Below are 114,015 nucleotides of genomic sequence, written 5' to 3'. Positions count from 1 at the left end.
CAACTCGCCACAATCCCGGGCGTCGGGTGCCGTCCGCGGAAGCCGGCAGCGCGGCCAGCCGATAATGGGCAGCCGTATGCGTTACCTGCATGCGTCGCGCGCCTCGCGAAACCAGGTCCTTGTTCAACGGCAGCCCTTGCATGTGAGCACCGCACACCGCGACGCGAATCCGGTCGTTGGCCGCGACTCGCCTGGCGGAAGGCTCCGGGCGGCTTCCGCCAACACATTCGATGCCACTCGCCGTGTGCAACACATCGGCGACCCCCAGCAGATACTGGTCGGTGAACGCGCGGCCAAAGACCGTCACGCCCCACGGGAGCCCGTTCTTCATGAACGCTGTCGGCGTGGCGACGGCCGCGTAATCGAGCAGATTCATGAAGTTCGTGTAGTAGCCGAGCAATGAGTTCGGCCCAATCGGGTCCTTCTCCAGTTCAGCGAGCGTCACAGGGCGCGGATACGTCGGCGTCAGCACGAAGTCCAATGAATCGAGCACCGCATCGCAGATCGCCTTCAACGCCTGCAGACGATACTGCGCGCGAAACAGTTCGACCGCCGTCGCGCCCGGTGCCTTGGCCAGCACGTTCCGAATAACGGGAAGCACGGCGTCTGGCGTCGCTGACATCAACTCGCCGGCCACGCTGTAGCGTTCCGCAACCCACGGGCCCTGATAAAGGAGATTCGCGGCCTCGACAAAGGGCTCGAAATCGATCTCCACTGCCTCGCCGCCTGCTGCTTCCAGGCGCGCACGTGCGCTTGCGAACAATTCCGGACTCTCAGCGCATCCCGCGAATTCAAGATGCGCCGGAACCCCGAACCGGAACGACGTAGGCTTGCCGAACGCGCTTGCCGAGTTCCATTGCGGGTTTCTGCGACTGTATGCATCGCGAACGTCGGTTTGTGCGGTCAATGAGAGAAGCTCACTGGCCTCGCCGGCCGTTGCCGTGAAGTAGGTCACGCAATCGAGTGTGCGGCAGGCCGGGACGACACCCGCCGTCGACAGGATGCCTTTGGTCGGCTTGAGTCCGATGAGATTGTTCAGGCCGGCAGGCACACGTCCCGACCCCGCCGTGTCGGTACCGAGCGCGAAACTCGCCACGCCCAATGCAACGGCAAGCGATGAACCCGCGCTGGAACCACCCGACGGGTAGTCAGGATGCACGCTGTTGCGGCATTTGCCGTATGGCGAACGGGTGCCGTTCAGACCCGTCGCGAACTGGTCGAGATTGGTCTTCCCGATCGGGATGGCGCCAAGCGAAATCAGCTGGCTGACGAGCGTCGCGGACTCCTCCGGCATGTACGCAAAGCCGGGGCACGCGGCGGTCGTTTGGACTCCTGCAAGGTCGATGTTGTCCTTGATCGCGAACGGCACGCCGTACAACGGCAGACGCTCGAAGTCCTGCTTCTCGAGCCAGGCGAGGTATGGCGCGACTTCGCTTTCGGTCAGTAGATGAATGAAGAGGTTGAACTCCGGATTCAGCGCGTTCGCTTTTCCGAGCAGTTCAGTCACGAGCGTGCGCGGCGTGAGGCGCCCGTCACGATACGCGCTGCGAAGCGTGGAAAGCCGCAGATCGAATGTCGGCATGGTTTTCTGTCCTTGTATTTAATGGCGTTCAATGACTGCGACTCGTTGCCCCGCGCGCACGGGCGAGCCAGGGGCCACGTAAATATCGCCGACGGTCCCCGCACAGGAGGCGAACACCGAAATCTCCATCTTCATCGACTCGACAATGAGCAATACGTCGCCCGCGGCAACGACGTCTCCCGTCTTCACCTTCACCTGCCAGAGGCTGCCGGCGATTTCACAGTCCACGGAGACCTGCCCGTCTTCCAACGGAGCCAGTTGGGCGTCCTCCGCGTCCGGTGCCTCGATTGCCTCTTCAGGGGTGCCCGCTTCGCGCCAACGCTCGCGCTCGGCCTGGAAGGCCGCCTGCTGTCGCGAACGAAACTTGCCGATGCTGTCGGCTTCGCTCTCGAGAAACGCTTGATAATCCGGCAGCGAGAGTTCCGACTCTTCAATCTTCAACGGATAACGCCCAAGCGGAAAATCGGCGCGGATGCGAAGCAGTTCGTCGGCCGACACTTCGTAGAAGCGAATCTGGTCGAAGAAGCGCAGCAAATAGTGCTGACCGGCGAAATCCGCGACCTTGCGATAGCGATTCCACATCTGCAGCGTGCGGCCGACGAATTGATAGCCGCCGGGCCCTTCCATGCCGTACACGCACAGATACGCGCCGCCGATGCCGACCGAGTTCTCCGCGGTCCACGTACGAGCCGGGTTGTATTTGGTCGTCACGAGGCGATGACGCGGATCGAGCGGGGTCGCAACGGGTGCACCCAGGTAGACGTCACCGAGACCCATCACGAGATAGCTCGCGTCGAACACGATCTCTTTGACGGCATCGATGGATTCGAGGTCGTTGATCCGGCGAATGAACTCGAGGTTGCTCGGGCACCACGGCGCATCTTTGCACACCGTGGTCATGTATTTTTCAATCGCAAGCTGGCACGCCGGGTCATCCCAGGAGAGCGGAATGTGCACGATCCGCGACGGCACGCGCAAATCCTTCTTCAGCAAGACCTGCTCCCACGCCTGACGTACGACATCCAGCAGCTGCGCGAGCGCCAGTTGCTCCGGTCGATAGTGAATCTGGAGGGAACGGATGCCAGGCGTCAGATCGACGACGCCGGGAAGCGCCATGGCCTCGAGAGACTGCATGAGCGCGTGTCCACGAAAGCGCGAGACGAGGTCCAGCTCGGCGGGCCCAATCTCGAGCAGCAGATGCGTGTCACCGGACACGCGCGCAACGAGCCGCTCGCCGCCCGAACCCAGGTCGAGCACGATGGGTGAGGTCAGTGACGACCGTCTGCTAGTCGGCGCGTTCGACTCGACCTCCAGGCTTTCCAGTTCGCGGGCGCGTTGACGTGCGGCTTCACGCGCCTCTTCTACCTCCACCGGAACGAAGCGGATCTTGTCGCCGGCCTTCAGTTGCCCGATGTGCCAGAGGTCGGCCTCGATGATGGTCACCGGACAGACGAAGCCGCCAAGACTCGGTCCATCGGGGCCGAGAATCACGGGCATGTCGCCCGTGAAATCGATGGCGCCGACCGCATAGGGATTATCGTGAATATTCGACGGGTGCAGCCCGGCCTCGCCGCCGTCTTCGCGAGCCCATTCCGGCTTCGGCCCGATCAGGCGCACACCGGTACGGCTCGAGTTGAAGTGAACTTCCCAATCCGTCTCCAGAAACCTTTCGATGTAGCGCGAGCTGAAGTACTCTGGCGCGCCGTGCGGACCATAGATCACGCGGAGGCTCCGCACGTCTTCGAGCTTCGGCACGGCATTCAGCGTCTTGCCAAACTGCGGATTCTCGAGCGGATAGAGGTGAAGTACGTCACCTGCGCGTATTGCGCGCCCGCCATGCCCGCCGAACTGACCGAGCGTGAAGGTGCTGCGGCTGCCGAGATACACGCCGACGTCCAGGCCGCCGCGTACGCACAGATAAGCGCGTGCGCCGGCGCTGCGAATGGTGCCGAGCGACAACGTCGAGCCTGCCGGGACAAAGAGGCTCGTATTCAACGGTTGCTTGACGTCGCCGAGCAGTACGGGAATGTCCGCCCCCGTGATGGCAACGACCGCGTCGGTATTGAAACGCAGCGTCGGGCCGCTCATCGTGATTTCGAGCGCGGCGGCATCGGGGGCGTTGCCAAGCAGGCGGTTGCCCAGCCGCATGGCGCGATCATCCATCGGCCCCGAAGGCGGAATGCCGACTGCCCAGTATCCGAGACGGCCGGGGAAATCCTGGACCGTCGTCTGCGTACCGCCGCTGACGACTTCGACCGTACTGGCCTCGTACTTGAGTCCCTCGAGGCACCGGGTCCATGGTTCGCCCGATGCAAACGGCTTGTCGTCCAGGATCTGACGCAGATAGTCGCGGTTCGTCTCCACGCCGTAAATGCACGTGTCCTGGAGCGCGTCCTTGAGCGCGCTGCGCGCCTCGTCGCGAGTCGGGGACCAGGCAATCACCTTGGCGAGCATGGGGTCGAAGTACGGCGGCACTTCGCAGCCGGCTTCGATCCACGTGTCGATACGTAGCGCGCGACCGTCGGCTGGCGGGAACGCGACGTCGGTCAGCAGGCCGGGGCTGGGCTTGAAGTCCCGGCCGGGGTCTTCTGCATAGAGCCGCGCCTGAATCGCATGGCCGCGCGGCGTCAGCTTCGCTGCGAGTTCATGCAACGGCTCGAGCGTGCCCGCTGCCAGCTCGATCATCCAGCGCACGAGGTCGACACCCCACACCTGCTCCGTTACGCCGTGCTCCACCTGCAGGCGCGTGTTGACTTCGAGGAAGTAGAACTGCTCGGCGGCGCTGTCGTACACGAACTCGACGGTGCCGGCGGAGCGATAGTCCACCGCCTTCGCGAGCTTCACGGCAGCCGCACAGAGTGCCTCGGAAATCCCGTCCGGCAAGCACGGCGCGGGCGTTTCCTCGAGCACTTTCTGGTTGCGCCGCTGCACAGAGCAGTCGCGCACGCCGAGTGCGATGGCATCGCCCTTGCCGTCTCCGAAGACCTGCACTTCAAGATGTCGCGCCCGCTCGATGTACTTTTCGAGGAAAACGCCGGAGTCGCTGAAATTGTTTTCACCGAGCCGCTTCACGGCATCGAAATGCGCACTGAGTTCGGCTGCATTCCAGCACACACGCATGCCGATACCACCGCCGCCGGCCGTGCTCTTCAACATCACCGGATAGCCGATGACTTCCGCCGCTTCCAGCCCCGCCATCAGGTCACCGAGCAAGCCGGTGCCCCTGAGCATCGGCACGCCCTCCTTCTCCGCGATTTCGCGCGCCGTGTGCTTCAGGCCGAAGGCGCGCAACTGCGCGGGCGTGGGCCCGATGAACGCGATCCCTGCCGCTTCGCAAGCCTCGCCAAAGGCGGCGTTCTCGGAGAGGAATCCATACCCGGGATGAATGGCCTGCACGCCCTCGCGGCGAGCGATCTCGAGGATTTTTTTCGTGTCGAGATAGGTCATTGCCGCGGGCCCGTCGCCCAGGCAGTGCGCGACGGGAGCCTCGCTTACATGACGGCTCGCTCTATCCGCCTCCGCAAAAACGGAGACTCCGGTGACATCGAGTTCGCGCAGCGTTCTGAGAATCCGGCACGCGATAGCGCCACGATTGGCGATAAGAATCTTCTCGAACATGGAAGGAATCTTGATTCAGAGGCGGGCCGTCCCGCCGTGGGAGATGCGAGCCGCGGTCGTCCACGGCCGTATTCGCGTCAGCGATCTGCCTGAGTCAGCGCTTCGCGCGTGAGCGTGAAATGACGTCCCGCGCGCACGAGCATGGCGAACGAGATCCAGCTGCGGAGATGCTTCAGTCCCATATCAGCAGCTCCGCGGGCGTCGGGTTGTAGGCGTTGCACGGATTGTTCAACTGGGGGCAGTTGGAAATCAGCACGATCACGTCCATCTCGGCACGCAGCTCGACGTACTTCCCCGGTGCGGAAATGCCGTCTTCGAAGGTGAGCCCCCCTTCCGCCGTCACGGGCACATTCATGAAGAAGTTGACGTTCGCGCCGATGTCCTGCTTCGAGAGGCGGCCGTCATGCGCGCAAGCGCGCAGGAAGTTGTCGCGGCAGCTGTGCATATAGCGCTTTCCCAGCGCATAGCGCACGGTGTTGCTCTCCTGTGCGCAGGCACCGCCGAGCGTATCGTGGCGTCCGCAGGTATCGGCAACGACGGTCAGCATCGGATTGCCGAGATTCGAGTACAACACCGAGCCGGCCGTCAGGTAGAGCCTCTTCTGCCGACGCAGCGTGCGTTGTGGGTCAAAGCGCTCGCGCGGATCGGCGAGGCTGTAGAACAGCGTATCGACCGCCTGGTTGCCCTCCAGATCGACGATGCGCAGTGTCTGGCCCGCCTTCACTTCGTGAAGCCAGGGCTCACCCGCGGCCACCGTCTCGCGGTAGACCGCGCTCTCGGGTTGTTTGTCGCTGACGACAAGCGTGCTCATCATGAAGTGGCCTCCGCTCAAAGAAAGAATCGCTCTGTGTTGATAAAGCCGCGCACGTTTTCCTCGCATGCGGTACGGCACACTTCAGCCACGCCAGGCTGCGCCTCGCTCAATTCGAGTTTCACCGCTTTGGGCGCATATTCAGGGTTCGGGTCGAGCGGGTGCTGAATCGCGGTGAGCACGACAAGCGTGTTCATCGGCGCATACAGTTCGACGTAGTCGCCGGCCTTCGAGTTGTGGCTCACGAAATTCAGCTCTCCTTCGCTCGTGACATCAACGCGGCTGAAAAGATTGAGCGTCATCAGCAGGTCTGAGATCTCGAGGCCCCACTTACTCATCTCGACGAGCAAGTTGTCCGTGCCGTTCCGGTAGAACGCGTTGCGCAGTTCCTGATAACGGCCAGCACCGTACCGCGCCGTGACCTCGTCGGCGTTCGTGACGCCACCGATGCTGTCGTGCCACCCGCATGTGTCGTCGACGATGGCAGCGAGAACACGCCCCATATCGGAGTACAGGCAGTGCCCCGTCGTGAGCTTTGCAGTGTGCTGGCACTTCAGTGAATCCGGGAGGTTCAGTCGCTCGCTCTTCTCCGTTGCATTGACCATCATCACGCTGACATTGGCGCCACCGTGCAGGTCGGTCACGCGCAGCGATTGCCCGCGCTTCACGATGAGCGAGGTATGGCCCCCGCCCGGTACGGTTTCTTCAAGCAATAACTTCATGTTCGAGTTCCCTTCATGAGACCGCTTCGATGCTGGACGCGCCTTGAACCGCCGCGCGCGCCAGATGCACGGCGGACACCGATTCGCGGCTGCGGTCGAGTGGAATGTTGTAGGTGACACGGGCTCCGTAGGCACCCGGCGCCTGGGGGTCCACGCGGACCTTGTCGAAAACCAGCACACGGCTTCCCAACGTGAAGCCCTCTTTGAGGTCATGCGTAACCATGAAAATGGTCAGCTTCGCTTCGCGCCACAGGTCCGAGAGCAGCGTGTGCATGTCCTTGCGGATACCGGGGTCGAGTGCGCCAAACGGCTCGTCGAGCAGCAGGACGCGTGGCTTCATCATCAAGGCCTGCGCAATGGCGAGGCGTTGTTGCATACCGCCGGAGAGTTGCTGCGGGTACTTGTTCAAGGCCGCACCGAGCCCCACCCGCTCGAGCATGGCGGCCGCCTCGTCTCGCGCGGCGCGCCGCTGCGCCCCGAAGAGTCTGCCCGTGAGCTTCGCTTTCGGAAGCTCCAGTCCCAGCATCACGTTGCGCAATACGCTCAGGTGCTCGAACACCGAGTAGCGTTGAAACACCACGCCACGATGGGCATCCGGCTCGCCCGGCAGCGGTTGACCGTCCAGCAGGATCTCGCCGCGCGTCACTTGCTCCTGACCCAGCAGCAGCCGCAAAAACGTCGACTTTCCGCAGCCGGAAGCGCCGACCATCGAACAGAACTCGCCCTCCTGGATCGTCAGATTCAAACGTTCCAGAACCACCTGGTCGCCGTACTCTTTCCATACATTACGGACTTCGATCATCGCCCACCTCCGCCGTACCAGGGAAAGGACCACTGCGTGATGCGGCGAAGCAGTTCATCGGTGAGCCACGCGAGCAGCGTGATCCAGGCGACGTACGGCAGAATCAGATCCATGGAGAGGTAGCGGCGCACGAGGAAGATGCGATAGCCCAGGCCGTCCGTCGATGCGATCGCTTCGGCGGCGATGAGAAAGAGCCATGCAGCTCCGAGCGAAAGCCGCATCGCCACCAGCAGGCGCGGCAGGAGTTGGGGCAAAACCAGACGCAGAATCACCGTCCAGCTCGTGGCCCCCAACGTCTGCGCCTTGACCCACAGCTCGGCGGGAATCTCGCGGGCACGGGCGTGCAGGTCCCGAATGATCATCGGCGTGATGCCGAAAACGATGAGCACGACCTTCGATAGCTCATCGAGCCCGAAGACGATGAAAAGAATCGGCAGCACGGCCAGCGGCGGAACCATCGAGACGACGGTGATGAATGGCGAGAGCGTTGCGCTGACGAGCGGAAACGAGCCAGTCGCGATAGCGGCCACCAGCGCGATTACCGCGCTCACGACGAGACCGATACCCAGTCGTCGCAAGCTCGACAGCGTGTCGTCCCACAACAGATATTCACCCGTGCGCTTGTCTTCGGTGAATGCGACCAATCTCACGGCATCGCTCATTTGCGCCGCGCTCGGAAGCAGCTTGTCATCGGGATTGAGCTTGAGCCGCTGCGCAGATCCCGTGAAATACACGGCAAACAGCACGACGAACGGCAGCAGGAGCAGCATCATGCTGCCGATCCGGCTCGGATGTCGATTGATGAGTCGCATGGTGACCGCCTGGTTGTGGCTTCGAAATCAGTCTCAGAGCTTGCCCGCGGCCGCCATCTCGACGTAGCTCGGGTCGAAACGCAGCTTGACGTTGTTCTTGTCGCCGACGATCACATTCTTGTCGAATGCCATGCCCACGGAATCCGCGCTCTTGGCATCCTGGCCGAGCAAACCGTGGTCAAAGGAGAACTTCGCGACGCGCGTCATGATCTTCGGCATGTCCGGGCTCGTGACGAAAGCGACTGCCGCCTGAGGTGTGTAAAAGAGCGCGGTGGTCGACAGCTGCCCCTTGAAGTTCGCAAGGTCGGTACCGGAGGCCTTCGCCATCGACGTCAGCGCGCTGGTGCTCGCCGCCGAATTGCTGTGCATCAGCGCAACCATTTCGAACCATGCACCCGTCAGCGCCTTGCCGAGCGCCGGGTTCTCTTGCAGCGTCTTCGTGTTGACGACCATCATGTCCATGATTTCGCCGGGAATCTTGCTCGAATCGAAGACTTCGGTAACGTTCGGCTGCGCCTTCAGATCGGCGAGCATCGGGTTCCACGTCACCGCGTTGTGAACAGTCGGCGTCGCGAATGCGCCCGAGATATCGGCGTCGGATGTGTTCACGACCTTGAGATCGCGCTCGCTCATATGGGCGCTTTCCAAGGCGCGCGCGAGCAGGTAGTGAGAGACCGAGAACTGCACGAGATTGACCTGCTGGCCTTTCAGGTCGGCGATCTGCCTGCCCTTGCCCTTCATGAGCACGCCGTCGTTGCCGTTCGAGTAATCGCTCACGATCAGCGCAGTCGAATCGACGCCGCCCGAAGCCGGGATGGTGAGCGCGTCCATGTTGGTCATTGCGCAGCCGTCGAACTTGCCAGCCGTGTACTGATTGATGGATTCGACGTAGTCGTTCAGCTGGACGACATCGATCTTGATGCCGTACTTCGTGGCCCACTTAGAGATGATGCCCTGGGTTTTTGCCTGGCCCCACGGCATCCAGCCGGCGTAGATGGTCCAGCAAACCTTGAAGTCGCTGCGGCCCGCAGCGAACACGGAACTTGAAGCGAAGGTGGCGAGGGAGACGGCGGCGATGCCAAGACAGCGAACGAGCTTGCGCATGAGGTTGACCTCGAAAGGGACGGTTAGCAACGGCAGGGAGCAGCGCAAACATCGCGTTCTCTCCCGGGCTTTTATCCCGCCGTGTAACCTCGCCTGAGGTCGCCAGCTCTCGGACCAGCACCTGCGAGAAGCAGGCCGGAACCCTAGCTGTCCATTTCCAGATTGTCTGAACCGGATGCTGCGCCGGCTCCTTGCCCACTCCTTAAAGCGAGAAGCGTGCCAATGAACCCAGGCACGGCTTTGTGGCGTGGAAGGCGTTTCTTCGCCCTGCGCCGGTAACAACGTGCACTAATATGCGTCGCGGCGCACCCGTTTCGGGCACTGCGACGGGCCATTCGTATCGCGGTTCGAACCCAAACCGCGCGAATTCTATGCGGCCGACGGCAGTACGGGCTTGCGCCACGGCCTTTCGTCGCCCGATGTGAAATGCCGTTTGGGGACTGGCGAAGCTCCCGGCCTTCGACCCGGTCACAGTGAACCTATGGCTTCAGCACGGCCCTGACGATTCCGCCGACGGCTTCTTTGGCACTGGCCGCCGCGTTCTCGTCGTATGCGATGGTTGTCCCGCGCTCGATACACGCATCGCTATAACTAAACGGTTGCTTCGTCGTGGTGTCGACGAGCAGTCCGTTTTCGACCTCGACCGTCCGGCAGTTTCGTGTGGTCTGCGCCTGCGATAGCTGCTGGGGTTGCCTGAGCGCTCGCGCGTCAAAGAAGTGACTGGCGCCGGCGTACTCGGTCAACTGGACGTCATGCAGTTTCGTTCTCAGACGTTCCACATAGGCACGGCATGGCGCGACGGGATTGTAGTTGTCTGCAGTCCCCTGGAAAATACGCACTGGTTTGCCAACGACATCCTCGTCTTCGAGATACGTGGAGGTACAGTCGGGATAGAAAGCGACGAACGCCGCGAACTGGGTGCCGGGTTGGGCGTGCATCTTCTGGAACCGGCTCAGGCTTGCATAGAGCGCGTTTTGCCCTCCACGCGAGAAGCCCATGAGCATGATCCGGTTCGGGTCGATTCTCGGGTGCTTCGAAAGCGTCGCAATGGCGCGATAGGCATCCTCGGTCTGTGCCAGGCGGCCGAGTTGCGCTTGATCGTTGATCGTGTTGACGATACCTCGGCCGGAGAAGCTGTCGATTACGAAAGTCGCGACACCGAGCGATAGAAAATACTCCTCCCAGTCGGTGATGCTGCTGCCGATTCCGCCGGACGCATGCAGCAGGATGACGAGCGGAAGCCGGTCAGCACCGTTTCGGGGAAGCCGAAGTTCGCCAGCCACCGTAACAGGTTTGCCATCCTCGCGCCCGCTCAGAAATTCCTGGTCCGTGAGCGTCACGGACGGAATCGGGATGACCTCCATTCGCGTCACCTGCGCGCGTGAGGCGTTCGCGAGGCAGCTGCACACGCAGATCAATGCGATTCGGACGAGCAGAGTTTTGCTTGTTCTCGACATGACGCGCCTCTTCTTCAGTACTGGTTCGCGTGACTGACTTACGAAGTCCAGTATAGGCAGACGTAGTGCGAGAGCGGGAGATCAGTCAGGCAACGGCGGCAAGCCATCGAAGCGCGGGTCACGCCTGGCCTGCCATCCTGCGATGGCTTCGGAGAGGTCCGCGGTATCGAATATGGCGCTCTGAAGCAGGGCCATGTGCTGCAGCGACTCCGCGGTTGCGTGGTCGCGGGCGAAGTTCATCGCCGTCTTGCTCCCCGCCACAGCCAGCGGCGATTTCGATGCGATGCTGCGGGCCAGCTCCATCGCATGGTGCTGGAGCGCATCGGCGTCGGGCAGCACGGCATTGACGAGCCCCACGGCGAGCGCCCGTTCGGCGCTCAAACGCTCGCTGGTGTACGCCATCTGGCGCGCGACGCCCGCAGGAATGAGTTTGGGCAGGCGTTGCAGCACGCCCAGATCGGCCACCATGCCGATCTGCGTTTCCTGCAGGCAGAAGAAGGCGTCCGCCGTGCACACGCGAATGTCGCAAGCAGCGGCAAGGTCGAGCCCGCCTCCGATGCATCCGCCCTGCACGGCGCAGATAACGGGGAAACGTGCCTTGTCGAGTACGTCGAAGCAGTCCATCAGATCTGCGAGAGCGCGCTGAAAACCGAGGCGTTTGCGTGGACTGCGGGTGTCGAAGTCGTTCGCTATGTTGGCGAACACCTCGAAATCCATGCCGGCCGAAAAGTGCTTGCCCGTCGAACTGATGACGAGCACGCGGACCTCGCCACTCGCATCGAGTGCCTGCACCATTTCGCGCAGGCCCGTATAAAACGCGAGGTCCATTACATTGAGCCGGTCGGGACGGTTCAATTGAAGATGCGCGATGCCGGCTTCGTTACTGAGGCGAAAGTATTGATCGTTCATGGATGGCTCGCGGCTTTATACGCGGGGAGAACATGAGCCAGACGCGCGCCCATCTCGGCACCCAGTACCTGCAATGCATTGAACGGCCGGATCATCACTTCGAACTCGACGATGAGGCCCGCCTCATCGAAGCGGATCATGTCGATGCCTTTGAGCTGCTTGCCCTGCACGGTCGCGCTGAACTCGAGCACGACGTTCAGCCCGTCGGCACTGCTGAACTGCCTATGATAGGTAAAGTCCCCGAAAATGGTGATCACCGTACGCAGCGCCATCAGCAAGGCGGGCGCGGGACCGTAGGGCTTGAACGCCATCGGCGAGCGAAAAACGGCCTCGGGATGCACGATGGACTCCAGCCCGCTGAGATCCTTGCTGTCCACGAGCTCATGCCAGATCGCGAGGGACCGCGCGACAGCGGGAGACAGATTGAGTATGGCGTCAGTCATATCGGGTCCGTTTTCAGGTCCGGGGAAAACGCTGCGCGCTCACAACGAAGCGGCAAGCGTGGTGCCCTCATGGATGGCCCGCTTGGCGTCGAGTTCGGCAGCCTCGGCAGCACCACCGATCACGTGCACCTTGCGGCCGGCGGCCAGCAACTGGTCCGCCAGCTCGCGCAGCGGCTCCTGTCCTGCGCAAACCACGACGTTCTCGACAGCGAGGATTTGCGGCACACCGTCGATGCTCACGTGCAGCCCATCGTCGTCGATGCGCTGGTATTCCACCGAGGAGGACATGCCGACGCCGCGCGCCTTCAAGGCCGTCCGGTGAATCCATCCCGTCGTCTTGCCAAGGTTCTCGCCAACCTTCGAGCGCCTGCGTTGCAGCAGATGCACGCTGCGAGCCGCCGGACTCACGACCGCCCGACGCAATCCACCGCGTTCGGCATAGTTCGTATCGACGCCCCATTCGGCGAAGAATTTTTGCGGATCGAGACTCGCGGACTCGCCTTCATGCACGAGGTACTCGGCCACGTCGAAGCCGATTCCGCCAGCCCCCACAATGGCGACGTCAGATCCCACCGGCTTGCCGTCGCGCAGCACGTCCAGATAGCCCAGCACCTTGGCATGGCTGGCGCCTTCGATGCGCAGCTCGCGCGGCAGAACGCCGGTTGCCACGACCACCTCGTCGAAGCCCTCCTGCATCAGCGCTTCGGCGCTCGCACGCGTGCCGAGGCGAAGCTCGACGCCCGTCAATTCGATCTGGCGGCGGAAGTAGCGCAGCGTTTCATTGAACTCTTCCTTGCCCGGCACTTTTTTGGCGATATTGAACTGGCCGCCGATCTCGGTGCTGGCCTCGAAGAGCGTAACGGCATGACCGCGGCTGGCCGCGGTCACCGCGCAGGCGAGACCGGCCGGACCCGCACCCACGATCGCCACACGCTTTGGCTGCGCGGCGGGCCGGATGACGATTTCCGTCTCGTGACAGGCCCGCGGATTGACGAGGCAGGACGTGACCTTGCCAGCAAAAGTATGGTCGAGACAAGCCTGATTGCAGCCGATGCAGGTATTGATCTCGTCGGCGCGGCCCTCGCGAGCCTTGCGCACGAATTCGGCATCGGCGAGGAATGGGCGCGCCATCGACACCATGTCGCACGCGCCGTCGGCGAGCAGCTGTTCGGCGAGCTCGGGCGTGTTGATGCGATTGGTGGCGACGAGCGGCACCGCGACCTTCCCCATCAGTTGCTGGGTGACCCAGGCCCAGGCGCCGCGCGGCACCTTGGTGGCGATGGTGGGAATGCGCGCCTCGTGCCAGCCGATGCCCGTATTGATGATGGTGGCGCCCGCCTGCTCGATAGCCTGTGCGAGCTGGATGACTTCCTCCAGCGTCGAGCCGCCCTCGACCAGATCGAGCATCGAAAGCCGGTAGATGATGATGAAATCGCGGCCCACACGCTCGCGCACGCGGCGCACGATCTCCACCGCGAAACGTATGCGGTTCTCGTAACTGCCGCCCCAGCGGTCAGTGCGATGATTGGTACGCATCGCGATGAATTCGTTGATGAGGTAGCCCTCGGAGCCCATGATCTCCACGCCGTCGTAGCCGGCATGTTGCGCGAGGGCTGCGCAGCGGACGAAATCGTCGATGGTTTCTTCAACCTCGTCGTCACTCAGCGCGTGAGGGGTGAACGGATTGATGGGGGCTTGCAGCGCGCTGGGTGCGACCAGCATCGGCTGGTACGAGTAGCGGCCGAAATGCAGGATCTGCATCGCGATCTTGCCGCCTTCCGCGTGGACGGCGCGCGTAATCGTACGGTGCCGCTCGGCTTCCCCCTCTGTCGTCAACATCGCGCCGCCATGCATGGGGCGCGCGCGTTCGTTCGGCGCGATGCCGCCGGTCACGATCAACCCAACTTCGCCACACGCGCGCTCCGCATAGAACGCGGCCATACGTTCGAAGCCGTTCGGCGCTTCCTCCAGACCGACGTGCATGGAGCCCATCAGCACGCGGTTCTTCAAGGTCGTGAAGCCCAGGTCGAGTGGGCGCAGAAGATGGGGATAGTGATTGGTCATGTTTATGCAACTGGCTGTATGACGGCGAGGTCGATAATGCAACCAGTTGCATAGAGAATCAAGCGAATGCGAGGATTTCGAAAACCTCCTCTATAACGTCTCTTTGATCAGACGTGACTTGCGCGCTGCTAGCGCGCCGCGATCCCCTGGGCTCCGGGCGGTACGCCGGTCACCGAACCAATCGGTTCGAGCGTGCCGTCGGGCATCACGCGAAAGCCGCTTACGGCGCCGTTGCCTTCCCGCACATAGAGGAATTTGCTCCGACTGCTGAGCGCCATGTCGAGCGGAGCGCTGAGCGTACCAGCAGCGGCATTGAGCAGGTTGATCTTCCCGTCCGCGGCAATGCGCAGACTGCTGATCGTGCCGCTACCGGCATTGGCAGTAAAGGCGAAACGTCCGTCGCCGGTCGTGACAAGCCAGCAAGGAGCGGCCTGGCCCAGCGGGATCGCCGCGCTGATCGACTCGAGATGTTTGCCGTCTTCGACTTCGTATGAGGAAACGGAACCGGACCCGGCCTCGGAGACGATTGCATATCCGCGTGTCGTGATGGAAAAGCCGAACGGCGTAACGCCGTTCGAGGCATGAGGGGTCGATGTCGAGGCGTAGCCGGTAAAGCCGACAGAATACGTGTCAATGAGTTGCGTGCCCTTTTCGGTCACCAGCAATTCGTTGCCTTCCGGTGCGAACCTGACTTGCGCCGGCTGGGCGGCGGTTCCGCCGGCCAGCGGCCGTTGCGAGCCGGGTAACGCAACGAGGCGCTTGCCGAGTGCGTCGACAAAATAGCCGCTAATGTTCGGCGTGCCGCCGGCGTTGAGCACATACGCGATCGGCCCCTTGACCGTCACGCTGACGGGCATCTGACCGCCCGACGGCTTTCTGTCGAGCAGCGTCAGTTTGCTGCCATCGATTGCGAAAAGCGAAACATCATTGCTGCCGGCATTCACCGCAAGCAGAAAGCCCGAGTCCAACGTCAGCGCGCCCTGCGAGCCCAACGGATCGGCGCCCGTGCCCGCTCCTTTTCCGCCGGTTTGGTAGGTGGCCGCGTAGGTCAGTGTTCCGTTTGTGGCTCGAGCATAGACGAGAACCGAGTTTCCGGAAGGCTGGTTCGACATGACGTAGACGGCCCCGGGCGGATCGGCCTCGGAAGCGGCTTGCGCAAAGCTGCTTGAAGCGAATCCCAGCGCTGCGGCGAACGCGATGGTCCGCAAAGGAAACGATGAAGCGAACGTGACAAATGACATGACGAACTCCTTGCCTGGTAGACACGACTTCGTTAGGGGAACTGCCACTGCACTGCGCACTCCTTCTGCCCTCATAGCGTCGTTCGACGATATACAAAGCACACCTTAGTAATGGCGATGGAAAGACCTGTTAGCACCATCCCCGGCGGCTCAAGGCGCACCGTTGGTCACTCGCGCCGCGCCGATGATCGCACCATCCGTCGACTGGATCAGGATTGCCGCCTGTTCACCGGCCGGCGAAGGAGGCTCGAGTTTCAACGGCGCGCCGGTCCATTCGCCGACGGCCTGTATCGAGCGAACGACGTTGGCCTCCCTGAGCGTACGCCCCGTGTTTTCGCCTCTCCCGACGTCGGTGACATGCCCGGTGTCATAGCCAACCAGCAAGACCCGACCGTGGCCGGTGCCGCGTCCCACCATGACTGATAACGTCCCGCCGTGGCGCACACCACTCACATCCACCCCTGCTTCATCCGCTTTCTGCGCGATCGCGATCGCCGCCTCGGCTGCACGTCGATTCGAACCCACCAGTCCCTTCTGGCCGTCGATCACCATTTCGGGCGTGTAGGCGCTCTCACCAAAACGCGCGCTGTACTCGGCCTGGCGCTGCGTGGCGGCTTCCAGCGAGTAGGGGTCGCGCCAGCCCAGGCCGTCCCAGTACGTCACATGAAATGCGAGGGGAAGCACCTCCCGGCGCTCCCGAGATAGCTCAGACAGGTAGGCATCCGCGGGAGGACACGAGGAGCACCCTTCCGAGGTGAACAGCTCGACCACGACCGGCCTGGCTGAGGCCACGACGGGCGCGACGAGAAAAAAGAACGCAATAGCAACGAGCCGAACGGACATGATCTGTCTCCAGAACGACAGGACTGCCTCTTAGTTCGCTCGGTTGCGCTTCCCGGTTACAGCTGGAAGGAATTTATTTCGTCGGGCCTCGCACGCCCTTACGGATTCACCGTGTACGCAGCGCCTGGATCGAGATGGCGCGGAAGCGATGCAATGGCAGGCTTTGGCAGCGGCACGCTGTAGAGAAAGCCCTGCGCAATCTCGCATCCATGGGCATCGAGAAAGGCGGCCTGCTCTATGGTTTCGACGCCTTCGGCAACGACCCGCTGCCCGAGGCAACGTGCGATGGAAAGGATCGCTTTCACGAGTTCGGCATGGCGCCGATCCGTCGTGACTCGCTGCACGAACGTACGATCGATCTTGAGCGTATCAATCGGGAATCGGGTCAAATAGCTGAGTGCGGAATAGCCGGTGCCAAAATCATCGATCGCGATCGATAGACCCATGCTTTCAAATTCGCGAAGCGCGTTCAGAACCGAGTCGTCCTCTTCCAGCAGCAGACTTTCCGTAATCTCGAACTCCAGCCATTCCGGTCGACAGCCGGTTTCATCGAGGACATCCTTGACCGTCAGTGCGAGGTCGCGCGACTGAAACTGTCGCGCGGAAAGATTGATCGACACCCTGTGGCGCGGGCCACGCCCGGTATTCCATTCGACGGCCGAGCAACAAGCCTCGCGAAGCACCCACCGCCCAAGATCGACGATAAGACCGGTTTCCTCCGCAAGCGGCACGAACTGATCAGGGCGAATGAAGCCTTCTCCGGGGCGATTCCATCTCAACAACGCTTCCGAGCCGATGACTTGCGCACCGCGAAGCGTCACCTGGGGCTGGTAATACAACTCGAACTCGCCAAGATCGACTGCGCGCCGCAGCTCGGATTCGAGCGAAAGACGTGCCGTGGCCTCGACGGTCAGGTCCTTTGTGTAAAAGCGAAAGCCGCGGCGCCCTGAGCGCTTCGCAAGGTACATCGCGGAGTCTGCGTATCTCAACAAATCTTTCGCGTCGGTGCTGTCGAGCGGATGCAGCGCGATCCCGACGCTGCACGATATGAAGACTTCTCTGCCGTCGAGCAGGAAAGGTTCGTCGAGCCGCCGGATGATCCTCGCGGAAATTTCCTCGAGGATGCAGCGATCGGCAGTCTCCGGCAGCAGAACGGCGAACTCGTCACCACCAAAGCGGGCCACCGTGTCCCCCACACGCACGCAGGCAACCAGCCGACGCGCGGCCTCACGCAGCAACTCGTCACCGACCGCATGACCCATCGTGTCGTTGACACCCTTGAAGCGGTCCATGTCGATCATCATGACGGCCGTATAGTGGCCGTGCGTGCTGTTCGAGATTGCCTGACGCAATTGCTCGTTGAACAGGACGCGATTCGGCAGCGCCGTTAGCGCATCGAAATACGCCATCCGATGGATCTTTCCTCTGGAAGCGTGCAGTTCCGAGATATCCCGCCCTACGGCAAGGACGGTTTCCACCTTGCCGTCCGCACCCAGTTCCGCTGTCAAGCGGATCAGCTGGCACAGTTCCTTGTTTTCGTCAGGCCCCCAGACCAATTCGAATTCCCTGTCGCTTGCCGTGGCGAATACTTCCCTGAGCTGCTGCTCATAGAGGACGGACCCTGGCCCGCCTGGGTATTCAGCCGGTGTCCTGCCCAGCAGCGCTTGCGCTCCTCCAGTGGCGAGCGCTGCGAACGTTGGATTGACGTAGAGGCGTCGGCAATCCCGTCCGTAACGGGCGACCGTATCGGGCGAGTTTTCAACGAGGGTTCGAAACTCGCGTTCCCGGCGGGCCAGCTTTTCTTCGAAACGGCGCCGCTCACTCATGTCGCGTGCCACGCCGAGGACACCCGCCACCGTCCCCCCTGCACCGAACACCGGCAAACGCCGAGTTTCGAGCAAGGTCCGTTCGCTGGTCGACGGAGCGACCACCCAATCGTCGTTCACGCAAACATGCAGCGCATCGATTGCTGCCTTGTCGCGTTCCCGGAAGTAGTCCGCCAGCTCGGCATCGAAAATGTCGTAATCGGTTTTCCCGAGAATTTCAGCTTTCGGCCTGCCGACAAACTGCTCGAAGCTGTAATTGCAAAGCAGAAAGTTGCCGGCGGTGTCCTTCAGCCACACCAGATCCGGAATGGTATGGAGCACGGTCATCAACTGGGCGCGCGCGTCGGACAGTTCACGCGCCTTGTCTTCGAGGCGGCCGTTGAGTTGAAGGATCTTCTCGTATTGAGCCCGCTGCTCGGACTCCGCCCGCTTGCGTTCGGTGATGTCCAGAATCGCACCGATCAAGCCGGCCTGGTGGCCCTCATCGTCGTGGAAGACCGCCTTGCTGAATTCCACGTCGCGCACCGCTTTCGTGGCGTTCTGGACCTTGAATTCGTAGCGCTGGATGCCGCCTTTCGCGAACAGCTCCTCGTCCATGGCGAAATAGGTTTGCGCCAGCTCGTGCGGACTCGTCTCAAAGACGGTCTTGCCGATGAATCGCTCCTTGGGGACACCAAGAAATTCTTCGAACGCCCGATTGAGATGAAGGTACCGCCCTTCCCTGTCTTTCGAAAAGACAGGAATGGGCATCGTATCGAGCAACGATTCGAGAAACGACTCGCGTTCACGGAGCTTTGCCTCCGCACGTTTGCGCGCCGTGATGTTGAAATAGATCGCGAGTACCGCAGGAGCCGAGTCCGGTGTCGGATGGCTTACGAACTGCACGAGGTAATGCTCACCGTGCGTCTGCGGCAGGCCGGCGAATGGGAGTTCCAGCTCGCGCGCAACGCCGGTGATCGCGACTTCGCGAATGGTATCGAGGTACTGCTGCAATGCCTCGGACGAAAACACCCGGGCTTCGGCATTCGTCGCGCACGCGCCTTCGGATGCAGCCCTCATCATCGCCACGGCTGCGCCATTCATGTAGCGCCGTTGGCCCTGCGCGTCGTAACGGATGACCGGCATAGGCAGGTTGCTGAGCGGCTCGCCGTACTCGCTTTCTGCGTCCATTCCAGGGTTTCTCATGCTGTCAAAGAGAATGTGTGCTCGTACAACGCCATCTACGCACGCGTTCCCGGAACCGGCAACTTCAACAACGCGCAACACGGCATGCCATCCATGCGGTAACGGCAGGATACGGAAATTCTGAAGGGCGTAAAAATGGGAGCCGATGAATTTCCGGCACGCGCATGACGGGCATTGTCCGCGAATTTATGCAACGCTTGCGTGTGTTATCGATCACGCCTCACTCTGGCATCGCGCTCGACGACATCGATATGTTATATAGGCGCAGTGCCTACTCTCGCCGAACCCGCATGCCGCTCTTCGATCTGCGCACGGTCATCCTGATGTCTTCGGTCATGCCGGGACTCATGGCAATCGCGCTGTTCTCGCTGGCCCGAAGCTTTCCTCAGAACATACGCGGCGTCCGTCATTGGGCATCGGGTGCGCTGATGGTCAGCGTATCGGTACTCCTCCTCGCGTTTCGTGGCAGCGTGCCGGACTGGCTTTCGATTCTGGTTGCGAACTGCGGAATCGTTTTTGGCGCGGGGCTGGGACTCGTTGGCACCCAGCTCCTCTATGGGTGCCAGCCCAGCTGGCGCTTCGTCTCGTTGCTCGTTTCCGTTGCCGCGGCCGGTATGACCTGGCTGTGGTTGGTCCATCCATCGATTGCGGGCCGCATGATCGTGATCACCGGGGTGCTCGCGGTGCTCTACGGCACGCACGGCGTGGTGATGCTGCGCCTTGGCCGCCCCAGCCGCACGGCGCTTGCCGTTGGCGCACTGCTTCTTGCCGAATGCGCAGTCGCAGCCGCACGCTGCATCTCCATCGGTCTTGCTACGAAGGGTCTACCCGATCTCTTCCATCCTGAATGGATGCAGACGTTCTATCTCACCGCGGGCGCCGCGTTTTCCCTGCTCGTGACGGTGGGTCTTCTGCTGATTGCCATGGAGCGCTTACGTATCCAGCTCGAGCGGCAGTCTTACCGCGATCCGCTGACAGGTCTGCTGAACCGCCGCGCGCTCGCGCTCGCATTCGAAGAGGAACGTGAACTGGCGAAGCGCAACGGGGCCGTGCTCTCCATGCTCCTGATCGACCTCGACCACTTCAAGCGGGTCAACGACGAGCATGGGCACGATATGGGAGACAACGTCCTGATCGACTTCGCGGAACGCGCCAGTGCGGCAATACCGGCGTCAGCCTGTCTCGCACGCTGGGGAGGCGAAGAGTTCGCCGTGTTGCTGCCCGCACTCTCCCTGCAACAGGCTCACGAACTGGCCGAAGTGGTCCGCACGCGAATCGCTGAGCCCGGCTTCACCGCGCCCGTCATTCGATACACATGCAGCATCGGCGTGGCCTGTCTCGCCGCTGCCGAAGCAACGATCCAGCAGCTGGCGCGCGATGCCGACACGGCGCTCTATCACGCCAAGCATCTCGGCCGTAACCGCGTCGAGATCTGCGACCGCGCATTTGCTGCCTGAAACCGACAGGCAGCGTGGTACGCGACGAAATCAGTTCTTCACCGGGAAATACCAGAGATTGCGGTCGGTATAGCCGAACTGCCTGATGATCGATCCCAGCGTTCCGTCGGCGCGAAGTTCGTCGAGCGTTCGCGACACCGCGTTATTCAGATCGATGTCGCCCTTGCGCAACGCGTAGCGCGCGTATCCATACTCCTGCGGCAGCGGCCTGTAATCAGCCACCATTTGCATTGCGGCAGCTGGATGCTGCTTCAGGAATTGCCCGATCTTGATGTCGTCTTCCATCGCAACGTCGATGCGCCCAGCGATCAGATCGGAGAACTCCGCCTCGCTGCTCGTGTAGAGCTTGAGCTCCTTGAGGTCCTTGCGTCCTTCGAGCAACTGGTGATTGAAGCTCCCGCGCACCGTGCCGACGGCATGGCTTGCAAAGTCGTCCCACCCATGAATCTTCGACGGATTGCCACGCTGCACCGCGATGCCCGATCCGTACCAGTATGCCGGGCTCGTGAATGCGACGACGCGCAGCCGCTGCTCGTTCTCGTGCAGGTTGTCGACGATGACGTCGGCGCGGCCGGCGAGCAGTGCCGGAATCATCGCGTCGAACGGCACGATGTCCCACGTGACCTTCGTGATCTTGAGCCGCTTCGTGATTTCGCGGAAGATGCGCACGTCCGCGCCGTCGAACGTGTGTGTTTTCTCGTCGCGGAAGGTCGACGGCGGGTCGGCGGCGATCACGAGCGTGATGCCGTTCCCGATTGCGCGCGCATACGAGCCGTCTCCGCCTTCGAAGCGCACATCGCTGATTGCGCCGCTATCAGTCGCATGGGCGTTGGACAGCGACGTTGCAACGCCTATCAATATCGATGCAAAAACCTGCGTAGCCTTGCGCATGAAGCACCCCGAATGAGTTAGTTATCCACATGTGGCGAATCGATCGCGTCAATCGCGTTGCTGCCTCTCGCTCGAGGGCGCCGGTCATCGCGCACGCACTGCGGCGTTCGCCGGCCGCGTGGTGCCCATCTTGCGCTCGAGCCAATGCACGGCCAGGGCACTCGGCCAGGAAAACGCCAGGTAAAGCGCGCCGACCAGCGTGAATATCGTGACGTACTGGAAGTTCGTCGACGAGATGATCTGGCCGGTGAACATCAGCTCCTTGACCGTCACGATCGACACGAGCGAGGTGTCCTTGAAGAGCGAAATCGCATAGTTGCCGAGCGGCGGCACGACGATACGGATGGCCTGGGGAAGCACGATCAGGCGCATCGTCTGGCGGCCGGACATGCCGAGCGCCTTCGCGGCTTGCGTCTGGCTCTTCGGCACGGCTTCGATGCCCGCGCGATACACCTCGGCGAGATACGCTGAGTAGTTGATCGACAGCCCGATGACACCCGCCGTGAACGGAGCGAAGCGAATCCCGAACGAAGGCAGCACGAAGTAGATGTAGAACAGTTGCAGCAGCGCGGGCGTGCCGCGAATGACCTCGATATAGACCGACGCAATGGCTCTCGGCAGCCGCGCGCGGCTGATTCTGGCGATAGCGAGCAGCAGGCCGAACGGCAGGCTGAGCGCCAGGATGCTGAAGGTCAGCTCGATGCTCGTGAGCGCCCCCCTGAGCAGATCGGGCAGATAGCTGTTCGCGTCGTGCAGATCGAACAGATCGAAAAAGGTGGTCAGCATGAGGTCCTCGCCCCGTCGCGGGGGCACCGGTGATCCGCCAGGGAGATAGATGCGCGCTAGCTCGCCGCGCCGCGTTGCGGGACAATCTGGGCGCCGAGCATCCGGCTGATGCGCTCGGCATGAGCGCGCAGCGTGCGCCCCAGCGCGTGCAGGTCGTCGTCATCCAGCCCGTTCTTGAGCGTCGTCACGCTGATCGCAGCCACGCCTTCGCCGTCTCGGTTCGTGATTGCCGCGCCGACGCAAACCACGCCCAGATTGTCTTCTTCGTCATCGAATGCGTAGCCGCGCTCGGCGACGAGAATCAGATCCTTCATCAGCTCAGCGGGTGTCAGGCGGGTGTACTCGGTGCGGCGGGGCATGCCGGTATGCGCGAGCAGCTTGACGACGCGCGCCGGCGGCAATAACGCAAGCAGGGATTTGCCGAGCGCCGAGCAATGCGGGAGTTCGCGTTGTCCGAGCGCGGACGCGATCCGCACGATGCCGGGCGCCTCCACCCGGTTGATTGCGACGGCATAGCCGTTGTCGTCGAGCACCGCGAGCCGCGACGTGAGACCGGTCGTGTCGGTCAGCTCGCGCAGAACCGGCATCGCAAGCTGGGAGATGCCGACGTCTGCCGCCGCCCGGTCGCCGAGGTGCACGAGCGCAAAGCCGAGCCGATAGCGCCGTGAGCCGCCAAGGCGTACATCGGTGACGTAATGACGGGCGAGCAACGTCTGCAATAACTCGAACGCCGTGCTCTTCGACACGCCGATTGCCATCGCAATTTCGGCAACGGTAAGCCCCTCGTTATCGCTGGCCCCCAGTGTCTCCAGGACATCGAGCGCCCGGCTGACGCTGCGAAGCGCGTTGCGCTCGCCAATGGTTTGGTCCGTTTGTGTCATTTGTATTTCGTCTTTTATCCGCTAGCGGGCGGTCGAGCGTTTCAGCCAGCTTAGCGCTGCCAATATTGACAGTCATCAAGGTGGAAACTACCATAAATAACGCGCCGAACGACGTTCGGCCTGGCCGAACAAAATATCTATTCGGCATACAGGACGCCTGATTCGTGGCGTGCCTCACCCAGGTAAATGACAACAGGAGGCCGTAGGGCCGGTGACGCGCTCGGGGCATGTATGCGCGGCGCCATATTCCGACGGCAAATAAAGATGGGAACAGTGTCAGAAAGGGGTTTGGACGGTGGCGGCCAACCGAGAAAGTCGGGTACCTGGTCGTCGCAAGCCGCTCACAGCGATATCCTCCACATCAAATCCGTGATTCAGCGATTGTCTGCAGAGGACCTGAACGAGTCGCGTTTGCCGCCGGCTTATTGGCGAAAGCGCTTGCAGGAAATCATGCAAAGCCATCAATTGTCGAAAAGCCAGTTCGACGAAATCGACCGGCTACTCGCGACATTGAAGGAGTAATGGCACACGGCATCGGCGATGGCTCACAGAGCCGTCTTGCCAACGACTAGCAGGCAAAAAGCGAATTCGCGGCGCGCACCGATTTACGGTCAACGGCCTGCAAGCGCCACTGCCAAGCTGTTTCTCTGCACGCGCTGTTGTCCGGCCAGCTCGCATCGCCATGGCCCGAGTGAACTTCCTGCCGTTCGTTCAGGCTCAGACCGCGCATGATGCAAAGGGGTGCATCGGTTTGCGGAGCGCATAAGACCGTCTCGTCGCCGCCGGCGCGGACGTCGCCCCACGAAGGCAGGTCGACGCCTTCATGTGACTCGCGCGACCAGCGTTTCTGGTCGAGATCGATCCACACAAGGGCGAATTCGTGATTGACTGCCGGGTCAGAACCATTGATCAGGATGGTCAGTCGCATGGACACTCCGTGCAGTGCGGCTAGTGAGTGGGATCGCGGCTCGAATCGCAAGATGTCAGTCTAGGAGTTCCGCGATGGAACGCAAGCGGATTTTCCATATATTGGGAAAACTCCGTGGTGCGGATACGCACATAACGCGAAGGCCAGGCCGGGACCCGAATACGTCGGCGCAGCTGCGGTTCGCCCAGGGGGCGGAATCAGTTCTCCGCATCCCGGAGTCCGATCTGGTCTATGCTCACGAAATCATATGATTTGAATCGGGGAGACGACGTGCTTACGTCCGCCAGGGGCGACAAGTTCTGGACCGCCGGCATTTTGCGCCGCATTTATGTTCTCAGGGTCCTCGGCTACGCGATCGGCTCCATACCCGTCCTGGCGTTGCTGCACGTGCAACGTGCGCCGGCGCTGCTCTTCGTTGGCGTCCTTGTCATCTGTCTCGTCTGGCCGCATGTCGCTTATTCGCGGGTACGCAACAACACTGACGACGCACTCCGCAAAGAGAAATGGAACCTGCTGTTCGATTCGGCGTTCGGCGGCGGGCTGGCCGCGGCGGTTCATTTCGAACCGGTTGCAACCGTCGTCATCCTGCTGATGTTTGCGCTCGACACCATGGCCGTGGGTGGTTGGCCGCTCTTCGTGGCCGGTGTGGGTGCGAGTGCGGCGGGCCTGATCGCCGGGGCCGCAATCTTCGGTATCGCCACCACGCCGCTGGACGTACGGATCGCGCCGGTGTGGCTGCCCATCGTCTTCATTTATCCACTCCTGTTCGCCAAAACGACCCATGACGTGTCGACCAGGCTTCTCGATCGTTCGCGCCGTTTGCGCGAACTCAGCGAGTGCGACAGCCTGACCCGGCTCGCGAATCGTTCGGCGCTCAGCGCACGATTGCAGGCAGTCCTGACTGACCCCGCCCGCCACGGCGAATCCGTATACGTTGTTTTCCTCGACCTGGACACGTTCAAGACCGTCAATGATGCGCTCGGGCACAGCGTCGGCGATCAGCTGCTCGTCGAAGTCGCCGGTCGTCTGCGGGCCTGCGCCCAACCGGGCGACATGCTTGGTCGTTACGGCGGCGACGAGTTCATGATCGTTGCGCCGCGCGGGCGGGACGACGCGCGCTTCGATCTTCCCGATGCCGTACTCGCGGCAATTGCGAAACCAATGCTCGTCGGCGGGAACGAGCTCGTGGTGAGCGCCAGCGTCGGCATCAGCGTGTTTCCCGCGGACGGAGACAATGTGGAAACGCTGATCTCGTGCGCGGACATGGCGATGTACGCGGCCAAGAGTCATGGCCGCAATTGCTGGGATCGCTATCGGCCTGAAATGGGCGAGAACGCCGACGCAAAGCTCATCCTTTCGGCGCGTCTCAGAAAGGCGATCGAAACAGGGACGCTGCGCGTGTACTATCAGCCACAGGTCGACATGCGCAACGGCCGCGTGCTCGGCGTCGAAGCACTGGTACGTTGGCACGATGAGATATACGGCGACGTCGCCCCGGCCGAATTCGTCTCGATGGCGGAAGCATCGGGATTTGTCGCGATACTCGGCGAGTGGGTGCTGCACGAGGCCTGCCGGCAGTCGGCGCTTTGGAGGCACACGGGGATTGCGCCCGTGCGCCTGTCGGTCAATCTGTCGCCGCTTCAGTTGCAACGCACGGACATGGTCGAGACTTTTCAAACCATTCTGCAGGAGACAGGCGTCGATCCGACGATGCTCGAGCTCGAGGTCACCGAGACTGCATTGATGAAGCAACCGGAGATCGCCGCGCGCCGCCTTCACGAATTTCGCCGCGCGGGTATCCGTATTGCCATCGACGATTTCGGCATGGGCTACTCGAGCCTGAGTCAGTTGCGCGCGCTACCGGTCGATCGCATCAAGATCGACCGTGCGTTCGTGCAAGGCATCGGGGAAACGGACACGGGTGCGATCGTGAAGGCGATGGTTACGCTTGCGCAAGCGCTCGGTTTATCCGTCATCGCAGAAGGTGTGGAGACGCTCGCGCAACAGGAGTTTCTGCTCGCGCTCGGTTGCGTGGAGGCGCAGGGATTCCGCTTCAGCAGGCCGCTCGATGCAGAAAGCATCACGCGTGTACTCGCCGACGGCAGCCCGCTACCGCGGCCATCGCTTGCCACGCTCGGCGAAAACGTCATCGTCTGAGCGACGCGACGCGGACGAAGCCATCGAGATACTCGAGGAGCACGGCGCGGACATCGCAGTCCTGGTGACCGACTTCCGCATGCCGGTCAGCAACGGCGATCAACTGCTGCGCGAAGCCGCTCAACGCTATCCCCGGATCGTGCGGATTCTGGTGACCGCTTACGCCGACAAGGACATGCTGTTGCGGACCGTGAATACGGGAGGCGTATTTCGCATCATCGAAAAGCCGCTGCGGATCGACACGGTACGCGAGACGCTGCGCGAGGCGATTGCGCAGTGGACCGAGCGTGAAACGCGTCAGCATGAATTGCTGGCGATGGATGAAACGCTCGCGTTCCTCGCGCACGAGTTGAACACGCCTTTGGCGACGATCGCACTGATCGCGCAAACCACGACCGTCACCATGCGTTTCGGCACCCGCAAGGAACGCGCGAAAGCCACTGACACGCAACGGCCGCTAGAACCTCAGTCCTCGCTCGATACACCCGGCTGATCGGCCGGGCTGATCGCAGCCACAAAATATCGATGCAGCGCGTCGGCCGAGCGGTTTCCCAGCGCGGCGGTCTGTTCGAACCAGTCGGTCTCGTCCGGCCATTGGCCATCGAGGACCCGCGGATAGATCTGCTTCGCATACAGGTGCAGCGCTTTCGCGCCGATATTCCCGCTGATACCTAACAGAACGTGCAGCGTCGCGTGCACCGCCCGGATGTCACCGGCCTCCACGCTAGTTGCAAGCTGCGCGAGAAGCGAGCGGATTTGCGCAATGCCCTTGAGGAAGGTCTGATCCAGCATGTCGAGCGAAGCCAGTTCGTCGAGATGCGCCTCATCGAGCAGGTCGTTTTCCGCGATCGCTGCCCGAGTTGCGGCCCGAGTTGCAGCTCGATTGGCAACCTGCATGACCGGCACCGCCGGCCGCTCGCGTTTCTCCGGGGCGCTCGCCACGCGCGAGTGTGCAAACTGTCGCGCGAGACACGCATAGAGCACGCCGACCTGCACCGGTTTCGTCATGACCTCATTCATGCCCGCTGCGAGACAGGTCCTGACTGCCGCCATATCGGACTGGCCGGTCAGGGCCACGATAGGCATCTCGCCATACTCGTCCACGCGGGCGCGAATCCACCCCGCCGCCTCCACGCCATTCATGCCGGGCATGTTCATGTCCATCACGATGGCATCGACATTGTCACCGCCCTGCAGACGCGCGATCACGCCCTGTCCGTTTTCCGCCTCCACGACGCTGGCGCCACATCGCTCCAGATAGCTCTTCGCGACCATCCGGCTGTAGGTGTCGTCGTCCGCGACAAGAATCGTCTTGCCCGCGAATCCATCGAAGCGCGGGTGGCGCAAATGGCGATCGCCGCTTTCCATGAGCTTTTGCAGCGTACTCACCAGCTCCACCATGCGTATGGACTTGCTGATCGTTGCGTCCATGCCGGCGCCCTTCGCGAGCACGCGAGCCAGGTTGTGAGCTTCGGCCGTATAACCGACCACAAGAAGGCCCCCGCCAGCCAGGTCGGCATCGGAACGGATCTTCTCCGTGGTCGTGTAGCCGTCGAGACCCGGCATATTGATGTCCATCAGCACGAGATCGTAAGCGGAACGCTCTCGAAGGAGCGTCAGCGCGCCTTCACCGCTCTGCGCTTCGACCACCCGGGCGCCCACCCCTGAAAACGCATGGCAGACTTTCTCGCGTATCACCGCGTCATCATCGACAAACAGTATCGTCTTCCCGCTGAAGAACGCCGTGGCGCGCGCGAGAAGCGTCTGCCGGTAAGCCGCGATTTCGCTCTCCGGTATAGCCGGAAACTCGAGCGTAAACTGGGTGAATTTGCCGGGTTCCGAACGGCACTCGATCGTGCCGCCGAACGAGCGCATCGCACGCTGGCAGTAAGCAAGCCCCAAACCCGTGCCGGCAGTGTTTCCCTGGGTGCGGAAAGGCTCGAACAGATGGGACATCATCTCGGCTGCAATGCCCGGTCCCGTGTCGTGAACGATCACCTTGTTCCGGTCGACAGTCAGCGTGAGTGTTGCCGTGGGATGCGCCGCCATGTGATGCAGCGCATTCTTGATCAAATTGAACAAGGTAAACAGATAGACGGTCTCGTCCACCTTGAAGGTGAAGTCTTCGAGGACCATCAGTTTGACGCGGCTGCGCTCTTTTCTGCCGCCAAAACCGTACTCGTCGATCGCCTTGCGTGTCGCCTCCGCCGCGCTCGCATAGTTGAGATTGTCCGACTGCATGGGCTTGGCGCTGACTTCATCGAGCGTCATCGCAATGATTCTGAGCCCGCGGTCGATCGCCAACTGTCCGTGCGCGACGTGCTGCGAAAGCGAAGCCACTGCGTCGACGGCCAACGCCGGCGAGGGCTTCGACTCTGCCATCGCGGGCAGCGCCTCCTCGACGCGATCGAGCACGTACCTGAGCTGGCTGAGCGGATTCCTCATTTCATGGGCGATCGTGCCCGCAAGCGCCCGAAGTGCGCCGTTCTTGGCCTGCGCCGTGATCCCCCGCATGTTGCTGTAGCTGAACGTCAGGCCCGCGCAGATGCCGAACGCGAAAACCGGCAGGTAGGTGTAGAGCAGCAAATGGCCGTCGACGTGCAGGGACTCCGGAGTGACGATCCACGCGCAGAGGATGGCGAGGCCAACCCCGAGCGCGAGGTTCAGCGCCAGCGCGACGAACGACGGAAAAATCGCGATCAGGAAAAACATCATCCCGACTTCCGCCATCGACCAGATCATCGAATAGTGGCCGGTGATCAGGTAGTAGGTGAAAAAGAACGGTAGCGTATAAGCTACCGTCAGGAAGTAATACCACGGCAGGAAAGGCACTGCTGCTGCGGGCCAGAAGCGGCGCAGCAGCAACAGCAGACAGGCGAGCGCGCCGATAACGCGCATCAGCGTGCTTTCATTGGGCTGGGGGTCGATGTACGTCCACCACAACCAGTACAGCGGATGCCCGATGGTCCCGATGACGCCCACCGCCAGCACGCTAAGGTCCGACAATCCATACGCGTCGCGGACCCGCTGCATCAGATAGCGAACGCCTCCTGCCATGCCTTTCATATCGTTCTCGTTAGACTGATACCGAGCCTCAGAACAGGAAGCTGCTCACGTTGAACGACATGCCGGCGCTGCCGACCCAGCACAACGCCCTGTCTCCCCGCTTCAACTTCCCTGTCTCCTTGGCCATTGAAATCGCAGCCGGAATCGACGCGGAAACGAGATTTCCGGTATCCGGATAGATGTGATACATCTTATCGTCGATGCCTGCCTTCACGCCGTAGCCGTGCCACGCGGCCTTGGAGGAGGCATGCGTAAACACGATGTCGATGTCTTTTTTGGGAACAGAGAGTCTGGAGAAGACTTCGGTAAGCTCATCTGAATTTTTGTGCAGTTCGTGGCCGAACGAGGTAAACCGCATTTCGCCGTTCTTGCCGATACGGTCGGTGGGGTGGCAATACCCCTCGTAACCAGGAATCGGAATCGTGCACAGGTCCGAAACATCCGGCTTGCCGCGAAACGCAAAGCTGAAGTTATCCGGCTCCTTCGCCACCACCAGCGTGGCCGTCGCCGCTTCGCCTATCGTAAACGACGGCAAGGTATATTCGACCTGGGCGTGATGCTTGAGCGCAAAATTCGAAGGATAGAGCGGCCCGCCCGCGAGCATATTGAATTCGGCATTCACGATCATCGCGTTCTTATACTGGCCAGTCTTGAAGAGACTGTCGACGATCGACATGGCCCGCGTCCAGCTCATGCAGGCATCGACCACATCGAAGCATTCGGCGTTTCCAAAGCCGAGCGTGCTCGCCATCATGTGGCTGTTGCCCGGCTCGAGAAACCCGCGACCGATGCCGACGAAGATGAACAGCTCGATGTGCTCCGGCCTCAGATAGGTTTCCGATAACACCTTGCGCGTCGCCATCGCAACGTGATCGATGGGCGACTCATGGCTGTCGCACCAGCGACGATGGACCAGACCGCTGCGGTCAAGCAGTGTCTTGATGGTTCGCACGGTCCTGTCGATGTCGCCATCGAAAGCGGTCGAGTGGGACCGGATCATATCGACGACTTCTTCGTTCGTGACGACCCTCGAAGGGAGACTGACTGCGACGTTCTTGATAAGCATAGAGAATCCGTGAATCGCGAAAAGATGGATGGGTAAAGGTCTCGCGCGTGTGGCACGCGGATACCTGGACACCAGATATCCGGCCGGACGGCCCCCGTACGTTAGCGCCCCCACCGTTTATCACGAATTCCCCCCCTTCCCTACGCGTTGACTTTCAGCGGCCGGGTCTCGATTGCCTGGGGCTTGTACCCATACGTTCAGGAGCGTGCCCGCCGCTCTCCAATCCTTTCAATCCATCTTCCAACTGCCGGCGCCATTCGGCCATGGCTCAGGCTTCGCAGATCAAGTTCGATGCTTACTTTGCGGGAGTCACCCCCGACGGATTATCGGCAACAGTGAGTGAAACTTGAGAGTCGAGATCCTGCAAGCGGACAAGAACTGCGCGCCCACCCGCTGTCTTTCAAAATCTGAATGTGTTTCCGGAAATGCCGCAGGACAAGTGACAGACCGACATTGACATTCCGCTCGTGTAACCGGAGGCGATCGAGCGCGGCGACTATCTGGTCGCCGCGGTCCGGGTGGCTATCGGTCCAACGCGTGCTTTAGCCGAATCGCGCGGGCAAATACGGCGTGGGATCGATGAACGGCGTTTCGCCGACGATCTGCTCGGCGACGAGGCGCGCCGTGACGGGCCCGAGCGTAAGCCCATGATGATTGTGACCGAACGCGAACCACAGTCCCGCATGGCGCGGGGCAGGCCCAAGCAGCGGGCGCATGTCGGGCGTGCAGGGGCGCAGGCCCATCCACGGCGTTTCGTCCAGCCGCGCGCCGAGGCCGAACACGCGGCGCGCCTCGCGCTCGGCGGCGTCGAGCTGCGCGTAGTTGGGCGGACGCTCGCGCGTGGCAAGCTCTACGCCCGTGGTCAGACGCAGGCCGCGGCGCATCGGCGCGACCACATAACCGCCTTCGATATCCACCACCGGACGCACGAGCGGCGCACGCGCCTCGCTCGCGTAGTGCATGTGATAGCCGCGCTTGACCATGAGCGGCACGCGGTAGCCGAGCGGCTGCGTCACGAGATCCGACCAGGGGCCGAGCGCCACGACCGCAAGCTCGGCGCTTACCGGTCCTGCGTCGGTCTGCACTCGCCAGCCCTTGCCGTCGGGCATCAGCGTGCGCGCGTCGCCCTGTGCAAAGGCACCGCCTTCACGCAGGAACAGTTGCGCATAACCCTTCGTCAGCGCGCCAGGATCCGCCACGCTCGCGGGATCGATCCAGTGAATCGCGCCCGCATAGCCCGCGCTCAGAGAAGGCTCCAGTGCGATGAGGCCCGGCGCGTCGAACATCTGCACATGCAGGCCGTGTGCGTCGGCCACGCCCTGCGCCGCGCGCATTTCGCGCTCGAAGCCGGCGGGCGAGCGCCACGCTTCGAGCCAGCCGATGGGCCGCACGATATCGCGCAAGCCCGCGCGCGCGATCAGCGCGTCGTGCTCGGCTACGCTGCACTCGATGAGCGGCAGCATGTCCCGCGCAGCGTGCGCGAGGCGCGCCGGCGAAGACTCGCGCCAGAACGACGCGAGCCAGCGCGCGTAGGCGGGCAACGAGCGCACGTCGTAGCGCAGCACAGTCGAGTCGTTGCGCACGAGGCGCAGCAGCGTGCGCCAATCGCGTGGAAAGCCATACGGCACCACCGACGACGACTCGATCAACCCCGCATTGCCATGGCTCGTTTCCTCGCCGGGCCCGCGCCGGTCGACGAGCGTGACCTGCACGCCGCGCGCCTGCAGATGCAGCGCGACGCTCACGCCGACGATGCCCGCACCGAGAACGATCGCGCTCTGGCTCATGAATCGGCTCTGGATTCCAAAGTGATCGACATCACTTCGCGACGATATCGCGGCCGAAATACTTCATCGACAGCTTCGTGAGCGTACCGTCCTGGCGCAGCGAATCGATCGCGGCCACCACCTTCGCCTTGAGCGCCGCGTCGTCCTTGCGCATGCCGAAGCCCGTGCCTTCGCCGAGCGTGGCCGGGTCCTTGAGCGGCGCGCCCGCAAATTCGAAGCCCTTGCCCTGCGGTTTCGAGAGGAAGCCGTCCGTGGCAGTCTGCACTTCCTGCACCGCGCCGTCCAGGCGCCCGGCCGCGAGGTCCGCGAAAATCTGGTCCTGGTTCTCGTAGGTGACGACGTTCACGCCCTGCGTGCCCCAGTGCTTGCGGACATAGTCTTCCTGCGTCGAGCCTTGCAGCACGCCAACAGACTTGCCCTTCAGGCTCGCGGGCGTGGGCTGCAGACCCGAGCCGCTCTTTGCGACCATCTGGATCGGCATCACGTAGATGGCGGGCGTGAAGGCGATCTGCTGACGCCGCTTCTCGGTGATGTTCATGGCCGAATTGATGACGTCGAACTTGCGCGCCTCGAGCGCGGCGATCAGGCCGTCGAAGCTGTTCTCCACCCATACGCACTTCATCTGCAGTTTCTGGCACACCGCGTTGCCGATATCGATGTCGAAGCCTTGCAGATCGCCCGAAGGCGTCTTGCTCTCGAACGGCGGATAGGCGGCCTCCACGCCGAAGCGCAGCGTTTTCGGGTCCTGCGCGTGCGCCGCGCCCGCCGTCATGCCCGCGAGGCACGCAAGGCTGGCCGCAGCCGCAAAGCGAATCATCTTCCTGTTCATCGTCGTCACCCAATTCGTAATAAGTGTCTGTTCAAGTGTGCTGCGCTTCGTGCGGCGCCCTTTCACGAGGGCCCCGGCCGCAGGAGGAATATAGACGAAAAATAAAAATAAAGTCTAGAATGGACAAAAATGTCTACACCGCGACTCCGGAGCCCCACCATGAACGAGATGTCCCCAGCCTTCGCCGCGCCGCTCGTCGTCGACGCCGCCCAGGTGCGCGCCGCCCTGCCGAGCCTCGACGTGCGAGGCGAACTCGCCCGCCTGTTCGCCTCGCTCGGCCGCGGCGATGCCGTGCAGCCGCCGCAAACCCTGACGCTGTTCCCGAAGCAGGCCGGCGACTTCATCACCTATCTCGGCGTGCTCGCCGAAGCGGGCGTGTTCGGCGCGAAGCTCTCGCCGTACATCGTGGGCGCCGAGGGCCAGCCGCCCATCATCACCGCATGGACCGCGCTGATGTCGATGAAAACGGGCCAGCCGCTCATGTGGTGCGACTCGGCGCTGCTCACGACCGAGCGCACCGCGGGCACCACGGCGCTCGCCGTCGATCAGCTTGCGCCGCGCGAGGCGAAACGCCTGGCCGTGATCGGCTCGGGCGCGGTCGCGCTGGCGCATCTTCGTCACGTTGCGCCGCTTCGCGCGTGGGAGAGCATTCGCGTGTTTTCGCCGAAGCTCGCCGGCGACGCACAACGCCAGGCCGAACTGCGTGCGCTGGACGCACGGGCAAGCGTGGCGCAAACGCCCGATGCCTGCGTGCACGACGCCGACGTAGTGATGCTGTGCACCTCGTCCGGCAAGCCCGTGCTAGCGCTGGACACGCTCACGAAACCCGCGCTCATCACCTCGATCAGCACGAACGTCGCACACGCACATGAAATCGATCCGGCCGCGCTGCCCTCGCTCGACGTGTACTGCGACTATCGCCACACCACGCCGCAAAGCGCGGGCGAAATGGTGCTGGCCGCGCGCGAGCACGGCTGGTCGCCCGATGCGATCGCGGGCGATCTCGCGGAACTCGCCAACGACGCCTGCCCGCGCCCGGCGTACGCGCGCCACGCGTTCTTCCGCTCGATCGGCCTTGGCCTCGAAGACATGGCCGTCGCGAACGCGCTGTACGAGCATCTGCAAAGCGCACGCTGATGCCCGTTGATGCGCGGCGTCGAGCGAACGCAGTATCATCGATGTCCTTTCTGCCGCAACCCGGTTCCAGCCCGATGCCGAAACGAGAAGACGAGAAAACCCGCGTGAAGAAGACCGCCAGCCCGAAGACCGCGCGCGACCTGCTGCTCGCGCGCTACGCGCACGTGGCGGACAGCATCACCACGCTGTTCTTTCCGTTCGCGGAGGTCGTGATTCACGACCTCTCGGACCAGACCGTGGCGTATCTCTCGAACAATCTCTCGAAGCGCGAGGTCGGCGACGACTCCGCGCTCGAAGACGTCGAGGAAACCACGCGCAACAAGCTGCTCGGGCCCTACGAGAAGGTGAACTGGGACGGGCGGCGCATGCGTTGCGTGAGCACGGCGCTGTTCGACGATGAAGGGCACGCGGCGGGTGTCATGTGCATCAACTTCAACATCGCCGCGTTCGACGACATGCAGGCCACGCTCAACCTCTTCCTGCGCGGCGCAGGCGTAATCGCACAGCCCGAGGAGTTGTTCAGGGACGACTGGCAGGAGCGCATCAACACCTTTCTGCACGGCTGGCTGCGCGAGCGGCAGATCGCGCTCAACTCGCTCACGCGCGAACACCGCCGCGAACTGGTCGAGGCGCTGCACGCCGAAGGCGCGTTCAAGGGCAAGAGTTCCGCCAACTATGTGGCGAAGGTGCTGGGCATGGGGCGCGCGACGGTCTACAAGCATCTGCGCGAAATGAAGGCGGACGCCGAATAGCGCCCCAACCCATGCCTGACTAGAAGCGCCAGTACAACGGCGCAATGAACACAACCACCGCCATCGACCACAACACGATTAGCGCACCGATCTTCCAGTAGTCGCCGAACGCGTAGGCACCCGGCCCGTACGTGACGATGTTCACCGGCGTGCTCATTGGCGTGAGGTGGGCTGCGCCCGCGCCCAGCGCGACCGCGATCAGGAACGGCGTCGCGGACACCCCGAGTTCCCGCGCTGTGGCAACCGCAATCGGCACGGTCACGAGCGCGGAAGAGTTGTTGGAGATGACCTGGGTCAGCACCGCAGCGACGACGAAGAGTCCCGCCATCACGGCGCGCGGGCCGCCGGAGCCGACGATCTGGATCACATAGTCGCCAAGCAGATACGCGAGCCCGGTCTTCGACATCGCAGTGGCGAGCGGGATCAGCGCGCCGACCAGCACGCAGGTGTTCCAGTCGATGGAATACAGCTGGCTCAGCTTGATCACGCGTGTCAGCACCATCGCCGTCACGCAGATCAGCGTGGCCACGGCGGCCGGCACGACATTGGTCGCAAGCAGCACGACCAGAACGGCGAGAATGACAAGCGCCTCGCGAGCGCCGCGACTGAGCGCGACAGTCTGGCGCCGGACGGCCTGCGGCGCATCGACCATCAGGATCTGCGGGTCGGAGAAGTGCTTGTCCAGCGCCTCCCATGTGCCACGAAACAGCAGATGGTCGCCGGCGAGCAGATGCGTGGAGGGTCCCGGCACGTCTTCCCCACTGCGCTGGACGGCAAGCACGATCAGGTCTCCTTCGTGCGTCGCCATACCCGGAAACACGGCTTGACCGATCAACGCGGAGCGCTGCGGGATCACCACTTCGGCAAGGCCTGACGTACGGTTGAACAACGCGTTGGTCACTGCCTGCGATTCCCGGTACGGCTCGCGAATGGCGAGGTGCAGGTCGTTTGCCAGCCGGGCGACAACCTGCGCGTCGCCGCGCACGAGCAGGTGCTGTCCCTCGAGCGCAGCTTGCCCGCCCAGCTCCGCATCCTCTTCGTCCATGAGCCCGAGGACGCTGAGGCCCGGGTATTGCGACAGATCGATGTCGGCCACCGTCTTGCCGATAAACGGCGACCCGGCACGTACGCGCAGCCGGCACACGTCCTCGGCCATGCGGTACTGTTCGACGAGCGTATGCGCATGCTGGCTGAAATCGGCCGGCAGCGATCCCGAACTGCGTTTGGGCAGCAAGAGCGGCCCCAGCACCAGAATGATGACGAGGCTGCCCGCGAAAAGCGGCAGGCCGACAATCGACCATTCGAAGAAGCGGATCGGCGCGCCGCCTGCCGCATCGGCCGCGCTCGCCGCGATGACATTCACAGGACTGCCTAGCAGTGTGAGCTTGGCGCCGGTCAGGCACGCAATCGACACCGGCATCATCAGTTGGGAAGGCTCGAGCCGGGTGCGTACGCAGACGATGACCGCGATCGGCAACATCGCGACAACGGCGCCGTTCATGCCGATCAATGCCGTCGAGATCGCGGACAGGATCAGCAGCGAAGCGATGAGCCGTTTCTGGCTCTGGCCGGCATGACGAATGAGCCACTGGCCCGCCCACGTGCCCACGCCGGTCGTCTCGAGGCCGATCCCGACGCCGAGCAGCGCGGCGATGAAGACGATGAGCGGATCGCCGAATCCGCCCAACGCCTCGTGCATCGTCAGCACGCCGGTAAGGTAGAGCGCGAGCAGCGACATGACGGCGACCACCGCCGCCGGCAGCTTGTTCCAGATGAACAGCACCATCGTTACAGCGAGGATGAGCGAGGTAACGATCATCGGGTTCATGTGTTCGACCCTTCGTGCGACTTCACAGTGCACTAGTCCGCCGTCAGCAGCCGCGAAAGCTAGTAGCCCAGCGCCGCGCCGTCTCCGCGCGGATCGGCGCCGCCTTCATAAAAGCCCTGTTCGCGATCGACCCGGATCGCGTGCGCATGTCCCATGTTGTCGTTCCAGTGCGTGACCATCTGCACGGGCTGACCCCGGCGTTTCAGTTCGCGCACGACTTCGTCGGAGATGCGTCCCTCGAGCGACATGTTGCGCGATTTGGTGCCCCAGGTGCGGCCCATCAGCCAGCGCGGCGCTTCGATGGCCTGCTGCACGTCGTAGCCGAAGTCCACGATCCGCGTGACGAGCGCTGCCTGCGTCTGCGGCTGCCCTTCGCCGCCCATCGAACCGAACGCGAGGCAAGGCTTGCCGTCGCACGACATCAGCGCCGGGATCAACGTATGGAAGGTTCGCTTGCCCGGCTGCAGACTGTTCGGATGATGCTCGTCCAGCGAGAAGAACGCGCCGCGGTTCTGCATGATGATGCCGGTGTCGCCACCCATCACCGCGCTGCCGAAGTCGTGATAAATCGACTGGATCAGCGACACGACCATCCCGTCCTTGTCCGAGGCGCAGAAGTAGCAGGTGTCGCCGTCCGGCGCGCGGCGCTCGTGCGGATGCTGACACGCAATGCCCGCGGGCACGGTTGCGATGTCGAGCGCGCGTTCGGGGTCGAGCAGTTTGCGGCGCTCATCGCAATACGCCTTGGAGATGAGTTCGTCCACCGGTATCGCGACGAAATCCGGGTCGGTCAGCCACTCCTCGCGGTCGGCAAACGCGATCTTCACCGCTTCGGCGAGGTGGTGATAGTAGTCTGCCGTGCCGTCGCCCCACGCGGTGACGTCGTAGCCTTCGATCAGATTCAGGATTTGCAGCGGCGTGAAGCCTTGGGTGTTCGGGGGCAGCTCATACACCGTATTGCCCCGGTACGTCGTGCTGATCGGCGTCACCCACTGCGCGTGATACGCGGCGAAGTCGTCCGCCTGCAGCGGCGAGCCCGCCTGACCGATCGCGCCGCAGATCCGTGCAGCAAGATCGCCTTCGTAAAATCCCGCCCGCGCGCCTTGATCGGCGAGATGCTGCAGCGAGCGTGCGAGTGCACTTTGCACGAGCCGTTCGCCGTCCGCCGGCACGCGGCCGCCCGGCAGGAACACCGCCGCGGTTTCGGGATATTTCGTGAGGATCGGCACGTCCTGCGCCGTCCAGTCCGCGAGCGAGCGGCTCACCGGCACGCCGTCGCGAGCGTAGCCGATCGCCGGCCCAAACAGGTCCGCCCATGTCAACCGCCCGAAGCGCTCGTGGGCAAGACGCCAGCCGTCAATCGCGCCCGGCACGGTGAGCACGGCCTGTGGCCCGCGCGCCGCGATTTCGTCGGCACCCGCGCTGCCCCGATAGCGGGCCAGTGTGGCTTGCTGCGCAGCGGGTCCGCTCGCATTGATGGCGTACACCTGCTCGCTCTTGCCGTCGGCGATCAGCCAGAATCCGTCGCCGCCCAGTCCCGCCATGTGCGGGTACGCGACGCACAGCACGGCGTTCGCGGCAATCGCGGCATCGACTGCCGTGCCGCCGCGTTGCAGCATGGTAAGGCCAGCCTGGCTGGCGAGATAGTGAGGAGTCGACACCATCCCTTGCGGTGCGCGGGTGGGCGGCCGACCGGTGCGAGGGCCGTTTGGATGACTCATGATGAATGCGCTCCCGTGATGTTGATCCGGCAAAGCGACACGCTCCAACGCGCGAAAGCGGCGAGTCGATCAGGAAGCTCGATCGTCGAACTCGACGCCCGCGTCTCTGACCTTGTCTTTGGAGTGATCCATGAAGCGCGTGATGATCGGCAGCGCGCCGCCGGCAATCACGCATAGCAGGCCGAGGCTCAGCAGCAGCGTGTTACCGGTGGTCGCGCCCCTGCTGGTGAGCGGAAAGGCGAGGAACATCAGGATCAGCGCCACCGTTTCTGCCACGAGCTTGTCCATGCCGATCACCTCACGCGAGCATGACGAGAACAATCGTGCCTATCCCGGTGAGGATGGCCACGATGATCGTCCACGGGATGGCGAGTTTCATGACCGCGCCTTCCTGCCCCTTGATACCGGTGATGCTGGTGGCCAGCACGATATTCGCGGGGCCGATGGCGTTGCCGTAGGCGCTGCCTGCGGCCTGCGCCGCCACGATCGCCTCCACGGGCAGCGAATGCAAATGCGCGACGTCGCTCTGCAAGCCGCCGAACAGGACGTTCGATGCGGTGCTGCTCGACGTCATGAACGCGCCAAGCGCGCCAATCACACTGGCGATGCCCGCGTAGACGAGCGGGGGCGAGGCGTCGGCAATACCGTGCGCGAGCACCATGGTCTGTCCGCTGTGATCGAGAACCCGGCTCGTCACGAGGAACGCGATGACCGGCAGCGACGCGGGCACGCCATCCACGATGAGCGAGCGCCCGAGGTTTTCCTTGCCATGACGCGACTGCCACGCCCCGTAGTAGCCATTCGCGCGATACACGATCCACACGATGATGGCCGATATCAGCAGCATCGTGCCCGGATGGGTGAACGGCGCAAACGGCGCATAACGTGTGACCGCCGCGTTCGTCACGCCGAACCCTGTGGTCACTTCGGGAAACGGCAGACCGATGCGGAACTGCCGCAAGGCGTTATTCAGCGGATCGATCAGCAAAATACCCAGCGTGACGACCGTGAGCACGACATACGGCAGAAAAGCCATGCCGATGCTCATCACCGGCTCGCTCGCCTCCGACTCGGTACGGACCGCCGTTTCGTCCATTGCGGGCCGCTCCGGCACATCGGCTTGCGGAACCGGCTCGCTGAAACGGCGCCAGCGAGAGAGCGGGTACAGTGCGATCATCGCAATGGCCGCCGCGAGGAACGTCGAGAGTTCCGGGCTCAGGAACGCGAAAATCAGTTGCCCAAAGCCGAGTATCGTGCCAAGAATCAGGACAAGCGGCCATGCATGACGCACTGCGGCCCAGCGTCCGTACAACCATACGATCAGCAGTCCACCAAAATAGGTGGGAATCAACAGCAGTAGCGAGGATTCGAATGCGGCCCGCGTCACGTCCTGTACATCCGCCACCTGCAAGGTCGCCAGCCAGCCGACGCCGAGCGTGCCGAAGAACCGGGCCCATGCATGCGCAATGATCGAAATGGCGGCTGCATAAACCGGCCTGACGCCAATTGCGAGCAGAAGCGGAGCCACAACGGCAATCGGCGCGCCGAAGCCCGCGATACCCTGAAGAAACGATGAAAAGACCCAGCCGAGCCCGAGAATGACGAACAATTCATTCCGGCTAAAGCGGGAAATCCCGTGCCGCAGGGCGTCGTATCCGCCAGCCTGTTTGGTGATCTGATAGAGCAACAATGCCGGCCACATAACGTACAGGATGAATATGGCGTCCCATACGCCCTTGGCGCTTGCGACAGTCAATGTCCCAAGTGGAGTGCGGAATGCGAAAAAGGCGATCAAACCCGCCACGAACATTGCACCCGGACCGGCCTCAGGCGCGCGCCAGCGAAGCGGCACGAGAAAGACGAGCAGCGCGACGATCGAAAGTGTTGCCAGAATCCAGTGAATCAGATCGACCGGAATTGATGTGTCAGTCATCTCCTTCCCTCATACCGACACAGTCTCCGCTGACGTTGGGAGATTCGGCTCGGAAATCGATTTAACTGATGATAGTCGCTTTTGTTTAAGCCGCAAGCTAAAAATCCAGTGACTTATTTCGTTGTGCAACATTTTTCCGATTTGAGTGGCTTATCCCTTCTTCGAAAATTATTTTGTTATTTAACGTCGTTCTCAATCGATTACCGACATTCGAATAAAGCGAAAAACTATCTCGTGAACGAATCGCAGGTTTCCCTCGATTTCTGTCAACAATGATTGCGTGCGCAATGAAACATCGGCATTTCGGCAGGCGAGACGTCCCGCACGCTTTGACGCCGTTTCGCACTAGGCCAGGTTTGCTAACGCAATCGACCGTTGCGCGATACATCGCCCCTGAAAGCGAATGGCAGCCGAAAAACACAGCTTTCGGACACGTCCCCGATTCGCGGCTCATGTCAGGCGCTTGCCAGCACTGACGCAGGAATGACTGTTCAGCTCACCGGCCACCGTGCGCGCCCATCGCATGAAAGCCTGCGCTGATGCTCGACCTCGCGTCTGAGCAGTTCGCGGTGCAGCGTCATGGTCTGTATGATGTCGCGCATCACGCAAAGCAAGTCTTCTCCTGCCACGCTGGCGGTGCCGCATTCCCGCTGACGCTGGACGCACACCGTGAGCGCCGCCAGCCGCCGTCGAGCTTCCGCGAGGTGAAGGTCTGCGGTCAGAAGCTCGAGTTCCTCGGTCGATGGGTCGTTCATGATGCCCCTCTCCGGATTCGCCGCAATCGGCCGCAACGAATGGCAAGGCTGGCACCGCGACCAGCCCAGTATATGCCTCGCAGCTGGGATGTTGCTGCACCTGACGCAGCCGCGTTCAGGATCGCTGTTGTCGACCTACGATCCGCGACGCAATGGCCTGCTCTCGACGCGCACGCGGGTCCGGAACGCGTGAGGATGCCGGTCGAAACTATCGCTGTACAAATGAAGGCGGCGGCGTAGTATGAAAACATCCGTCGACTGCGACCGATCCCGCCGCTCCTCCTGCTGCCACTTCTCAGGGATCGCGCCGCTCCCCTCCATCGCAGACCACGAGTACCGCCGGCCGAAGATTCGGACGGCTTGCGGATTCCTCACTGGGATTCAGGGAGAGACCTATGCGTTCAGATCCAGACCGCTTTCATATCGACCCAACGCCACGCCGGGCGGATGGGGAATACATGGCGCACGTGCGCATCAGCACCAGGCGAATCGATGGGAGCGAGTGCGAAGTCCATTCCAGCGGCGATCTCGCGGGATTCGACGCGCGCGAGGATGCGATTGCCTACGCAGAAAATTGGGCGAAGCGATGGCTGGATGCCCGCTTTGGCTAGGGTGTCCCATCGGTTGCTCCGCGCAATTGCCGCGCCGCGGCCTGCTCGGGATGGGGCCATGCCAGGCTAAAGGAAATCGCAGCCGTGTCGTTATACCGGGGGCGAATCCAAATGTTCCAGAATGGTGATGGTCGCTGGCATGCCGTACGCGGGAAGAACCCGGTTTCTCGAGAAACGACGCAGTTTTCGGGACGCCACAGAGCTGCGTCTTTTCCTGGAGAGTGCGGCGGAAAGTTCGCGCCTTCTCGCTGTGGCGGTCCAACTCTTCGGGCTGGTGTCGTGGCTCATGTCCCGGGCATTCGCGAATCCCCATGCGCGCTTCGATGTGCCGGGCACGCTGGTAGCCGCCAGCGGCATCCTCCTCGCGATGGGCATGACGTACGCCTCACGGGGACTGCGAATGGACGCGCTGGGCCGGTTCGCATGCGCAGCGTTCGTGGCACTGGCGTTTCACTCCAATATGCCCGGCACCGGCAATCCTGCGTTCTGGGTCCTGCCGATCGGCGTGGCGATCAACGTGGGCATGGCCCCGGTGATCTCCGGGTATTTCAACTATCTCGCAAGTGCACTGACTGTCTGGCTGATCATATCCCACGGCGAGGTGGTCGCGCTGATGTCCTCACAGGACCGCAACTGGATTTTGCTGTTTGCGCTCGCCGCCCTTGCGCTCGGTCTCCTGCTCAATCTCCTGTTTACACAGGAGCGGAAAAAGACATTTCTGGTACAGCGCGAACTGGTACGACTCGCATTCAGGGACACACTCACCGGCATTGCGAATCGCCGTAGCTTCATGCTGGAGGTCAATGAATGCCAGGACCGCCGGTCCAGTGAGGAATTCTGGCTGTTGCTCATCGATGTCGACGACTTCAAGCAAATCAACGACACCGCGGGGCACGACGCCGGCGACGAGGTCCTGGCCGCCGTGGCGCGCACCATCGAGGAAAGCGCCAGCCCCCACCTTTGCGGTCGCCTTGGCGGCGAAGAGTTCGGCGTGATCTTCCCGGGCAACCAGCAAAGCGCCAAAACCCTCGCACGTGAAATCTGCGGCACCGTAGCGGCGGCGCGAATTTCCGGACACAGGGTGACGGTCAGTATTGGGGTCTCGAGCATCTCGGAGCTGATCGGTGTACCCGAAACGTTTCGGCTCGCCGACCGTGCGCTCTACGAAGCGAAACGGCAAGGCAAAAACCGATGCGTGGTCGCCGAACCGGCGTCGTGGTGACGCGCCTCGCGGCACAGCGCGATGCTGTGTCACTATGGCCCGAAGATGCCCTGACACCCGAAGCGGAAGCCGGCCTCGTCAAGGAACTCACCAACGTTCTGATCCACGCGGAAGGCTACGATCCCGGCAACCGGATTGCGCAGGGCGTGACTGTGCTCTATCTGCACCGGCCGGCCGCCGTCTATGTCGCCGGGGAGCCCTCGGCGCTGCCGCGCTACCGCATCGTTCCTTCTGCGCCGGAAGATCAGTACACCGATACATCCCGCGTTAATGCGCGTAGACCGGACCGAGCCCGGGCGTGTCCTGCCGGGACGAAACCGTAGCCGCACCGGCGCCTGCCGCCGACGAGCCGTCCGCCACGCCGCCATCCTGAAGCCACCGCGCCGTTCGGGCGGGCGCGCCTGTCCCAATCGTCTGAATGTTGCGGATGCCGGGCTAGTGCGTGTGGCACGCCGTTCCTGGCCGCCCCGCACCGCTTTTGTATCGCCATGTATCTGGCCGCCGCGTGGAAACATGGACATACACAAAGCCGACCCTCCCGACACGTTCGGGATACATCGGCACGCTTCAATACGTCAACCGGGCAAACCGCCCCGCACGAACCCTGGAGTCGCGAAACATGTCCTGCACCGAAACCGTTCCGCATACCACTGAAGCATCGGGCGGCGTGAGCGCGCAGATCGCCCGCCACTGCCTGCTGACGCGCACCCGGCAGATCGCACGCGTACTGACCGGCCTTTACGACGACGCGCTACGCCCGCTCGGCATCAGCTCATCCCAGCTTTCGCTGCTCGTGCTCGTCGCGGAGTACGGCCCGTTGAGCCGCGCCGCGCTCGGGCGCAAGAATCATCACGACCGCACGACGCTCACGCGCAACCTGCAGCCGCTCATCGCGCACGGCTGGGTCGCCGATGGCGAGCCCGGTGGCGATGGCCGCAGCCGTGCGCTCTCGGTGACGCAAGCGGGCCGCGCCCTGCTTCAGACCGCAGGATCTGCGTGGTCGACCGCGCAACAGCGCGCCGCCAGCGTGCTTGGCCTCGAGGGCGCGAGCGCGCTCATGAACATCGCGGCGGATCTCCCGTCAGCCACCGTCTAATCTTTCTTCATCGTCAATGTTGCATATGCAACACCATCAGGAGCCTGCAATGAAAGTCGTCAAAGCCGCCGCCGTCCAGATCAGCCCCGTGCTCTACAGCCGCGAGGCAACGGTTGCCAAGGTCGTGCAGAAGATTCTCGAACTCGGCCGCAAAGGCGTGCAGTTCGCCACGTTCCCCGAGACCGTGGTGCCGTATTACCCGTACTTTTCCGCGGTGCAAACGCCCATGCAATTGCTAGCGGGCACCGAGCATCTGCGCCTGCTCGAACAGTCCGTGACGGTGCCCTCGCCCGCCACCGACGCGATCGGCGAGGCCGCACGGCAAGCGGGCATGGTGGTCTCGATCGGCGTGAACGAGCGCGACGGCGGCACCATCTACAACACGCAACTGCTCTTCGACGCCGACGGCACGCTGATCCAGCGCCGCCGCAAGATCACGCCCACGCATTTCGAGCGCATGATCTGGGGCCAGGGCGACGGCTCGGGCCTGCGCGCCGTGGACAGCAAGGTGGGCCGCATTGGCCAGCTCGCCTGCTTCGAGCACAACAACCCGCTCGCGCGCTACGCAATGATCGCCGACGGCGAGCAGATCCATTCGGCCATGTATCCCGGCTCGGCTTTCGGCGAAGGCTTCGCGCAACGCATGGAAATCAATATCCGCCAGCACGCGCTGGAATCCGGCGCCTTCGTCGTGAACGCAACCGCGTGGCTCGACGCCGACCAGCAGGCGCAGATCATGAACGACACGGGCTGCGCGATCGGGCCGATCTCGGGCGGCTGCTTCACCACCATCGTCGCGCCGGACGGCACGCTGATCGGCGAACCGCTGCGCGAGGGCGAAGGCGAAGTCATCGCCGATCTCGACTTCTCGCTGATCGACCGTCGCAAGATGCTGATGGATGCGGCCGGCCACTACAACCGCCCGGAACTGCTCAGTCTGCAGATCGACCGCACACCGGCGGCGAACGTTCATGAACGTGTGCAACACGCCGCTACGGCGACCGCAAACGAAGGCGAGGAGCCGCGCACGATCGTTGCCTGAGCGCGCACTGATGCGCAGGTTTCTTTCTTTTCTAAATGTGTATATACACTCTTTAGTGTTACGAAACAGGTAAGCGAAATGACCACTCAAAGCCAGCATGACCGTCCGATTCTCGTCACGGGTGCGGCAGGCGCAATCGGCGCCGTCGGCCGCAGCATCACCGAAAACCTGCTTGCGAAAGGACATCGCGTGCGCGCCTTGGTGCGCCGCGAGGACGCACGCGCCGACGAACTGCGCCGTCTCGGCGCGCAGGTCGTGCTCGGCGATCTGACCGATCTCGATTCGATGCACCGCGCCATGGAAGGCGTCTCGCGCCTGTACTTCGGCATGTCGGTGTCGCCTGCGTATCTCGAAGCGACGATCAACACAGCGGCCGTTGCACGCCATCACGGCGTGGAAGCGTTCGTGAACATGTCGCAGATGACCGTCTCGCAGATGAGCATCACCGAAACCACCGACAGCGTGCAGCAAAAGCAGCACTGGCTCGCCGAGCAGGCGCTCGCCTGGTCGGGCCTGCCCGTCGTCACCGTGCGGCCCACGGTGTTTCTGGAGAGCTTCTTCCTGCTTCTAGCGGCAGAGGGCGTGCGCAAGCACGACGAACTCGTGCTGCCGCTCGGCCAAGGCCGGACCTCGCCGATCTCGTCGCTCGACGTGGCGCGTGCCGTCGCGGAGATCCTCGACAATCCGGCGCCACATATCGGCCAGGTCTATCACCTCACGGGCCTCGAGTCCCGCGATATGGAGCACTATGCCCGTCTCTTCTCCGAGGTCCTGGGCCGCACGATCCGCTACCGCGACGTGCCCGTCGAGGCATGGGCTGCGAAGCTGGGCGAGCTCGGGATAACCGCGCACGTCGTCAAGCATCTCGCGGTCATGGCCGAACTGCATGCGCAAGGCCGCTACGACCGCATGACCGACGACCTGCGCAAGCTCACGGGTCAGGCGCCGATCGGCATGCGCGAGTTCGTGACGCACCACGCCGCTGCATTTTCGAGCGGCACGACATCGGCCTGATGCGATGTGCGTTTGCGTGCCGGGACATCCGGCGCGAATTCCGTTGGCGAGCGATGCAAAACTTCAGCACATGCGCGCGCCAGCACCACTACGCCTGGTATTGCGAAGCATCCCCATACGCTCTGCCTCCAATATCAGAAAACGGAGTACCTATGTCTGACGATTTTCTCATCCCGTCGCCATCGCGCCGCCGCTTCATGGGCGCGACCGCGGCCGCCGTGGCCGCAGCCTCGCTGAGCCAGCTGGCGTTCTCGCAAACCCTGCAAGGCATCACCGAAGTCAAGTCCGCACCGAACGGCGACAAGACCGCGATTCGCCCGCTGCGCGTGCATGTGCCCGAAGCGCAGCTCGTCGATCTGCGACGCCGCATCAAGGCCACGCGCTGGCCCGACAAGGAAACAGTGAACGACGATTCGCAAGGCGTGCCGCTCGCAATGATGCAGGAGGTCGCCCGCCACTGGTCGACCGACTATGACTGGCGCCGCTGCGAAGCGAAGCTGAACGCGCTGCCGAATTACGTGACCGAAATCGACGGACTCGATATTCACTTCATTCATGTGCGCTCGAAGCACGAGAATGCGATGCCGCTCATCGTCACGCACGGTTGGCCTGGCTCGGTCATCGAGCAGTTCAAGATCATCGATCCACTGACCAATCCCACGGCTTACGGCGCGAGCGCCTCAGACGCCTTTCATCTGGTGATTCCGTCGCTGCCGGGCTATGGCTTCTCGGCCAGGCCGACCGAAGTGGGCTGGGGCCCCGAGCGGACCGCGCGCGCGTGGGTCGTGCTGATGAAGCGCCTTGGCTACGACAAGTTCGCGGCGCAAGGCGGCGACCTGGGCGGTATCGTCGCGAACGTGATGGCCAAGCAGGCGCCGCCTGAACTGCTCGGCATTCACGTGAATTTCCCGGCGACGATTCCGCCCGAAATCGCCAAGGCGCTGCAAGCCGGCTCGCCCCCGCCAACCAATCTCGGCGACGACGAAAAGCACGCCTACGAGCAGCTCGCGAGCGCAGCCAAATCGCGGCGCGCCTACGCGCTCGAACAGGGCACGCGCCCGCAAACGCTCTATGGGCTCTCGGATTCGCCGATCGCGCTGGCCAGCTGGCTGCTCGATCACGGCGACGGCTATATCCAGCCGGCCGCGGCGCTCACCTCGGCCGTATACGGGCGCGACGTCAACGGCGAATCGGCGGGCGCGATGACGCGCGACGACGTCCTCGACGACATCACGCTCTACTGGCTGACGAACACGGGCATCTCGGCCGCTCGCTTCTACTGGGAGTCGCACTTCAATTTCCTGGCCGCCGCCGATGTATCGGTGCCGGCCGCGGTGAGCGTCTTCCCACGCGAGAACTATCAGGCGCCGCGCAGCTGGACCGAGCGCGCCTACCACGACCTCATCTATTACAACCGGCCCGACAAGGGCGGCCACTTTGCGGCGTGGGAACAGCCGCAACTGTTCGCGCAAGAGGTGCGAGCGGGCTTGCGGCCGCTGCGGCAGCAATAACGCGCTGCCATCTCTCCAAGGCGCCGGGACGCGACTTCCGGCGCCGACCTGAAACCGAAGGAACATCCGACATGAAATTCAACGACACTGCGCCTGTATTGGCGCCCGAAAACACGCCGCCGCTTTGGCTGGCGAGACTGGCAAACAATGCAACGCTGGAAGCGACCGTCCTGAAGCGTCCGATAGAGGGCCGCGCGGACATCCTTTCCGTGATCAGACATGCCGTTTCTCTCTATGAGTTCCAGCATCACAGCTACAAAGGGGAAATCGGCGACAGCCTCTATCTGGAGTCCTACCGGTCGCAGATCCACGGACAACCCATCGAGACCGTAGTCGTCGCGCATTTAAACGAGAACGGTGAAACGGACTCGGTCGTCATCAACCATCGACCGCTCGAGGCTGCGCTGCTATTTTCGGCACTGATGTGGGAGCGGGTAGACGAACGATTCCGCGACTACTATTTGAGCGGACCGGAAGCGGCGGCCATAAAAACGGCGTAGTTCGGCAAGCGGCGTTGAGCCGCCTGCGGCCGTCAATGCATGAAAGCAAAAGCCTGCTCGGCAAACAGAATGACCGCAACCACGATCATCGTCGCGCCGGACAGCTGGCTCACCCTGCGGGCAGCCGTTGGCCGGGTCGTCAGAATGGCCTTCGATCCCACGCCGACGACGGAGTACACCGACGCGCAATTGATCATGTGCAGCAGACCCAGCGCCACGATCTGCGTGGAGACCGGCCACAAGGCATCGCGCCGCGTGAACTGCGGCAGGAGCGCGACGAACAACAGAATGGCCTTCGGATTGAGACCGCTGATCGCGAATCCGCGCAACGACCATCGCCACCGGCTGCTCTCGTCCTGCGCCTGTCCAACCGGGAGTTCCGATGGCCGCATGAATGTCCTGATGCCCAACCAAACCAGGTAGGCCCCGCCAACGGCAGTCAGTACAGGAAGCACGCCGGGGACGCTCATCACCAGCGTTCCCACACCTGCTGCCACGATCAGCGTGATCGCGAGATAGCCGGCCAGCATGCCGCCAACGGCAGGCGCAACCGCGCCGCCGCGCAGTCCCGCCGAAATCACGTACGCCCAATCCGCGCCGGGGACCATCACCAGCGAGATCGATACGATCCAGAACGCCGTCAACAAACTGGCTTCCACTTCTACACTCGCTTCCTGTCAAGCGGGCGCCACCGCCCGAAGGCGCAAATGGTAGGCCCTGGGACGCGAAAAGTGCTCCCTATGTCTTGCGTGTTGCGGGCGCTGAACGCTAATATTTAGCGCATGGACGCGATCGATCGAAAAATTCTTGCTGAGATCCAGCAGGATGGACGAATTTCTCTCACCGAGCTGAGCGAGCGGGTTGGCTTGAGCGTCTCCCCATGCCAGCGGCGGCTGCGCGCGCTGGAGAGCGAGCAGGTGATCAGCGGTTACCGCGCCACGATCGACGCTTCGGCAGTCGGCCTGAATTTTTCCGCGATCGTCTTCGCGACCTTGCGCGAAGGCAGCAGTGAGAACGTGCAATCGTTCGAGGACGCGCTCATCGACATTCCCGAAATCACGCGCGCGGAGCGTCTGTTCGGCGAACCCGACTACATGCTGCATGTCGTCACGCGGGATCTGAAGGCGTTCCAAACCCTCTATGATCGCCGGCTTCTGCCGCTGCCGTCGGTACTGCGGCTGACGTCGACGCTCGTGATGAAGAGCATCTTTCAGGACCGGCCGCTTCCGTTGTGATCGTGACTTGACGTTAGCGTCAAGGAACCTCCTTTTTCACGCTGCTTGCACTCCTGGCTGGATTTGCGCGAACTGCGCATTGAGTACGACACAACCTCCCCGACGACCGGTCCGCAGCACCCCCTTCGCCCGGCGAGGCACTCCGCACGACCGGCAACGCATCAGGAACCGCACATGAATTCAGGCAAATCAACCAGACGCGGGCTGCCAGGCAAGCGCGAACTCGAAGCGATGTCGGCGTTCCGGTATGACCTGCGCAAGTTTCTGCGGGCGTCCGAAGAAATTGCCAACGCCGCGGGCATCACGACGCTCCAGTACCAGTTGCTGCTGCACGTATGCGGCTTTCCCGATCGCAACTGGGCGACCGTCGGCGAACTCGCGGAGCGGTTACAGGCGGCCCCGAATGGCACTGCAGCGCTCGTCTCGCGCTGCGAATCGGCCGGGCTCGTGACGCGCAAACCCGATCCCGCCGACCGGCGCCAGGTGCAGGTCCATCTCACGGCGAAGGGCAAGATGTTCCTGCTCGAACTCGCGGCCGAGCACAAGGCGGTCTATGGCGCGTTCGGCTGGGTGTTCGACGAGGCCGGCAGCTAGCCCTTCCCGCAGCGGATCTATTGGTCTGGCGCGGGGGAAAAGGCAATTTATGTCACAATGTGCCTTAAATGCCATTTTCTCCGGCCAGCCATGCGATTTTCGAACATTTTTGATCGGCGCACGATTATGCGAAGCCATCGGCGCTGGCGCTATTTCGGCGTGTTCTGGGCCGGCGCCATCGCCACAGGGCTCATCGCGGTCATGTACGCGCGGCTCATCGACTTCGGCTTCGACGTCTTTGTGAAGATGACCGCCCATAACGGGTGGTTGCCGCTTGTCATCACGCCGGCCATCGCCGCGTTCAGCGTCTGGGCCACGCGCCGCTGGTTTCCGGGTTCCGAGGGCAGCGGCATCCCGCAGGTCATCGCGACGTTGCACGATGTGCGCGGACTCGGCCCGCGCCTTCTTACGCTGCGCATCCTGATCGGCAAGATCGCCCTGTCGTTTCTCGCGATTCTCGGCGGATTCACGATTGGCCGCGAAGGGCCGACCATCCACGTGGGCGCGGCGCTCATGTACAGTCTGCGGCGCTTCTACCCGGCGCGCCTGCGCAGCATGTACGGCGTCGGCCTCGAATACAAGCTCGCGCTCGCGGGCGCGGCCGCCGGACTTTCCGCTGCGTTCAATGCGCCGCTCGCGGGCGTGGTCTTCGCCATCGAGGAACTCACACGCAGCTTCGAGGCGAAAACCAGCGGCGTGATCATCACGGCCATCATCTTTGCAGGCGTCGTCTCACTCGCGCTGCAAGGCAACTATGTGTATTTCGGCACCATCGCCATCGGCGGCCATTTTCCCGATCTGCTCGCCGTCGCCGTCATCCTCGTCGGCGTGATCACCGGCCTCGCAGGCGGCGTGTTTTGCTGGCTGCTGCTCAACACCGAACGATGGATGCCGGCCCGTTTGTTCGCTCTCCGAAAGGACAGCCCCGTAGCGTTCGGCGCGCTGTGCGGATTGTTCATCGCCGTGATCGGCGTGGCGAGCGGCGGCCACCTGTTCGGCAGCGGCTATTCGGAAGCGCGCGGCATGCTCGAAGGCCACTCGCAGCTCGGCGCCGCTTATCCTGTGCTGAAAATGGCCTCGATGGTGGGCTCGTACCTGCCGGGCACGCCGGGCGGCCTTTTTGCGCCGTCGCTGGCGATCGGCGCCGGCATCGGCAATGCGCTGCACATGGTGTTCGGGCAGATGCAACTGCCGATGCTGATCGCGCTCGGCATGGTCGGCTATCTGGCCGCCGTCACGCAAAGCCCGATCACGGCATTCGTCATCGTCATCGAAATGATCGACGGGCACGCACTCGTGATCTCGTTGATGGCAACGGCGCTCGTGTCGAGCCAGGTCTCGAAGCTGTTCGCGCCGCCGCTGTATGAAGCCCTGGCGCATCGCTATCTGAAGCAGTGACGCGCGCTGAGACGTCCGTTCGTGAGAACGGACGTCTACCCAAACCCCCGCCTCTCTTTGCTCGAGCCATCCGCGCTCGCCCGCCCCGGCCACCGAAAGCGCACTTCACATCGTGAAATTCAGCTTGAATTCCCGAAGCGGCGCCGTTTCGCTTTGTGAAAACATGTTCTACAGCGCAAAAATTGTTCGCTATCTAGTTGATAAATAACGAATAAATAACTCATATGTCTTATATAAGACTTTGCTGCGACGCATCAGGAAGCCCCTACAATTGAGCCATGCAGTTCGCTTCGACGTACGTGGCGGCACGCTGAACCCCTTTCATTCAATCGCGCTTTGCTCTTCGGAGACTTAGGAGATACACATGGCTCAATATCAGGACGACATCAAGGCAGTGGCTGCTTTGAAGGAGAAACAAGGCAGCGCCTGGAATGCCATCAACCCCGAATCCGCCGCACGCATGCGGGCCCAGAACAAGTTCAAGACGGGCCTCGACATCGCGAAGTACACGGCGAAGATCATGCGCGCCGACATGGCCGCCTACGATGCCGATCCATCGAAGTACACGCAGTCGCTGGGCTGCTGGCACGGCTTCATTGGCCAGCAGAAGATGATCTCCATCAAGAAGCACTTCAACAGCACCGAGCGCCGCTACCTTTACCTGTCGGGCTGGATGGTGGCCGCGCTGCGCTCCGAGTTCGGCCCGCTGCCGGACCAGTCGATGCACGAGAAGACCTCCGTCAGCGCGCTGATCCGCGAACTGTACACCTTCCTGCGCCAGGCCGACGCCCGTGAACTGGGCGGCCTGTTCCGTCAGCTGGACGCCGCTGTTGGCCCGGCCAAGGCGGCCATCCAGGAGAAGATCGACAACCACGTCACCCACGTCGTGCCGATCATCGCCGACATCGACGCGGGCTTCGGCAACGCGGAAGCCACCTACCTGCTGGCCAAGCAGTTCATCGAAGCGGGCGCATGCTGCATCCAGATCGAAAATCAGGTGTCCGACGAGAAGCAGTGCGGCCACCAGGACGGCAAGGTCACCGTGCCGCACGAGGACTTCCTGGCCAAGGTCCGCGCGATCCGCTACGCCTTCCTCGAACTGGGCGTGGACGACGGCATCATCGTCTGCCGTACCGACTCGCTGGGCGCCGGCCTGACCAAGCAGATCGCCGTGACCCACACGCCGGGCGACTTGGGCGATCAATACAATTCGTTCCTCGACTGTGACGAAATCGCGGCCGACGCGCTGGGCAACGGTGACGTCGTCATCAAGCGCGACGGCAAGCTGCTGCGTCCGAAGCGCCTGCCGAGCAACCTGTTCCAGTTCCGCGCCGGCACGGGCGAAGCACGCTGCGTCCTCGATTGCATCACCTCGCTGCAAAACGGTGCCGACCTGCTGTGGATCGAAACCGAAAAGCCGCATATCGCCCAGATCGCCGGCATGGTCAACGAGATTCGCAAGGTCATCCCGAACGCCAAGCTGGTGTACAACAACAGCCCGTCGTTCAACTGGACGCTGAACTTCCGCCAGCAGGCGTATGACGCGATGAAGGCCGCGGGCAAGGACGTGTCGGCCTACGACCGCGCCCAGCTGATGAGCGTGGAGTACGACGAGAGCGAACTGGCGAAGGCCGCGGACGAAAAGATCCGCACCTTCCAGGCCGACGCGTCGCGCGAAGCCGGTATCTTCCATCACCTCATCACACTGCCGACGTATCACACCGCTGCGCTGTCGACCGACAACCTCGCCCGCGAATACTTCGGCGACCAGGGCATGCTGGGTTATGTCGCTGGCGTGCAGCGCAAGGAAATCCGTCAGGGCATCGCCTGCGTCAAGCACCAGAACATGTCCGGCTCGGATATCGGCGACGACCACAAGGACTATTTCAGCGGCGAAGCGGCGCTGAAGGCGGCGGGTAAAGACAACACGATGAATCAGTTCTGACACCTGTCATTCCTGACGTAAAAACGCCAACTCAATCGGGTTGGCGTTTTTTTATGCGTCGAGATCGCTCGCCGGGACCTCAGCCGCAGGAACGAAGAATGCGACTCCGGAGGGGGATTCAACCACCGGAGCGCACAATCATGTCCCATCGACTCAAAACAGGCGATCGCGTCACGTGGAACACCCCGGAAGGCATGACGACGGGCACGGTCGTCCGCCGGATCATCAGGGATACGGAACTGGAAGGCCACACTGTCGCCGCGTCGAAGGACGACCCGTATTACGAGGTCGAAAGCGAGAAAGACGGTCAGCACGCGGTGCAACCGGCCGACGGACTGGAAAAGGTGCACAAGCACTGACCTGCGCGGAATTACACGGTCGAATTCGTCGGCCCCGGAGCTTGACCACCTCTTTGAGGGACAGGCTCTCCGTTCCCTGATACAACTCGAAACGTACTGTGCACGATGAGTCGGTAAACTTGTCGTGCGGGCAGGCCGATGGCTTGCCGAAACGCACCTGCTGTTACCCCTCATCACCCTTTCCCCGGCACCCGGCGGTACGCCCGCGCCGGGGAATATGACCTGGAACGTATTGTGGACGACCGATTCGACCGGCGCGAACTGTTGCTGCACCTTGGAGATGTCCTGGAAGCGATGCGCAACGTCGGCGCGACTCAAGCCTTTTCGCCCATTGCGCTCCTTGCTTCGCGCGAGCCTTCCCTGCAGGCGTTGCCCTTTCTGCAGCACATGTCGCCTCGCTTGCGCGCAAGAGATTTTCTTGAACGGGCCGCAAGCGCCTACGCGAGCTGGCCAAGGGCGCTTCTGGAGTCCGAACTCGATCGCGTCGAGCTTGCCTCGACGGTGCAGCGCGAACTCTTCGCGGACGATCCGCAAGGTTGGGCATCGTACGCCGCCTACGTCAGGCAGAAGGTCAGCTGGTTCGGACTCGAACTCGATAAGTCGGCGCACGCCTCGACAGCGGTGAACGATGATGACGAGGAGAACGGCGGAACTTCACCTACGCCTGCGATGAAGACGGGCTGGCCATGGAAGCCGATCGAGTAAGCTACGCTCCCCCCGCTTCGCTAATGCGATCGCCCGCGAGACCCCACCACCGAGGAGTTACCCATGCCGCTCGCTACCGCTACTGCCAGCCTCGCCGCCGACGCGCCCAACTACGTCGTCGCCATCGAGGCTGGCCGCCACCCGCTGACCGGCGACGAAGGCCCGCACGAAGGCGGCCAGGACCGCGGCCCCGCGCCATTTGCGTTCGTGCTGTCCGGGCTTGCCGCGTGCACGGCCGCCACGCTGCGCATGTACATGCAGCGCAAGACCTGGCCGGCCGCCGCGATCGCCGTCGAGGTCAGCCTGCATGCGGATCACGACGGGACCCAGTACATCCGGCGCGGCGTCGCAGTCGACGGACCGCTTGAAGAAGCGCAGCGCGCGCGCCTGGCCGAAATTTGCGAAAAGACGCCCGTCACGCTCTTCATCAAGCGCGGCACGCGCATCGACACGACCTTGCGCATTGGATGAACGTCATGGATCAAACCGGCGACTTCATCGTACGCACCATGTCGACCGACGAGGTGGCACTGGCGGTCGAATGGGCAGCCGCTGAGGGCTGGAACCCCGGGTGGCACGACCCGCGCTGCTTCCGTGAAGCGGACCCGGACGGCTTCCTCGTCGGCGTTTTGCGCGGTGAGCCCGTCGCGAGCCTCTGTGCCGTTGCGTACGACGACAGCTTTGGCTTCATCGGCCTCTACATCGTGAAACCCGGATTTCGCGGCAAGGGCTTCGGCATGCGCATCTGGCAGCACGGCATGCGTTACCTGGGAGACCGTAACATCGGTCTCGATGGCGTCGTCGCCCAACAGGCGAACTACGGGAAGTCCGGATTCCGGCTCGCGTACCGCAACATCCGCTATCAGGGGCGCGTGAGCGGCATCGGGTGCGCGTGTGTCGTGCCAGCCGCCGACGTGCCGTTCGAGCAGTTGCTTGCCTACGATCGCGCCTGTTTTCCCGCGGGGCGCGAGCGTTTCCTCCGCGCCTGGGTTGCGCAGCCGGATGCCGTTGCGCTCGCAACGGTCGAGGCGGGCCGCGTTGCCGGATACGGCGTCGTGCGTCGCTGCGAGGCGGGCTGCAAGATCGGGCCGCTCTTCGCCGACGATGCGGACGTCGCCACGGGCCTCTTTCGCGCGCTGGCGGCGAGCATGCCGGGCGAGGTCATCGTGCTCGACGTGCCGGAGACGAACCCTGCGGCCGTCGCGCTGGCAGAACGGCACGGTATGACGAGCGTCTTCGAAACCGCGCGGATGTACACGAAAAACGCGCCCGCGATTGCGATCGATCGCGTCTTCGGCGTGACGTCGTTCGAGCTGGGTTGACAGATCTAAAGCTCGAGCCGCTGAACATAGCCCGTGAGTTCGAGATAGCCGCGTCCCAGCGGTCTTCCTGCGGGTTTCGTCGCGGTTTTCTCAGCATCGGTGCTCGCCGCGTCCGCCTGAAACGCCGTCACCGCCCCCTCCCAATACACCGCGCCGGTGCTCGCGCGGCTGTCGAACTCCTGATCGTCCATGAGCGGCGCAAGCGTCAGATGCACGTCCTGCGCATCGACGCGCATCGCCACCGGATACTGTGCACCGGTATGCGGCGAACGCCACTGGCGCAGCGGCGTGAAGCGGATGCTATCGGGCGATAGCGTATGCGTGCTGCCATCGGCGGCGCGCAGCGTGCCGCCGGCCCAGAACTTGTGGCCTGCCTTGTCGCGAATCTGCAAAGCCATGAGCGCGCCGCCGTCGTCGAAGTTGATGCCGATCCAGTCCCAGCCGACCGCGCCGTCTGCGAGCGGCGCCGACGACCATTCGTGATCGAGCCACGCGTGCCCTCGCACGTGCCCGGCATGGCCAGTCGATTGACCACCGCGCTTGAGCATGCCGTCGACTTGCAGCCACGGCACGCTGTAGTAGTAGCTCGCCTCGTCCGGCAGCGGGCCTTTGCGGCTGTACCCGCCCTGCCCGTTGACGAGCACCGGCTGCGTCGGCGCCAGAGTCAAGGCGAACGTGAAGTCGGGCGTAGCGACGTTCAGGCGGTAGCGGCCATCCGTGTTGCGCTCGATCGACCAGTCGTCGATGCGGACTGCCGTGTCCGTCTCGCTCGCTTGCGCGAGACCAAAGCCGCGGCGCGCAATCCGCTGGTCGTGCTGCAGCTTGCCCGCGTGCGGATCGCTCAGCGCCACGTTGGCGAACAGCAACTGATTCGGCGCGAAGCGGCTCGGATTCGCTTCGTCGAGCGCGGGGCGCGAGCGGAAGAATGTCGCTTCGAAGCCCAGCGATGCATCGGCAGCCGCGTCGGCGTCCGGTTGCAGCCAGCCGGTCACGTACCACCATTCGGTGCGGTAGCTCGAATGCGCGCCATAGTCGCGCGGGAACACGAGCGGCTGTCCGCTCGTCACCGCCGGAAAATCCGGCATGCGCGCCCATGCAACGCCTTGCGACAGCGCGGCGAGCGACGATAAGAGAAACGTGCGCCGTCTCATCGCGTCACCAATCGTCGCGCACAGCGCGCACCGCATCGACCGACATCGCGGCGCGCGAACTCAGGAGCGCCGTGAGCGCGGCGGCCACGACGACCGCCGAGGCCAGCGCCGCCAGCAATCCCCATGGCATATGCACACTCATCGTCCAGTGAAACGATTGCGGGTTGACGACATGCACGAGCACCATCGCGAGACTCAGGCCCAGCGTCAAGCCGGCAAGCACGCCGAGCAGCGCAACGAGCGCACCCTCCATCGCGAGCATGAGCCCGATCTGGCGACGCGTCACGCCGATATGCCGCAGCATGCCGAACTCGCGCGTGCGGGCGAGCGCTTGCGACCCGAAGCTCGCGCCGACGCCGAACAAGCCGATGATCACCGCCACCGCTTCCAGCAGATACGTCACGGCGAAGCTGCGGTCGAAGATCCGCAGGCTCGCCGCGCGGATCTCGCCCGGCTGCGCGAACTCGAGACGCTGCCCGCCATGCACGCTCTCGCGCAAGCGTGCGATCGCTTGCGCCGGCGCCACGCCCGCGTCGAGCCACAAGGCGGCATCGCTCACGCGCGTGTCGCGGGTCAGCCGTCGATAGTCGCTCGCGTCGATCACGATGGCCCCGAACTGGCGTGCATAGTCGCGCCAGATGCCGGCCACCGTAAACGGCAAGCGCTGGCCCGCCAGCGGCAGCGTGATGCGTTGGCCTGTGTGCATCCCGTACAGATCGGCGGCCGCCTCGCTGATCCACACCGGCGGCGGCTCGCCCGCTTGCGGTACGCGAGGCGCAGTCGTCAGCGGCAGGCGCGCGGCGGGGTTGCGCGCATCGATGGGCCGCGCGAGCAGGCTCACGGGCGGCAGGCGAGCATCGAGCGAGATTTGCGTCGCGCGCAGAAACTCGGCGCGCGCGATACCGGGTGTCGCTGCGATGACTGCCTGATCGCCCGGCGAAAGGAATGCGCTGTCGCCGCCCGGCGAAGCGCGCAGATAGAGCGGCGCGGGCAGCAGCAACTGCAGCCAGTCGTCGACGGCGACGCGAAAGCTCGACACCATGATCGCCATCGCCGTCATCAGGCTGAAGCTCGTGACGATGCCCGCGAGCCCGATCGTCGCGCGGCCGGGGGCATTGGCGAGCTGCGCCAGCACGAGCTGCGGCAAGACATGATTCGAGCGCGGCAGCACGGCGAACACGGCGCGCGCGAGCGCCGGCATCGCCAGCACGCCGCCCAGCAACAACAGCGCGATGGACAGATAGCCGAACACCGGCAAGCCCGCCACGGGCGGCAATAACGCGGTGACGAGCCCGGCGGCGATCGCGAGCAGCGCCGCCGTGACCGTGCGCTTCGTACGCAGCCGGGCGGCCGGCGCTTCCTCGTCGCCCGCCTTCAGCGCCCGCGCGGGTCGCGCCCTCGCGGCTTCGAGCGCCGGCGCGAGACTGCCGAGCACCGACGCGGCCATCCCCAGCGCAAAGAATATTGCCGCCGGCATGGCATCGAAATGCACGCGCGGCTGCACGCCTTCGAAATAGCCGCCGCCCAGATCGCCGCCCGCATAGCGGAGCACGGCCGCCGCGAGCGCGAAGCCGATGGCGAGCCCCACCGCCGCGCCGAGCACGCCGAGGATCGCGCCCTCGGTGACGACGAGCCACAGCACGCCACGCTGCGTCACGCCGATCGCGCGCAACAGCGCAAACTGCGCACGACGCCGCAGTACGGCCAGGGCCTGCATCGTGAAGACGAGGAACGCCCCGGTGAACAGCGCAACGAGCGCGAGCACGTTGAGATTCGCGCGATACGCACGCGAGAGCATCGAGGTGCGCCGGGCGTTGTCGCCCGGTGTGAAGGCGGCGACACCCGCGGGCAAGTGCGGCGCGAGCGAATGCGCCAACACTTCGGCATCGACGCCCGGCTTGAGCTTGATGTCGATGCGCTCGAGTGTGCCGAGCCGCTGCAGGCGCCATTGCGCGGCGCCGATGTCCATCACGCCGACACGCACCGCATCGCCCGAGGCCGGCAACACACCCGCGACGCGCAGGGCGACCGAAGCGAGCCCGACCTGCACCGTGAGCGAATCGCCAGGCTTGAGCGCGAGCCAGCTCAGCGCGGCTGGCGAAAGAAATACGGTGTCCGGGTCGAGCAGATCGAGCGTGCTGGCCTTCGTACCGTTCGTGCCATGCGTGCCATGCGTACGATCGGCCAGTTCCACGCGTCCGACGAGATTCGGCGTGACATACCCTGCGCGAAACACATCGACGCCGAGAAGTTTCAGCGACTCGTCGCGTCCCGCGACGCGCGCATCGACCTCCACCACCGGGCTGACCGCGGCGACCTCGGGCAAGCTGGCAATGCGCGGGTACAGCGCTTCATCGAAACCGGCACGCGGCCCGCGCAGCTCGATATCCGCATTGCCCATCAGCGAGTTGACAGTGGCCGACAGCTCGTTGAGCGCCGCGCGATTGATCAGCTGCACCGCGTAGCCCATCGCGACGCCCGCGGCAATCGCGAGAATGCCGATCAGCGTGCGCAGCGGATGCGCGCGCATTTCCCCGGCGATGAGCGCCGCGCCGACGCCGCCAGCAGGCGTGCGATCGCCCCGGCAACGCGATGCGGCAGCGTCGCGCGATGAACCCACGGCACCGAACCAGCGCATCGCCTACGCGCCGCCTGGGCCGGGCGAGTACGGCTCGAGCCCGGCGGGCGTGAGCCGCAGCACGCGGTCGGCGGCAGCCGCCACGGCGACCGAATGCGTCGCGAGCAGCACGCCCGCGCCGTTCTTTTGCGCCAGTTCGCGCAGCAGCGCGAGGATGCGCATCGCCGTGTCGTGATCGAGATTGCCGGTGGGCTCGTCGGCCAGCACGAGACGCGGCTGATGCACGAGCGCGCGCGCGACCGCTACCCGCTGCAACTCGCCGCCCGACAATTCACGCGGCAGCGCGCGCTCGCGCCCGCCGAGCCCGACTGCATGCAGCACGGACGAGACGCGCACCAGCACGTCTTTCGCCCGCATGCCGTTCAGGAGCAGCGGCAGCGCGATGTTCTGCGCCGCCGAGAGGTTCGGCAGCACATGGAAGGCCTGGAACACGAAGCCCATTTTCTGTCGGCGCTGCAGGGTGGCCGCGTCGTCGTCGAGTGCGCCGAGGTCGTGTCCGTCGAAGACGATCTGTCCCGCGTCCGGCCGGTCGAGACCGGCCGCGAGATTGAGCAGCGTCGATTTTCCGGCGCCCGATTCGCCCATGATGGCGACGCATTCACCCGAGCGCAATTCGAGATTCACGCCGCGCAGCACGTTGCGCGGCGTGGTGCCGTCATAGTGCTTCGATACGTTGGCGAGCGTCAGCATCATGTCGAACCTAACGCAGCGCCTGTCAGGCGGGCCCCATGTCCTGCCGCGGCGACGTCGCGGTCGTGCCCGGCCGGCGCAGCATCTTGTCGACCTCGCCCGCGTGCAGCTCCTCGACCTGGATCATCTGGCGCGCGTACTCTTCGAGCGCAACCGAGCGGTCTGCCACGAGCGAAAGCAGCTCGCGGTAAAGACCGAGCGCGATCTGTTCGGCCTCGAGCGATTCGCGCAGGATGGCCCCGATATCGAAGGTATGGGAATCGAGCAGCGGACCGATGGCGAGCGACGGATACGCGCCGAGCGTCGTGATCCATTCGCCGGCCTGCTGCGCATGCAGGAGCGACTCGTCCGCCTGCTGCCGCAGCCACGAGACGATCGGAATGCGGCCGAAGCCGAACACCAGGAACGAATAGTGCGTGTACCGCACAACGCCCGCCAGCTCGGATTCGAGGATCTTGTTCAGCACGGCGACGACGGGCTCCTTCTCGATCTCAGTCATGTTGCCTCCCATGCACGGCAAGTAAGCGGTGGGCAATGTTCATAACACCTCCGTCTCGCGGAAATCTCGCAGAAAGCGTGTGCAAACGCACTGACGAATTCGATTGTTGCACTTATCGCGGTTCGCCGCTGCAATCGATCAAACGAGCCTCGAGCAGGCGCGCAAGCGCCAGGCCGCCTTCGCGCATGATCGAATCGTGATTCCAGCGGAATATCAACCGTACGAGGGGCGCGAATGCGAGCGCGCTCATCCACGCACTGGCCGTCCTGACATGCCAATCGTAGCGCACCATCGTGCGGCTGCCGTCGGCCGCGAAATACCAGCGCCCCACGCCCTCCAGCGCGCCGCTGGCCTCTCCCTCGAGCGCGAGGAGCGGCGCGACGCGCGTGACGCGAACGTCGATGATCACGCGATAAGGCAGCACGCCTTTCCACGTGTAACGATGCACCGCCCCCAGCCCGTCGGTCTCGCCCGCCCGCAACTCGCGTACCGCTTCGACGTTCTTCCACCAGCTCGGCCAGTTCATCGAATCGTGGATCGCGTCCCATACCGGCTGCACCGGCGCCTCGATGCACCACGAGGTCGTCAGACGGAATTCCGCCATCGTTCGTTTCCTCCTTGTCTGCGCCAGGGCCAGGTGTGCGTTGCGCGATGCGAAGCCGTGCTCCAGAATGACCCATCTTCCACCTTCGAGTATAGGAGGGGCCAATGACGCTCACAGACCGGGATTTCGTGGCCGTCGCACAGGCACGCTTCGATGCGCTCGCAAACTACGAGGTCACGTTGAAATCGACATCGGCGCGAGCGGAAACGGTCGAGGTCCTCTATGGCTACCGAAAGCCCGGCTTCGTTCGGATGGACTTCATCCGGCCGCATGGCGGCGCGACGCTCACCTTCAACCCGGAATCGGGCAAGGTCAAGCTCTGGCCGTTCGGTATCGACACATTTCCGCAGCTCACGCTGGCTCCCGACAATCACATGATTCAGAGCCCGCAGGGTCATCGCGTCGACGAGTCCGATCTCGGCGCACTGCTAGCCAATGTCCGTGCGCTGCAGGAGCATGGCGACACCCAGGTCGTCGGCACCGAAGCGATCGGCACGCACGAGGCGGCGCACGTGATCGTGACGTGCCTGCCCGGACACTTCGTAAGCGGCGTGTTCCGCTATGAGTTATGGTTCGACTCGAGCCATGGTTTGCCCATCAAGGTCGTGAGCGAGGGCGAGTCATGCGAGCCGATCGAAACGGTGCTGATGGAAAACCTGCGCATCGACGTGCCGGATTCGCAGCTCAGGCCGTTCGGCTAGTCGCGCAAGCGATCACTGGCATTGGGGATGTCACTGAATCCTCAGGTTAATCAAGGCGTAAACATGACATCCTAAAATGCCTCAACCGCTTAGGATGCCAAATAACCAGCCAGCCCAAGCGTGCGCGACGAGCAAGCTATCGTCGGAAATATACGTCTGATCCCCCAATCGTTGCTAACGCAGTTAATCGCGATTCCCTCGACGGAACCTACCGTGAGCGGCCCGCTCGCCTGCGAACAGGAAGCGGTGTCGCTCTGCCCGAAAGGTATTCCCCGTTCGCTGGATCGAAGGGACATGGCATGTTCAGAAACCTTATCGAGTTCGCAAGACAGGTGCGGCGCAGCGAAGACTTCAAGAATGCGCTCAATACGCCGGCCCGCCTGTCCCTGCATGCGAAGCAACGCCTCAACCGCGGCCACTTCGTCATAGAGATTCGCGCAAATTCCGGCTTCTTTTCCGTCATGCAGATCGTCCTGTGCATCCTCCTGTATTGCGACGAGAAGCGTCTGACGCCCGTTATCTCGGCGCGCGGTGGAAGCTATGGCGACGCGCAAGGCAAAATCGACTGGCTAGCCGAATACTTCGAAGACCTCGCACCGTCCGCCCTGCCGGATGCCGCGAGGGCTGGTTTGCGAACGTCGATCGTGCGCGATCTCGGCGATTTGGGCTTTCGCCGTTACGAAGCCGGCCTCCGGCTGGAACGGGCGAGTGCGCTATTCCTGTCGAACTATCGGCCACGCGAATCGATCCGGCAGGAAGTCGCGCGCATCGGCGAGCGGCTCGATATCGGCGCTTCGACGCTGGGCGTCCATTTTCGCGGCACAGATAAAAAGTTCGAAGCCCATACGATCGACTGGAGTGAGTTTTGCCGCATGGTCGAGAAAACCCTTGCAGACGATCACCGGCTCACGAACATCTTCGTCTCCAGCGACGAGCAGGCGTTCCTCGACTTCTTCCGGAAGTGGGGCTTCACTGTGCCAGTCAACGTCGCGCCTGCCACGCTGCTCGCGAGCGGCGAGAAGCCCGTGCACTTCAGCGGAAATTCCGGACTCGCAATTGGCCGCGAAGCACTCGTCGCGAGCCTGCTACTCGCAAACTGCGGCCATTTGATCAAGACGCCCTCCTATCTCTCGGGATGGTCGAAGATCTTCAATCCGTCGCTGCGGGTGAGGCTCGTCGTGCCTCCCCGCAACAACGCATTCTGGTTTCCCGATAGCCAGATCTGGACCGAACAGGCCAGGCGCGACCACGACCTGGTGATGCCTGAAATCGAAGACGCGGCTTTCGATTCGCCGTTCACGGCAACCGCGACGACGCCAAACGCGGGAGCCCTCCCCCGACCCATCGATCTTTGAAGACGTATCATCGAAGCCAGATCGCAGGGCGAGGGCAATTGCGAGCATCGTCATGAACTGGCTGGCCAATATCGTTCTCGTGCTACATGCACTGGTCGTACTCTTCATCGTCGGCGGCTTGCTCGCGATCTGGGTGGGCGCCTCGCTCGGGCGCGCCTGGGTACGCAACCGCGTGTTCCGTCTCACGCATCTGCTTGCGATCGGTGTCGTCGCCCTTCTTGCGGTCCTCGACCTCCCGTGTCCGCTCACGGTGCTCGAGGACTGGCTGCGTACCGGGCACGCCGGACCGCGGGGCTTCATCCAGTACTGGGTCAGCGACTTGCTGTACTACGACTTGCCCGGCTGGGTGTTCGCGACGGCCTATGCAGGATTCCTGCTGGTCGTGGCAGCCACCTGGTTTCGTGTCCCGCCGCGTTCGTGACGGCAATCGCGCATCGATCTTCAGCCCGTAACGACAGTGGCGGCACACCGCTTGCTCTCGCCCCCCAAACGCTAATTTCGGCGTCGACGCAAATCAACGCCTGCAAAAAGGGGATGACGAACATGTCCAGCAAAAAGAGCCGCGACAAACTGCCGAAAGGGACAAAGCCGAAAGTTTCGAAAGGCGCCGGGCCGTCAAAGGCGCTGCCCAAGCCCCGCGAGCGCGCGGCCATCCTGACCGGACAGCGCCGCCTGAAAATGGCGCGCTCGCCTCATGCCTACGTGCGCGGCAATACGGCCCGCTTCTACGAATGGATCGTCGAGACGAACGGCGACTCGCTGCCACACGGCCCGGCGATCTGGATTTGCGGCGATTGCCATACCGGCAACCTCGGCCCCGTCGCGAATCAGGAAGGCAAGGTCGAAGTCCATATCCGCGATCTCGATCAGACCGTGATCGGCAACCCCGCGCACGACCTCATCCGCCTCGGCCTCTCGCTGGCGACCGCGGCACGCGGCTCCTCGCTTTCCGGTCTCACCATCGTGCACATGATGGAGGCGCTCGCAGCGGGCTACGAATCGGCGTTCGGGCCAAAGCGCGCGAAGGTCCAGATGTCCGGGCGCCCCGAGCCCGTGCATCTGGCGATGAAAGCGGCCGTACGCCGCTCATGGCAGCATCTGGCCGAGGAGCGCATTGAGGATCTCGAACCCACCATTCCACTTGGCAAGCGTTTCTGGCCGCTCACGCGCGCCGAGCGCAGGGCAATCGACACGCTCTTTCGCGACGATGCCATCGCGAGTCTGCCCACGGGCCTGCGCGGCCGCAACGATGCCGGCAAGGTCGAGGTGATCGACGCGGCGTATTGGGTCAAGGGCTGCAGTTCGCTCGGCAGGCTTCGCTATGCAGTCCTGCTCGATGTCGACGGCGGCATGATCGATGGCGACGATCTGTGTCTCATGGACATCAAGGAGGGTGTGAAAGCCGCTGCACCGCGTTACGAAGACGCATCGATGCCGCGCGACAACGCCGAGCGCGTGGCGGAAGGCGCGCGCCATCTCTCGCCCTTTCTCGGCGAGCGCATGCGGGCGTCCCGCCTGCTCGATCGCGCCGTGGTGATTCGCGAATTGCTGCCGCAGGATCTCAAGCTCGAAATCGATGAGCTCGAAGAGAGCGAGGCGCGCAAGGTCGCGTTCTATCTCGCGGCGGTGGTCGGCAACGCGCACGCACGCCAGATGGACCCGCCGACGCGGCGCAGCTGGCTCGCCGAACTCCGGCGCGCTCGCTCGAAGACGATCGATGCGCCCCTGTGGCTCTGGACAAGCATCGTGCAACTGGCGAGCAGCCACGAAGCCGGCTATCTCGAACATTGCCGCCGCTATGCCACCGGCGTGAATTGAGGCAGCCTCCCGACGCTCGACCTCGTCGTCCAGATGCTTCGCATCCCGACCATCGAATCTTGCCTCCACAGCGTATGCGAGTCGCATAATAGCGCTATCCGCACGCCTCGCGGCACGCACGCTCAAGCGCCTCATGCGCCGTCGGTTTGCTGACGTCCGGGTTCGCGTCGCCGCCATGGCATGGAGGTTTTCAAATGACACAGGGCAGCTACGACATCGTGATCGCGGGCGGCGGTCTTGGCGGCGCAACGCTTGGCCGTGCACTCGCAGGCGCCGGCGTGCGCACGCTCATCGTCGAACGCGAGACGTCGTTCAGGGACCGCGTGCGCGGCGAGGGCATGATGCCCTGGGGTGTCGTCGAAGCCCGCGCGCTCGGCATCGATCGGCTGCTCCGTGATGACGGGGCGCACGTGGTTCCGTTCTGGAGGCGATACAGCGGACTGGTGCCAGCCGAATCGCGCAACCTCGCGGATACCACTCCCGGGCACACCCCGTGTCTGGACTTTTATCATCCGTCGATGCAGCGCACGCTGCTCGACGCGGCCGAGTCATCGGGGGCCATCGTGCTGCGCGGCGCCGAGGTCGTGCGCGTCGATCAGGGCGATGCGCCAGGCAAGCCGCCTGTCGCCGAGATTCGCACGGATGGCGGCACACATCGGGTAAAAGCCCGGCTCGTGGTGGGCGCGGACGGACGCAGGTCGACGGTGCGCAGAATCGCCGGCTTCACGCTCAACCAGGATCCCGGGCGGCTGATCGTGGCGGGTGTGCTCTACGAAGGGCTCGACACGCCGGAAGATTCGGTACACCACTTCCAGTGCCCAGCGCTGGGACAGGCCGCATTGGTTTTTCCCATCGGGCATCAGCGGTTCAGGACGTACTTCGTCTCATGGGTCGGGCAGCGCGCGCACCCCATCAGCGGCAGCGGGCATACCCGCGAGTTCCTCGACGCCTGTGTCGACACGGGCGTGCCGCGCGACTGGTTCGAACGCGCGAGTGTGGTTGGCCCGCTCGCGGCTTATCCCGGCGCGGACATCTGGGTCGAGCATCCCTGCAACGGCAGCGTGGTGCTGATCGGCGACGCGGCGGCGGCCAGCGACCCGTCATGGGGATGCGGGTTGTCGTTGACGCTGCGCGACGTCAGGGTGCTGCTCGACCGTCTGCTCGCAAACGACGACTGGGAAGCCGCCGCGCATGCGTATGCCTTCGAGCACGACCGCTATTACGGCGCCCTGCACCGCGTACTGGACTGGCTCACCCAGTTGCTGTACGAACGCGGCGCGAGCGCTGACGAGCGCCGCGCCCGCATCCTGCCGTGTTTCGCCATGGAGCCCGATCGCGCGCCCGATCTGCCGGGGCTCGGCCCGGAGACGCCATCGGATGAAGAGGCTCGCCGACGGTTCTTCGTCGAGGATCGTTTTCTGCCTCCGGGCTGATCGCGCGGCGCATGTTCAACGCCACGGGCGTGAGCGGCCTGGCACGCCTACGCGGCACTCTTCGCGATCGTCGCCTTCAGTGCTTCGATGACCGCCCGCACCTTGCCCGACGGATAGCTCGTCGGTGCAAACACGGCCTGCACATTCAAAGGTACGCCAGACCATTCGGGCAGCAAGCGCACGAGCGCGCCGGACGCAAGATCCGCGCGCGTCGAGAAGTCGGTCAGCGCGGCAAACCCGCCACCCGCGAGGACCGCCGCGCGCGCCGACGTCGCCGTATTCACGCTCAGCGCATTCGCGCAGCGCACCCGGCGCACGGCTTTGTCGTGGCTGACGCGGCCCACCGCGGGCCGCCCGGCATCGCGCGTCAACTCGAGCGTCGACGGATGCCGCAGCACGCTCATCGCAATGTGTGGCAAAGACGCCAATGCGTTCAGCGACTTCGGCATGCCGTGGCGCTCAACGAACGCGGGGCTCGCGACCAGCCAACGCACGTAGCTTCCTAGCTTCACCGAGCGGTAGTTCGAGTCGGGCAGATTGCCCAGCCGCACAGCCAGATCGATCCCCTCGCCGATCAGGTCGACATAGTGATCGGCGCAAACCAGTTCGATGTCGAGTTCCGGATACACGTCACGCAGATCGACGAGCGCGGGCGCGACGATCTGCGCGCCGTAGTCGACAGGCGCGCTCACTCGCAGCGTGCCGCGAGGGGGCGCGGCTTCCTCCGACACGGCCGCTAGTGCCTCTTCCGTCATCTGCAGGATGCGGCAACTGGCGTCGTAAAACGCACGGCCTGTATCGGTCACGGATAGCTGCCGCGTGGTGCGCGTGATCAGGCTCGCGCCAATCTCGCGTTCGAGGCGCTGCATATGCGCACTGACCATCGTCTTGGCGATGCCGAGCCGCTCAGCCGCCGCCGTAAGCGATCCCGCTTCGACCACGGCGACGAACACCGCCAGCCGGTTCAGATTCACGTCGCGTACATCCGTCATCGGCGATTGTCCACTTTCGATAGAAAATGAATGCAAGCTTAGCAGTCTTCTCGCGCGCGCAGCCATTGCCTAATCTGAACACTCCCTGTCGCTTCATCCCGAAGCGCTTTCGTTGTGGAGAACAAGATGCCAACCGCCCGTCCCACCACGCCGATTCGCCTGTATACGGCCTTGCTTTCCGGCCACGGACACCGCGTCCGGCTGTTCCTTTCGATGCTGGATCTGCCGTTCGAGATCGTGCCGGTGGATCTCGCCGCGGGCGAGCACCGCCAGCCCGAGTATTTGAAGCTGAACCCCTTCGGCCAGGTGCCGACCATCGTCGATGGCGACACGGTGTTGTTCGATTCGAACGCGATCCTCGTCTATCTGGCGAAGCGCTACGGCGAGCCGTCGTGGCTGCCGGACGATCCGCCTGGCGCGGCAGCCGTGCAACGCTGGTTGTCGCTCGCAGCCGGTCCGATCGCGTTCGGCCCGTGCGCCGCGCGTCTCGTCAACGTATTCAAGCGCGATCTCGATCTGGCGCACGCCCAGCAAATCGCGCAGACGCTGCTGCCGTTGCTCGATGCCGAACTCGCACACAAGCCGTTCGCCGCGGGCGATCACGTGACGATCGCCGATATTGCCGCGCATACCTACATTGCGCATGCACCTGAAGGCGGCGTGTCGCTGGAGCCGTATCCTCATCTGCGCGCATGGCTCGAGCGCGTCGCCGCGTTGCCGGGCTTCGTGCCGATGCCATCGACGAAAGCGGGCCTGCTCGCCGCCTGAACGAAACTCGCACGCCGTCACCCCGAGGCCGTCATGACCGCTCTCCCCGACCTGAATCCGTACCGCACTGCGGGGCCGTTTCACGACGGCGAGCGCGAGGCGCAATTGCGCGCGGGCGTAGCCGACGTCGCACTCGAAAACGGCTCGCGCGGCATCCGCGATTACATGCCGGACCAGCATCGCGCGTTCTTCGCGATGCTGCCGTTCATGGTGTTCGGCGGCGTCGATGCAGCCGGTCAGCCGTGGGCGACGCTGCGTGCGAACACGGCGGGCTTCGTGTCGACGCCGGACAGCCGCACGCTGCGCATCGACGGCGGCGCGCTGCCAGGCGATCCGCTCGAAGGGAGCTGGGTGCCGGGCGCGCGTATCGGCGGGCTCGGCATCCAGCCGCACACACGGCGGCGCAACCGCGTGAATGGCGTGATCGAAGCGGTCGATGGCGGCGTAGTGACGCTCGCCGTCGAGCAGAGTTTCGGCAACTGCGCGAAGTACATCAATGGACGTGAACCGGCTTTCGTCGGCAATGCGCCGGCACACGCCACAGTCGAACATGCGCAGGCACTCTCGGAAGAAGACCGTGCACTGATCGCGCGCGCGGACGTGTTCTTCATCGCCACCGCCAATCTCGACGATGCAGCGGGAGCAGCGGGCGGCGCCGACGTGTCGCATCGCGGCGGCATGCCGGGCTTCGTGCGGATCGACGACGCGAGCACGCTGACCGCGCCCGACTTCAGCGGCAACAAGTTTTTCAACACGATCGGCAACCTGCTGCGCGATCCGCGCGCGGGGCTTCTGTTCGTCGACTTTGCGCGCGGCGATCTGTTGTATCTGGCCGTACGCGCCGAGGTGATCTGGGACGGCCCCGAGATCGCGCTATTCCCGCTGGCACAGCGGCTGGTGCGCTTTCACCTGGCAGAAGTGCGCCGTGTGCGGGAAGCCTTGCCGTTGCGATGGTCGGCGGTCGACTATGCGCCGCAGTTCGCGCAGGCTGCAACGGAAGCCTCGCCAGCGGCTGCTCCGAAGAAAACCGACGCGCGCACGTGGCGCACGCTGCGCGTGGCCGAGGTACGCGACGAATCCCCGACGATCCGCTCGTTCCACTTCGAAGCAATCGACGGCGAGCCACTCGCGCCTTTCGAAGCTGGGCAGTACCTTCCGCTGCGCGTCGCCATGCCCGGAGCGGACAAGCCGCTCATGCGCACCTATACGCTCTCCGCGGCGCACGACGCCGCACGTCCGGCGCGCTACCGGATCAGCGTGAAACGCGAAGGCGCGGTGTCACGCTGGCTGCATGAACACGCACGCATGGGCTCGCTGATCGACACGCTGGCGCCGCGCGGCTCGTTCACGCTCGATGCACGCAGCCCGCGCGCGATCGTGCTGGCGGCGGCAGGCATTGGCATTACGCCGATGCTCGCGATGCTCGACGCGGCACTCACGCTCGAGCCTCAACGTCGCATTCATGTGTTCCACGGGACGCGCGGCGAGCACGAAAAGCCGTTCGCCGCGGTGCTGCGGGAGATCGAGCGCGCGCATCCGAACGTCTTGGTGCATCTGTACGACAGCGCCGCGCAACACGACTCGCCCGACGGCGACCGGCTCGCGGGCCGCGTGAACATCGATGCGCTGCGTCGCTTCCTGCCGTTCGACGACTACGACTTCTATCTGTGCGGCCCCGAAGCGTTCATGCGCGATCTGTACGACGGCCTGCGCGCGCTGAATATTGCGGACGAGCGGATTCGTTTCGAGGCGTTCGGCCCGTCCAGCCTGAAGCGTGTGCCCAAGCACGCTCCCGTTGCGAGCGAGGCAACGACAGTCAGACCGGTGACATTTGCCCGCAAGGGGCAAACAGTGCAATGGCAGCCGCAGCACGGCTCGCTGCTCGAAACCGCCGAGCGCTGCGGCGCCCACGCGATGTCAAGTTGCCGCTCGGGCATGTGCGGGACCTGCGCCACGCGCGTGCTCGATGGCAGCGTGGAATACGACGAACCGCCGGAGTTCGACGCCGAGCCGGGGTTCGCGCTGATCTGCGTCGGGCATCCGGCGGCGGGCGGCGTGACGCTCGATCTCTAGCCGCCTTGCTTGCTTCATGCGTGTCCAGCGTCAGCTCGGCGCGCGCAGAAATCGCACGACTTCGTCGTTGAATCTCTCGGGAAACTCGATGTTGGAGAGGTGCACCGCCGGGAGCATCAGCAGCCTCGCGCCCGCAATCGTCTTCGCCATTTGCACGCTATAACTCGCTGCCGTCACCGTATCGTGCTCTCCCGCAATCACCAGTGTCGGCCGTGCGATGCCCGCAAGCGACTCCCGCATATCCGCTTCCTGCACGGCGCCCCACGAACCGGCGAGGCCATGCCGGTTCGTCGTGGTCAACATCGCACGGAACGCGTCGACCACCGGATCTGCTGCCTCGAGCATGTGCGCCGGGAACCAGTTGCGCAGGAAGGTTTCGGCGGTGTCGATCATGTCTTCGGCCTGCAGGACCGCCGCAATCGGTGCATCCCACCTGGCCGCCGGCCCGAGCCATGGCGCAGTATTGCTCAGCACCAGCCTGTCGATCCGGTCCGGCGCATGCACGCCCAGCCATTGGCCGACAATTCCGCCCAGCGAGAGTCCAAGAAAATGCGCGCGCGCCAGGTCGAGCGCGTCCATCAGTTCGAGGACGTCCTGCCCCAGACGCGCGAGCGGATACGGCCCCGCGGGAACGCTCGACGCGCCGTGCCCGCGCGCATCGTAGCGCAGCACGCGAAAGTGCTGCGTCAATGCGGAGATCTGCCCGTCCCACATGCGCAGCGTGGTGCCGATCGAGTTCGACAGCACGATTGTGGGATTGTCGTCGCGACCTTCGAGCCGATACGCGATACGCGCGCCGTCGGTCGTCGTGAGGAAGGAAAAGCGCGCCATGACATCTCCTGCAAAGAAGGCGCTGTCGGGCGCGGCGCCGTTCGCCGAACACCTTGTGCAACGCCAGTTGGCAGGCCGAGTATGGGTCGCTCAGAATTCAAATAAAATTACAAAGATTGGACAAAAATTGTCATATAAATCGACATGGCAGATTTCACGCTTCACGACGTGCAATGCTTCGACGCCGTCATCCGGACCGGGAGCTTCCAGGCTGCCGCGAGCGCACTCCATCGATCCCATCCTGCCGTCTTTGCCGCGGTGGCTCGGCTCGAAAGCCAAACGGGGCTCGCCTTGCTCGACCGCAGTGGCTATCGCGTGAAACTGAGCGCCATGGGCCGTTCGTTTTACGAGCGCATGCAGCCACTCCTGAGCGAAGCGGAAGGCTTGCGTCAGCACGCAGCGCAACTGGCCGGCGGTGAAGAAAGCGAACTGAACGTGGTTCTTGGCGATCTGTGTCCGCGCCCGGTTGCGCTGAATCTGCTCGCGCGCTTTTTCGTCACGTGTCCGCGCACACGGCTGAATCTGCATTTCGAATCGGTTGGCGGGCCCGTAGAGCGGCTAAAGGCCGGCCAAGCCGATCTGATCCTGCATCGTGTCGATACGACCGACCTGTCACTGGAGTGGCTCGTGCTCGGCAAAGTGCGCCTGGTTCCGGTGGCGGCGCCTGGCCTGCTACCGGCGCATCAAACCGGGACGCTGCGTGCGAAGCACTTGCGCGACTACGCGCAATGCGTGATGCGCGATTCCGCCCAGCAGCCCGGCGACTCGAACTTTCTGGTCGTCGAGGGTGCGAGGCAGGTCACGGTGCCCGACCAGGGCATGAAAAAGGACGTCATCATGCAGGCCCTCGCGTGGGGGCATCTGCCGGACTTCCTGATCGAAGCGGAGCTGCGTAGTGGCGCCTTGAAATCCCTTGCGAGCCGGTCGCTCCCGGGACATACGGAAACGCTGGTTGCAGCGAGGCGCCGCGACGCCTCGCATGGCCCGGTTGCACAGCGATTGTGGGCCTGCCTGCAGGAGAACGCGCCGATGATCTAGTCAGGCGACACGCCACCTGCGCCGGTGCATCAAGACGTTCTGGCCATCTTGCTTCGCAGTTGGCCAGCCGAAAGCCACAGGGCAGAGATCAGAAAGTAGACGGCGCCGACCGCTGCATAGCCCGCCACCTTCTCGATCGCAGAGGCCATCGGCGCACCGCCCTGCACGATGAAAAACACCCCGGCCAAAGCCGATTGAGCACCGCTAAGTATCATCGCCCATTGCGCACCGAAGCGCTTCCAGCGACGCACGGCGGTGCCGAGCTGAAGCAGCCCGGACAGGATGGCCCACACGCCAAACACGCCCAGCACGCCATGCGCGCCCAGCTTCAACGCCACGATCACGGCGACCGTCGTCAAGATACTGATGCCGACGTTGACGACTTGCGTACGGTTTTCATCCGCCCCGCCGCTGCGCGACATGTCGAGGTAGTTGGCCAGGGCATCCCATGCCGGATAGACGACGAGCAGTGCAGCGATTCTGGCCGGCGAATGCTGCGCGAGCGAAAAAGCCAGTGCGACCCAGGCCGCGGAAAACGCGGTCCGCACAAAGTAATACTGCCTGAGCCAGCTCTCTTCGCGAGTGAGCGTGATATCTGCGTGTCGATCAGCCATGGCAACTCCTGAACAGTTCGTGACAACGGTGCAAAGGATCGCACTCGCCTCACTTCCGCGGCATCGGTCGAATGACCGACCCTCGCGGGGTCGAATGGCGTTGTGACGTATAGTGATCGAACGCCTGACGTGCGCTCTGCCTCCCATGCCGATGACCGACGACAAAGCTGGCCTTTTCCCGCTGCGCGTGTTCGATGCCGTGAAAGCCCTCGCCTTCATCGGCGATCTGAGCATGGGCCAGCCCACCGATCATTCGCCGCGCACCGCATGGCTCGCGGCTCGCCTCGCGCAAGCCGCCCGGCTCGACGCGTCGACGATCGATACCGTGCGGGAGACGTCGCTGTTGCGTTGGTCGGGATGCACGGCAAATGCGGCGGGCTTCGCCGACGTTTTCGGCGACGACATCCAAAGCCGCGTCTCGATGCTCGACGGCCGCACAGACTGGTTCGCGCCACTCGAATCGCGTGGCGGTGCCGCCGCGGTGCTCACGCCGCTCGCGCAGACGCACTGCGAAGTGGCGGGCGAAGTGGCGCGCATGCTGGGCCTCCCCCTCGCAACCGAAACGGCGTTGCGTCATATCTTCGAAATGTGGGATGGCAGCGGTGTGCCTGCGCATCTTGCACGCGACGCCGTGCCGGTGCCCGTGTTCGTCGTCGCGCTTGCCGGAGATCTGGAGATTTTCAGTCGCACGTATGGTGTCGAGCAGGCGCTCGGTCTCATTGCGCAACGCGCCGACACGCGCTATCCATTGCAGCTGGTCGAGACCGCGCAGCGCGGTGCGCCCGTTTGGCTCGCGGAACTGGAACGTGCGTCGGCCGCCGATCTCGACGCCGCGTTGACGACATCGCGTATGCAGCAGGCAACGTCGGCGGAACTGATCGCCGACGTCATCGACCTCAAACTGCCCTGGATGACCGGCTTCTCGCGCGCGGTCGCGGCGACGGCCGCCCGCTGTTGCGAACGTCTCACGACGGACAAGGCCGCGCACGAACGCGTCTATCGCGCAGGATTGATTCACGGAATTGGTCGGGCGGCGGTGCCCAACGGCATCTGGAATCTGGGCGCGCGTTTGCCCGAAAGCGCCTGGGAGAAAGTGCGCCTCGTGCCTTACTGGACGTCGCGCGCAGGCAGGCAAGCCGGCGCGCTCGGCGACGCGGCCGAACTCGCATCGTATGCCTATGAGCGGCTGGACGGCTCGGGTTATTTTCGCGGCGCACGCGGCGAGGCCATGACGCTTGAGGCGCGCGTACTGGCTGCGTCGGTCGCGTGGGTCGCGTTGCGCTCGGTGCGTCCGTGGCGAGCCGCGCTCTCCGACGCCGCCGCCGCGCAACAGCTGCGCGACGAGGTCATGAGCGGTCGCCTGAGCGGCGAAGCGGTCGATGCGCTGCTGGCCGAAGGTGCGGTTGCGGTCAGGCGCCCCGCGAGCCCCACGGCGCAGCGCGCGCCTCTCACGCCGCGCGAAATCGACGTGCTGCGTGCCATCTCGCGCGGCGCGAGCAACAAGGAAGCCGCGCGAGAACTGGCGCTGAGTCCGAGCACTGTGCGCACGCATGTCGAAAGCGTGTTTCGCAAGTTCGCGTGCTCCACCCGCGCGGCGGCGACACTCAAGGCATCGGCAATGGGCCTGCTTTAGCGACCATCCCGATGCATTCTGGAAGAGAACGCCGCGCGTTGCCGGGTCCGGTTTCAGCCACGCGTTGCGGCTAGTGCAAATTAACAGCGTCTTTATCACTGATATTTTGGTGGTCTCTCACGCTACCCTACTTGTTTGATCTCCTCTGCTCCCCCGAATCAGGCATGACTCAATCTATTTCGCGTCCCCGGCTCTGGCCGCGAACCGATCCAGCAAACACTGCAGCCGACGCTCCTGAATGTGCAGAATCCCCGGTGTGGAACGGAGCTCGAGCACGCGGGAGTGCCAATAGCTCGCGCTGAATATCGCCATCGCCTTGTCCGCGCTGATCGCACTTTCGAGGTGCGCAATCGCCGTGTCGAGCGTGTGGACAGTGTAGGGACTCTGCGGCCGCCTTTCTGTCTCTGGCTTTATCTGAATCGTTTTCTCGCGCCCTGCCCGCTTGCCTCCCGCCTGGCTATCGCACTCCTGCGCAAGCAGGGACTGCAGGCGCTGCTCATCGAGCCCGTCATACCGGATGGAGTTGTCTCGCATCGCACCGTCTCCTCGTCGACGATCGCTCACCAATTACCGTCGAGCCTGTTCCGACGCTCGCTGACGATGACCGTCGGGCCCGGATTGTCGTGATTAACCAGGGTTGCATCGGTGCAAACGGTGCGGGCCGCTTTGGCGCCACGGCGGTGGCGTGCGACCGATTCCAGCAGGCTCAACGTGATGCAGAAACTGCGGTCGATCTGCTCCGTCCAGCACTTCTGGTCATAGGCGGCCAGGGCCTGCACGAAGACGTCGTAGATCTGGTCGGGAAAAGTCACACCGCTCGACTCGATGCGGACCATGAGCGCCCTTGCCCGAAGCAGCTCGGCCAGGATCGTCGCGTCCGGCTGGGTCGCCGGTTCAGGCTCCGGCTTGCAAGGGCGTACGCGGGTTTCGTCGTCCGACGCAAAGCGGAAAATATTCAACAGGCTTTTGAAGTCGGGATGCGGCGTATGCATGATGGTGTCCCTCATCGTCCGAACTGCAGCGACTCCATCGTGCGCGTGCCGGGATTCTGGCAAAACCGGCCATGGCGGGGGAAAAGCGCCTCCAGAAGGCGGCCCCACGAGCGTCCCCCGCTTTGGGGGGATCGCAACCTGCAGGATTGCGGGTACAGTGGGGACGACTAGAGAGGCGCTCGATGGACAACCTGTATTTCCGGCACGTACTGCTCGTCGAAGACGAGGGCTTGACGCGTATTGCGATGAAGAGCCTGATCCTGACTTCGGAGCCGACGCTCGACATCGACGAGGCCGGCTCGTACGACGCTGCTGTCGAACGGCTGCAGAACAAGGCTTACGACCTGGTCTTTCTCGACTACCAGATCGGCGACAATCACACCGGACTTGATTTGCTGCGCTGGCTGCAGGAGAACGAGCGCGCGGCGCATGTAGTCATGCTGTCCGCGCAGGACGACCGCGAAACCGTGCTGGACTGCATCAAGAATGGCGCCGGCGGCTTCATCTCGAAGGCCAGCGAGGAAGGCGGCGCGGTGTTCCGGGAAGCCCTGCAGACCATCCTGAACGGACGGGTCTATCTGCCCAACAGTGTGCTCGGCAAGGGCGGCCATACCCCGCAGTCCCCGGGGCCGAGCAAGGCCATTCCGATCGATTCGCTGAACCTGCCGCCGCGTCTCGCGCAAACCCTGGGTTTTCTGCTGCAGGGCATGTCGAACAAGGCCATCGCGCGAAAGATGAATATCTCGGAGAACACCGCGAAGGAGTACATCAGCGACTTGCTGAGCCGGTTCAACGTGTCGCGGCGCACGTTCCTGATCGTCGAAATGGCACGCCGCGGCATCGAGATTCCCACCGTTGCGCACGCCCCGGCGGTCTAGGTCGCCCGGGCCGATGCCTCCGTCAATTCGAGCATGCGCGCAATCAGCAGGTCGGGAGCCAATGGCTTGCTGAGCACGCAGCGCTCCGGCAACACGCCCTGCGTGCTTGCCACGGCTTCCCCCGTCACCACGAGACACGGCACGGGCCGCGCAACGTGCTCGCCGAGGAGCCGGATGACGTCGTGTGCGGTCGAACTCTCCGGCAACCGGTAGTCGCTGATCACCAGGTCAGGGACGCGCTCGATCGACTGCAACAGTTCGTCGAGTTCGGCTACGGAACGCACCGAATCGGACAACACCCCCCATCGCGCGAACAGCGCCTCCATCGACGCGCGCACGAGGCTGTCGTCCTCGACCAGCAACACGTAGAGGCCACGAAGCGACGACGGTGACAGCGACGAGGCCGCATCGGCGGGCGATATCGCGGCATCCTCATGCGCGAATGGATCCGCCACCGGCATGCGCACCGAGAAGCGCGACCCGTGACCCTCGATCGACTTGAGTTCGAGACGATGTCCCTCGAGCAGGGACACCACTGCATTCACGATCGACAAACCGAGCCCGAGCCCTTTCTCGCGGTCCCGCTCCGGATTGCCGAGCTGGACGAACGGCTGGAAAATCGCGTCCCAATGCTCCGACGCGATACCGATGCCGTTATCCAGCACATCGAGGCGAACATAATTAGGCATACGGACCAAACCCACGAGCACCGTGGAGCGCCCCGCTTTCGCGGGATCCGAATATTTGATGCCGTTCGCAATGAGGTTGCTCAGCACGCGGGGAATCCAGTCGGCGTCGGTGCGTACCCATGCGGGCTTTTGCAGCGCCTTGGCATAGCGCAGCACGACGCCGCGGCTCGCCGCGAACGACGCGAGCTGCCCGACCGTCTCCTCGGTCACGCGGCTGAGGTCGACGCTCGTATAGGTCGGGTTGACGTGCCCCGATTCGAGCTTCGACAAGTCGAGCACCGCGTTGAAAAGACGCGCCGTCAATACCGACGCCTTGCGCGCTTCGCCGATCAGCTTGCCCGATGCTTCGATGTCGCGCGCTTCCAGCGCTTCGTCTGCCGCCGCAAGAAACAGGTTCAGCGCATGCATGGGCTGGCGCAGGTCGTGCGCGGCCGCGGCCAGAAAGCGCGACTTCGCCCGGCTCGCCTGCTCTGCCGCTTCGCGCTGCTGCTCGCGCAAGGCGATCAGGGCTTCCGACTTGGTCTGCTGGTCGCGCCGCGCGCGCTCGAGGTCATGATGCTTTTGCGCGAGTTCGGCGTTGGCGCTCTGCAGCGCAGCGTTGCTCTGCGCAAGTGCCTGGACGGCAACATACCGGTCGCGCACGTGCCGCTCGGCATTCACGTTGACGCTGTGCCCGAGCACGGCGACGTTCAACAGATAGAACATGCCCGCGGCGAAGTTGTCCGGCTCGACCGCCTGAGTGACCAGTTGCGCCATCACGATCACGGCGATCACGCATGCGGTCAGCATGAGCGTCGCCTTGGCCCGCAGGCGCAGAAAGCCGAACAGATAAAAGAGAATTAAATAGAAGCCGACAAAAAAATGGGTGAAATTGAATGGGCGTGGAGCAAGGACGGTTTGCATCAACAGGCAAAAGCACATGAACGCCAGGCCCGAAAGCAGGATCCAGTGCGCAACCTTGTCTCGATGAAATTCGAGCCTGAAAGCCAGCACGATGCCGACGCTCGCGCCAATCGCACCGGCGCAACGGAACGCGAAAACCTCTGGGAAGTACGGCCGGAACACCGGACTGGTCTGCGCAAGGCTGATTTCCCAAAAGCCGAAGCACACCCAGATCAGCGTTCCGAGCACCAGCGCCGCACGGCGAAAGTCGGCGAAGCGCCGGCCATACTCCTCCGTAAATTCGCGTTCGACCTGTGGATCCTCGAACCGGCCGGGCCAGCACAGCATATCGACCAGCCATGCGCGAACCGCGCTGGGCGCATGCGAGCGTTTGAGGAATGCCGATTCGGTCGCCGATTGAAACCTGAATATGCTCATCGCATCTCGCCGGTATGCTCGCTGGCTGACGAAGCAGGAAGCACGTCTCGCGCTTAGGCGTGCCAATCCATTCTAGTCGGTCACAGACTGCCCTGCCGCTTCGCCGCTGGAAGCGAGGATATCTTACGCCAGCGGACCACAAGAGATGTCATATAACATGGTGTTCGGCGCGCAACGATCCGGTATCGTGGCGGATCACTTCAGGCTGCCCAGATACTTCGCATTCCTTCCGAATTTCTCCGAAACACTCTGTGCCGAACCGAGGCGTTCCTTCACGGTGCGAAGTGGCCGGCCGCCTCTCCCAATCCACGCACTAATCTATTTCCTGTTTCGATCAGCATTTGTCATATGTTTCCTTCGCAACGAACCTAATACCATGATTAAGCTGAAAAAATCGGCATACGCGAGGTCGAATCAATCACACGAAAATGACGCCGGAATGACCAATAAACTTTCAATTTCCTTTTTATTTAACGAAACTGAAACGGTGTTTTATCGCCATCAATGCGATCGTGTCATGTTTTCCATCTAACATCTGTCGCGACGTTTTCACGCAGCCTAGCCTGGAGAACAGTATGGATCTGGCAAGAATCCGCCGCGATGCATTCGCGATGCCCATGCACAACCCCGCGTACCCGCGGCCGCCGTTTCGCTTCGTCAACCGCGAATATTTCATCATCACGTACGAGACCGATCCCGATGCGCTGCGCGCCATCGTGCCGGAGCCGCTGAAGCCGGAAAACAATCTCGTTCATTACGAATTCATCCGCATGCCCGACTCGTCGGGATTTGGCGATTACACGGAAAGCGGCCAGGTGATTTCCGTACGCGATCCGCAAGGCCGCCTCGCGAATTACACGCATTCGATGTATCTCGACGACGAAGGCCCGATTGCCGGCGGTCGTGAAATCTGGGGCTTCCCGAAGAAACTCGCGCGCCCCGTGCTCGCCGTCGATGGCAACGACACGCTGCTCGGCACGCTCGATTACGGCACGCAGCGCATCGCGACCGGCACGATGGGCTACAAGCATCACGTGCTCAACAGCGAAGACGAGCGCCGCAAGCTCGCCGACACGCCCAACTATCTCCTCAAGATCATTCCGCATGTGGACGGCACGGCGCGCATCTGCGAACTCGTGCGCTTCTATCTGCGCGACGTGACGGTGCGCGGCGCATGGAGCGGCCCGGCCGCGATCGAACTACGTCCGCACGCGCTCGCTCCCGTTGCCGATCTGCCGGTGCGCCGCGTGGTGGGCGCACGCCACGTCATTGCGGATCTCACGCTCGATATCGGCGAGGTCGCCTTCGACTATCTCGCCGCGACGTCGAGCCAGGACGCCGCTTTGGGCGAACCCGAAGTCGAGCTCGCCTGATCTGTTTATCTATCGCTTTTTAGTAAGGAATACATATGTCGTTGAAAGACAAGGTCGCAGTCATCACGGGCGCCGCAAGCGGTATTGGCGAACATTGCGCGCGCACGTTCGCGAGCCAGGATGCGGCGGTCGTGATCGCCGACCTCAATCTCGCGAACGCCGGCAAGGTGGCGGACAGCATCGTGGCAGCGGGCGGCAAGGCCCTCGCCGTGGCAATGGATGTCACCAACGAAGAAGCCGTGAATGCCGGGATCGACGAAGCAGCGAAAGCCTTCGGCGGGATCGACGTGCTCGTGTCGAACGCGGGCATCCAGATCATCAGCCCGGTAGACGAGTTCCCGTTTGCCGACTGGAAGAAGATGCTCGCGATCCATCTCGACGGCGCGTTTCTCACCACCAAGGCCGCGCTCAAGCATATGTACGGCAGCGGCAAAGGCGGCTCGATCGTCTACATGGGTTCGGTGCACTCGCACGAGGCGTCGAAGCTCAAGGCGGCCTATGTCACGGCGAAGCATGGTTTGCTCGGCCTTGCCCGCGTCGTGGCGAAGGAAGGCGGTCCGCGCGGCGTGCGCGCCAACGTCGTATGCCCGGGTTTCGTGCGTACGCCGCTCGTCGACAAGCAAATTCCCGAGCAGGCCAGGGCGCTCGGCATTTCGGAAGCGGACGTCGTCAAGAACGTGATGCTCAAGGACACCGTGGACGGCGAGTTCACCTCGCTCGACGACGTGGCCAACACGGTTGCGTTCCTCGCGGGCTTCGGGTCGCAGGCGCTGACGGGCCAGTCGGTGCTCGTCACGCACGGCTGGTCGATGCACTGAACAACCAACGAAAAAGGGAGAACGTATGCGCAGCAGCAATCTAACCGCCCGCACGGAGCGCAAGCCGTTTGAGCTGCCGCGCTACGACGAAATCGCCCTTGTTTTGCAGGGCGGCGGCGCGCTCGGGTCCTATCAGGCCGGCGTGTTCGAAGGGCTCGCGCAGGCCGGCGTCGAACCGCATCGCATTGCGGGCGTGTCGATCGGCGCGCTCAACACGGCGATTATTGCGGGCAACGAACCCGCGCGGCGCGTCGAAGCGCTGCGTGGGTTCTGGGAGTCGATCTGCCATCCGCTCGACTGGTTCGGCAACCTCGGCGCGCTCGCCATGCCGATGTTCAGCCAGCAGGATTTTTCGCGCCGCTGGGCCAGCATGTGGGCCGCGGGTCGCGCGATCACTGAAGGCCAGCCCGGCTTTTTCGCACCGCGCCGCCCGCTGCCCGTCGCGGGCTGGCAAAAGGCGACGCCGAATGCGGTGAGCTACTACGACACGGCCGCACTGAAGTCGACGCTGCAACGCTTCGCCGATTTCGACCGTATCAACGACGGCCCGATCCGCGTGTCCGTGGGCGCGGTGAACGTGCGCAGCGGTAATCTCGTCTATTTCGACAACGCCAAAATGCAGCTCGAGCCGGAGCACTTCATGGCATCGGGCGCGCTGCCGCCGGGTTTTCCGGCCGTGGAAATCGACGGCGAGTATTACTGGGACGGCGGCCTCGTGTCGAACACACCGCTCACGGAGGTGCTGCGTGACGCCGACCACAAGGACACGCTCGTATTCCAGGTCGATCTATGGAGCGCGAGCGGCAACGTACCCGCCGATTTCCTGGACGTGGCCGAACGCGCCAAGGACATTCAATATTCGAGCCGCACGCGCGCCATCACCAACATGCTTGCCGATCGGCAAAAGCACGCGCGCTTTATCAAGGAACTCCTCGAGCACGTACCCGCCGAGGCGCGGCGCAACGATCCCCTCTTTCGGCTCGCCGAGCAGGTGGCCGATGGGTCGTCGATCAACGTGGTCCATCTGATCTACAAGAACAAGCCTTACGAAGGGCATTACAAGGACTACGAATTCAGTGCCGACACCATGCAAGAGCACTGGTCGAGTGGCGTCGAAGACATTCGCGCGTCGTTTTCGCATCCCGACTGGTTCGCGATCCCGAGCCGGGAGCAAGGCTTCGTCACGCACGATATCCACCGGCGCGCGGGCGAAGTGCCCGAATCGGATCGCGCCGAGCTGAGCGCGGGCGCCTCGGGACAGGTAGATCTGACTCGCAGGGTCGCGTAGACGCAGCGCAAGAGCCGACCCGGCGTCGGGCCCGTGCTCGAGGGTTTTCCTTGACACCGGCCCGGCAACATCGCCAATGGTTGACCGACGGAGGACGTGCTAGGCTCCCTTCAAACAACTTCGGAGACTGCGATGCCGTTCATCTGCGAAAACGTTGAATGCCGTGCCGTGCTGGCTCGCGGTCAGGTCAGAGCCAGTCACGAGGACGACGGGTGGTGCTTCTACTGCCCGGACTGCAACGCCCGGAACGAGTTGAAGGATGTCGGCATACCCGGCGGTCCTCTCCAGTTGGTTCAACCGGAACGATCCGGCCCCCCGCACAGGATCATCGCGACGGCTCGCCCCCTCGAGGACGGCGGGTACGCAGCGCAATTGCGCGTGCAGAGGGCGCTCGCGATAAAAGGCACCTACGCGGTCGAGGAACGCTGGGAGCAGCTCGGCGTGTTCCCGAATGCGCACGAGGCCGTAGCGCATGCGAATACCTTCGCGTCCGAACTGCTGAAGGCCTGATCGCAGGCACCCGCAGGATCGATTACCCGGACCGAAAGCCTCAACGCGAAGCCATCGTGCCGAACGGATGGGCTTTCGGCACGACCACGTCGTCTTCCGCTTCGAGCGGCGCCTGCAAATCCCGTTCGTCCAGTTCCCGCGATGCCGGTCTGCCGAGTATCGCGGTCATCGGCACCTCGTATTCGACGACGTCCGATTTCGTGCGGGAAAGAGGGCTGAAGCGTCATCTCCACGCATTAGCTCGATTGCAAACGTTCGCAATTCATTTCCGCGGCTGTATGGCTGCCGCCGCAATAGCCGCTCCAGCGAACGCGCACGCGGCGGACACAACGGCGACGGCACGCAGCGCGTCTAGCATGGCCTCCGCTTGCGCACGCGCCACCAACGTTGCGTGCGGCGTGCCGGCGCCGTCCGATGCGGGCCTATCTTGTCCGTCCGGCTCGAGCAGTTGTCCGATCTGGCGTGCGTCCACCGTCACGTGCGATGCGTCGAGGCGCGCGGTTAGCGCGGCGTGATGCGACCACACGAACACGATGCCGAGCACCGCTACCGCCAGCAGGCTCGCCACGCGCGCAACGGCGTTGTTGATGCCGGAGGCGACGCCGGTGCGCTCGCTCGACACCGCGCCCATCACGGTCGCGGTGAGCGGCGCGACGGTGATCGTCATGCCGAGGCCGAGCACCGCGAGCGCAGGGAAGAATCCGCTCCAGTAGCTGCCGTGCACGAGCGGCAGCGCCAATAGCGTGAACCCGAGCCCGGCGACGCCCGGGCCAACGGTCAACAGCGCGCGCGAGCCAAAGCGGCTCGTCAGTCCACCGGTGAAGCGCGACAGCAAACCGATGATGACGGGCACCGGCAACAGCGCCGCGCCGGCTTCGGTCGCGGTAAAACCATGCGCGCGGATCAACGTGAACGGCAGGAAGAAGAACGCGCCGCCGAGCCCGAAGTAAACCAGCAGTGTGACGAGATTCGCGCCCGTGAAGTCGCGCGAACGGAACACATCGAGCGGCATCATGGGATTGGCGCTGCGCGCTTCGATCATCACGAACGCGGCGAGCACGAGCACACCGGCGCCGATTGCAACCAGCACGAAAGGATGCTGGAAGCCTCGCACCGACGCCTGGGTCAGCCCGAAAGTCAGACTGGCGAGGCCTGCCGCCGCGGCCAGCGCGCCCGGCCAGTCGAGTTGCCCGGGCGCATCGAGCCTTTGGCTGTTGGGCACCGATGACATGGCGAGCGCGATCGTGAGCGCGGCGAGCGGGACATTCAGGAAGAAGATCGCGCGCCAGGAAAATGCATCGACGAGCCAGCCGCCCGCCACGGGCCCCACCGCCGACGTGATCGCGCCGACGCCCGCCCAGGTGCCGATCGCCCGGCCACGCGCTTCGCCGTCGAACACCGCGCCGATGATCGCGAGGCTGCCGGGTACGAGCAGCGCCGCGCCGATGCCCTGAACCGCGCGTGCGGCGATCAGCGCAGCCGCATTCGGCGCGAGGCCACAGGCCGCCGACGCCAGCGTAAACAGCGCAATGCCCGCGATGAACACTGTGCGGCGGCCAAGCTTGTCCCCCATCGACCCGCCGACCAGCACGAGGGAGCCGAGAAACAGCAGATACGCGTTGACGACCCATTGGATCGCCGCGACGCTCGCACCGAGTTCGCTCTGAATGGACGGCAGTGCGACGTTGACGACCGAGCCGTCGATGAACGCCATGCTCGACCCCAGGATCGTCGCCGCGAGCGCGAGACGCTTGCGCCGGCACGGACGGTCGACTGAGGTGGGCTGCGCGCAGATCACGAGCGCGTCGCACGGGCTCGACTGCGCGGCGACGACATGCGCGCCCTGCGGCTCGCTTGCAACAAGATCCGGGTTGGCCAAAAGTTCGCTCCCGTCAGGATCGGTGATGACTAGAGTCTGTTGATGCCAGCGGCGCGAGTCAATCCGGGCGAGCGCATGGGCATCGGCCGCGGATCACCGTGCGGACGCGATCCAGATCAGGCTGGTGTACATCGGTCTGCCGGCCGCCGCGCTGCGCCGTCCCTCATTTCGCCACACGCACGTGCGAGACAGCGCGAACGGCCTGGATCCTTCATGACGCGCAATTACCCATCCCGCATGCCGCGTTGCCCGCCGTTAGCCCATGTGTTGGCCAATCTGTCGGCCCTCCTCGCTGCCGCGCTGCTCTGCGGCTGCGCGATGGTGCGCGTGAACTCGCTCGGTCCGCAGCAGTACTTTGCCATGCGTCGCGGAGACATTCTCTCGACCGGCCAGCTGAGCGCGGCGACACAGGCCACGTTGCGGGTCGCGGCCCTCGACGAAAGTTCGTGCCAGAGCGCGCCGCAAGCGTGTATCGATACGATCGCAACCGTCGGCGGACTCAGTACCGGACAGCGCCTCGCCTGCCTCGCCGAGTTATCGCTGCAGATGGCGCTCGAGCAGACGCCGCCTGCCGGCACCCCCTGGACCGACACTCAATTCGATTCGTGGCTCAAGACAGCGCGATACGCGTACGCGTTTCTGTTCCTCGGCCAGCGCACGGCTGGCGAACGGGCCTTCGAGGACCGCCAGACGCAGGTTCGCGACTACTACAACTATGCGGTCCAGGAGCTTGCCGGCGCGCTGTTTCTGCGCGGCACCGCTGAAACGACCAACGGCCATCGCGATCCGGCAAATCAATTCATCGCAGGCTGGACCATTCATATCGACCTGAGAGAGGTCCGGCTGCCCGAGGGCGTACGCGAACTCAGCGAAGTCATTCCCGCCACGGGCCTGTCGTTCGCGGGACTCCACAATACCTATCGGCGTGACGGCCTCGGCGCGGATCTGGTTGCGGTCACACAGCCCGCCCAGCCCGACCCGGATAGCGCCACGACCAACAGCGCAGCGACAACGGCTGAAGACGATGCGAATGCGAACGCAGGCTCAACCTTCTGGTTCGCGCCCGGCTCGCGTCCGTTCAATGAAATGCCTTCACCGAACGTCACCGCACTGCTGCTGTTTGGCAATGGCACGCTCGAGCAGCTGCTCGCTTCGCACGACGTGGTGTTCTCCGCCTACGATCCGTTTCGCGTAAAAAGCGTAGAGATCCATGGCGAGACCGTGCCGCTCGCGGCCAACTTCAGCGCGGGCTACGGCATCTGGCTCGCCCGCTCCGGCTTTGCCAGGCAGTCCTTGCGTTCGCTGCTCGGCCGCACGAGGGGCATCGATCGTCCGCGCATTTACATGATGCAACCGTTCGATCCGGACCGGCGCATCGTTCTGATGCTGCACGGCCTGGCCAGCAGCCCCGAGGCATGGGTCAACGTCGCCAACGACATTCAGGGCGACGACATGCTGCGCCAGCATTTCCAGGTCTGGCAGGTCTATTACCCGACCAACGTGCCCATTCTCGTGAACCTTGCGAGGATAAGGCAGGCGGTGCAACTGACGCTCGCGCATTTCGATCCCGCAGGCAAGCTGCCGGCTTCGAACGGCATGGTGCTGATCGGGCACAGCATGGGCGGCGTCCTCGCGCGATTGCTCGTCTCTTCCTCCGACGACGTTCTGTGGGTAACCGTCCAGAACAAGTACCTGCCCGAAGGGGTCGACATCATCCGCGAGGATGAGCGACTCAATCGCCTGCTGCGCTTTACGCCGATGCCGCAGGTCGAGCGCGCGATCTTCATCGCCACGCCACACCGCGGCACGCCGTTCGCGAGCAATCGCCTGTCTCGCTGGGTTGCAAATCTCGTGCGCTTGCCGATTGCGCTGCTGAAGGAGATCGACGAGATGCTGCAGAGCACCACTAATGCGGATAGCACCCAGCGCGCGGGAAAGACCATCACGGTTCCCAACAGCATCGAGCAGCTGCGCGAGACCGATCCGATCATCCAGTCGATTTCACGCCTGCCGATCAGCCCCGATGTGTGCTTTCACTCGATCATTGCGCGACGCCGCGAGACGGGCCCGCTCGAAGATTCCGATGACGGGGTCGTCCCCTATCGCAGCGCGCATCTCGACGGCGCTCTCTCCGAAAAAGTGATCGTTTCGGGGCATAGTGTTCAGGAAACCCCCGAGGCGATTTTTGAAATCCGGCGCATTCTGCACGAGGATATCGAGGTGTTCGATAACCAGGGCGCACATGAAGGCGCTTGCGGCGGGCCCGTCGCGGTACATGAGACGACGCAGTGAATGGCGCCCTGATCTAGTCCGCCGCCATGCGCTTTCGCGCGCTCATAAAAGGGCCGGTCGGCTGGCGTGCCGGCGCAAAGCGATCGAAGCCCACGGGGCCGGGCATGTCGATATAAACCGCCTCCATTCCCTGACGGCTATAGCTTTCATGCCAGAAGCCCGCGCCGCCGCTGTCGCGCAGAAACTCGCCCCACCAGCGCGAATGCGGCGCGCTACGGGTAAACGCTTCGAGGCTTTCGAGGTCGCGCCAATACTGGCGGATACCGACATGGTTGAGGGCGAACAGGAACTGCTCGCTGGAGAGCAATCCGTCTGGCGGATTCAAATCGATTTGCCGCAAGCCTTTGCCGATGCCGAACAACGTCGCGATCCCCCGCATCCGGCGCACGCGAAAGCCCAGGATGATAACAACGAGATTCGGGTACGTGCTGAGGTCGACGGACCTACGGGTAACAGAGGCTTGCATGGCGGCTCCCGTTTGTTTACGCTGTAAGCATAGTCCCGATTGATTACAGTGTAAACAACAAATGAGCGATTCGAATTTGTCCCTGCGCGACCGTCTGGTCGATTGCGCGCTGGCCTTGCTCGAAAAGGGCGAAAGCGACGTCAGCCTGCGTGCCGTGGCGCGGGCCGCCGGCGTTTCGGCGATGGCGCCCTATCGCCATTTCGAGGACAAGGCGGCGCTGATGGGCGCCGTCGCGCTCAAGGGCTTTGCCATGCTGGAGGCAGGCGCCGCGCGCGCCAACGAGGCCCACGACGCGCGCGAAGCGCTCGAGGCGCAGGGCGTGGCCTACGTTGGCTTCGCCCGCGCGCATCCTGCGCTGTTCCGGCTGATGTTCGCGGACGGGGCAGGACTCGCCTTGCCCCATGAGGATTGCCGGGGCGCCTATACGCTGATGGCACGCAACGTGGCGGAGCTCGCGCCGCATTGCGTCGAGGCGGGGGTGCTCGCCTGCTGGGGGCTGGTTCACGGTCTGGCGACGCTTGCGCTCGACGGAAGAATTCCGGCCGATCTGGCCGGTGAGCGTGCGGCGATCGCGCTGATAACCCACGCGCTCAAGGCCGCGCCGCCCGCCCTCGCCGGTTCCTGAGGCGGCATTTGCAGCACGCGCATTCCCCCTCGCGCGTACGATTGCCGGCAACGCGATGACGACGAGAGAGGAGCCATGGCGACAGCGGAATCCACGAGCGGCGTGCAGCAGTCCGGCCCCAAAGTCGCGCTTGCCCTGCAAGGCGGCGGCTCGCATGGCGCCTTCACGTGGGGTGTGCTCGATCGATTGCTGGAATCGACATCGCAAGGCACGCCGTTCAGTGTCGAGGCGATCAGCGGCGCGAGCGCGGGCGGAATCAACGCGACGCTCTGCGCGGCGGGCCTGGCCAGCGGGGGAGTCACGCAAGCGCGCGAGAAACTGCGCACTTTCTGGGAAGCGGTGTCGCGCGCCGGGGAGCGGGCCGGCAATGCGCTCTTCGGCTTTTCCGAGCCGGGGCCGTTTGGCGGCTGGAATATCGACTGGAGTCCTGGCGCCATCTTCTCGGAGATCGTGGGACTCGTCGCTTCGCCTTACAACAATCCCTTCTATCGCGATCCGCTCGGCCCGGTGATCCGCTCCTCGCTCACGGAAACGGATCTCTCCACGCTCAACGCGAAGAACGGGCGCCCGCAGGTTTTCATCTGCGCGACGAACGTGCGAACCAACGAGCGCACCCTCTTTACGCAACCCGAAATTTCCGTCGACGTGCTGCGCGCTTCCGCATGCCTGCCAAGCGAATTCCGCACCGTGAACCTCCACGGTGTACCGTACTGGGACGGCGGCTATCTGGGCAATCCGCCTTTGGCGCCGTTGATCGCCCATGCCCAGGACCTGATCCTGATCCTCGTGAATCCGTTCAGGCGCCACGACATGCCGCCGAAAAATGCGCGCGGCATTCTGAACCGGCTCAACGAAATCGGTTTCAATGCTTCCGTGGTGCTGGAGATCAACGCGATCGAAGCCGTCAACCGCGTGCTCGACTCGGTTGGCGAGGAAGCCGCTAGCCAAAGCCGCTTCAAGACCGTCCGGTTTCACCTGATTCGCGACGACGACTTTCTCGCGCAGTTCGGATTCGTCTCCAAGAGCAGCACGTCCTGGTCGCTGTTCAAAACGCTGTTCGATCGTGGACGCGAGGTAGCGGACGTGTGGCTCAAAACGAACTATGCGAATCTCGGGCAAACGTCTTCGCTCGACGTCAAGGCTGCGCTGCTCGATCCGACGCTCAAGCAGGTCAGCGGATCGCACACGCAGTAAAGCGCCTGGCGTAACACTGTAGGTGAAAGGAACGAAATCAGGTGAACACGGAATTTGCCCGACTTCCCGTCTACTTCTATGGCTACGACGACATAGAGACCTTTTGCCTGTCCAAAAGAGAGCAACTGGTTCGGGAAAACATCGGTTTGATACTCGGCATCTTGCGCGGAGGCGCCATACCGGCCCTGATGCTTTCGCAGATGTTGGGCCTGCCCGTCGACTTCGTACACTACGATCGTGGGGAAGCGAAAGCTGAAATCAACAACAAGAAAGTGTTTGATCTTGTCGATGCCTGCGTCAAGGAAGGCAAGAGAATCCTGCTGGTGGACGATGTTGCCGGCGTTGGATATACGCTGGCCAACTGCTACGAGTATTTGCTTTCGTTTGTTAAAGACGAGTCTTTGATCAAAGTGCTGACGCTGGTGCACCACGTCGATAGTCGAACGGATGCGGACCACTACAAAGATTGCTCTTCGGTGCGCGCAGTATTGCCATGGGAGCGGTATGTCACCAGCCGCCAATGCCTCGATGATTTCGTGAAGGAAGAAGCGGCGCTACTGGAAGATCAACGCTACAAGAAGACGTTGGCCATCGACGATCTCGCCTACCCGTTGAACCTGAAACAGGAATGGAAGGTGGATTGCCACGTGGAATTCAAGGGCGATCAACACTCGCTATTGGATACCATCCAGGCCTTCGGGCCAGAGGAGATCTACTGCAACAACGAATTTCTGATAGGCCTCATTCTGAGCAAATTTCCGTTTTCCATTGTGTATAAAACAATTAACAACAAGCGATACAGAATCAGCGCTTTTGATTAGCGGTTGCACACGGAGGTGCACATGTGCTCTATCCCCTACGACCCATCACGCGACGCGCTCAACTCACCGCAGCTCAGGCCTACAGTGTTCACTGCCGGTAGCAACTACGAAATCGACGGGCTGTGCGCGGAGTTCGCGCGGCTTGCCTATATACGCTACGAACAAGGCGGCGCTGAACTTCAGCGGCTCGAACAAGCGCTCGCCCTCGTGGGTTTCGAAAGCGCTGTTCCCTTCAACAATGCCGATGACGACACGCATGGCTTCGGCGCCGTGAGGCGCTCCGATGGCCTCGCCGTGCTCGCGTTCCGCGGAACGGAACCGCAGTCACTCACCGATATCGCAACAGACCTGAAAATCAGCATGACAAAGTGGACGGAAAGCGCCGGTCAGGTTCATGCTGGATTTGCAGGCGCCGCCCGCGGCTTGCGCGAAGCAGTCGGCAACTGGTTGAACGAGACCGCGCCGACGAGAAAACAGCTCATCTTCACAGGTCATAGCCTCGGTGCGGCCATCGCGACGCTCTTTGCCAGCCTTTGCACGCCCAACGCCCTCGTGACATTCGGTTCGCCACGCGTAGGCGACGCGACGTTTGTCGCCACCCTTGGCCCGGTCGGCATCAGGCGCTATGTCGACTGCTGCGATCTCGTCACCGACTTGCCACCGCCCATTGGAGGATACGCTCACGCGGGAGTGTCGAACTACATCACGCACGAAGGCAACCTGGCTCCGCACGCCGACGATGCTTTCGTGCAAGCGGACCGCGCCGCCGCCCGGGAGGACTATCTGCTCCAATACGCGTGGCGCATCGGTGACGTCATGGTGCGTGACCTCGCGGATCACGCCCCGATCAACTACGTGAGAATTCTCGTCCCCTGAAACGGCACGCTGCCGTCGATCAGACTAACCGAGCCCTCTCGCCTAACTGGTCGCATCCCCCTCCCGATGCACCGGCTGCGTCTCCTTCAAGCTCTTCGCAAGCCGCGACGCCTGCAGATAGCCCGGATTCGCAGGCCGCTTCAGGTAACGCCCGGCACCTCGCCGCGCCCGCAGATCGCCGTTGGCCCACACGAGTTCGCCCTGCGAGACCGTATGCGTGGGGACGCCCCGCACCGTCATGCCTTCGAAGACGTTGAAGTCGACGTTCTGATGATGCGTCTTCACCGAGATCGTGCGCGTGGCCTGCGGGTCCCACACGACGAGGTCGGCATCGGCGCCGGCAGCCACCGTGCCCTTGCGCGGATACAGATTGAAGATCTGCGCGGCGTTCGTGGAGGTCACCCGCACGAACTCGTTCGGCGTGAGCCGGCCCGAGTTCACGCCCTGATCCCACAGCACGGCCATGCGATCCTCCACGCCGCCGCATCCGTTCGGAATCCTCGTGAAATCGTTGCGGCCCATTGCCTTCTGCGAAGCACAGAACACGCAGTGGTCGGTCGCCGTGGTGTGCAGCAGCCCGCCTTGCAGCCCGCGCCAGAGCGCGTCGCGATGCTCTCTCGTGCGGAACGGCGGGCTCATCACATGGGCGGCGGCGCGCGTCCAGTCCGGGTCGCGATACACGGACTCGTCGATCACCAGATGCCCGGCGAGCACCTCGCCGAACACGCGTTGCCCTTCGCTGCGCGCGCGGGCGATGGCTTCGAGCGCGTCTTTCGCTGAAACATGCACGATGTACACGGGCACACCCAGCACCTGCGCAATGCGAATTGCGCGGTTCGCCGCCTCGCCTTCGACTTCGGGCGGCCTTGAAAGCGGATGCGCCTCGGGCCCCGTGAAGCCACGCGCGAGCAGTTGCCGCTGCAACTGAAAGACGAGTTCGCCATTCTCGGCATGCACAGTAGGCAGCGCGCCCAGTTCGAGCGAACGCGCAAAGCTGTTCACGAGAATCTCGTCGTCGGCCATGATGGCGTTCTTGTACGCCATGAAGTGCTTGAAGCTCGACACGCCGTGTTCGTTCACGAGCAGGCCCATGTCGCGATGCACGCTGTCGTCCCACCACGTGACCGCCACGTGGAAGCCATAGTCGGCGGCGGCTTTTTCGGCCCAGCCGCGCCACTCGCGAAACGCGTCCATGAGCGGCTGCTTCGGATTGGGAATCACGAAATCGATGATCGACGTCGTGCCGCCCGCGAGGCCCGCCGCCGTGCCCGTGTAGAAGTCGTCGCTCGCCGTCGTGCCCATGAACGGCAGTTCCATGTGCGTATGCGGATCGATGCCGCCCGGCATCACATACTGGCCGCCTGCGTCGACCACGGTCGCGCCCGCGGGCGCGTCGAGGTTTTCGCCCACGGTCTGGATCACGCCGTTTTCGCAGAGCACGTCCGCCCGCCAGCTCTTGTCCGCATTGACGACGGTGCCGCCTCGAATCAGGATCGCCATGATGCCCAGTCTCCTTCAGTTGAACGAATTCACGCTGCCACGACTCACGCGCTCGCCACGCTCGGTCGCCGGCTCTTGCCGAGCTTCATCATCACGCCGTAGACGAGCGCCGCAATCGCGAGCCCCACGAACCACGCATAGGTGTAAATGCTTTTGAACGCGTCGGGCACGGACGGAAACACACTCGGAAATGCGGTGTTGAGAAAGCCCGGCAGATTGGGCAGCACACCCAGGACCAGCGCGATGACGGCCGCCATATTCCAGCCGTTCGAGTAGGCGTATTCGCCGTTCTCTTCGAATAGCTCAGCCGTATTCAGGCGCGTGCCGCGAACGAGGAAGTAATCGACGATGAGAATGCCCGCCACGGGTCCGAGCAGCGCCGAATAGCCAACGAGCCAGGTGAAAATGTAGCCCTGAGTGGTGGCGAGAATCTTCCACGGCATCATCACGATGGCAATACCCGCGGTGATGAGCCCACCCGCCTTGTACGAGATGGCCTTGGGCCAGAGGCTCGAAAAATCGTAGGCCGGGCCGACGAGATTCGCGGCGAGATTGCAGCACATCGTGTCGAGCGTGAGAATGACGAGCGCGATGCCCACGCCCACGCCTTCCATGCGGCTCGTGAGATCGATGGGGTCCCAGATCGCCTTGCCGTAGATCACCACCGTGGCCGAAGTCACGACGACCGAGACCACCGAAAGCAGCGCCATCGGAATGGGCAGACCGATGGCCTGCCCCACGAACTGGTCCTTTTGCGTTTTCGCGAAGCGCGTGAAGTCGGGAATGTTGAGCGCGAGCGTGGCCCAGAAGCCCACCATGGCCGTGAGGCTCGGCCAGAACGTCGCCCAGAAGAGCCCCGCCTTCTTGCCGCCAGCGGCAAACTGGGAAGGCTGTGAGAGCATCGAACCCACGCCGCCCGCCTTCGAGCAGGCCCACCACACGAGCACCACGCACATCACGACCTTGATGGGCGCGGACCAGCTTTCGAGCCAGCGAATCGAATCAGTGCCGTGCAGGATGAAATAGAGTTGCAGCACCCAGAACACGAGGAAGCACGCGCCCTGGCCGATCGAGATGCCGAGAAACGGCAGCGCGTCGCCCACCAGTGCGTTGTGCGTGAGGATATTGGCGAGCGTATAGATGGCACTGCCGCCGAGCCACGACTGGATACCGTACCAGCCGCACGCCACGATGGCGCGCAGCATGGCGGGCAGCTTCGCGCCCTGCGTGCCGAACGAGGAACGCACCAGCACCGCGTAGGGGATGCCGTATTTCGTGCCTGCGTGGCCGATCAGCAGCATCGGCACGAGCACGATGAGATTGCCGAGCAGCACCGTGAGCACGGACTGCCATGGCGACATGCCCTGCTCGGTGAGTCCGGCCGCGAGCATGTACGAGGCGATGTTCATCACCATGCCCACCCAGAGCGCCCCGAAGTGATACCAGCGCCACGTGCGCTGCGCTGCGCCGGTTGGCGCGAGATCGTCGTTGTATAACTCGCTTTCGGCGCGGCGCGCGCTGGCGTCGCCTGTCAATGGCTGACTCATAGTTGCAGTTCTCCGTGACTTGTCGTTGGTCTGGTTCGGTTCAGTTCTGTTTCGATGGGTCAGGCGGCTTTCGGATCGGCCACGCGCGCCGGGTTGTTGGGATGCGTGGTCCAGTTCGCGTAGCGGCCCGAGTCGACGCGCTCCATCGTGATGCATTGGTCGACCGGGCAGACGTGCATGCATAAATTGCACCCGACGCAGTTGGCGTCGACCACCTCGAAGTGACGCTTGCCGTCGCGCGTGGCGGTGATGGCCTGATGCGAGGTGTCCTCGCAGGCGATATGGCAGAGCCCGCACTGGATGCAGCGGTCCTGATCGATGCGCGCCTTGATGTCGTAGTTCAGGTTCAGGTACTGCCAGTCGGTGACGTTGGGCACGGCGCGGCCGCGAATGGCGTCGAGATTCGCGTAGCCCTTGTCGTCCATCCAGTTGGAGAGGCCGTCGATCATATCGCTGACGATTCGGAATCCGTAGTGCATCGCGGCGGTGCAAACCTGCACGCTCCCCGCGCCCAGAACGATGAATTCGGCGGCGTCGCGCCAGTCGGAAATGCCGCCGATGCCGGAGATGGGCAAGCCGTGCGTTTGCGGGTCGCGCGCGATTTCCGCGACCATGTGCAGCGCAATGGGCTTCGCCGCGGGGCCGCAGTAGCCGCCGTGCGTGCCTTTTCCATCCACAGTCGGCAGCGGCGCCATTACGTCGAGATCGACACCCACGATCGAGTTGATCGTATTGATGAGCGAGACGCCGTCCGCGCCGCCCTTCATCGCCGCGCGCGCGCCGTGGCGTATGTCGGTCACGTTGGGCGTGAGTTTCACGAGGCAAGGCAGGCGCGTGCCCTCCTTCACCCAGCGCGTGACCATTTCGATGTATTCGGGCACCTGCCCCACGGCCGCGCCCATGCCGCGCTCGCTCATGCCATGCGGGCAGCCGAAATTGAGCTCCACCGCATCGGCGCCGGTATCTTCCACCTGCGGCAAGATCCACTTCCAGTCCTGCTCGGTGCACGGCACCATCAGCGAGACGATGAGCGCCCGGTCTGGCCAGTCGCGCTTCACCTGCGCGATTTCCTTGAGGTTCACGTCGAGCGGCCGGTCGGTAATGAGCTCGATGTTGTTCAACCCCGCAATGCGCTGGCCGCGCCACGTGGTGGCGCCATAGCGCGAGCTCACGTTCACCACGTGCGGGTCGAGCCCGAGTGTCTTCCAGACCACGCCGCCCCAACCCGCCTCGAAAGCGCGGTTGACGTTATAGGCCTTGTCGGTCGGCGGCGCGGAGGCGAGCCAGAATGGGTTCGGCGATTCAATGCCGGCAATCGTGCAGCGCAGGTCGGCCATGATGCGACTCCTTCGTATTGTCTGGATTCGGTGTGTCGTTCGGCTGGATCGAACTGCGCAGTTCAAGCGGCTCTGGCGGACTGATTCGCGAGGTAGCGGTCGATTGCACGCGCGGCGAGCTTGCCGTCCTGCACGGCCTGCACGGTGAGATCGGTTGCGCCATGGCCCGCACAGTCGCCGCCCGCGAAGACGCCTTCGATGGAGGTCGCACCGTCTGCATCCACGGCAATACGCGCGCCGCCTGCAGTAAGTTGCAGGGCGTCGAGGCCAACCAGGCCTTCGGGCAAGAGCTTTTGGCCAATGGCTTTCAGGACCATGTCGGCTTCCACACGCGCGATCTCGCCGGTGCCGCGCAACGCGCCGCCCGCATCGAGCGCCGTGCGCTCGAACTCCACAGCCTGCACGCGGGTGTCGCCAGTGATGCGCAGCGGCTTCATCCATTCGACCAGCACCACACCCTGTGCGCGTGCGAATTCCTGCTCGGCCCAGGTGGCGCTCATCTGCGCCGCGCCGCGGCGATACGCAAGCATCACCTGCTCCGCGCCCAGCTTGCGGCTTTGCACAGCGGCGTCGATGGCCGTATTACCGCCGCCGATCACCACCACCTTGCGGCCCACCGCCAGCGTGGAAAGATCGTCGGCTTCGCGCAGGCGTGCAATAAATTCCACAGCGTCGCGCACGCCGTCGAGCGCTTCGCCTTCAATGGCAAGCGCTTGCGTGCCGCCGAGTCCCACGCCGATGAACACGGCGTCATACGCCGCTCGCAATTCCGTAAGCGTGATGTCCCGGCCAAGCCGCTGGCCCTGACGTATTTCGATCCCACCGATGGAAAGCAGCCATTGCACCTCGCGCTGCGCGAAATCGTCGACGACCTTGTACGCCGCGATGCCGTATTCATTGAGGCCGCCTGGCTTCTCGCCCGCGTCGAACACGCTCACGCGATGCCCCGCGAGCGCAAGCGTATGCGCGCAGGCGAGCCCCGCCGGTCCGGCCCCGACCACGGCAACGCGCCGTCCCGTATCACTCGCGCGTTTGAAGAGCGGCGGCGCACCAGCGGCTTCGCGCGCCATCTGAAAGTCGGTGGCATGGCGCTGAAGAGCGCCGATCCTAACCGGTTCGCCATCCTGATGATTCCGGACGCAAGCGCCTTCACAGAGAATTTCGGTCGGGCACACGCGCGCGCACGTGCCGCCTAGAGGATTCGCGCTCAATATGTCGCGCGCCGCGCCCTTGAGATTGCCGTTGCCGATCTTGCGGATAAAGCCCGGAATGTCGATGCCAGTCGGGCAAGCCGCCACACACGGCGCGTCGTAACAATAGTGGCAGCGGTCGGCGGCAATGACGGCTGCGTTGGGCGAGAGCGGCGGCGCGACATCGGCAAAGTTGCAGCCGAGTTGCTCGGCCGTGAGGCGGCCAGGCGCGATGCCGTCGGCGGCATTCGAGTTGGGCTGGGACATCCGGATGCTCCTTGCGAGGCAAAACACGGGTCCGCCGGCTGTGCATGGCTCGCGCAGCCGGTACGTGGGGAAAGCGTGAAAGACAGCGCGGCTCTCAGGCCGCTTGCTTTGGCGTCAACGGCGTCAGCCGGGTTCGCTCGCGCGTTCGAGCATGGCGTGCAACAGCACGTTCGCGCCCGCCTCGATCCATTCGATCGTCGCGTCCTCGACCTCGTTGTGACTGATGCCGTCGATGCATGGCACGAACACCATCGAAGTCGGCGCGACCGTCGCGAGATAGCACGCGTCGTGGCCCGCGCCCGAAACGATCTCGCGGTTCGAGTAGCCAAAGCGCTCCGCCGCTGCGCGCACGGAGTTCACGCAGGCCTTGTCGAACGGCACCGGCGCGTAATAGAAAATCTGCTCGAGCTGCGTTTCGAGCTTGCCTTGTTCTGCAATCCTTTCGATTCCTTCGCGCAGCTCGGCGTCCATCTGCGCGAGCACGTCGTCCTGGGGATGGCGGAAATCGATGGTAAAGAACACGCGGCCCGGAATGACGTTGCGCGAATTCGGATGCACCTGCATCATGCCGACCGTCGCGCAGGCCAGCGGCGCGTGGCGCAGGCCAATTTCGTTCACGAGTTGCACGACACGCGAGGCGCCCAGCAGTGCGTCGCGGCGGCGCGGCATGGGCGTCGGACCCGCGTGCGCCTCCTGCCCCGTGAGCACGACTTCGTACCAGCGCTGGCCCTGCGCGTCCGTGACGACGCCGATCGTTTTATTTTCGGCTTCGAGTATCGGCCCCTGTTCTATATGCAGTTCGAACGCCGCGTGAATCTTGCGGCCGCCGCACGGCAGTTCACCTGCATAGCCGATGCGCTGCAGCTCCTCGCCGATGGTCTTGCCATCGATATCCTTGCGTGAGAGGCCGTAGTCGAGCGTAAAGACGCCCGCGAACACGCCGGAGGCGACCATGGCCGGCGCGAAACGCGAGCCTTCCTCGTTGGTCCAGATCACGGTTTCGACGGGGCGCTCGGTTTGAATGCCGTGATCGTTCAGCGAGCGAATCACCTCGAGGCCGCCCAGCACGCCATAGATGCCGTCGAAGCGCCCGCCCGTGGGCTGAGAGTCGGCGTGCGAACCGGTCATCACCGGCGGCAGGTCGTTGTTGCGCCCCGCGCGGCGCATGAACACGTTGCCCATCTGGTCGACGCTCACCGTGCAGCCGGCCTCTTTCGCCCATTGGACGATGAGATCGCGCCCTGTCTTGTCGAGATCGGTGAGCGCGAGACGGCACACGCCGCCCTTGGGCGTGGCACCGATTTTCGCCATCTCCATCAGGCTGTCCCACAAACGCTGGCCGTTCACGTGAATCGCGGTCGTCAGCGCGGCTTCGCTTACTGCGTTCATGCGTGTCCTCCTGTCCGTGTTCGTCAAACGTGCATTCTTGCCACCTTCTGGGGCGGGAAGCGCCATGGCGGTGCACGCTCGATTGGCGCATCGCGACTCCCAAAACCTCGCCCCGCGAATCCTGTCCGATTGGACAGGTTGTAGACGATAAACTTCGCGAATTCAATGCGGTGTTACCAGCGAGAAGCGTGCCATCGATGCTGCAGTGCGCGAAAAACGCGCCAGCACTCCGCGCGTTTTCCCCGAGAGCGGTGAATGCACGAGGCGCTTACATCGTGACTACAATGAAGCCGACATGGGCGCGGCAGCCGTGCGCCGCCTCTTCCCTACTGAACGGACTGACCATCATGCGCGACGACGAACCCACCACGCGAGCCGCGACTCACGCGATGCGCGGCACGGCTCACGAACGGGAAGCCGCTGACGCAACGCACAAGCCGCGCCGACGCAAAGCCGCCATTCGCGAGTCGAACGAAGCGCATCTGCTCGCCTGCGCGGAGGCCGTGTTCGCCGAGCGAGGCTTCGAAGGCGCAAGCACGGCGCTGATCGCGGAGCGCGCGGGCCTGCCGAAGGCGAATCTGCACTACTACTTCCCCACCAAGCTCGCGCTCTACTGGCGCGTGCTCGATGATCTGTTCGAGGAATGGAACGCGGCCGCCAACACGTTCGATGCGAGCGACGATCCGGTGGAGGCCATTGGTGGCTACGTGCGCGCGAAGATGGAACTCTCGCGGCGCAGACCGCTCGGGTCGAAAGTGTGGGCGAACGAGATCATCAGCGGCGCGACGCATATGCAGGACATCCTGCTCAAACGTGTGAAGCCGTGGATGGAAACACGCGTGAAGCTGATCGACCGCTGGATTGCCGAAGGCTTGCTCGCCCCCGTCGATCCGAAGACGCTGCTTTTCATGATCTGGGCGACCACGCAGCACTATGCCGATTTCGAGGCGCAAATTCGCGCGCTCTCGGGCAAGCGCGCGCTGTCATCGGCGGGGTTCGAAGCGAGTACCGAGGAAGTGGTGCGGTTGATTTTGCGCGCGAGCGGCGCGCGCTCGCCTGGGCATTGAGCGAAGCGGCAACGGTGTGCCGTTGCGTGGCTCCGATGGAGCATCGAATCACGACATGACGCAACGCGTCCTTTGCTGATCGTGCCGCCTTGCATCAACAGGTACACGCGCTCACACAGCACGACCTCCCGATTGCGGCGTAGCTTCTACATCGGTCACTTTATGCGCCGCGATTCACGCCATCGCGGCGCGATGTCTATGGGAAGCCCAGCGCATGTTCAACAACCGGATTCGCGCAGCATGGCTGGGTCTTTTCGTCGCCGCCATTGCGCCCGCCAGTCATGCGCAATACACGACCGACTGGCTCGCCAACAGCTTCGGCACGCTCGTCGCACACGTCGGTAACGGCGCGCGCTCGATGTGGGTCGCGCCCGAGGGTGTCATCTATACGTCATCGCGCTGGGACGAAAACGCGGGCGGCGTCGCGCGCTATCAGAACGGCGCAACGCTCGGCACCATCGGCGCACACGACGAGTTCCAGGGCAGTGCGATCACGGGCAACGCGACGTCGATCTTCGTCGCGCTCGGTTATAGCCGGGCGTACGGCAGCGGATCGGTGGGCCGCTACAACCGAAGCTCGAACACGCGCGAGCTTCGCATTGCCGTGAGCACCTGGACCGGCATCCAGAACGCGGATGTGATTACCGGTCTTGCGACAGCGGGCACACTCCTCTACGCCAGCGACTACTACGGCAACCGCGTGCGGGTCTACACGACCGACGGCGTCTGGCAGCGCGACATCGGCGTCCAGCAACCCGGCGCACTCGCAATCGACGGTGCAGGCAACGTCTGGGTCGCGCGCGAAAACGCAGGTGTAGTCGCACAGTTCAGCCCAGCCGGCACGCCGATGAGCACGATCCAGATGGCCGCTGGCGCCCGGCCCTCTGCACTCTATTTCGACGCACCGACGAACCGGCTACTGGTTGGCGACGAGGGGCCCGACATGAACATCAAGTGTTATGCCCTGACCGGCATGCCGGCGCTGGTCGGCACGCTCGGCGTGCAGGGCGGCTATCTGGACACCACGACGGGCATCAAGGGGCAGGTCGGCGACAAGCGCTTCACGCGCGTCGTCGGTATCGGCAAGGATGCAGCGGGCAATCTGTATGTGCTCAATAACGCATGGGGCGGCGACTGGGACCTCGGCCGCAACGGCAGCACCGACATTCATTCGTAGAACTCATCGGGCACGCTGCAGTGGACTTTGCAAGCGCTCAATTTCGAGGCGATCGCGGCGCCCGACCCGGCAACCGATGGCGCGGACTTCTACAGCGGGAACACCATCTACACGGGTACAGCAGGCGGCGCGTTCGTAGCGAATACGATCGATCCGTTCAGCTGGCCGGCCGACCCGCGCCTGAACATGAACGACTATCAGCGCGGGCAGTTGTTCGGGCAACTCGTGGTGGTGGGCGGCAACCGCATTCTCGTCGCCTCCGGGCAGAATCCCGACACCTTCAACTTCTTTCATTTCCAGCCGTCGAGCGGGTACATTGCCATTCCCGACGGGTCCATTCCCGGCAAGGCGTTCAATACGAATACGAAGGTGACGGGCGGCTTCGCGATCGACGGCAATGGCGACGTCTGGGCCGGGCTCGACCGAACCAACCAGATCTACCATTACCCGCTGACCGGCTTCGACGCGAACGGCAAGCCATCATGGGGCGCCGCCAGCACGATCCAGATCCCGCGAACCGTGCGCCCGCTCACGCGCATCATTTATCAGTCGGACAGCGACACGATGATCCTCGCGCAGGGCATTGCGGGAAGCTGGGACTGGACAGCCATGAACGGGCACATCGAGATCTATCACGGCTGGAAAGCGGGCAACACGAGCGCGCCGAGCCCGGTGATCGATCTCACGAGCGCGAATCCGAAATCGCTCGCGGCAGCGGGCCACTACCTGTTCGTCGGCTACGTGCATACGGTGCCGAATATCGACGTGTTCGACCTGAACACCGGCAGTCTCGTCACGACCTTGACGAACTCGAACCCGACGGCGATGGATGTCGGCAACGACGTGGATTCGATGTATGGCATTCGCGCATACCTGCGCTCGACCGGCGAGTACGTCGTCACGAAAGACAACTACAACGGATCGAGCGTCGTGGTCTATCGCTGGCACCCGTAACGCCTGTTCTGGAACGCAATTAGCGTGGTTGCACGGTCTCACGACCGCGCTCTGATCTGCGCGCGGCCGATTTCTCGCTTAATTGAAAGCGTTTATTGAAAGCGCTTTGTTTGGCCGAACCAACGCCATTCGCTAGCATTTCTTCGCCAACCTGGCCCATCCCAGCTGCCAGCCCGGACAATCCACCTACAGGCGACGTCGTTTACCGAGTCTTCAAGGCCTATGAATGGTATTGATTCGTCATGCGAATCAAGTCAGCGAAGGCGTAGCCTTCTAATCGCCGTATTCTGCAGCGATACATCATTGCGTTCCGCTAATGAGAAGCGAAGTCGCAACGAAGATAGTTCTTCTGAACCATGCCGACGACACGCACCGGGGGAGCGCGTCGAGGTACATCGCTTGCGCGCCTGTTGAACAACGCGCGGAGCGGTTTTGCGCGGGCAAGTCGGGCGTTTTAAGTGGCTTGCACGAGAAATAGGGGGAACGATGAACCGATCAACGAAGCAGACCGTGGTATGGGTGCTCGCTTTGGCCCTGTCGGGTGCGGCTTATGGTGCGGCCGGCGGTAATGGCGGGGGAAACGGCGGCGGTAATGGTGGAGGCAACGGCGGCGGCAATGGCGGCGGCAACGGCGGTGGCGCAGGAGCCGGTGCTGGTGCGGGCGGTGGCCACGGCTCTGGGTCCGGGTCCGGGTCCGGGTCCGGGTCCGGGTCCGGGTCCGGGTCCGGGTCAGGTTCGGGCTCGGGCTCTGGGTCAAGTTCAGGCTCTGGTTCGAGTTCGGGCTCAGGCTCAGGCTCAGGCTCAGGCTCAGGCTCAGGCTCAGGCTCAGGCAGCTCCGGTGCAGGTGGTTCCGGTGCAGGTAGTTCCGGTGCAGGTAGTTCCGGTGCAGGCAGCTCCGGTGCAGGCAGCTCCGGTGCAGGCAGCTCCGGTGCAGGCAGTTCCGGCGCAGGCAGTTCCGGTGCAGGCAGTTCCGGCGCAGGCAGTTCCGGCGCAGGCAGTTCCGGTGGCAGTAGTTCCGGTGGCAGTAGCGCCGGCGGAAGTAGCGCCGGTGCAGGCGGCGGTAGCTCGAGTGCGGGTAGCTCTTCAGGTAGCGCAAGCGCAGGCGGCCCGGGTGGACCTTTGGGCCGCGGCTCACCACGCATGAGTGCGGCGACGGCCATGGTCGAAATCGTGCCGCCTCCTCCGCCGGCGCCGATCGTAAACGCGCCGGTTACCAATGCATATAACCCACCGCCGCACGCGCCCTATTCGGATTATCGTCCGAATGCGTTGGTGATACCCACTCCAGCCAGGACCGACAATGCCCCGCCACCGGGTGTGACTACGTCGATCCGAGGCACAACCACCCCGGCACCCAGTGCGCCGGTTGCGAACTACGCGCCGCCGCAGAGCGTACCGCGTCCACCTCCGGTTTCCGTCGCAAGGCCGGCTGCCGAGCCGGTTGCGAACGATTACGGTCCGCCAGGCGTGTCCGGCACGGGCAGCGGCGCGCGCCACGGCGCCGGTCCTGCTGGGGCTGCGAACCACTCTGGCTCGCCGGGCGTAGGCGGCACGACCAAAGCGGGCTTCGCGGTAGACACAGGCGGGTACGAACCACCGATCCTGACGCCGACGAGCACGCCTTGATCGTATTCATGCTCTCCCGGGACAGTTCGCATGGGTATCGGCACGGTGACGAATCGCCGTGCCGTGGTCGACGGCATGGCGTCCGGCTTCGGCCCAAGCAGCGCGATGCTGCTGCGGGCGATGCCCTACTACATCAACGAATTCCCCGAGCCGGTACGGCTACGCCGACTTCTACGCCGATCACCGGCACCTGGAAGCGTCCGTCATCCTGCCCGGCGCGCAACGTTATTTGACCGTATGGGACGGGGTGGAGATCGACGAGGCGTTCGGCGCGAACCGCGATCCGGTTCGAGAGTCTGGAGACCGAGGACAATTTCAACGATCTTTACAGATTGATCGTCCAGACGATGCCCAAAGCGCAAACCTGAACGACCTCACCGGCCTGCGCACCGTGGATTGCCGCCCGTTCGACCTTGCCGACGCTCGATCGAGACCCGGGGCTCGCGCAAAAAAGGCCTATGCAAGCGGATTACACGAATTCATGACAACGTGGCGAGCCCTGCGGCAAACGACCGCACCCCAAACGCCAGATGGCGTTGGGCCGTGCAATCGGTCCGCGTCGTACACTGTGCATTTCGACGCTCGTAGCCCGGAACGCCGTCGTGCCCATTCACTATCTGCGCAGTTTCACCTCTGTCGAACGCACCGAGCAGGCCAACCTGCGGCTTGGCCGTGCACTGGCCTGGGTCGCAGGCGCCATCAACGCCGGCGGGTTCCTCGCCGTTGGGCAATACACGTCGCATATGTCGGGCATCGTCTCGTCGCTTGCCGACAGCACCGCGCTTGGCGATAGCGGCATCGCGTTGTCCGCCATCAGTTCCATCCTTGCCTTTGCGAGTGGCGCCGCGACTTCCGCCATTCTGATCAACTGGGGGCGCCGCCGTTGCGCGCGCAGCGTCTATGCGCTGCCGCTCCTGCTCGAAGCCGCCCTGCTCCTTTGCTTCGCCGCGCTCGGCGCGAATCTCGGCATCCATCGCGTTCTCTTCGTGCCGCTGACGGTGGCCGTGCTCTGTTACATCATGGGCGTGCAGAACGCCATGATCACGAAAATCTCGCACGCCGAAATCCGCACGACGCATGTGACCGGCATCGTGACAGATCTGGGAATCGAACTTGGGAAGGCGCTCTACTGGAACTGGGGCGTGCCGTCCTCGGCGTCGCATCACGTGGCGGCGGACATGCAGCGGGTACGCGTACTCGGCTCCCTGCTCGGCATGTTTTTGCTTGGCGGAACGCTGGGCGCAGTGGCTTTCCGGTATTTTGGATTTGCCGCGGGCGTTCCCTTGTCGATGGTGCTGGTGATTCTCGCGAGCGTCCCGGTTACCGACGATTTGCGCCGCCTGCCACTGCGCGATCTTTTTTGAGGAATACGTCGGTCGCCGGCGGCAGATACCGGGCAATTCATTCGCTTATCAGAAACCTGTCGCGATTCTTCGCGTCCTTGATCCAGTTCGGCGCGCGTCCTCTGCCGGACCAGGTCGCACCGCTTGCGGGATCGCGATATTTCGGGGGCGCCGCGCTATGCGAAAGCCCCGACCTGCCGCGACGACTACCAAATATGTCTTGCTGCGTGTACCCGAATTCGGCCACCTTTGCGCGGATATCGGCGAGAACCGTCTCGAACTCCTGCTGACGGGCGACGGTCGCCTGACGCTCGAGTTCCGCGAGTTGCGCCTTCAGTTCCTTGTACGTTGCCACGAATCGTCTCCTGCGCGTGGACACCATTCGCTAATCATAGTGGCTTTCGCTCACACCGCCTTCCAACGTGATCGCAAGGCATTCGCGGCAGCAGATCGCTCAGGCCGTGACGAAGACAATTGCCCCCGCATCGGCAACCTGGGCGAACAACCGCACGAAACGATAGCTTTGCGCCTGGATAGTCAGTTCGTTGAGCCCGGAGCGCGTGCCTTCCAGTATCGCGCGAGCCACCGGCTCCGGAATCGCGCCGAGGTGCGCCCAGTCTTCCGGCAGCAGCGCGGGATCGCCCAGATAGACCTCGCTTTTCCCGCCAGGCGTTCGAACGAGAATCAGGCTTCCTCCCTTGTCGAGTGCAATTTCCAGGTACTCGGACAAGGTTGCCAATGCCTCTGTGTCGACATCGCGGGCGGCATGTGAATTCGAAGTCATAGGGTGGCCACGCTGAGTAGTATGTCGATCACTATCGTACCCCCGCTCCTGCCTGTTCGGCGCATTTTGACAGCGGCACACGTTCAGGGATGTAACCCGAACATACCGTGCCAGATCGCACTAAAGAGGTTCGCGTGACGACGATCGTCGGACTTTTGCGATTCCTCGTCGCCTGCGCCGTGCGATGAAGACGGCGGCACGGCTTCTTCCGGCGCGCCGGCATTGCGCGGCGCGGCGCTGTCCGCCTGACGCGACAGGTGCAGTGCGATAGCGCCGTCGGCAATGCGCCCGGCGAGTCGGGAATCGCAATCACTGGCGAGCAGTGCGCCGAATACGACGTCGCGGTTGTAGCCCTGCTCCGCGAAGCGCATGGCCACGCTCACGTGCCGCGCATAGGCCTCCTGACGCGCCGCCTCCTGCAAGCGCGCCTCTTCTTCCCGCTCGCGGGCCATACGCCCCATCTCCTTGGCATAGACTGCGTCATAGACGCTGCGCTGCGCCGGATCGGAAAGAATCGCGTAAGCCTCCTTGATCTCCTGGAACTGCGCATGCGCAGCGGCTTCGCGTCCCATATTACGGTCGGGATGCGCTTTCATCGCGGCCCTGCGGTAGGCCCGCTTGATTTCCGCGTCGCTCGCGTCGTCGCTTACGCCCAGCAAGTCATACAACGTCGCCATGGCTCGCACAAATGGAAGTGAGATGCGGTCGATCGTAGCATGTCGTCCGCGGACGCACCGCGCGTGCGATGACGATCGCCAGCCGGCAACCGATCAATTGTCCTAAGCAAACGAGCCGCGGATATCGAAATCCGCCCGCGCCGCCAGCGCGCAGCACCCGGGTTCTCAGCGTCGAACCCGGGTCCAGCGACACCACTCGTGGTGATCGAGATTGCGCAGCAAATCGGCCCTGCGCCGTTCGCGCCGATAGTGAGCGGCGACACCAACTGCGGCTATTACGAGCACGATCGTGCCGGCAGCCATACCCAGCCAGGACTGGTCCACGTCAGCCTCCTCGGATCCATGCGGATCGCAACCCAATTGTGAGCAACGCACTCTGAATATAGCCCGTCCGTGTGACAGACTATGCGGTCTCGACCGCCAATCAGCGCACTCGGGCGACCGCTCTCAGGAGCGCATCGCCTTGAGGCGTCACGCGGGGCGTAGGGAAGCCGGATTCGGGCGTATCGACGATGACGAGGTGCAGATCGCGAAGCGCACCGAGTTCCTCCCGGTCGGGCTCGATCCGCCCTGGTGCATTCTTTATCAGCATCAACGTGGCAAGTTCGTGGGGGCTCAACATGTTATTTCCCTCCCGCTTGATCCTGTTTTGATCACGCTTCTTCGCGACTGCGAGCTACCGCAGTTTCGCCGCAGTCTCCGAAGCGATGTCCATGCATGCGCGCGTGTACCCGGCCGCCTGTGAAGCAACCCACGGCAATAGCTCGACCTGGTTGCGGACGAATTGCTCGGGCGTCTGGACGGACAACATGCCTTCGAAGTGCTGTTGCGAACCAGCGAATATCGACCTGCAAGTCGCGAGATTCAGGCGTGAGAGTTCACAAACACCATCGAATAGATGACCGGTCAACGTAGTCAACTTTACGGCCCACGATTCGCTTCCCGCCGCCGCGAATTTTTGATTAGACATACTAATTTAACCTCTGCGCATTTCATTAATCGTTATGTCTGCATCGACCGCGATTGATGTATGGCTTTTCAACGCAATTGGCATTGCCCATGCGAAAGCGAATGCCGGAGTCGAACTAGAGCCTTGATTCTAACTTTGTTAAATCCGTCTCATGAATGCTAGTTGAGTCAGGAGTTTCCCCAATTCATTACGCAGATGCGCTGAACCGCAGTATGGCCGCGGCAAGTGTCGAACAGGCTTGCAAACCGTTGACTTGTCAGCCTGAATCTCGGCCGGTCAGACAAGAACAGACGAACCACAGGTTTCGCGCAGTCAGATGACGAAAGACGTCAAACAAGATACGGCTTGCGATGAGGATTCATCGCAAGCGCAATTGTGAGTGCGGCGCTGTTGCGCCCTCAAACAACGGGAGCGGGAATATCAATGCGCGGCGACTTTCACCGCATTGCGTTGCGCAAGCAGTTCGCGTATGCGCGCCAGATGCAGATCGCCAACGGCCGTATGAACCGGCTCGACCTTGCGGGCACGACGCGCAGCAGGTGGCCATGCACCGAGGTATCGGCACAGCGCGGAAACGAACGGCCGCTTCCCCCCGCCAGCAAGTCGCCGCGTCGCAGCGGCGACCCGATCCGCCCCTACATTTGCCACCAGCCATTCAAACGCCTGACGGTCTTCGTCATTCACAATGCGAATTAGCGATTCCATGCGACGCTCCTACTGGACGTAAACACATACTGTGAATTTATACAGTATTTTGCGTCAGCGCAAGCCAAGTTTGAACTGGCTCCGGGGAGCGTTCGCATGGGGAAGGACAGATCGGGAGTCGCCTTCCAAGGGCGTTGCCTCGGGTGGAAGCGCGGGCGGCGCACTACTCGCTGGCCGCGGCGTCCCCCTTCTGGGCCGTCAACCGGTTCCTCACGGCCGTCACGCCCAGCACCGGCCTCGCCGCATTGCCCGCGCGCGAGATCTGCCAGGTCTCCGGGACTGTGCCCGAGAGCGTGACGACGCCATGGCTGACCCGAATGTGAATGTCTGAATCGTCGAGATCCGGCACGCGCCTGATGGCACGGCGAACGTCACGCACCACTGAGGTATCCGGCCGGCTTCCGGGCGTCGATGCCGAGACTCTTTGCACGGCCGCACCGGCCGGCTCGCTCACGCCGGTTTGCGCGTTCGCATTGGCAGCGCAGCTCGCGATAGCCACGAACACCATCGCGCCGATCGTTCCATTCGCACCGTTTCTGTTCATGCTGCCTCCATCGGGTCGAGTCAACCGAGGAAAAGCGCCACCTCTGAGCGTATGTTCGCACAGGAAGTCATGCGTCGCGTTCACGATGGCCTGGGCCGCCCCGATGCCTGCCCGAGCGCACACGCTGATGCAGCGGATGACTTCGGCGCCGCACTGCGCTACCCTAACAACTCCGATACAAAAAGTCGTCGTATAACCATGTCACACATCAGCACGGGCGTCGAATACGGGCTGCATTGCCTGCTCTACCTTGCCGGCACGTCCGCCGGCGTGCGCGAGGCGAGCGTACGCGACCTGGCGGAAATGCAGGGCGTGCCCGTCGATTACGCGGCCAAGCTCTTCACGCGCCTCGCCAAAGCCGGCATCGTCGAGTCGACCGAAGGCATACGCGGCGGCTTCAGACTCGCGAAACCCGCGCGCAATATTTCGGTGCTGGATGTCGTCGACGCCATCGACGGCGACAAAGCGCTCTTCGACTGTCGCGAAGTACGCCGGCAATGTGCCGTTTTCGACGACGAGCCGCCCGCATGGGCCACACGCGGCACCTGCTCGATCCATGCCGTGATGCAGGGCGCCGAGCGCGCCATGCGCGCGGAGCTCAAGCAACACTCGCTTGCCGATCTCGCCACCCGCGCGTATTCCAAGGCGCCTGCCAGCTACCACCATCACGTGGTCGACTGGTTCACCGAGCGCGCTGCCAATCGGCGCGGGTAACGACCGTCGCGTTGCGAGCCCTTCCAGCATGCAAAAAAACGCGGAGCCTCCATCGAGGCTTCCGCGTCCAATCAGATCCGTCGTTATCCTGAATGGTCAGGCAACCACGATGCGCAGCGGATCTGCGGCGGCGAGCGCTTGCTCGCGGTCCGCGCGAGGCGGATAGATCCATTCGGAGTTGATCCGGTGCTTGAGCTTCTTCGCCTCGGCGCCCTGCAACTTCACTTCGCGCTCCCAACCTTCCGTGTAGACCGCGCCCCACGGGCCCAGATCCAGACAGGTCACGTACTTCGGCTGGCTATACGGAATCAGAGCGAGGCCGAGCAGATCGGCGGCCGCGTTGTGGCCTGCCGAGCGCCCCAGGTTCATCGCGTGCTGGCACGACATCATCGTGTGATTGCCTTCGTCGTCGGTGGCTGCGCGGGCGACGTCGCCCGTCGCGTAGACACCGGGCACGCCCTCCACCGCTAGATTGCGATCGACATACAGACGCCCCAAGGCGTCGAGGCGGCCCGGAATCTGCGCGGCCAACGCGCTCGCGCGCAGCCCGGCCGTCCAGATCACCGTGTGCGATTCGATACGCTGGCCGTCCGTTGTCGTGACGCCGCCGGCATCCACTGAAGCCACACCCGAACCAAGCTTCGAGGTCACGCCGAGCGAACCCAGCGCCTCTTCGATAACGGGACGCGGGCCCGCGCCCAGGTCGGGGCCGATCGCATCGTTACGCTCGACGATGATCACCTTCACGTTCACCTGCTCGCCCAGCGCCGCGCGCAGGCGTGCCGGCATTTCCGCGGCCGTCTCGATGCCGGTGAATCCGCCGCCCGCCACCACCACGGTATTGCGCGCGGGCGTGTCCGGCTGGCTGGCCAGACTGCGGATGTGCGCTTGCAGTTCGACCGCCTCGTCGGTCTGATCCACGCTGAAGGTGTGATCGGCCAGGCCCGGGATCGACGGGCGGAACAGCCGGCTGCCAGTAGCCAGCACGAGGCGGTCGTAGCCAAGCGTAGAGGACCGGCCATCGACATCGGTCAGATCCACGGCGCGGCGCTCCACGTGAACGCGCTCCACCGTGCCCTGGATGAACTTGACGCCAGTCGCATCGAAGATCTCCTTGAGCGGCGCCCGGAAGTTCGCGGGGCCTTCTTCGTACAGGCGCGGACGGACATGCAGATGCGGATCCGGAGCGACCAGCGTGATCTCCACGTCCGTACGCCCCTGCTGATCGAGCAGCCGCGCCGCGCTCAGCGCGCTCCACATGCCGGCGAAGCCGGCCCCAATAACAAGAATACGCTTCGACATGTGTGCTTCTCCAATGCAGGGATACGTGATATCGGTGGACTCGCGCCGCGCCCGCGCTACGCATAACTCGGATTCTATGAGTCGTAGTTTAATCGCGCAAGCCCCCTTTTGGGGACGCACTGTTGACGAATCAGACAACGATGCCGTGTGGCCGGGCGCTACATGCCCATGCCCGTCCCTGCTCCCGTGCTTGTGCCGGTACCCGTGCCCGTGGTCGTGGCTGGGTTCGAAGTCGCATTCAGATCGAATCTTCCATACACGCCATCGGCTTCGTCATTCGGCCCCGCCGCGAAAAACAGCGTATTGGAAGGCTGATTGCCGAGGTCGTTGCCGAACGCAATGCCCCACACGCCTGGCTCAACAAGTGCATTGCCGTTCGAACTGTTGAGCGGCCCCATCGACTGGCCGTTCGATGCATTGAACGCGTTGATCGCGCCATTACCGAAATTGCCGATCAGAATCGCGCCGCTCATCGAGCCGAAGTTCGCGGGCGCTTGTGCAATGCCCCATGGCGCGTCGAGCGGACTGCCCGTCGCGAAGCGCTGCTTCAGGTTACCGGCCGTGTCGTACATGTCGACCATGCCAAGCCCCGCGCCTGCGACATCGTCGTGCTTCGCCGCGTCCTGCATCGCATAGGTGACGAACAGATTCGAGCCGATCGCCTGGATGCCGAACGGCGCGAAGCCGGCCGGCATCGCCGGGTCCGTGAAGCCGCCCGGCACCGTCACCTTGTTGAACGAGGTATTGAAAACGTCGATCTTGTTGTTATGGAAGTCGGTCGCGTAGAGGAAGTTCGCGTTGTTCATCGTCGCGAGCGCGAGCCCCTTGTACACTGCGCCGCCCGTGCCGTCGTCGTACATGACGAATGCGTTGGTTGGCCCGACCGCCGGCGCCCACGCGGTGATGGTGCCGCCCTCGCCCGCGAAGATGAACGCCGCGAGGCCTGACTTGCCGTTTTCCGTCACGGTAAAGCTTTGTGTGCCGTTGAAGACGATGCCCGTGGGTGATGCCGTGCCGTTCTTGCCGTTGGGTATCGCGACGATCAGCGATTGCGGCACGCCGTTGCCGTCATAGAGCGTTGCGACATTGGTGCCGTTGTCCGCGACCCAGGCAAAGCCATTCGGATTGAAGGCGACACCCCACGGATTCTTCAGATTCCCGTCGATGTGCGCGGCCGCCACCGCACCATCGGAAACGAGCGCCGTCGCCGTGAACGTCGACGGGACGGGCACGCTCGCACTGCTGGAGCCCGAGCTGGAACCGGAACTGCCGCCACACGACACGAGCGTCGCGATGGCCGCGCCACATGCTACGACGCCGAATACGGCGAGTAGAGACTTCATGACCGCACTCCTCGTTCAGTCCAAAGGGCTAACGGACAAAGAACGAGGAGGATGCGGCGTTTATTCCAGCGAAGAAACGGGGCTTGTTCCGCGGGCGATCGTAATGACTGAACTAGCTAGCGAAAAATCCGCGGCGGGCAACGAGCGCTATGCGTGACGATCCGGTGCCTGCAAACTTGCCGATACCGGCGGCAATCTGCGCGGCGTACCGAGCATGGCAAGTTGCTTCTCGTGCGGCGTCAGCGCGCCGCTGTCGCGCTTGTCCGCTTCGGCATACTTTTGCGCGGCATGAGAGAAATCGCCTTCGCCTTCCAGCGCCTGCCCCCACAGTTCATACGAGGGCGCGAAATCGGGACGAAGTTCCACCGCGTGCGCCAGTTTGACGATCGCCGCATCGTATTGTCCGTTGTCGATGAGCGCCTCGCCCCAGTCGTGCAGGATGTTCACATCGTCGCGGTGCATTTCATCTGCGCGATGGAACGCGCTGAGGGCTTCGGCATACCGGTGCGCGTGCAACAGGACGTCGCCGAGCAAGCGCTGGTTCTCTGCGGTACTCCACCGCTCGTGAGCGCCTGCACGAAGCTCCTCGATGGCGGCGTCGATTCTCCGCTCCTGCTCGAGCGCAATGCCGAGATTCGCCCGCAAGACGGCCGAGTGCGGATACAGCAACAGCGCGTCGCGCGACTGCTGCTCCGCCTCCTCGGAGCGGTTTTGCCGCAGCAGCAGCCAGCCTTTTCCAGCGAGCGCCCACTGGTGTTGCATGGAGCCCGGCCGGCCGAGGACATCGTCATAGATGGCTTCGACCTCGCTGTAGTCACATTGGCCCGGCGAACACCGTGTCTTTTGCACCGCTGCGAAGACATGGCTCGCGAGCGTATTCGGTTCGACGAGCCGCATGACCTCGATCGCGATGTCCCGCATCGACTGGTTGAAATCAGTGCCGGTGAACGCAACGTCGTCGTGCATGGCGTTGAATGGCCCGTTTTCGATCTGAATATGCGCGACATAGGCATCTGCGCTGCCGTTCATATGTGTAATGCCGATATGGACGACCACGTCCTGCTTGTTCCTGAACAGCGTCGATTTCAGAAAGCCGACGATCGAAGCATAGGACATGTCCTCACCGGGCAGCTTGATATCGGGGCTGTCGTTATCGGCCAGCGATACATCGTGCGGAACCGCGTCGCTGTCGCTGCTGATTCCGCGCATCGCCGCAAGAATTCGTTCTGCCAGGAATTCCGGGGTATAGCCGGTGTCGGCCAGCGCTTTCGGTGTTTCCACCGGAGGCACCAGCACATGTTGGGTGAGCGCGCCGGAGATGACGAGCCAGCAAAAGGGACCGGCCAGGACCAGGATGATCCAGGGGAGCACAAAAGGCCACGCCACTCCTGGCAAGCGGCTGATCAACCCGATCAGAAACAACACATGCGATAGACCCGCGGGTCTGCGATCCGGAAGGCTCGACATGTTGCACCTCGATTCGGCTGCAGTTGGCTGGGCCCAACTGGCGATCGGCGTGAACGCATCGACTATGCCAGCGCTCGCAAACGCTTTACTGCCGGGCGTTTTGGGCGATGTTTGCGAATTTCGCGCGTCGCAGGTGTTATCGCCGGGCCAACGCTCCGACAGGGGGAGTGCCGGTTCGCACCGGACACCTGGGAACGCGCGCTTACTTCACCGCCTCCGCGTCTTCGACCTCGCCCGCCACGGGCACGTTGCCCGAGGGGCTCATCATGCGCGGCTGCAGCATCAGCGCGACGAGGCCTGTCCAGCCGGTCTGGTGCGATGCGCCGACGCCGCGCCCGTTGTCGCCGTGGAAGTACTCGTGAAACAGCACGAGATCGCGGCAGCGCGGATCGGCCTGCAGCAGCGGGTAAGCGCCCATCACCGGGCGCTCGTTGTTGCGGTCGAGCAGAAAGAGCGTCGTGACGCGACGCGCCAGCTCGTCGGCGATCTGCGCGAGCGAAAGCTTCTTGCCTGAGCCGGTCGGATACTCGACGCGAAAATCGTCGCCGTAGTAGCGGTGAAATTCATACAGCGACTCGATCAGCAGATAGTTGACCGGCATCCACACCGGGCCGCGCCAGTTCGAATTGCCGCCGAACACGCGCGAGTCCGATTCGGCGGGGAGGTATCTGACGCGGAAGTCGCAGCTGTTGTGCCGGTAAACAAAAGGCTCGTCGAGATGGGCGCGAGAGAGCGCACGCACGCCGTGATCCGAGAGAAATTCGGCTTCGTCGAGCATACGCCGAAGCAGCGCTTTCATCCGGTGCCCGCGCAATAGCGAGAGCAGCAAGGAATTGCCCTTGCCAGGTTCGTTCCAGCGCGACACGAGGCGGGCAAGGTCGGGCCGGTGCTGGAGGAAAAAGACCAGCCGCTCGCGCAGCCCCGGCAGGCCGCCGTGTACCCGCTCCTCCAGCACGCGCACCGCGAAGAAGGGAATCAGCCCGACGATCGAGCGCATCCGCAGCGGCACGCTGGTGCCGTCGGGCAGCCTCAGCTTGTCGTAGAAGAACTCGTCCACGCTGTCCCACAGGCCCGTCTCGCAACCGTCGTCGCAACTCACCGCGCCCGCGATATACAGGAAGTGCTCGAAGAACTTCACGCCGATATCGACGAACACATGGTTCGCGAACGCGAGTTCGAGCGCGATGCGCATCAGGTCCAGGGCGTAGGCCGCCATCCATGCGGTGCCGTCCGCCTGATCGAGATGTCCGCCTGTCGGCAGCGGCGACGAACGGTCGAAGATGCCGACGTTGTCGAGTCCCAGGAA

At 63.4% G+C, this 114,015-nt stretch carries 103 protein-coding genes, 2 pseudogenes and 1 riboswitch (2 of these 106 running past the window's edge); of the genes and pseudogenes, 47 read left to right on the top strand and 58 right to left on the bottom strand.

Annotated elements, in window-relative coordinates; translation table 11 throughout:
- From atzF to AB4Y36_RS24555, 14 genes are all read right to left on the bottom strand, one after another.
- Positions 1–1,582: the 5' portion of an allophanate hydrolase gene (atzF, locus tag AB4Y36_RS24620; RefSeq protein WP_368684362.1), read on the bottom strand. The gene continues 221 nt to the left of window position 1, outside the view; 1,582 of the gene's 1,803 nt are visible here — the first part of the coding sequence; the start codon lies at positions 1,580–1,582; the stop codon falls past the left edge of the window.
- Positions 1,583–1,600: 18 nt separating this feature from the next.
- Entirely contained in the window at positions 1,601–5,200 is a 3,600-nt protein-coding gene (gene uca / locus AB4Y36_RS24615; RefSeq protein WP_368684361.1) for an urea carboxylase, read from the bottom strand.
- Between the two features lie 172 nt (positions 5,201–5,372).
- A complete protein-coding gene (locus AB4Y36_RS24610) occupies positions 5,373–6,014 on the bottom strand; it encodes an urea amidolyase associated protein UAAP2 (RefSeq protein WP_069262091.1) in 642 nt (213 codons plus the stop codon).
- Positions 6,015–6,028: 14 nt separating this feature from the next.
- Positions 6,029–6,733, bottom strand: coding sequence for an urea amidolyase associated protein UAAP1 (locus tag AB4Y36_RS24605; RefSeq protein WP_368684360.1), 705 nt, complete (start codon positions 6,731–6,733; stop codon positions 6,029–6,031).
- Positions 6,734–6,746: 13 nt separating this feature from the next.
- The gene (locus tag AB4Y36_RS24600) at positions 6,747–7,535 is read right to left on the bottom strand and encodes an ABC transporter ATP-binding protein (protein ID WP_368603135.1); all 789 of its coding nucleotides are present in this window, start codon (positions 7,533–7,535) and stop codon (positions 6,747–6,749) included.
- Positions 7,532–8,347, bottom strand: coding sequence for an ABC transporter permease (locus AB4Y36_RS24595; RefSeq protein ID WP_069262094.1), 816 nt, complete (start codon positions 8,345–8,347; stop codon positions 7,532–7,534). Before AB4Y36_RS24595 ends, AB4Y36_RS24600 begins: the two co-directional genes overlap by 4 nt.
- A gap of 33 nt (positions 8,348–8,380) precedes the next feature.
- The gene (locus tag AB4Y36_RS24590) at positions 8,381–9,451 is read right to left on the bottom strand and encodes a putative urea ABC transporter substrate-binding protein (RefSeq protein WP_069262095.1); all 1,071 of its coding nucleotides are present in this window, start codon (positions 9,449–9,451) and stop codon (positions 8,381–8,383) included.
- 58 nt (positions 9,452–9,509) lie between these two features.
- Positions 9,510–9,609, bottom strand: a riboswitch (guanidine-I (ykkC/yxkD leader).
- Between the two features lie 321 nt (positions 9,610–9,930).
- Complete coding sequence (locus AB4Y36_RS24585) at positions 9,931–10,815, bottom strand: dienelactone hydrolase family protein (protein ID WP_368684359.1); 885 nt, start codon at positions 10,813–10,815, stop codon at positions 9,931–9,933.
- Between the two features lie 174 nt (positions 10,816–10,989).
- Positions 10,990–11,817: an enoyl-CoA hydratase-related protein gene (locus tag AB4Y36_RS24580; protein WP_368684358.1), complete on the bottom strand. Its 828-nt coding sequence runs from the start codon at positions 11,815–11,817 to the stop codon at positions 10,990–10,992.
- Positions 11,814–12,260, bottom strand: coding sequence for a nuclear transport factor 2 family protein (locus tag AB4Y36_RS24575; RefSeq protein WP_368684357.1), 447 nt, complete (start codon positions 12,258–12,260; stop codon positions 11,814–11,816). Before AB4Y36_RS24575 ends, AB4Y36_RS24580 begins: the two co-directional genes overlap by 4 nt.
- A gap of 39 nt (positions 12,261–12,299) precedes the next feature.
- Complete coding sequence (locus tag AB4Y36_RS24570) at positions 12,300–14,324, bottom strand: FAD-dependent oxidoreductase (RefSeq protein ID WP_368684356.1); 2,025 nt, start codon at positions 14,322–14,324, stop codon at positions 12,300–12,302.
- Positions 14,325–14,452: 128 nt separating this feature from the next.
- A complete protein-coding gene (locus tag AB4Y36_RS24565) occupies positions 14,453–15,625 on the bottom strand; it encodes a lactonase family protein (protein WP_368603142.1) in 1,173 nt (390 codons plus the stop codon).
- A gap of 90 nt (positions 15,626–15,715) precedes the next feature.
- Entirely contained in the window at positions 15,716–16,408 is a 693-nt protein-coding gene (locus AB4Y36_RS24560; RefSeq protein ID WP_368684355.1) for a DUF1223 domain-containing protein, read from the bottom strand.
- 98 nt (positions 16,409–16,506) lie between these two features.
- Entirely contained in the window at positions 16,507–19,404 is a 2,898-nt protein-coding gene (locus AB4Y36_RS24555; protein WP_368684354.1) for an EAL domain-containing protein, read from the bottom strand.
- A gap of 305 nt (positions 19,405–19,709) precedes the next feature.
- On the opposite strand from AB4Y36_RS24555, the gene AB4Y36_RS24550 reads away from it, so the two are divergent.
- Entirely contained in the window at positions 19,710–20,876 is a 1,167-nt protein-coding gene (locus AB4Y36_RS24550) for a diguanylate cyclase (RefSeq protein ID WP_368684353.1), read from the top strand.
- A 30-nt stretch (positions 20,877–20,906) separates the two neighbouring features.
- Here AB4Y36_RS24550 and AB4Y36_RS24545 read toward each other — a convergent pair whose 3' ends face one another.
- The 4 genes from AB4Y36_RS24545 to AB4Y36_RS24530 all read right to left on the bottom strand — a co-directional run bounded on the left by AB4Y36_RS24545 (position 20,907) and on the right by AB4Y36_RS24530 (position 24,362).
- Positions 20,907–21,767: a substrate-binding periplasmic protein gene (locus AB4Y36_RS24545; RefSeq protein WP_368684352.1), complete on the bottom strand. Its 861-nt coding sequence runs from the start codon at positions 21,765–21,767 to the stop codon at positions 20,907–20,909.
- 84 nt (positions 21,768–21,851) lie between these two features.
- Positions 21,852–22,553 carry an ectoine/hydroxyectoine ABC transporter permease subunit EhuD gene (ehuD, locus tag AB4Y36_RS24540; RefSeq protein WP_368684351.1) on the bottom strand — a complete coding sequence of 234 codons (702 nt, stop codon included), beginning with the start codon at positions 22,551–22,553 and terminating at the stop codon, positions 21,852–21,854.
- 56 nt (positions 22,554–22,609) lie between these two features.
- Complete coding sequence (locus tag AB4Y36_RS24535; RefSeq protein ID WP_083245058.1) at positions 22,610–23,434, bottom strand: IclR family transcriptional regulator; 825 nt, start codon at positions 23,432–23,434, stop codon at positions 22,610–22,612.
- Positions 23,435–24,002: 568 nt separating this feature from the next.
- Positions 24,003–24,362, bottom strand: coding sequence for a DUF3564 family protein (locus tag AB4Y36_RS24530; RefSeq protein ID WP_368617528.1), 360 nt, complete (start codon positions 24,360–24,362; stop codon positions 24,003–24,005).
- A 270-nt stretch (positions 24,363–24,632) separates the two neighbouring features.
- Between AB4Y36_RS24530 and AB4Y36_RS24525 the strand changes: the two genes are divergently transcribed.
- Together AB4Y36_RS24525 and AB4Y36_RS24520 are read left to right on the top strand one after the other, a co-directional pair.
- Positions 24,633–26,519 (top strand): putative bifunctional diguanylate cyclase/phosphodiesterase, encoded by a 1,887-nt coding sequence (locus AB4Y36_RS24525; protein WP_368684350.1) that lies wholly within the window; start codon positions 24,633–24,635, stop codon positions 26,517–26,519.
- Between the two features lie 4 nt (positions 26,520–26,523).
- Positions 26,524–26,910: pseudogene (locus AB4Y36_RS24520) on the top strand (response regulator); the annotation flags it as partial.
- Positions 26,911–26,984: 74 nt separating this feature from the next.
- On the opposite strand, the gene AB4Y36_RS24515 reads toward AB4Y36_RS24520, so the two are convergent.
- From AB4Y36_RS24515 to AB4Y36_RS24500, 4 genes are all read right to left on the bottom strand, one after another.
- Positions 26,985–29,585 carry a hybrid sensor histidine kinase/response regulator gene (locus tag AB4Y36_RS24515; protein ID WP_368684349.1) on the bottom strand — a complete coding sequence of 867 codons (2,601 nt, stop codon included), beginning with the start codon at positions 29,583–29,585 and terminating at the stop codon, positions 26,985–26,987.
- 28 nt (positions 29,586–29,613) lie between these two features.
- Positions 29,614–30,651, bottom strand: coding sequence for a 3-oxoacyl-[acyl-carrier-protein] synthase III C-terminal domain-containing protein (locus tag AB4Y36_RS24510; protein WP_069262111.1), 1,038 nt, complete (start codon positions 30,649–30,651; stop codon positions 29,614–29,616).
- Positions 30,652–31,193: 542 nt separating this feature from the next.
- The gene (locus AB4Y36_RS24505) at positions 31,194–32,438 is read right to left on the bottom strand and encodes an NAD(P)/FAD-dependent oxidoreductase (protein ID WP_368684348.1); all 1,245 of its coding nucleotides are present in this window, start codon (positions 32,436–32,438) and stop codon (positions 31,194–31,196) included.
- A gap of 31 nt (positions 32,439–32,469) precedes the next feature.
- Positions 32,470–33,267 (bottom strand): ABC transporter substrate-binding protein, encoded by a 798-nt coding sequence (locus AB4Y36_RS24500; RefSeq protein WP_069262113.1) that lies wholly within the window; start codon positions 33,265–33,267, stop codon positions 32,470–32,472.
- A gap of 159 nt (positions 33,268–33,426) precedes the next feature.
- On the opposite strand from AB4Y36_RS24500, the gene AB4Y36_RS24495 reads away from it, so the two are divergent.
- Positions 33,427–34,404: an ornithine cyclodeaminase family protein gene (locus AB4Y36_RS24495; protein WP_368684347.1), complete on the top strand. Its 978-nt coding sequence runs from the start codon at positions 33,427–33,429 to the stop codon at positions 34,402–34,404.
- 104 nt (positions 34,405–34,508) lie between these two features.
- Positions 34,509–35,156 (top strand): transcriptional regulator, encoded by a 648-nt coding sequence (locus tag AB4Y36_RS24490; protein WP_254316354.1) that lies wholly within the window; start codon positions 34,509–34,511, stop codon positions 35,154–35,156.
- 19 nt (positions 35,157–35,175) lie between these two features.
- Here AB4Y36_RS24490 and AB4Y36_RS24485 read toward each other — a convergent pair whose 3' ends face one another.
- The 5 genes from AB4Y36_RS24485 to AB4Y36_RS24465 form a co-directional block, all read right to left on the bottom strand.
- Positions 35,176–36,984 (bottom strand): SLC13 family permease, encoded by a 1,809-nt coding sequence (locus AB4Y36_RS24485; protein ID WP_342948144.1) that lies wholly within the window; start codon positions 36,982–36,984, stop codon positions 35,176–35,178.
- 59 nt (positions 36,985–37,043) lie between these two features.
- A complete protein-coding gene (gene ggt, locus AB4Y36_RS24480) occupies positions 37,044–38,705 on the bottom strand; it encodes a gamma-glutamyltransferase (RefSeq protein WP_368684346.1) in 1,662 nt (553 codons plus the stop codon).
- 69 nt (positions 38,706–38,774) lie between these two features.
- Positions 38,775–38,993 (bottom strand): EmrB/QacA subfamily drug resistance transporter, encoded by a 219-nt coding sequence (locus AB4Y36_RS24475; RefSeq protein ID WP_069262417.1) that lies wholly within the window; start codon positions 38,991–38,993, stop codon positions 38,775–38,777.
- A 10-nt stretch (positions 38,994–39,003) separates the two neighbouring features.
- Complete coding sequence (locus tag AB4Y36_RS24470) at positions 39,004–40,638, bottom strand: L-lactate permease (RefSeq protein WP_368684345.1); 1,635 nt, start codon at positions 40,636–40,638, stop codon at positions 39,004–39,006.
- Between the two features lie 491 nt (positions 40,639–41,129).
- Positions 41,130–41,393 (bottom strand): hypothetical protein, encoded by a 264-nt coding sequence (locus AB4Y36_RS24465; RefSeq protein ID WP_368603155.1) that lies wholly within the window; start codon positions 41,391–41,393, stop codon positions 41,130–41,132.
- Between AB4Y36_RS24465 and AB4Y36_RS24460 the strand changes: the two genes are divergently transcribed.
- The 9 genes from AB4Y36_RS24460 to AB4Y36_RS24420 all read left to right on the top strand — a co-directional run bounded on the left by AB4Y36_RS24460 (position 41,392) and on the right by AB4Y36_RS24420 (position 48,389).
- A complete protein-coding gene (locus AB4Y36_RS24460; RefSeq protein WP_342948147.1) occupies positions 41,392–41,586 on the top strand; it encodes a hypothetical protein in 195 nt (64 codons plus the stop codon). The two genes, AB4Y36_RS24465 and AB4Y36_RS24460, sit on opposite strands and share 2 nt — an antisense overlap.
- 202 nt (positions 41,587–41,788) lie before the next feature.
- Positions 41,789–42,004 carry a hypothetical protein gene (locus AB4Y36_RS24455; protein WP_069262118.1) on the top strand — a complete coding sequence of 72 codons (216 nt, stop codon included), beginning with the start codon at positions 41,789–41,791 and terminating at the stop codon, positions 42,002–42,004.
- A gap of 121 nt (positions 42,005–42,125) precedes the next feature.
- Positions 42,126–43,226: a diguanylate cyclase gene (locus tag AB4Y36_RS24450; RefSeq protein ID WP_368684344.1), complete on the top strand. Its 1,101-nt coding sequence runs from the start codon at positions 42,126–42,128 to the stop codon at positions 43,224–43,226.
- Complete coding sequence (locus AB4Y36_RS24445) at positions 43,220–43,549, top strand: hypothetical protein (RefSeq protein WP_368684343.1); 330 nt, start codon at positions 43,220–43,222, stop codon at positions 43,547–43,549. Before AB4Y36_RS24450 ends, AB4Y36_RS24445 begins: the two co-directional genes overlap by 7 nt.
- A gap of 296 nt (positions 43,550–43,845) precedes the next feature.
- Positions 43,846–44,322 carry a MarR family winged helix-turn-helix transcriptional regulator gene (locus AB4Y36_RS24440; RefSeq protein WP_069262120.1) on the top strand — a complete coding sequence of 159 codons (477 nt, stop codon included), beginning with the start codon at positions 43,846–43,848 and terminating at the stop codon, positions 44,320–44,322.
- A gap of 49 nt (positions 44,323–44,371) precedes the next feature.
- The gene (locus AB4Y36_RS24435; RefSeq protein ID WP_069262121.1) at positions 44,372–45,364 is read left to right on the top strand and encodes a carbon-nitrogen hydrolase family protein; all 993 of its coding nucleotides are present in this window, start codon (positions 44,372–44,374) and stop codon (positions 45,362–45,364) included.
- A 78-nt stretch (positions 45,365–45,442) separates the two neighbouring features.
- Positions 45,443–46,378: an NAD(P)H-binding protein gene (locus AB4Y36_RS24430; RefSeq protein ID WP_342948153.1), complete on the top strand. Its 936-nt coding sequence runs from the start codon at positions 45,443–45,445 to the stop codon at positions 46,376–46,378.
- Between the two features lie 152 nt (positions 46,379–46,530).
- Positions 46,531–47,889 (top strand): epoxide hydrolase family protein, encoded by a 1,359-nt coding sequence (locus AB4Y36_RS24425; protein WP_368617515.1) that lies wholly within the window; start codon positions 46,531–46,533, stop codon positions 47,887–47,889.
- A gap of 71 nt (positions 47,890–47,960) precedes the next feature.
- Complete coding sequence (locus AB4Y36_RS24420) at positions 47,961–48,389, top strand: hypothetical protein (RefSeq protein ID WP_368684342.1); 429 nt, start codon at positions 47,961–47,963, stop codon at positions 48,387–48,389.
- 32 nt (positions 48,390–48,421) lie between these two features.
- Here AB4Y36_RS24420 and AB4Y36_RS24415 read toward each other — a convergent pair whose 3' ends face one another.
- Positions 48,422–49,048, bottom strand: a complete 627-nt coding sequence (locus AB4Y36_RS24415) for a LysE family translocator (RefSeq protein WP_342948156.1) — start codon at positions 49,046–49,048, stop codon at positions 48,422–48,424.
- Between the two features lie 123 nt (positions 49,049–49,171).
- Between AB4Y36_RS24415 and AB4Y36_RS24410 the strand changes: the two genes are divergently transcribed.
- The 8 genes from AB4Y36_RS24410 to AB4Y36_RS24375 all read left to right on the top strand — a co-directional run bounded on the left by AB4Y36_RS24410 (position 49,172) and on the right by AB4Y36_RS24375 (position 55,947).
- Positions 49,172–49,624, top strand: coding sequence for an Lrp/AsnC family transcriptional regulator (locus AB4Y36_RS24410; RefSeq protein ID WP_069262125.1), 453 nt, complete (start codon positions 49,172–49,174; stop codon positions 49,622–49,624).
- 174 nt (positions 49,625–49,798) lie between these two features.
- A complete protein-coding gene (locus AB4Y36_RS24405) occupies positions 49,799–50,218 on the top strand; it encodes a MarR family winged helix-turn-helix transcriptional regulator (protein ID WP_368684341.1) in 420 nt (139 codons plus the stop codon).
- Positions 50,219–50,308: 90 nt separating this feature from the next.
- Positions 50,309–51,616, top strand: coding sequence for a chloride channel protein (locus AB4Y36_RS24400; protein WP_368684340.1), 1,308 nt, complete (start codon positions 50,309–50,311; stop codon positions 51,614–51,616).
- 364 nt (positions 51,617–51,980) lie between these two features.
- Positions 51,981–53,561, top strand: coding sequence for an isocitrate lyase (locus AB4Y36_RS24395; RefSeq protein ID WP_368617511.1), 1,581 nt, complete (start codon positions 51,981–51,983; stop codon positions 53,559–53,561).
- Positions 53,562–53,701: 140 nt separating this feature from the next.
- Positions 53,702–53,920, top strand: a complete 219-nt coding sequence (locus AB4Y36_RS24390; protein ID WP_069262129.1) for a DUF2945 domain-containing protein — start codon at positions 53,702–53,704, stop codon at positions 53,918–53,920.
- 138 nt (positions 53,921–54,058) lie between these two features.
- On the top strand, positions 54,059–54,625 hold the full coding sequence (locus tag AB4Y36_RS24385; RefSeq protein ID WP_368684339.1) for a hypothetical protein: 567 nt from the start codon (positions 54,059–54,061) through the stop codon (positions 54,623–54,625).
- A 63-nt stretch (positions 54,626–54,688) separates the two neighbouring features.
- Positions 54,689–55,096, top strand: coding sequence for an OsmC family protein (locus AB4Y36_RS24380; protein ID WP_368603165.1), 408 nt, complete (start codon positions 54,689–54,691; stop codon positions 55,094–55,096).
- 5 nt (positions 55,097–55,101) lie between these two features.
- Positions 55,102–55,947 (top strand): GNAT family N-acetyltransferase, encoded by an 846-nt coding sequence (locus AB4Y36_RS24375; RefSeq protein WP_368684338.1) that lies wholly within the window; start codon positions 55,102–55,104, stop codon positions 55,945–55,947.
- A gap of 5 nt (positions 55,948–55,952) precedes the next feature.
- On the opposite strand, the gene AB4Y36_RS24370 is transcribed toward AB4Y36_RS24375, so the two are convergent.
- The 5 genes from AB4Y36_RS24370 to AB4Y36_RS24350 form a co-directional block, all read right to left on the bottom strand.
- On the bottom strand, positions 55,953–57,098 hold the full coding sequence (locus AB4Y36_RS24370) for a lipocalin-like domain-containing protein (RefSeq protein ID WP_368684337.1): 1,146 nt from the start codon (positions 57,096–57,098) through the stop codon (positions 55,953–55,955).
- A gap of 4 nt (positions 57,099–57,102) precedes the next feature.
- Positions 57,103–59,736, bottom strand: coding sequence for an FtsX-like permease family protein (locus AB4Y36_RS24365; protein WP_368684336.1), 2,634 nt, complete (start codon positions 59,734–59,736; stop codon positions 57,103–57,105).
- A 3-nt stretch (positions 59,737–59,739) separates the two neighbouring features.
- Positions 59,740–60,426 (bottom strand): ABC transporter ATP-binding protein, encoded by a 687-nt coding sequence (locus AB4Y36_RS24360; protein WP_368684396.1) that lies wholly within the window; start codon positions 60,424–60,426, stop codon positions 59,740–59,742.
- A gap of 25 nt (positions 60,427–60,451) precedes the next feature.
- Positions 60,452–60,925, bottom strand: a complete 474-nt coding sequence (locus tag AB4Y36_RS24355) for a bacterioferritin (RefSeq protein ID WP_069262423.1) — start codon at positions 60,923–60,925, stop codon at positions 60,452–60,454.
- Between the two features lie 112 nt (positions 60,926–61,037).
- Positions 61,038–61,529, bottom strand: a complete 492-nt coding sequence (locus AB4Y36_RS24350) for an SRPBCC family protein (protein ID WP_368684335.1) — start codon at positions 61,527–61,529, stop codon at positions 61,038–61,040.
- A gap of 104 nt (positions 61,530–61,633) precedes the next feature.
- Here AB4Y36_RS24350 and AB4Y36_RS24345 point away from each other — a divergent pair, with 104 nt between their 5' ends.
- The 5 genes from AB4Y36_RS24345 (at position 61,634) to AB4Y36_RS24325 (ending at position 66,836) form a co-directional block, all read left to right on the top strand.
- A complete protein-coding gene (locus AB4Y36_RS24345) occupies positions 61,634–62,230 on the top strand; it encodes a DUF1571 domain-containing protein (protein ID WP_368684334.1) in 597 nt (198 codons plus the stop codon).
- Positions 62,231–62,529: 299 nt separating this feature from the next.
- A complete protein-coding gene (locus AB4Y36_RS24340; RefSeq protein WP_368684333.1) occupies positions 62,530–63,585 on the top strand; it encodes a hypothetical protein in 1,056 nt (351 codons plus the stop codon).
- Positions 63,586–63,637: 52 nt separating this feature from the next.
- Positions 63,638–64,006, top strand: a complete 369-nt coding sequence (locus AB4Y36_RS24335; protein WP_342948162.1) for a DUF2784 domain-containing protein — start codon at positions 63,638–63,640, stop codon at positions 64,004–64,006.
- A gap of 122 nt (positions 64,007–64,128) precedes the next feature.
- Positions 64,129–65,403 (top strand): DUF2252 family protein, encoded by a 1,275-nt coding sequence (locus AB4Y36_RS24330; protein WP_368684332.1) that lies wholly within the window; start codon positions 64,129–64,131, stop codon positions 65,401–65,403.
- Positions 65,404–65,597: 194 nt separating this feature from the next.
- The gene (locus tag AB4Y36_RS24325; RefSeq protein ID WP_368603172.1) at positions 65,598–66,836 is read left to right on the top strand and encodes an FAD-dependent oxidoreductase; all 1,239 of its coding nucleotides are present in this window, start codon (positions 65,598–65,600) and stop codon (positions 66,834–66,836) included.
- Positions 66,837–66,883: 47 nt separating this feature from the next.
- On the opposite strand, the gene AB4Y36_RS24320 is transcribed toward AB4Y36_RS24325, so the two are convergent.
- Positions 66,884–67,828, bottom strand: coding sequence for a LysR family transcriptional regulator (locus tag AB4Y36_RS24320; protein ID WP_069262137.1), 945 nt, complete (start codon positions 67,826–67,828; stop codon positions 66,884–66,886).
- A gap of 126 nt (positions 67,829–67,954) precedes the next feature.
- Between AB4Y36_RS24320 and AB4Y36_RS24315 the strand changes: the two genes are divergently transcribed.
- Together AB4Y36_RS24315 and AB4Y36_RS24310 are read left to right on the top strand one after the other, a co-directional pair.
- Positions 67,955–68,596 (top strand): glutathione S-transferase family protein, encoded by a 642-nt coding sequence (locus tag AB4Y36_RS24315; protein WP_368684331.1) that lies wholly within the window; start codon positions 67,955–67,957, stop codon positions 68,594–68,596.
- Between the two features lie 33 nt (positions 68,597–68,629).
- The gene (locus tag AB4Y36_RS24310) at positions 68,630–70,669 is read left to right on the top strand and encodes a pyridoxamine 5'-phosphate oxidase family protein (protein WP_368684330.1); all 2,040 of its coding nucleotides are present in this window, start codon (positions 68,630–68,632) and stop codon (positions 70,667–70,669) included.
- A 30-nt stretch (positions 70,670–70,699) separates the two neighbouring features.
- Here the strand turns inward: AB4Y36_RS24310 and AB4Y36_RS24305 are convergent, their stop codons facing one another.
- Positions 70,700–71,500 carry an alpha/beta fold hydrolase gene (locus AB4Y36_RS24305; RefSeq protein WP_368684329.1) on the bottom strand — a complete coding sequence of 267 codons (801 nt, stop codon included), beginning with the start codon at positions 71,498–71,500 and terminating at the stop codon, positions 70,700–70,702.
- 144 nt (positions 71,501–71,644) lie between these two features.
- Between AB4Y36_RS24305 and AB4Y36_RS24300 the strand changes: the two genes are divergently transcribed.
- A complete protein-coding gene (locus AB4Y36_RS24300) occupies positions 71,645–72,538 on the top strand; it encodes a LysR family transcriptional regulator (RefSeq protein WP_368684328.1) in 894 nt (297 codons plus the stop codon).
- Between the two features lie 29 nt (positions 72,539–72,567).
- On the opposite strand, the gene AB4Y36_RS24295 is transcribed toward AB4Y36_RS24300, so the two are convergent.
- The gene (locus tag AB4Y36_RS24295; protein ID WP_368684327.1) at positions 72,568–73,152 is read right to left on the bottom strand and encodes a DUF308 domain-containing protein; all 585 of its coding nucleotides are present in this window, start codon (positions 73,150–73,152) and stop codon (positions 72,568–72,570) included.
- Between the two features lie 151 nt (positions 73,153–73,303).
- On the opposite strand from AB4Y36_RS24295, the gene AB4Y36_RS24290 reads away from it, so the two are divergent.
- A complete protein-coding gene (locus AB4Y36_RS24290; protein ID WP_368684326.1) occupies positions 73,304–74,785 on the top strand; it encodes an HD domain-containing phosphohydrolase in 1,482 nt (493 codons plus the stop codon).
- Between the two features lie 174 nt (positions 74,786–74,959).
- Here the strand turns inward: AB4Y36_RS24290 and AB4Y36_RS24285 are convergent, their stop codons facing one another.
- Positions 74,960–75,319, bottom strand: a complete 360-nt coding sequence (locus AB4Y36_RS24285; protein ID WP_368684325.1) for a hypothetical protein — start codon at positions 75,317–75,319, stop codon at positions 74,960–74,962.
- Between the two features lie 26 nt (positions 75,320–75,345).
- Positions 75,346–75,777 carry a hypothetical protein gene (locus AB4Y36_RS24280; RefSeq protein ID WP_368603180.1) on the bottom strand — a complete coding sequence of 144 codons (432 nt, stop codon included), beginning with the start codon at positions 75,775–75,777 and terminating at the stop codon, positions 75,346–75,348.
- Positions 75,778–75,959: 182 nt separating this feature from the next.
- Here AB4Y36_RS24280 and AB4Y36_RS24275 point away from each other — a divergent pair, with 182 nt between their 5' ends.
- Positions 75,960–76,655 (top strand): response regulator transcription factor, encoded by a 696-nt coding sequence (locus tag AB4Y36_RS24275; protein ID WP_028204625.1) that lies wholly within the window; start codon positions 75,960–75,962, stop codon positions 76,653–76,655.
- On the opposite strand, the gene AB4Y36_RS24270 is transcribed toward AB4Y36_RS24275, so the two are convergent.
- A complete protein-coding gene (locus AB4Y36_RS24270) occupies positions 76,652–78,664 on the bottom strand; it encodes a hybrid sensor histidine kinase/response regulator (RefSeq protein WP_368684324.1) in 2,013 nt (670 codons plus the stop codon). The genes AB4Y36_RS24275 and AB4Y36_RS24270 overlap by 4 nt on opposite strands.
- 575 nt (positions 78,665–79,239) lie before the next feature.
- Here AB4Y36_RS24270 and AB4Y36_RS24265 point away from each other — a divergent pair.
- The 4 genes from AB4Y36_RS24265 (at position 79,240) to AB4Y36_RS24250 (ending at position 82,653) form a co-directional block, all read left to right on the top strand.
- Positions 79,240–80,037, top strand: coding sequence for an acetoacetate decarboxylase (locus AB4Y36_RS24265; protein WP_368684323.1), 798 nt, complete (start codon positions 79,240–79,242; stop codon positions 80,035–80,037).
- Between the two features lie 35 nt (positions 80,038–80,072).
- Positions 80,073–80,855: a 3-hydroxybutyrate dehydrogenase gene (locus AB4Y36_RS24260; protein WP_368684322.1), complete on the top strand. Its 783-nt coding sequence runs from the start codon at positions 80,073–80,075 to the stop codon at positions 80,853–80,855.
- 25 nt (positions 80,856–80,880) lie between these two features.
- A complete protein-coding gene (locus AB4Y36_RS24255) occupies positions 80,881–82,143 on the top strand; it encodes a DUF3734 domain-containing protein (protein ID WP_368684321.1) in 1,263 nt (420 codons plus the stop codon).
- A 132-nt stretch (positions 82,144–82,275) separates the two neighbouring features.
- Positions 82,276–82,653, top strand: coding sequence for a hypothetical protein (locus AB4Y36_RS24250; protein WP_368684320.1), 378 nt, complete (start codon positions 82,276–82,278; stop codon positions 82,651–82,653).
- A gap of 40 nt (positions 82,654–82,693) precedes the next feature.
- Here AB4Y36_RS24250 and AB4Y36_RS24245 read toward each other — a convergent pair whose 3' ends face one another.
- A complete protein-coding gene (locus AB4Y36_RS24245; RefSeq protein ID WP_368684319.1) occupies positions 82,694–82,822 on the bottom strand; it encodes a hypothetical protein in 129 nt (42 codons plus the stop codon).
- Between the two features lie 93 nt (positions 82,823–82,915).
- Entirely contained in the window at positions 82,916–84,532 is a 1,617-nt protein-coding gene (locus tag AB4Y36_RS24240; RefSeq protein ID WP_368684318.1) for an MFS transporter, read from the bottom strand.
- 213 nt (positions 84,533–84,745) lie between these two features.
- Here AB4Y36_RS24240 and AB4Y36_RS24235 point away from each other — a divergent pair, with 213 nt between their 5' ends.
- The gene (locus AB4Y36_RS24235; RefSeq protein ID WP_368684317.1) at positions 84,746–86,824 is read left to right on the top strand and encodes an esterase/lipase family protein; all 2,079 of its coding nucleotides are present in this window, start codon (positions 84,746–84,748) and stop codon (positions 86,822–86,824) included.
- 13 nt (positions 86,825–86,837) lie between these two features.
- On the opposite strand, the gene AB4Y36_RS24230 is transcribed toward AB4Y36_RS24235, so the two are convergent.
- Entirely contained in the window at positions 86,838–87,290 is a 453-nt protein-coding gene (locus AB4Y36_RS24230; protein ID WP_069262148.1) for a DUF4188 domain-containing protein, read from the bottom strand.
- A 61-nt stretch (positions 87,291–87,351) separates the two neighbouring features.
- On the opposite strand from AB4Y36_RS24230, the gene AB4Y36_RS24225 reads away from it, so the two are divergent.
- The 4 genes from AB4Y36_RS24225 (at position 87,352) to AB4Y36_RS24210 (ending at position 90,806) form a co-directional block, all read left to right on the top strand.
- Positions 87,352–87,915, top strand: coding sequence for a TetR/AcrR family transcriptional regulator (locus AB4Y36_RS24225; protein WP_368684316.1), 564 nt, complete (start codon positions 87,352–87,354; stop codon positions 87,913–87,915).
- Between the two features lie 75 nt (positions 87,916–87,990).
- Entirely contained in the window at positions 87,991–89,109 is a 1,119-nt protein-coding gene (locus AB4Y36_RS24220) for a patatin-like phospholipase family protein (protein ID WP_368684315.1), read from the top strand.
- Between the two features lie 41 nt (positions 89,110–89,150).
- Positions 89,151–89,930: a phosphoribosyltransferase gene (locus AB4Y36_RS24215; RefSeq protein WP_368684314.1), complete on the top strand. Its 780-nt coding sequence runs from the start codon at positions 89,151–89,153 to the stop codon at positions 89,928–89,930.
- A 21-nt stretch (positions 89,931–89,951) separates the two neighbouring features.
- Positions 89,952–90,806: a lipase family protein gene (locus AB4Y36_RS24210; protein ID WP_368684313.1), complete on the top strand. Its 855-nt coding sequence runs from the start codon at positions 89,952–89,954 to the stop codon at positions 90,804–90,806.
- Positions 90,807–90,848: 42 nt separating this feature from the next.
- Here AB4Y36_RS24210 and hydA read toward each other — a convergent pair whose 3' ends face one another.
- The 5 genes from hydA to AB4Y36_RS24185 all read right to left on the bottom strand — a co-directional run bounded on the left by hydA (position 90,849) and on the right by AB4Y36_RS24185 (position 98,036).
- A complete protein-coding gene (gene hydA / locus AB4Y36_RS24205) occupies positions 90,849–92,306 on the bottom strand; it encodes a dihydropyrimidinase (RefSeq protein ID WP_368684312.1) in 1,458 nt (485 codons plus the stop codon).
- Between the two features lie 44 nt (positions 92,307–92,350).
- Entirely contained in the window at positions 92,351–93,853 is a 1,503-nt protein-coding gene (locus tag AB4Y36_RS24200; protein WP_069262154.1) for an NCS1 family nucleobase:cation symporter-1, read from the bottom strand.
- Positions 93,854–93,912: 59 nt separating this feature from the next.
- Entirely contained in the window at positions 93,913–95,190 is a 1,278-nt protein-coding gene (gene preA / locus AB4Y36_RS24195) for an NAD-dependent dihydropyrimidine dehydrogenase subunit PreA (RefSeq protein WP_368684311.1), read from the bottom strand.
- Positions 95,191–95,252: 62 nt separating this feature from the next.
- On the bottom strand, positions 95,253–96,647 hold the full coding sequence (locus tag AB4Y36_RS24190) for an NAD(P)-dependent oxidoreductase (protein ID WP_368684310.1): 1,395 nt from the start codon (positions 96,645–96,647) through the stop codon (positions 95,253–95,255).
- Positions 96,648–96,770: 123 nt separating this feature from the next.
- Entirely contained in the window at positions 96,771–98,036 is a 1,266-nt protein-coding gene (locus AB4Y36_RS24185) for a Zn-dependent hydrolase (protein ID WP_069262157.1), read from the bottom strand.
- A 389-nt stretch (positions 98,037–98,425) separates the two neighbouring features.
- Here AB4Y36_RS24185 and AB4Y36_RS24180 point away from each other — a divergent pair, with 389 nt between their 5' ends.
- From AB4Y36_RS24180 to AB4Y36_RS24170, 3 genes and pseudogenes are all read left to right on the top strand, one after another.
- A complete protein-coding gene (locus tag AB4Y36_RS24180; protein WP_256094511.1) occupies positions 98,426–99,103 on the top strand; it encodes a TetR/AcrR family transcriptional regulator in 678 nt (225 codons plus the stop codon).
- Between the two features lie 214 nt (positions 99,104–99,317).
- Positions 99,318–101,234 (top strand): annotated as a pseudogene (locus AB4Y36_RS24175) (SMP-30/gluconolactonase/LRE family protein).
- A 2,228-nt stretch (positions 101,235–103,462) separates the two neighbouring features.
- A complete protein-coding gene (locus AB4Y36_RS24170; RefSeq protein WP_069262161.1) occupies positions 103,463–104,224 on the top strand; it encodes a YoaK family protein in 762 nt (253 codons plus the stop codon).
- A 37-nt stretch (positions 104,225–104,261) separates the two neighbouring features.
- On the opposite strand, the gene AB4Y36_RS24165 is transcribed toward AB4Y36_RS24170, so the two are convergent.
- The 3 genes from AB4Y36_RS24165 to AB4Y36_RS24155 form a co-directional block, all read right to left on the bottom strand.
- Positions 104,262–104,558: an H-NS histone family protein gene (locus AB4Y36_RS24165; protein ID WP_069262162.1), complete on the bottom strand. Its 297-nt coding sequence runs from the start codon at positions 104,556–104,558 to the stop codon at positions 104,262–104,264.
- A gap of 99 nt (positions 104,559–104,657) precedes the next feature.
- Positions 104,658–104,987, bottom strand: coding sequence for a hypothetical protein (locus tag AB4Y36_RS24160; RefSeq protein ID WP_069262163.1), 330 nt, complete (start codon positions 104,985–104,987; stop codon positions 104,658–104,660).
- A gap of 83 nt (positions 104,988–105,070) precedes the next feature.
- The gene (locus tag AB4Y36_RS24155) at positions 105,071–105,664 is read right to left on the bottom strand and encodes a DnaJ domain-containing protein (RefSeq protein ID WP_069262164.1); all 594 of its coding nucleotides are present in this window, start codon (positions 105,662–105,664) and stop codon (positions 105,071–105,073) included.
- A gap of 198 nt (positions 105,665–105,862) precedes the next feature.
- On the opposite strand from AB4Y36_RS24155, the gene AB4Y36_RS24150 reads away from it, so the two are divergent.
- Positions 105,863–106,030, top strand: a complete 168-nt coding sequence (locus tag AB4Y36_RS24150; RefSeq protein ID WP_176732827.1) for a hypothetical protein — start codon at positions 105,863–105,865, stop codon at positions 106,028–106,030.
- A gap of 58 nt (positions 106,031–106,088) precedes the next feature.
- Here the strand turns inward: AB4Y36_RS24150 and AB4Y36_RS24145 are convergent, their stop codons facing one another.
- The 4 genes from AB4Y36_RS24145 to AB4Y36_RS24130 all read right to left on the bottom strand — a co-directional run bounded on the left by AB4Y36_RS24145 (position 106,089) and on the right by AB4Y36_RS24130 (position 107,883).
- Complete coding sequence (locus AB4Y36_RS24145) at positions 106,089–106,286, bottom strand: hypothetical protein (RefSeq protein WP_028204658.1); 198 nt, start codon at positions 106,284–106,286, stop codon at positions 106,089–106,091.
- Between the two features lie 54 nt (positions 106,287–106,340).
- The gene (locus AB4Y36_RS24140; RefSeq protein WP_368603194.1) at positions 106,341–106,634 is read right to left on the bottom strand and encodes a phasin family protein; all 294 of its coding nucleotides are present in this window, start codon (positions 106,632–106,634) and stop codon (positions 106,341–106,343) included.
- 420 nt (positions 106,635–107,054) lie between these two features.
- Positions 107,055–107,339: a hypothetical protein gene (locus AB4Y36_RS24135; protein WP_368684309.1), complete on the bottom strand. Its 285-nt coding sequence runs from the start codon at positions 107,337–107,339 to the stop codon at positions 107,055–107,057.
- A 163-nt stretch (positions 107,340–107,502) separates the two neighbouring features.
- Positions 107,503–107,883, bottom strand: coding sequence for a BON domain-containing protein (locus tag AB4Y36_RS24130; RefSeq protein WP_069262167.1), 381 nt, complete (start codon positions 107,881–107,883; stop codon positions 107,503–107,505).
- A 198-nt stretch (positions 107,884–108,081) separates the two neighbouring features.
- Between AB4Y36_RS24130 and AB4Y36_RS24125 the strand changes: the two genes are divergently transcribed.
- Positions 108,082–108,597 (top strand): Rrf2 family transcriptional regulator, encoded by a 516-nt coding sequence (locus AB4Y36_RS24125; protein WP_069262168.1) that lies wholly within the window; start codon positions 108,082–108,084, stop codon positions 108,595–108,597.
- Positions 108,598–108,693: 96 nt separating this feature from the next.
- Here the strand turns inward: AB4Y36_RS24125 and AB4Y36_RS24120 are convergent, their stop codons facing one another.
- Together AB4Y36_RS24120 and AB4Y36_RS24115 are read right to left on the bottom strand one after the other, a co-directional pair.
- A complete protein-coding gene (locus tag AB4Y36_RS24120; RefSeq protein ID WP_368684308.1) occupies positions 108,694–109,899 on the bottom strand; it encodes an NAD(P)/FAD-dependent oxidoreductase in 1,206 nt (401 codons plus the stop codon).
- Between the two features lie 158 nt (positions 109,900–110,057).
- Positions 110,058–111,242, bottom strand: coding sequence for a TIGR03118 family protein (locus AB4Y36_RS24115; protein ID WP_368684307.1), 1,185 nt, complete (start codon positions 111,240–111,242; stop codon positions 110,058–110,060).
- On the opposite strand from AB4Y36_RS24115, the gene AB4Y36_RS24110 reads away from it, so the two are divergent.
- On the top strand, positions 111,241–111,399 hold the full coding sequence (locus AB4Y36_RS24110; RefSeq protein ID WP_368610199.1) for a hypothetical protein: 159 nt from the start codon (positions 111,241–111,243) through the stop codon (positions 111,397–111,399). The genes AB4Y36_RS24115 and AB4Y36_RS24110 overlap by 2 nt on opposite strands.
- Here AB4Y36_RS24110 and AB4Y36_RS24105 read toward each other — a convergent pair.
- A complete protein-coding gene (locus AB4Y36_RS24105) occupies positions 111,390–112,709 on the bottom strand; it encodes a tetratricopeptide repeat protein (protein ID WP_368684306.1) in 1,320 nt (439 codons plus the stop codon). The genes AB4Y36_RS24110 and AB4Y36_RS24105 overlap by 10 nt on opposite strands.
- A gap of 202 nt (positions 112,710–112,911) precedes the next feature.
- Positions 112,912–114,015: the end of a glucosidase gene (locus AB4Y36_RS24100; protein WP_069262172.1), read on the bottom strand. It continues 1,626 nt past the right edge of the window; the window shows 1,104 of its 2,730 coding nt (coding positions 1,627–2,730); its start codon lies off the right edge, out of view; the stop codon is at positions 112,912–112,914.

Source organism: Paraburkholderia sp. BR10936 (assembly GCF_040965735.1).
GTDB lineage: Bacteria > Pseudomonadota > Gammaproteobacteria > Burkholderiales > Burkholderiaceae > Paraburkholderia > Paraburkholderia nodosa_A.
Note: the sequence above shows the minus strand (reverse complement) of the source record. Positions and strands in the feature narration are given on the sequence as shown.

Bases quoted from the DNA above. Each gene is read 5' to 3' on its own strand.
- ggt (WP_368684346.1), bottom strand. From the start codon at position 38,705: ATGAGTCATCCAAACGGCCCTCGCACCGGTCGGCCGCCCACCCGCGCA.
- AB4Y36_RS24225 (WP_368684316.1), top strand. From the start codon at position 87,352: ATGAGCGATTCGAATTTGTCCCTGCGCGACCGTCTGGTCGATTGCGCG.
- AB4Y36_RS24410 (WP_069262125.1), top strand. From the start codon at position 49,172: ATGGACGCGATCGATCGAAAAATTCTTGCTGAGATCCAGCAGGATGGA.
- AB4Y36_RS24515 (WP_368684349.1), bottom strand. From the start codon at position 29,585: ATGAAAGGCATGGCAGGAGGCGTTCGCTATCTGATGCAGCGGGTCCGC.
- AB4Y36_RS24600 (WP_368603135.1), bottom strand. From the start codon at position 7,535: ATGATCGAAGTCCGTAATGTATGGAAAGAGTACGGCGACCAGGTGGTT.
- AB4Y36_RS24270 (WP_368684324.1), bottom strand. From the start codon at position 78,664: ATGAGCATATTCAGGTTTCAATCGGCGACCGAATCGGCATTCCTCAAA.
- AB4Y36_RS24440 (WP_069262120.1), top strand. From the start codon at position 43,846: ATGTCCTGCACCGAAACCGTTCCGCATACCACTGAAGCATCGGGCGGC.
- AB4Y36_RS24355 (WP_069262423.1), bottom strand. From the start codon at position 60,925: ATGACTGAGATCGAGAAGGAGCCCGTCGTCGCCGTGCTGAACAAGATC.
- AB4Y36_RS24360 (WP_368684396.1), bottom strand. From the start codon at position 60,426: ATGCTGACGCTCGCCAACGTATCGAAGCACTATGACGGCACCACGCCG.
- AB4Y36_RS24605 (WP_368684360.1), bottom strand. From the start codon at position 6,733: ATGAAGTTATTGCTTGAAGAAACCGTACCGGGCGGGGGCCATACCTCG.
- AB4Y36_RS24340 (WP_368684333.1), top strand. From the start codon at position 62,530: ATGTTCAGAAACCTTATCGAGTTCGCAAGACAGGTGCGGCGCAGCGAA.
- AB4Y36_RS24155 (WP_069262164.1), bottom strand. From the start codon at position 105,664: ATGGCGACGTTGTATGACTTGCTGGGCGTAAGCGACGACGCGAGCGAC.
- AB4Y36_RS24315 (WP_368684331.1), top strand. From the start codon at position 67,955: ATGCCAACCGCCCGTCCCACCACGCCGATTCGCCTGTATACGGCCTTG.
- AB4Y36_RS24485 (WP_342948144.1), bottom strand. From the start codon at position 36,984: ATGAACCCGATGATCGTTACCTCGCTCATCCTCGCTGTAACGATGGTG.
- AB4Y36_RS24275 (WP_028204625.1), top strand. From the start codon at position 75,960: ATGGACAACCTGTATTTCCGGCACGTACTGCTCGTCGAAGACGAGGGC.
- AB4Y36_RS24370 (WP_368684337.1), bottom strand. From the start codon at position 57,098: ATGAGACGGCGCACGTTTCTCTTATCGTCGCTCGCCGCGCTGTCGCAA.
- AB4Y36_RS24425 (WP_368617515.1), top strand. From the start codon at position 46,531: ATGTCTGACGATTTTCTCATCCCGTCGCCATCGCGCCGCCGCTTCATG.
- AB4Y36_RS24400 (WP_368684340.1), top strand. From the start codon at position 50,309: ATGCGATTTTCGAACATTTTTGATCGGCGCACGATTATGCGAAGCCAT.
- AB4Y36_RS24455 (WP_069262118.1), top strand. From the start codon at position 41,789: ATGCGTTCAGATCCAGACCGCTTTCATATCGACCCAACGCCACGCCGG.
- AB4Y36_RS24530 (WP_368617528.1), bottom strand. From the start codon at position 24,362: ATGCGACTGACCATCCTGATCAATGGTTCTGACCCGGCAGTCAATCAC.
- AB4Y36_RS24510 (WP_069262111.1), bottom strand. From the start codon at position 30,651: ATGCTTATCAAGAACGTCGCAGTCAGTCTCCCTTCGAGGGTCGTCACG.
- AB4Y36_RS24325 (WP_368603172.1), top strand. From the start codon at position 65,598: ATGACACAGGGCAGCTACGACATCGTGATCGCGGGCGGCGGTCTTGGC.
- AB4Y36_RS24145 (WP_028204658.1), bottom strand. From the start codon at position 106,286: ATGTTGAGCCCCCACGAACTTGCCACGTTGATGCTGATAAAGAATGCA.
- AB4Y36_RS24320 (WP_069262137.1), bottom strand. From the start codon at position 67,828: ATGACGGATGTACGCGACGTGAATCTGAACCGGCTGGCGGTGTTCGTC.
- AB4Y36_RS24200 (WP_069262154.1), bottom strand. From the start codon at position 93,853: ATGAGTCAGCCATTGACAGGCGACGCCAGCGCGCGCCGCGCCGAAAGC.
- AB4Y36_RS24375 (WP_368684338.1), top strand. From the start codon at position 55,102: ATGGATCAAACCGGCGACTTCATCGTACGCACCATGTCGACCGACGAG.
- AB4Y36_RS24580 (WP_368684358.1), bottom strand. From the start codon at position 11,817: ATGAACGATCAATACTTTCGCCTCAGTAACGAAGCCGGCATCGCGCAT.
- AB4Y36_RS24465 (WP_368603155.1), bottom strand. From the start codon at position 41,393: ATGAACGACCCATCGACCGAGGAACTCGAGCTTCTGACCGCAGACCTT.
- AB4Y36_RS24250 (WP_368684320.1), top strand. From the start codon at position 82,276: ATGCCGTTCATCTGCGAAAACGTTGAATGCCGTGCCGTGCTGGCTCGC.
- AB4Y36_RS24285 (WP_368684325.1), bottom strand. From the start codon at position 75,319: ATGCGAGACAACTCCATCCGGTATGACGGGCTCGATGAGCAGCGCCTG.
- AB4Y36_RS24405 (WP_368684341.1), top strand. From the start codon at position 49,799: ATGAATTCAGGCAAATCAACCAGACGCGGGCTGCCAGGCAAGCGCGAA.
- AB4Y36_RS24115 (WP_368684307.1), bottom strand. From the start codon at position 111,242: ATGAAGTCTCTACTCGCCGTATTCGGCGTCGTAGCATGTGGCGCGGCC.
- AB4Y36_RS24245 (WP_368684319.1), bottom strand. From the start codon at position 82,822: ATGACCGCGATACTCGGCAGACCGGCATCGCGGGAACTGGACGAACGG.
- AB4Y36_RS24500 (WP_069262113.1), bottom strand. From the start codon at position 33,267: ATGAACAGGAAGATGATTCGCTTTGCGGCTGCGGCCAGCCTTGCGTGC.
- hydA (WP_368684312.1), bottom strand. From the start codon at position 92,306: ATGGCGATCCTGATTCGAGGCGGCACCGTCGTCAATGCGGACAAGAGC.
- AB4Y36_RS24350 (WP_368684335.1), bottom strand. From the start codon at position 61,529: ATGGCGGAATTCCGTCTGACGACCTCGTGGTGCATCGAGGCGCCGGTG.
- AB4Y36_RS24590 (WP_069262095.1), bottom strand. From the start codon at position 9,451: ATGCGCAAGCTCGTTCGCTGTCTTGGCATCGCCGCCGTCTCCCTCGCC.
- AB4Y36_RS24570 (WP_368684356.1), bottom strand. From the start codon at position 14,324: ATGACCAATCACTATCCCCATCTTCTGCGCCCACTCGACCTGGGCTTC.
- AB4Y36_RS24210 (WP_368684313.1), top strand. From the start codon at position 89,952: ATGTGCTCTATCCCCTACGACCCATCACGCGACGCGCTCAACTCACCG.
- AB4Y36_RS24330 (WP_368684332.1), top strand. From the start codon at position 64,129: ATGTCCAGCAAAAAGAGCCGCGACAAACTGCCGAAAGGGACAAAGCCG.
- AB4Y36_RS24235 (WP_368684317.1), top strand. From the start codon at position 84,746: ATGACGCGCAATTACCCATCCCGCATGCCGCGTTGCCCGCCGTTAGCC.
- AB4Y36_RS24610 (WP_069262091.1), bottom strand. From the start codon at position 6,014: ATGATGAGCACGCTTGTCGTCAGCGACAAACAACCCGAGAGCGCGGTC.
- AB4Y36_RS24385 (WP_368684339.1), top strand. From the start codon at position 54,059: ATGGCTTGCCGAAACGCACCTGCTGTTACCCCTCATCACCCTTTCCCC.
- AB4Y36_RS24495 (WP_368684347.1), top strand. From the start codon at position 33,427: ATGAACGAGATGTCCCCAGCCTTCGCCGCGCCGCTCGTCGTCGACGCC.
- AB4Y36_RS24560 (WP_368684355.1), bottom strand. From the start codon at position 16,408: ATGTCCGTTCGGCTCGTTGCTATTGCGTTCTTTTTTCTCGTCGCGCCC.
- AB4Y36_RS24230 (WP_069262148.1), bottom strand. From the start codon at position 87,290: ATGCAAGCCTCTGTTACCCGTAGGTCCGTCGACCTCAGCACGTACCCG.
- AB4Y36_RS24585 (WP_368684359.1), bottom strand. From the start codon at position 10,815: ATGGAGGTCATCCCGATTCCGTCCGTGACGCTCACGGACCAGGAATTT.
- AB4Y36_RS24505 (WP_368684348.1), bottom strand. From the start codon at position 32,438: ATGAGCCAGAGCGCGATCGTTCTCGGTGCGGGCATCGTCGGCGTGAGC.
- AB4Y36_RS24390 (WP_069262129.1), top strand. From the start codon at position 53,702: ATGTCCCATCGACTCAAAACAGGCGATCGCGTCACGTGGAACACCCCG.
- AB4Y36_RS24430 (WP_342948153.1), top strand. From the start codon at position 45,443: ATGACCACTCAAAGCCAGCATGACCGTCCGATTCTCGTCACGGGTGCG.
- AB4Y36_RS24105 (WP_368684306.1), bottom strand. From the start codon at position 112,709: ATGTCGAGCCTTCCGGATCGCAGACCCGCGGGTCTATCGCATGTGTTG.
- AB4Y36_RS24460 (WP_342948147.1), top strand. From the start codon at position 41,392: ATGATGCCCCTCTCCGGATTCGCCGCAATCGGCCGCAACGAATGGCAA.
- AB4Y36_RS24310 (WP_368684330.1), top strand. From the start codon at position 68,630: ATGACCGCTCTCCCCGACCTGAATCCGTACCGCACTGCGGGGCCGTTT.
- AB4Y36_RS24345 (WP_368684334.1), top strand. From the start codon at position 61,634: ATGACGCTCACAGACCGGGATTTCGTGGCCGTCGCACAGGCACGCTTC.
- AB4Y36_RS24280 (WP_368603180.1), bottom strand. From the start codon at position 75,777: ATGCATACGCCGCATCCCGACTTCAAAAGCCTGTTGAATATTTTCCGC.
- AB4Y36_RS24535 (WP_083245058.1), bottom strand. From the start codon at position 23,434: ATGACACAAACGGACCAAACCATTGGCGAGCGCAACGCGCTTCGCAGC.
- AB4Y36_RS24290 (WP_368684326.1), top strand. From the start codon at position 73,304: ATGACCGACGACAAAGCTGGCCTTTTCCCGCTGCGCGTGTTCGATGCC.
- AB4Y36_RS24220 (WP_368684315.1), top strand. From the start codon at position 87,991: ATGGCGACAGCGGAATCCACGAGCGGCGTGCAGCAGTCCGGCCCCAAA.
- uca (WP_368684361.1), bottom strand. From the start codon at position 5,200: ATGTTCGAGAAGATTCTTATCGCCAATCGTGGCGCTATCGCGTGCCGG.
- AB4Y36_RS24450 (WP_368684344.1), top strand. From the start codon at position 42,126: ATGGTGATGGTCGCTGGCATGCCGTACGCGGGAAGAACCCGGTTTCTC.
- AB4Y36_RS24180 (WP_256094511.1), top strand. From the start codon at position 98,426: ATGCGCGGCACGGCTCACGAACGGGAAGCCGCTGACGCAACGCACAAG.
- AB4Y36_RS24475 (WP_069262417.1), bottom strand. From the start codon at position 38,993: ATGGACAAGCTCGTGGCAGAAACGGTGGCGCTGATCCTGATGTTCCTC.
- AB4Y36_RS24555 (WP_368684354.1), bottom strand. From the start codon at position 19,404: ATGGACGCAGAAAGCGAGTACGGCGAGCCGCTCAGCAACCTGCCTATG.
- AB4Y36_RS24190 (WP_368684310.1), bottom strand. From the start codon at position 96,647: ATGTCCCAGCCCAACTCGAATGCCGCCGACGGCATCGCGCCTGGCCGC.
- ehuD (WP_368684351.1), bottom strand. From the start codon at position 22,553: ATGCTGACCACCTTTTTCGATCTGTTCGATCTGCACGACGCGAACAGC.
- AB4Y36_RS24295 (WP_368684327.1), bottom strand. From the start codon at position 73,152: ATGGCTGATCGACACGCAGATATCACGCTCACTCGCGAAGAGAGCTGG.
- AB4Y36_RS24130 (WP_069262167.1), bottom strand. From the start codon at position 107,883: ATGAACAGAAACGGTGCGAATGGAACGATCGGCGCGATGGTGTTCGTG.
- AB4Y36_RS24395 (WP_368617511.1), top strand. From the start codon at position 51,981: ATGGCTCAATATCAGGACGACATCAAGGCAGTGGCTGCTTTGAAGGAG.
- AB4Y36_RS24335 (WP_342948162.1), top strand. From the start codon at position 63,638: ATGAACTGGCTGGCCAATATCGTTCTCGTGCTACATGCACTGGTCGTA.
- AB4Y36_RS24185 (WP_069262157.1), bottom strand. From the start codon at position 98,036: ATGAACGCAGTAAGCGAAGCCGCGCTGACGACCGCGATTCACGTGAAC.
- AB4Y36_RS24125 (WP_069262168.1), top strand. From the start codon at position 108,082: ATGTCACACATCAGCACGGGCGTCGAATACGGGCTGCATTGCCTGCTC.
- AB4Y36_RS24110 (WP_368610199.1), top strand. From the start codon at position 111,241: ATGACCGCACTCCTCGTTCAGTCCAAAGGGCTAACGGACAAAGAACGA.
- AB4Y36_RS24255 (WP_368684321.1), top strand. From the start codon at position 80,881: ATGCGCAGCAGCAATCTAACCGCCCGCACGGAGCGCAAGCCGTTTGAG.
- AB4Y36_RS24135 (WP_368684309.1), bottom strand. From the start codon at position 107,339: ATGGAATCGCTAATTCGCATTGTGAATGACGAAGACCGTCAGGCGTTT.
- AB4Y36_RS24420 (WP_368684342.1), top strand. From the start codon at position 47,961: ATGAAATTCAACGACACTGCGCCTGTATTGGCGCCCGAAAACACGCCG.
- AB4Y36_RS24595 (WP_069262094.1), bottom strand. From the start codon at position 8,347: ATGCGACTCATCAATCGACATCCGAGCCGGATCGGCAGCATGATGCTG.
- AB4Y36_RS24120 (WP_368684308.1), bottom strand. From the start codon at position 109,899: ATGTCGAAGCGTATTCTTGTTATTGGGGCCGGCTTCGCCGGCATGTGG.
- AB4Y36_RS24545 (WP_368684352.1), bottom strand. From the start codon at position 21,767: ATGCGCAAGGCTACGCAGGTTTTTGCATCGATATTGATAGGCGTTGCA.
- AB4Y36_RS24470 (WP_368684345.1), bottom strand. From the start codon at position 40,638: ATGACTGACACATCAATTCCGGTCGATCTGATTCACTGGATTCTGGCA.
- preA (WP_368684311.1), bottom strand. From the start codon at position 95,190: ATGGCCGACCTGCGCTGCACGATTGCCGGCATTGAATCGCCGAACCCA.
- AB4Y36_RS24260 (WP_368684322.1), top strand. From the start codon at position 80,073: ATGTCGTTGAAAGACAAGGTCGCAGTCATCACGGGCGCCGCAAGCGGT.
- AB4Y36_RS24300 (WP_368684328.1), top strand. From the start codon at position 71,645: ATGGCAGATTTCACGCTTCACGACGTGCAATGCTTCGACGCCGTCATC.
- AB4Y36_RS24305 (WP_368684329.1), bottom strand. From the start codon at position 71,500: ATGGCGCGCTTTTCCTTCCTCACGACGACCGACGGCGCGCGTATCGCG.
- AB4Y36_RS24140 (WP_368603194.1), bottom strand. From the start codon at position 106,634: ATGTCTAATCAAAAATTCGCGGCGGCGGGAAGCGAATCGTGGGCCGTA.
- AB4Y36_RS24365 (WP_368684336.1), bottom strand. From the start codon at position 59,736: ATGCGCTGGTTCGGTGCCGTGGGTTCATCGCGCGACGCTGCCGCATCG.
- AB4Y36_RS24435 (WP_069262121.1), top strand. From the start codon at position 44,372: ATGAAAGTCGTCAAAGCCGCCGCCGTCCAGATCAGCCCCGTGCTCTAC.
- AB4Y36_RS24160 (WP_069262163.1), bottom strand. From the start codon at position 104,987: ATGACTTCGAATTCACATGCCGCCCGCGATGTCGACACAGAGGCATTG.
- AB4Y36_RS24265 (WP_368684323.1), top strand. From the start codon at position 79,240: ATGGATCTGGCAAGAATCCGCCGCGATGCATTCGCGATGCCCATGCAC.
- AB4Y36_RS24550 (WP_368684353.1), top strand. From the start codon at position 19,710: ATGCCGCTCTTCGATCTGCGCACGGTCATCCTGATGTCTTCGGTCATG.
- AB4Y36_RS24380 (WP_368603165.1), top strand. From the start codon at position 54,689: ATGCCGCTCGCTACCGCTACTGCCAGCCTCGCCGCCGACGCGCCCAAC.
- AB4Y36_RS24575 (WP_368684357.1), bottom strand. From the start codon at position 12,260: ATGACTGACGCCATACTCAATCTGTCTCCCGCTGTCGCGCGGTCCCTC.